The organism is Vibrio vulnificus NBRC 15645 = ATCC 27562 (assembly GCF_002224265.1).
In the GTDB taxonomy this organism is placed as follows: Bacteria; Pseudomonadota; Gammaproteobacteria; order Enterobacterales; family Vibrionaceae; genus Vibrio; species Vibrio vulnificus.
In genome coordinates this window covers 2997156-3112498 of sequence record NZ_CP012881.1, presented here as the reverse complement: position 1 = coordinate 3112498, position 115343 = coordinate 2997156, and the positions used below count along the sequence as shown (strand labels likewise).

At 42.4% G+C, this 115343-nt stretch carries 113 protein-coding genes and 11 pseudogenes (2 of these 124 cut by a window edge); 39 read left to right on the top strand and 85 right to left on the bottom strand.

The genetic code is table 11. The features are described 5' to 3' along the window. Both AOT11_RS15230 and AOT11_RS15225 read left to right on the top strand, forming a co-directional pair. Positions 1 to 1974, top strand: the 3' portion of a protein-coding gene (locus AOT11_RS15230) for an ATP-binding protein (protein WP_017420125.1). It extends 372 nt beyond the left edge of the window; 1974 of the gene's 2346 nt are visible here — the last part of the coding sequence; the start codon falls outside the window, past its left edge; the stop codon is at positions 1972 to 1974. Between the two features lies 1 nt (position 1975). Next, positions 1976 to 2857: a mechanosensitive ion channel family protein gene (locus tag AOT11_RS15225; protein WP_017420126.1), complete on the top strand. Its 882-nt coding sequence runs from the start codon at positions 1976 to 1978 to the stop codon at positions 2855 to 2857. 76 nt (positions 2858 to 2933) lie between these two features. Here the strand turns inward: AOT11_RS15225 and AOT11_RS15220 are convergent, their stop codons facing one another. Both AOT11_RS15220 and AOT11_RS15215 read right to left on the bottom strand, forming a co-directional pair. After that, positions 2934 to 4967 carry a sensor histidine kinase gene (locus AOT11_RS15220; protein WP_026050258.1) on the bottom strand — a complete coding sequence of 678 codons (2034 nt, stop codon included), beginning with the start codon at positions 4965 to 4967 and terminating at the stop codon, positions 2934 to 2936. Further along, entirely contained in the window at positions 4957 to 6411 is a 1455-nt protein-coding gene (locus AOT11_RS15215) for a sigma-54-dependent transcriptional regulator (RefSeq protein WP_017420127.1), read from the bottom strand. Before AOT11_RS15215 ends, AOT11_RS15220 begins: the two co-directional genes overlap by 11 nt. A 314-nt stretch (positions 6412 to 6725) precedes the next feature. On the opposite strand from AOT11_RS15215, the gene AOT11_RS15210 reads away from it, so the two are divergent. From AOT11_RS15210 to AOT11_RS15185, 6 genes are all read left to right on the top strand, one after another. Continuing rightward, positions 6726 to 7544, top strand: a complete 819-nt coding sequence (locus AOT11_RS15210; protein ID WP_017420128.1) for an ABC transporter substrate-binding protein — start codon at positions 6726 to 6728, stop codon at positions 7542 to 7544. Positions 7545 to 7550: 6 nt separating this feature from the next. Continuing rightward, a complete protein-coding gene (locus tag AOT11_RS15205; RefSeq protein ID WP_011150304.1) occupies positions 7551 to 8249 on the top strand; it encodes an ABC transporter permease in 699 nt (232 codons plus the stop codon). Positions 8250 to 8257: 8 nt separating this feature from the next. After that, positions 8258 to 8977: an energy-coupling factor ABC transporter ATP-binding protein gene (locus tag AOT11_RS15200; protein WP_017420129.1), complete on the top strand. Its 720-nt coding sequence runs from the start codon at positions 8258 to 8260 to the stop codon at positions 8975 to 8977. After that, entirely contained in the window at positions 8955 to 9542 is a 588-nt protein-coding gene (gene mobA / locus AOT11_RS15195; RefSeq protein WP_017420130.1) for a molybdenum cofactor guanylyltransferase MobA, read from the top strand. The genes AOT11_RS15200 and mobA overlap by 23 nt, the downstream gene beginning before the upstream one ends. Then, on the top strand, positions 9539 to 11317 hold the full coding sequence (locus AOT11_RS15190) for a bifunctional molybdopterin-guanine dinucleotide biosynthesis adaptor protein MobB/molybdopterin molybdotransferase MoeA (protein WP_017420131.1): 1779 nt from the start codon (positions 9539 to 9541) through the stop codon (positions 11315 to 11317). Before mobA ends, AOT11_RS15190 begins: the two co-directional genes overlap by 4 nt. A 63-nt stretch (positions 11318 to 11380) precedes the next feature. Beyond that, a complete protein-coding gene (locus tag AOT11_RS15185; protein WP_011080421.1) occupies positions 11381 to 11647 on the top strand; it encodes a DUF2960 family protein in 267 nt (88 codons plus the stop codon). Positions 11648 to 11742: 95 nt separating this feature from the next. Here AOT11_RS15185 and nagK read toward each other — a convergent pair whose 3' ends face one another. Both nagK and AOT11_RS15175 read right to left on the bottom strand, forming a co-directional pair. Further along, complete coding sequence (gene nagK, locus AOT11_RS15180; protein ID WP_017420132.1) at positions 11743 to 12654, bottom strand: N-acetylglucosamine kinase; 912 nt, start codon at positions 12652 to 12654, stop codon at positions 11743 to 11745. A gap of 175 nt (positions 12655 to 12829) precedes the next feature. Continuing rightward, positions 12830 to 13585: a tRNA-uridine aminocarboxypropyltransferase gene (locus AOT11_RS15175; RefSeq protein ID WP_026050259.1), complete on the bottom strand. Its 756-nt coding sequence runs from the start codon at positions 13583 to 13585 to the stop codon at positions 12830 to 12832. A gap of 117 nt (positions 13586 to 13702) precedes the next feature. Between AOT11_RS15175 and AOT11_RS15170 the strand changes: the two genes are divergently transcribed. Further along, a complete protein-coding gene (locus AOT11_RS15170) occupies positions 13703 to 14509 on the top strand; it encodes a sterol desaturase family protein (protein WP_017420134.1) in 807 nt (268 codons plus the stop codon). Positions 14510 to 14535: 26 nt separating this feature from the next. Here the strand turns inward: AOT11_RS15170 and AOT11_RS15165 are convergent, their stop codons facing one another. Continuing rightward, entirely contained in the window at positions 14536 to 16563 is a 2028-nt protein-coding gene (locus tag AOT11_RS15165; RefSeq protein ID WP_026050260.1) for a methyl-accepting chemotaxis protein, read from the bottom strand. A 105-nt stretch (positions 16564 to 16668) separates the two neighbouring features. Between AOT11_RS15165 and AOT11_RS15160 the strand changes: the two genes are divergently transcribed. Beyond that, entirely contained in the window at positions 16669 to 17136 is a 468-nt protein-coding gene (locus AOT11_RS15160) for a C40 family peptidase (RefSeq protein WP_017420136.1), read from the top strand. 50 nt (positions 17137 to 17186) lie between these two features. On the opposite strand, the gene AOT11_RS15155 is transcribed toward AOT11_RS15160, so the two are convergent. From AOT11_RS15155 to AOT11_RS15145, 3 genes are all read right to left on the bottom strand, one after another. Further along, positions 17187 to 17531 (bottom strand): DUF3802 family protein, encoded by a 345-nt coding sequence (locus AOT11_RS15155; RefSeq protein WP_011080415.1) that lies wholly within the window; start codon positions 17529 to 17531, stop codon positions 17187 to 17189. 157 nt (positions 17532 to 17688) lie between these two features. Beyond that, positions 17689 to 18651 (bottom strand): diguanylate cyclase, encoded by a 963-nt coding sequence (locus AOT11_RS15150; RefSeq protein ID WP_013571748.1) that lies wholly within the window; start codon positions 18649 to 18651, stop codon positions 17689 to 17691. Beyond that, entirely contained in the window at positions 18648 to 19613 is a 966-nt protein-coding gene (locus tag AOT11_RS15145; RefSeq protein WP_026050261.1) for a response regulator, read from the bottom strand. The genes AOT11_RS15150 and AOT11_RS15145 overlap by 4 nt, the downstream gene beginning before the upstream one ends. A gap of 227 nt (positions 19614 to 19840) precedes the next feature. Between AOT11_RS15145 and AOT11_RS15140 the strand changes: the two genes are divergently transcribed. Further along, the gene (locus AOT11_RS15140) at positions 19841 to 20707 is read left to right on the top strand and encodes a fructosamine kinase family protein (protein WP_026050262.1); all 867 of its coding nucleotides are present in this window, start codon (positions 19841 to 19843) and stop codon (positions 20705 to 20707) included. A gap of 233 nt (positions 20708 to 20940) precedes the next feature. Continuing rightward, a complete protein-coding gene (locus AOT11_RS15135) occupies positions 20941 to 21144 on the top strand; it encodes a CPXCG motif-containing cysteine-rich protein (protein ID WP_011080411.1) in 204 nt (67 codons plus the stop codon). Positions 21145 to 21171: 27 nt separating this feature from the next. Here AOT11_RS15135 and AOT11_RS15130 read toward each other — a convergent pair whose 3' ends face one another. Beyond that, complete coding sequence (locus AOT11_RS15130; protein ID WP_017420139.1) at positions 21172 to 21792, bottom strand: riboflavin synthase; 621 nt, start codon at positions 21790 to 21792, stop codon at positions 21172 to 21174. A gap of 235 nt (positions 21793 to 22027) precedes the next feature. On the opposite strand from AOT11_RS15130, the gene AOT11_RS15125 reads away from it, so the two are divergent. Then, positions 22028 to 23398, top strand: a complete 1371-nt coding sequence (locus AOT11_RS15125) for an MATE family efflux transporter (protein WP_017420140.1) — start codon at positions 22028 to 22030, stop codon at positions 23396 to 23398. A 99-nt stretch (positions 23399 to 23497) separates the two neighbouring features. Here the strand turns inward: AOT11_RS15125 and AOT11_RS15120 are convergent, their stop codons facing one another. Together AOT11_RS15120 and AOT11_RS15115 are read right to left on the bottom strand one after the other, a co-directional pair. Beyond that, on the bottom strand, positions 23498 to 24121 hold the full coding sequence (locus tag AOT11_RS15120; protein WP_017420141.1) for a hypothetical protein: 624 nt from the start codon (positions 24119 to 24121) through the stop codon (positions 23498 to 23500). Between the two features lie 16 nt (positions 24122 to 24137). After that, positions 24138 to 24707 (bottom strand): hypothetical protein, encoded by a 570-nt coding sequence (locus AOT11_RS15115; RefSeq protein ID WP_223848426.1) that lies wholly within the window; start codon positions 24705 to 24707, stop codon positions 24138 to 24140. A 239-nt stretch (positions 24708 to 24946) separates the two neighbouring features. Between AOT11_RS15115 and AOT11_RS24250 the strand changes: the two are divergent. The 3 genes and pseudogenes from AOT11_RS24250 to AOT11_RS15095 form a co-directional block, all read left to right on the top strand. Continuing rightward, positions 24947 to 25213, top strand: a pseudogene (locus AOT11_RS24250) (IS5/IS1182 family transposase); the annotation flags it as partial. 156 nt (positions 25214 to 25369) lie between these two features. After that, positions 25370 to 26578: an IS4 family transposase gene (locus AOT11_RS15105; RefSeq protein ID WP_061778606.1), complete on the top strand. Its 1209-nt coding sequence runs from the start codon at positions 25370 to 25372 to the stop codon at positions 26576 to 26578. A gap of 530 nt (positions 26579 to 27108) precedes the next feature. Next, entirely contained in the window at positions 27109 to 29301 is a 2193-nt protein-coding gene (locus AOT11_RS15095; protein WP_061778604.1) for a hypothetical protein, read from the top strand. Between the two features lie 318 nt (positions 29302 to 29619). Here the strand turns inward: AOT11_RS15095 and AOT11_RS15090 are convergent. Both AOT11_RS15090 and AOT11_RS15085 read right to left on the bottom strand, forming a co-directional pair. Next, positions 29620 to 31152 (bottom strand): annotated as a pseudogene (locus AOT11_RS15090) (IS3 family transposase). Between the two features lie 26 nt (positions 31153 to 31178). Then, positions 31179 to 31940 (bottom strand): TIM44-like domain-containing protein, encoded by a 762-nt coding sequence (locus AOT11_RS15085; RefSeq protein ID WP_089529815.1) that lies wholly within the window; start codon positions 31938 to 31940, stop codon positions 31179 to 31181. A 681-nt stretch (positions 31941 to 32621) separates the two neighbouring features. Between AOT11_RS15085 and AOT11_RS15070 the strand changes: the two genes are divergently transcribed. Continuing rightward, a complete protein-coding gene (locus AOT11_RS15070; protein ID WP_005377003.1) occupies positions 32622 to 32870 on the top strand; it encodes a type II toxin-antitoxin system Phd/YefM family antitoxin in 249 nt (82 codons plus the stop codon). After that, a complete protein-coding gene (locus tag AOT11_RS15065; protein WP_005377002.1) occupies positions 32860 to 33150 on the top strand; it encodes a type II toxin-antitoxin system RelE family toxin in 291 nt (96 codons plus the stop codon). Before AOT11_RS15070 ends, AOT11_RS15065 begins: the two co-directional genes overlap by 11 nt. Before the next feature lie 139 nt (positions 33151 to 33289). Here AOT11_RS15065 and AOT11_RS15060 read toward each other — a convergent pair whose 3' ends face one another. The 3 genes from AOT11_RS15060 to AOT11_RS15045 all read right to left on the bottom strand — a co-directional run bounded on the left by AOT11_RS15060 (position 33290) and on the right by AOT11_RS15045 (position 34452). Continuing rightward, on the bottom strand, positions 33290 to 33703 hold the full coding sequence (locus AOT11_RS15060) for a VOC family protein (RefSeq protein WP_017420361.1): 414 nt from the start codon (positions 33701 to 33703) through the stop codon (positions 33290 to 33292). Between the two features lie 201 nt (positions 33704 to 33904). Next, positions 33905 to 34207: a type II toxin-antitoxin system RelE/ParE family toxin gene (locus AOT11_RS15050; RefSeq protein ID WP_017420363.1), complete on the bottom strand. Its 303-nt coding sequence runs from the start codon at positions 34205 to 34207 to the stop codon at positions 33905 to 33907. Further along, a complete protein-coding gene (locus AOT11_RS15045) occupies positions 34195 to 34452 on the bottom strand; it encodes a type II toxin-antitoxin system Phd/YefM family antitoxin (protein WP_017420364.1) in 258 nt (85 codons plus the stop codon). Before AOT11_RS15045 ends, AOT11_RS15050 begins: the two co-directional genes overlap by 13 nt. A gap of 243 nt (positions 34453 to 34695) precedes the next feature. Between AOT11_RS15045 and AOT11_RS15040 the strand changes: the two genes are divergently transcribed. After that, positions 34696 to 35115: a BLUF domain-containing protein gene (locus AOT11_RS15040; RefSeq protein WP_017420365.1), complete on the top strand. Its 420-nt coding sequence runs from the start codon at positions 34696 to 34698 to the stop codon at positions 35113 to 35115. Between the two features lie 135 nt (positions 35116 to 35250). On the opposite strand, the gene AOT11_RS15035 is transcribed toward AOT11_RS15040, so the two are convergent. The 7 genes and pseudogenes from AOT11_RS15035 to AOT11_RS14960 form a co-directional block, all read right to left on the bottom strand. After that, a complete protein-coding gene (locus tag AOT11_RS15035; protein ID WP_080586392.1) occupies positions 35251 to 35430 on the bottom strand; it encodes a hypothetical protein in 180 nt (59 codons plus the stop codon). Positions 35431 to 36221: 791 nt separating this feature from the next. Then, the gene (locus AOT11_RS15015; protein WP_026060790.1) at positions 36222 to 36638 is read right to left on the bottom strand and encodes a VOC family protein; all 417 of its coding nucleotides are present in this window, start codon (positions 36636 to 36638) and stop codon (positions 36222 to 36224) included. 108 nt (positions 36639 to 36746) lie between these two features. Beyond that, positions 36747 to 37670: an FRG domain-containing protein gene (locus AOT11_RS15005; protein ID WP_017420366.1), complete on the bottom strand. Its 924-nt coding sequence runs from the start codon at positions 37668 to 37670 to the stop codon at positions 36747 to 36749. Between the two features lie 142 nt (positions 37671 to 37812). After that, a pseudogene (locus tag AOT11_RS15000) lies at positions 37813 to 38347 on the bottom strand (GNAT family N-acetyltransferase). 616 nt (positions 38348 to 38963) lie between these two features. After that, positions 38964 to 39611, bottom strand: a complete 648-nt coding sequence (locus tag AOT11_RS14985; RefSeq protein ID WP_017420776.1) for a DUF805 domain-containing protein — start codon at positions 39609 to 39611, stop codon at positions 38964 to 38966. A 641-nt stretch (positions 39612 to 40252) separates the two neighbouring features. After that, on the bottom strand, positions 40253 to 40486 hold the full coding sequence (locus AOT11_RS14970) for a hypothetical protein (RefSeq protein ID WP_043037921.1): 234 nt from the start codon (positions 40484 to 40486) through the stop codon (positions 40253 to 40255). Between the two features lie 181 nt (positions 40487 to 40667). Continuing rightward, positions 40668 to 40886 (bottom strand): DUF6500 family protein, encoded by a 219-nt coding sequence (locus tag AOT11_RS14960; RefSeq protein ID WP_005527676.1) that lies wholly within the window; start codon positions 40884 to 40886, stop codon positions 40668 to 40670. Between the two features lie 292 nt (positions 40887 to 41178). On the opposite strand from AOT11_RS14960, the gene AOT11_RS14955 reads away from it, so the two are divergent. Continuing rightward, on the top strand, positions 41179 to 41421 hold the full coding sequence (locus tag AOT11_RS14955) for a type II toxin-antitoxin system ParD family antitoxin (RefSeq protein ID WP_011080384.1): 243 nt from the start codon (positions 41179 to 41181) through the stop codon (positions 41419 to 41421). After that, positions 41418 to 41717 (top strand): type II toxin-antitoxin system RelE/ParE family toxin, encoded by a 300-nt coding sequence (locus tag AOT11_RS14950; RefSeq protein ID WP_017420621.1) that lies wholly within the window; start codon positions 41418 to 41420, stop codon positions 41715 to 41717. The genes AOT11_RS14955 and AOT11_RS14950 overlap by 4 nt, the downstream gene beginning before the upstream one ends. Before the next feature lie 139 nt (positions 41718 to 41856). Here the strand turns inward: AOT11_RS14950 and AOT11_RS14940 are convergent, their stop codons facing one another. Together AOT11_RS14940 and AOT11_RS14930 are read right to left on the bottom strand one after the other, a co-directional pair. Then, entirely contained in the window at positions 41857 to 42075 is a 219-nt protein-coding gene (locus AOT11_RS14940; RefSeq protein WP_005527676.1) for a DUF6500 family protein, read from the bottom strand. A 672-nt stretch (positions 42076 to 42747) separates the two neighbouring features. Beyond that, complete coding sequence (locus tag AOT11_RS14930) at positions 42748 to 43662, bottom strand: alpha/beta hydrolase (RefSeq protein ID WP_017420771.1); 915 nt, start codon at positions 43660 to 43662, stop codon at positions 42748 to 42750. Positions 43663 to 44940: 1278 nt separating this feature from the next. Here AOT11_RS14930 and AOT11_RS14915 point away from each other — a divergent pair. After that, positions 44941 to 46473 (top strand): annotated as a pseudogene (locus tag AOT11_RS14915) (IS3 family transposase). 54 nt (positions 46474 to 46527) lie between these two features. Here the strand turns inward: AOT11_RS14915 and AOT11_RS14910 are convergent. Then, on the bottom strand, positions 46528 to 46932 hold the full coding sequence (locus AOT11_RS14910) for a DUF7674 family protein (RefSeq protein WP_223848395.1): 405 nt from the start codon (positions 46930 to 46932) through the stop codon (positions 46528 to 46530). A 340-nt stretch (positions 46933 to 47272) separates the two neighbouring features. On the opposite strand from AOT11_RS14910, the pseudogene AOT11_RS23920 reads away from it, so the two are divergent. After that, a pseudogene (locus AOT11_RS23920) lies at positions 47273 to 47461 on the top strand (hypothetical protein). 26 nt (positions 47462 to 47487) lie between these two features. Beyond that, positions 47488 to 49022 (top strand): IS3 family transposase gene (locus AOT11_RS14900; RefSeq protein ID WP_392396600.1). Its coding sequence is split into 2 segments (ribosomal slippage): positions 47488 to 47950 and positions 47950 to 49022, totalling 1536 coding nucleotides; the frame shifts between segments, so codons are not numbered across the junction. A gap of 278 nt (positions 49023 to 49300) precedes the next feature. Here AOT11_RS14900 and AOT11_RS14895 read toward each other — a convergent pair. The 10 genes and pseudogenes from AOT11_RS14895 to AOT11_RS14820 form a co-directional block, all read right to left on the bottom strand. Next, a pseudogene (locus AOT11_RS14895) lies at positions 49301 to 49664 on the bottom strand (VOC family protein). Between the two features lie 546 nt (positions 49665 to 50210). After that, positions 50211 to 51473, bottom strand: coding sequence for a group II intron reverse transcriptase/maturase (gene ltrA, locus AOT11_RS14880; protein ID WP_237342676.1), 1263 nt, complete (start codon positions 51471 to 51473; stop codon positions 50211 to 50213). A 761-nt stretch (positions 51474 to 52234) separates the two neighbouring features. Beyond that, a complete protein-coding gene (locus AOT11_RS14870) occupies positions 52235 to 52624 on the bottom strand; it encodes a hypothetical protein (protein WP_017420688.1) in 390 nt (129 codons plus the stop codon). Further along, positions 52624 to 52830 (bottom strand): membrane protein insertion efficiency factor YidD, encoded by a 207-nt coding sequence (yidD, locus tag AOT11_RS14865; protein ID WP_255209451.1) that lies wholly within the window; start codon positions 52828 to 52830, stop codon positions 52624 to 52626. The genes AOT11_RS14870 and yidD overlap by 1 nt, the downstream gene beginning before the upstream one ends. A 20-nt stretch (positions 52831 to 52850) precedes the next feature. Next, positions 52851 to 53066 (bottom strand): DUF4177 domain-containing protein, encoded by a 216-nt coding sequence (locus AOT11_RS14860; RefSeq protein ID WP_017420689.1) that lies wholly within the window; start codon positions 53064 to 53066, stop codon positions 52851 to 52853. Between the two features lie 354 nt (positions 53067 to 53420). Continuing rightward, a pseudogene (locus AOT11_RS24175) lies at positions 53421 to 53602 on the bottom strand (hypothetical protein); the annotation flags it as partial. Between the two features lie 115 nt (positions 53603 to 53717). Continuing rightward, positions 53718 to 54590, bottom strand: a complete 873-nt coding sequence (locus AOT11_RS14845) for a hypothetical protein (RefSeq protein ID WP_017420690.1) — start codon at positions 54588 to 54590, stop codon at positions 53718 to 53720. A 624-nt stretch (positions 54591 to 55214) separates the two neighbouring features. After that, the gene (locus AOT11_RS14835) at positions 55215 to 55502 is read right to left on the bottom strand and encodes a type II toxin-antitoxin system RelE/ParE family toxin (protein ID WP_017420802.1); all 288 of its coding nucleotides are present in this window, start codon (positions 55500 to 55502) and stop codon (positions 55215 to 55217) included. Then, positions 55499 to 55780 carry a type II toxin-antitoxin system Phd/YefM family antitoxin gene (locus AOT11_RS14830; protein ID WP_017420803.1) on the bottom strand — a complete coding sequence of 94 codons (282 nt, stop codon included), beginning with the start codon at positions 55778 to 55780 and terminating at the stop codon, positions 55499 to 55501. The genes AOT11_RS14835 and AOT11_RS14830 overlap by 4 nt, the downstream gene beginning before the upstream one ends. 208 nt (positions 55781 to 55988) lie before the next feature. Further along, positions 55989 to 56396 carry a hypothetical protein gene (locus AOT11_RS14820; protein ID WP_017420805.1) on the bottom strand — a complete coding sequence of 136 codons (408 nt, stop codon included), beginning with the start codon at positions 56394 to 56396 and terminating at the stop codon, positions 55989 to 55991. 300 nt (positions 56397 to 56696) lie between these two features. On the opposite strand from AOT11_RS14820, the gene AOT11_RS14815 reads away from it, so the two are divergent. Beyond that, on the top strand, positions 56697 to 56939 hold the full coding sequence (locus AOT11_RS14815; protein ID WP_000557295.1) for a type II toxin-antitoxin system Phd/YefM family antitoxin: 243 nt from the start codon (positions 56697 to 56699) through the stop codon (positions 56937 to 56939). A 6-nt stretch (positions 56940 to 56945) separates the two neighbouring features. Beyond that, on the top strand, positions 56946 to 57242 hold the full coding sequence (locus tag AOT11_RS14810) for a type II toxin-antitoxin system RelE/ParE family toxin (protein ID WP_017420806.1): 297 nt from the start codon (positions 56946 to 56948) through the stop codon (positions 57240 to 57242). Positions 57243 to 57438: 196 nt separating this feature from the next. On the opposite strand, the gene AOT11_RS14805 is transcribed toward AOT11_RS14810, so the two are convergent. Continuing rightward, a complete protein-coding gene (locus AOT11_RS14805; RefSeq protein WP_017420807.1) occupies positions 57439 to 58014 on the bottom strand; it encodes a hypothetical protein in 576 nt (191 codons plus the stop codon). A 1232-nt stretch (positions 58015 to 59246) separates the two neighbouring features. Here AOT11_RS14805 and AOT11_RS14790 point away from each other — a divergent pair. After that, positions 59247 to 60779: pseudogene (locus AOT11_RS14790) on the top strand (IS3 family transposase). Here the strand turns inward: AOT11_RS14790 and AOT11_RS14785 are convergent. Then, positions 60776 to 61156, bottom strand: a complete 381-nt coding sequence (locus AOT11_RS14785) for a hypothetical protein (RefSeq protein WP_017420745.1) — start codon at positions 61154 to 61156, stop codon at positions 60776 to 60778. The pseudogene AOT11_RS14790 and the gene AOT11_RS14785 overlap by 4 nt on opposite strands. Positions 61157 to 61279: 123 nt before the next feature. Between AOT11_RS14785 and AOT11_RS14780 the strand changes: the two genes are divergently transcribed. Continuing rightward, positions 61280 to 62248 carry an IS30-like element ISVvu6 family transposase gene (locus AOT11_RS14780; RefSeq protein WP_026050379.1) on the top strand — a complete coding sequence of 323 codons (969 nt, stop codon included), beginning with the start codon at positions 61280 to 61282 and terminating at the stop codon, positions 62246 to 62248. Between the two features lie 35 nt (positions 62249 to 62283). Here the strand turns inward: AOT11_RS14780 and AOT11_RS14775 are convergent, their stop codons facing one another. The 8 genes from AOT11_RS14775 to AOT11_RS14710 form a co-directional block, all read right to left on the bottom strand. Next, positions 62284 to 62799 (bottom strand): GNAT family N-acetyltransferase, encoded by a 516-nt coding sequence (locus AOT11_RS14775; protein ID WP_061778615.1) that lies wholly within the window; start codon positions 62797 to 62799, stop codon positions 62284 to 62286. Positions 62800 to 62933: 134 nt separating this feature from the next. Further along, complete coding sequence (locus AOT11_RS14765) at positions 62934 to 63377, bottom strand: GNAT family N-acetyltransferase (RefSeq protein WP_017420781.1); 444 nt, start codon at positions 63375 to 63377, stop codon at positions 62934 to 62936. A gap of 618 nt (positions 63378 to 63995) precedes the next feature. Continuing rightward, the gene (locus AOT11_RS14755) at positions 63996 to 64580 is read right to left on the bottom strand and encodes a hypothetical protein (RefSeq protein ID WP_017420746.1); all 585 of its coding nucleotides are present in this window, start codon (positions 64578 to 64580) and stop codon (positions 63996 to 63998) included. 146 nt (positions 64581 to 64726) lie between these two features. After that, entirely contained in the window at positions 64727 to 64972 is a 246-nt protein-coding gene (brnA, locus tag AOT11_RS14750) for a type II toxin-antitoxin system BrnA family antitoxin (protein ID WP_017420747.1), read from the bottom strand. Further along, positions 64959 to 65225, bottom strand: coding sequence for a BrnT family toxin (locus tag AOT11_RS14745; protein ID WP_000589156.1), 267 nt, complete (start codon positions 65223 to 65225; stop codon positions 64959 to 64961). Before AOT11_RS14745 ends, brnA begins: the two co-directional genes overlap by 14 nt. Before the next feature lie 669 nt (positions 65226 to 65894). After that, positions 65895 to 66263, bottom strand: a complete 369-nt coding sequence (locus AOT11_RS14730) for a VOC family protein (protein ID WP_061778614.1) — start codon at positions 66261 to 66263, stop codon at positions 65895 to 65897. A 661-nt stretch (positions 66264 to 66924) separates the two neighbouring features. After that, positions 66925 to 67311 (bottom strand): hypothetical protein, encoded by a 387-nt coding sequence (locus AOT11_RS14715; RefSeq protein WP_017420617.1) that lies wholly within the window; start codon positions 67309 to 67311, stop codon positions 66925 to 66927. After that, the gene (locus tag AOT11_RS14710; RefSeq protein WP_017420616.1) at positions 67308 to 67733 is read right to left on the bottom strand and encodes a DUF6973 domain-containing protein; all 426 of its coding nucleotides are present in this window, start codon (positions 67731 to 67733) and stop codon (positions 67308 to 67310) included. The genes AOT11_RS14715 and AOT11_RS14710 overlap by 4 nt, the downstream gene beginning before the upstream one ends. Before the next feature lie 318 nt (positions 67734 to 68051). Between AOT11_RS14710 and AOT11_RS14705 the strand changes: the two genes are divergently transcribed. Then, positions 68052 to 68297 carry a type II toxin-antitoxin system CcdA family antitoxin gene (locus AOT11_RS14705; protein WP_026050326.1) on the top strand — a complete coding sequence of 82 codons (246 nt, stop codon included), beginning with the start codon at positions 68052 to 68054 and terminating at the stop codon, positions 68295 to 68297. Further along, a complete protein-coding gene (locus AOT11_RS14700; protein WP_026050327.1) occupies positions 68297 to 68614 on the top strand; it encodes a CcdB family protein in 318 nt (105 codons plus the stop codon). Before AOT11_RS14705 ends, AOT11_RS14700 begins: the two co-directional genes overlap by 1 nt. Positions 68615 to 68742: 128 nt before the next feature. Here the strand turns inward: AOT11_RS14700 and AOT11_RS14690 are convergent, their stop codons facing one another. Continuing rightward, entirely contained in the window at positions 68743 to 68964 is a 222-nt protein-coding gene (locus AOT11_RS14690; RefSeq protein ID WP_017420735.1) for a VF530 family protein, read from the bottom strand. Between the two features lie 625 nt (positions 68965 to 69589). On the opposite strand from AOT11_RS14690, the pseudogene AOT11_RS14680 reads away from it, so the two are divergent. Beyond that, positions 69590 to 71122 (top strand): annotated as a pseudogene (locus AOT11_RS14680) (IS3 family transposase). Here the strand turns inward: AOT11_RS14680 and AOT11_RS23435 are convergent. The 16 genes from AOT11_RS23435 to AOT11_RS14515 form a co-directional block, all read right to left on the bottom strand. Beyond that, positions 71119 to 71511 (bottom strand): hypothetical protein, encoded by a 393-nt coding sequence (locus AOT11_RS23435; RefSeq protein ID WP_140398712.1) that lies wholly within the window; start codon positions 71509 to 71511, stop codon positions 71119 to 71121. The pseudogene AOT11_RS14680 and the gene AOT11_RS23435 overlap by 4 nt on opposite strands. Before the next feature lie 172 nt (positions 71512 to 71683). Then, on the bottom strand, positions 71684 to 72400 hold the full coding sequence (locus tag AOT11_RS14675; protein WP_017420756.1) for a DUF5677 domain-containing protein: 717 nt from the start codon (positions 72398 to 72400) through the stop codon (positions 71684 to 71686). A 1594-nt stretch (positions 72401 to 73994) separates the two neighbouring features. Next, positions 73995 to 75614 (bottom strand): Shedu immune nuclease family protein, encoded by a 1620-nt coding sequence (locus AOT11_RS14650; protein ID WP_223848397.1) that lies wholly within the window; start codon positions 75612 to 75614, stop codon positions 73995 to 73997. Between the two features lie 628 nt (positions 75615 to 76242). Then, a complete protein-coding gene (locus AOT11_RS14645) occupies positions 76243 to 76734 on the bottom strand; it encodes a hypothetical protein (protein ID WP_017420453.1) in 492 nt (163 codons plus the stop codon). A gap of 221 nt (positions 76735 to 76955) precedes the next feature. After that, positions 76956 to 77447, bottom strand: a complete 492-nt coding sequence (locus AOT11_RS14640) for a cysteine peptidase family C39 domain-containing protein (protein WP_017420452.1) — start codon at positions 77445 to 77447, stop codon at positions 76956 to 76958. A gap of 144 nt (positions 77448 to 77591) precedes the next feature. Continuing rightward, positions 77592 to 78047 carry a hypothetical protein gene (locus tag AOT11_RS14630; protein ID WP_017420450.1) on the bottom strand — a complete coding sequence of 152 codons (456 nt, stop codon included), beginning with the start codon at positions 78045 to 78047 and terminating at the stop codon, positions 77592 to 77594. 639 nt (positions 78048 to 78686) lie between these two features. Further along, the gene (locus AOT11_RS14620) at positions 78687 to 78983 is read right to left on the bottom strand and encodes a Dabb family protein (protein WP_017420449.1); all 297 of its coding nucleotides are present in this window, start codon (positions 78981 to 78983) and stop codon (positions 78687 to 78689) included. A gap of 1166 nt (positions 78984 to 80149) precedes the next feature. Continuing rightward, positions 80150 to 81394, bottom strand: coding sequence for a group II intron reverse transcriptase/maturase (ltrA, locus tag AOT11_RS14600; protein ID WP_237342674.1), 1245 nt, complete (start codon positions 81392 to 81394; stop codon positions 80150 to 80152). Between the two features lie 743 nt (positions 81395 to 82137). Next, the gene (locus AOT11_RS23885) at positions 82138 to 82503 is read right to left on the bottom strand and encodes a hypothetical protein (protein WP_017420643.1); all 366 of its coding nucleotides are present in this window, start codon (positions 82501 to 82503) and stop codon (positions 82138 to 82140) included. 805 nt (positions 82504 to 83308) lie between these two features. After that, entirely contained in the window at positions 83309 to 83884 is a 576-nt protein-coding gene (locus AOT11_RS14585) for a hypothetical protein (RefSeq protein WP_017420645.1), read from the bottom strand. 637 nt (positions 83885 to 84521) lie between these two features. Further along, positions 84522 to 84854, bottom strand: coding sequence for a hypothetical protein (locus AOT11_RS14565; RefSeq protein ID WP_017420647.1), 333 nt, complete (start codon positions 84852 to 84854; stop codon positions 84522 to 84524). A 146-nt stretch (positions 84855 to 85000) separates the two neighbouring features. Next, a complete protein-coding gene (locus AOT11_RS14555; protein WP_017420648.1) occupies positions 85001 to 85426 on the bottom strand; it encodes a hypothetical protein in 426 nt (141 codons plus the stop codon). A 148-nt stretch (positions 85427 to 85574) separates the two neighbouring features. Continuing rightward, positions 85575 to 85961 (bottom strand): tautomerase family protein, encoded by a 387-nt coding sequence (locus AOT11_RS14545; protein WP_000260420.1) that lies wholly within the window; start codon positions 85959 to 85961, stop codon positions 85575 to 85577. Between the two features lie 148 nt (positions 85962 to 86109). Further along, the gene (locus AOT11_RS14540) at positions 86110 to 86577 is read right to left on the bottom strand and encodes a hypothetical protein (protein ID WP_017420818.1); all 468 of its coding nucleotides are present in this window, start codon (positions 86575 to 86577) and stop codon (positions 86110 to 86112) included. A gap of 1095 nt (positions 86578 to 87672) precedes the next feature. Beyond that, entirely contained in the window at positions 87673 to 88080 is a 408-nt protein-coding gene (locus AOT11_RS14520) for a hypothetical protein (protein ID WP_026130484.1), read from the bottom strand. 152 nt (positions 88081 to 88232) lie between these two features. Beyond that, positions 88233 to 88496 carry a hypothetical protein gene (locus tag AOT11_RS14515; RefSeq protein ID WP_017420785.1) on the bottom strand — a complete coding sequence of 88 codons (264 nt, stop codon included), beginning with the start codon at positions 88494 to 88496 and terminating at the stop codon, positions 88233 to 88235. A gap of 738 nt (positions 88497 to 89234) precedes the next feature. Here AOT11_RS14515 and AOT11_RS14500 point away from each other — a divergent pair. Together AOT11_RS14500 and AOT11_RS14495 are read left to right on the top strand one after the other, a co-directional pair. Next, entirely contained in the window at positions 89235 to 89477 is a 243-nt protein-coding gene (locus AOT11_RS14500; protein WP_011080384.1) for a type II toxin-antitoxin system ParD family antitoxin, read from the top strand. Further along, positions 89474 to 89773 carry a type II toxin-antitoxin system RelE/ParE family toxin gene (locus AOT11_RS14495; protein WP_017420621.1) on the top strand — a complete coding sequence of 100 codons (300 nt, stop codon included), beginning with the start codon at positions 89474 to 89476 and terminating at the stop codon, positions 89771 to 89773. The genes AOT11_RS14500 and AOT11_RS14495 overlap by 4 nt, the downstream gene beginning before the upstream one ends. Before the next feature lie 123 nt (positions 89774 to 89896). Here AOT11_RS14495 and AOT11_RS14490 read toward each other — a convergent pair whose 3' ends face one another. The 7 genes from AOT11_RS14490 to AOT11_RS14420 form a co-directional block, all read right to left on the bottom strand. Next, positions 89897 to 90853: a hypothetical protein gene (locus AOT11_RS14490; protein ID WP_017420620.1), complete on the bottom strand. Its 957-nt coding sequence runs from the start codon at positions 90851 to 90853 to the stop codon at positions 89897 to 89899. A gap of 151 nt (positions 90854 to 91004) precedes the next feature. Then, the gene (locus AOT11_RS14480) at positions 91005 to 91472 is read right to left on the bottom strand and encodes an NUDIX domain-containing protein (RefSeq protein WP_017420618.1); all 468 of its coding nucleotides are present in this window, start codon (positions 91470 to 91472) and stop codon (positions 91005 to 91007) included. Between the two features lie 2578 nt (positions 91473 to 94050). Further along, on the bottom strand, positions 94051 to 94320 hold the full coding sequence (locus tag AOT11_RS14445) for a Txe/YoeB family addiction module toxin (RefSeq protein ID WP_026050329.1): 270 nt from the start codon (positions 94318 to 94320) through the stop codon (positions 94051 to 94053). Then, on the bottom strand, positions 94313 to 94567 hold the full coding sequence (locus AOT11_RS14440) for a type II toxin-antitoxin system Phd/YefM family antitoxin (protein ID WP_017420636.1): 255 nt from the start codon (positions 94565 to 94567) through the stop codon (positions 94313 to 94315). Before AOT11_RS14440 ends, AOT11_RS14445 begins: the two co-directional genes overlap by 8 nt. 210 nt (positions 94568 to 94777) lie before the next feature. Further along, the gene (locus AOT11_RS14430; protein WP_026050328.1) at positions 94778 to 95098 is read right to left on the bottom strand and encodes a hypothetical protein; all 321 of its coding nucleotides are present in this window, start codon (positions 95096 to 95098) and stop codon (positions 94778 to 94780) included. 458 nt (positions 95099 to 95556) lie between these two features. Continuing rightward, on the bottom strand, positions 95557 to 95997 hold the full coding sequence (locus AOT11_RS14425; RefSeq protein WP_017420638.1) for a hypothetical protein: 441 nt from the start codon (positions 95995 to 95997) through the stop codon (positions 95557 to 95559). 457 nt (positions 95998 to 96454) lie between these two features. Beyond that, positions 96455 to 97327 (bottom strand): hypothetical protein, encoded by an 873-nt coding sequence (locus AOT11_RS14420; RefSeq protein WP_017428724.1) that lies wholly within the window; start codon positions 97325 to 97327, stop codon positions 96455 to 96457. A gap of 250 nt (positions 97328 to 97577) precedes the next feature. On the opposite strand from AOT11_RS14420, the gene AOT11_RS14410 reads away from it, so the two are divergent. Continuing rightward, the gene (locus tag AOT11_RS14410) at positions 97578 to 97940 is read left to right on the top strand and encodes a VOC family protein (protein WP_017420640.1); all 363 of its coding nucleotides are present in this window, start codon (positions 97578 to 97580) and stop codon (positions 97938 to 97940) included. A gap of 2031 nt (positions 97941 to 99971) precedes the next feature. On the opposite strand, the gene AOT11_RS14385 is transcribed toward AOT11_RS14410, so the two are convergent. From AOT11_RS14385 to AOT11_RS14355, 5 genes are all read right to left on the bottom strand, one after another. Continuing rightward, a complete protein-coding gene (locus tag AOT11_RS14385; RefSeq protein WP_223848399.1) occupies positions 99972 to 100682 on the bottom strand; it encodes a helix-turn-helix domain-containing protein in 711 nt (236 codons plus the stop codon). Continuing rightward, on the bottom strand, positions 100683 to 100832 hold the full coding sequence (locus AOT11_RS23540) for a hypothetical protein (RefSeq protein WP_155523002.1): 150 nt from the start codon (positions 100830 to 100832) through the stop codon (positions 100683 to 100685). It abuts the gene before it with no gap. A gap of 376 nt (positions 100833 to 101208) precedes the next feature. Then, on the bottom strand, positions 101209 to 101790 hold the full coding sequence (locus AOT11_RS14375; RefSeq protein WP_017428752.1) for a hypothetical protein: 582 nt from the start codon (positions 101788 to 101790) through the stop codon (positions 101209 to 101211). Positions 101791 to 101964: 174 nt separating this feature from the next. Next, the gene (locus tag AOT11_RS14365; RefSeq protein WP_017420684.1) at positions 101965 to 102315 is read right to left on the bottom strand and encodes a hypothetical protein; all 351 of its coding nucleotides are present in this window, start codon (positions 102313 to 102315) and stop codon (positions 101965 to 101967) included. A gap of 224 nt (positions 102316 to 102539) precedes the next feature. Then, positions 102540 to 102887, bottom strand: a complete 348-nt coding sequence (locus AOT11_RS14355; protein ID WP_026050375.1) for a DUF3024 domain-containing protein — start codon at positions 102885 to 102887, stop codon at positions 102540 to 102542. A gap of 309 nt (positions 102888 to 103196) precedes the next feature. Here AOT11_RS14355 and AOT11_RS24130 point away from each other — a divergent pair. Next, positions 103197 to 103521, top strand: a pseudogene (locus AOT11_RS24130) (hypothetical protein). Positions 103522 to 103706: 185 nt separating this feature from the next. Here AOT11_RS24130 and AOT11_RS14335 read toward each other — a convergent pair. The 4 genes from AOT11_RS14335 to AOT11_RS14315 all read right to left on the bottom strand — a co-directional run bounded on the left by AOT11_RS14335 (position 103707) and on the right by AOT11_RS14315 (position 106106). Further along, on the bottom strand, positions 103707 to 104075 hold the full coding sequence (locus tag AOT11_RS14335; RefSeq protein ID WP_017420678.1) for a hypothetical protein: 369 nt from the start codon (positions 104073 to 104075) through the stop codon (positions 103707 to 103709). Between the two features lie 155 nt (positions 104076 to 104230). Then, positions 104231 to 104650 carry a GNAT family N-acetyltransferase gene (locus tag AOT11_RS14325; protein ID WP_017420676.1) on the bottom strand — a complete coding sequence of 140 codons (420 nt, stop codon included), beginning with the start codon at positions 104648 to 104650 and terminating at the stop codon, positions 104231 to 104233. Positions 104651 to 104747: 97 nt separating this feature from the next. Continuing rightward, positions 104748 to 105533, bottom strand: a complete 786-nt coding sequence (locus AOT11_RS14320) for a hypothetical protein (RefSeq protein ID WP_017420675.1) — start codon at positions 105531 to 105533, stop codon at positions 104748 to 104750. 150 nt (positions 105534 to 105683) lie between these two features. Beyond that, entirely contained in the window at positions 105684 to 106106 is a 423-nt protein-coding gene (locus tag AOT11_RS14315) for a VOC family protein (RefSeq protein WP_004744059.1), read from the bottom strand. 745 nt (positions 106107 to 106851) lie between these two features. On the opposite strand from AOT11_RS14315, the gene AOT11_RS14300 reads away from it, so the two are divergent. Both AOT11_RS14300 and AOT11_RS14295 read left to right on the top strand, forming a co-directional pair. Further along, complete coding sequence (locus AOT11_RS14300) at positions 106852 to 107097, top strand: type II toxin-antitoxin system CcdA family antitoxin (RefSeq protein ID WP_017420672.1); 246 nt, start codon at positions 106852 to 106854, stop codon at positions 107095 to 107097. After that, on the top strand, positions 107097 to 107414 hold the full coding sequence (locus AOT11_RS14295; RefSeq protein ID WP_017420671.1) for a CcdB family protein: 318 nt from the start codon (positions 107097 to 107099) through the stop codon (positions 107412 to 107414). The genes AOT11_RS14300 and AOT11_RS14295 overlap by 1 nt, the downstream gene beginning before the upstream one ends. Positions 107415 to 107529: 115 nt before the next feature. On the opposite strand, the gene AOT11_RS14290 is transcribed toward AOT11_RS14295, so the two are convergent. The 3 genes from AOT11_RS14290 to AOT11_RS14275 all read right to left on the bottom strand — a co-directional run bounded on the left by AOT11_RS14290 (position 107530) and on the right by AOT11_RS14275 (position 109978). Further along, a complete protein-coding gene (locus AOT11_RS14290) occupies positions 107530 to 108051 on the bottom strand; it encodes a GrpB family protein (protein WP_017420670.1) in 522 nt (173 codons plus the stop codon). 1010 nt (positions 108052 to 109061) lie between these two features. Then, positions 109062 to 109541, bottom strand: coding sequence for a GNAT family N-acetyltransferase (locus AOT11_RS14280; protein WP_001100124.1), 480 nt, complete (start codon positions 109539 to 109541; stop codon positions 109062 to 109064). Between the two features lie 149 nt (positions 109542 to 109690). Further along, positions 109691 to 109978: a hypothetical protein gene (locus tag AOT11_RS14275; RefSeq protein ID WP_223848400.1), complete on the bottom strand. Its 288-nt coding sequence runs from the start codon at positions 109976 to 109978 to the stop codon at positions 109691 to 109693. 1086 nt (positions 109979 to 111064) lie between these two features. On the opposite strand from AOT11_RS14275, the gene AOT11_RS14260 reads away from it, so the two are divergent. Both AOT11_RS14260 and AOT11_RS14255 read left to right on the top strand, forming a co-directional pair. Further along, positions 111065 to 111310 carry a type II toxin-antitoxin system CcdA family antitoxin gene (locus tag AOT11_RS14260; RefSeq protein ID WP_026050326.1) on the top strand — a complete coding sequence of 82 codons (246 nt, stop codon included), beginning with the start codon at positions 111065 to 111067 and terminating at the stop codon, positions 111308 to 111310. Then, complete coding sequence (locus AOT11_RS14255) at positions 111310 to 111627, top strand: CcdB family protein (RefSeq protein WP_026050327.1); 318 nt, start codon at positions 111310 to 111312, stop codon at positions 111625 to 111627. Before AOT11_RS14260 ends, AOT11_RS14255 begins: the two co-directional genes overlap by 1 nt. A 114-nt stretch (positions 111628 to 111741) precedes the next feature. On the opposite strand, the gene AOT11_RS14250 is transcribed toward AOT11_RS14255, so the two are convergent. The 3 genes and pseudogenes from AOT11_RS14250 to ltrA (AOT11_RS14220) form a co-directional block, all read right to left on the bottom strand. Beyond that, positions 111742 to 112704: a YiiX/YebB-like N1pC/P60 family cysteine hydrolase gene (locus tag AOT11_RS14250; RefSeq protein ID WP_017420613.1), complete on the bottom strand. Its 963-nt coding sequence runs from the start codon at positions 112702 to 112704 to the stop codon at positions 111742 to 111744. Between the two features lie 630 nt (positions 112705 to 113334). Beyond that, a pseudogene (locus AOT11_RS14235) lies at positions 113335 to 113720 on the bottom strand (tautomerase family protein). Positions 113721 to 114275: 555 nt separating this feature from the next. Further along, on the bottom strand, positions 114276 to 115343 hold the 3' portion of the coding sequence (ltrA, locus tag AOT11_RS14220; RefSeq protein WP_237342674.1) for a group II intron reverse transcriptase/maturase. 177 nt of this gene lie beyond the right edge of the window; 1068 of the gene's 1245 nt are visible here — the last part of the coding sequence; the start codon falls outside the window, past its right edge; the stop codon is at positions 114276 to 114278.

Below are 115343 nucleotides of genomic sequence, written 5' to 3'. Positions count from 1 at the left end.
GAGCAGCTTACCGGCTTTGGCCCTTATGGCGTGACGCAGTTTCGCCAAGAGCTGACACTGACAAAGTTGAATCTCGAGTATTTGGTCCATTTTCAGATAAGAAGCTTTCGCGCTCTGATTAAAAATACCTTTATTTCCCCAGTGCCTGTTATTTGGACCGGGTTGAAAGTGTTTGCCGTGTACTTGCTGTTGGTGTGGTGGATGGCGAACAGCAAACGCATCATCACGTTGTTTCGTGAAAGCCAGCTTGATAACAACAACGCGCCGACTCTTTGGGTGCGTTTGATTTGGTACTTCAGTCGTGCAAACCGCGCTATTGCTTGGTTAGTGGCGATTACGCTTTCTTTGCGTATTTTGGTCGAGTTGCCGAGTTTGCAACATCTGGTGTATCTAGAGATCTTCACCTGGTGGATCTTGGGCGGTTCCATCGCCATTAGCTTTATTCTTGAATTTGCTTATCGCAATAGCCGAAGTTCCAGTAAAGACGTGGTGGCGCTTCGCCTTGCCACGATTCGACGTTATGTGTGGAGTGCGATTGTTGCTGGCGTGATTTTACAGATCTCCGTTCGTACTCTTGGTAAAGGGACCATTTACTATTGGATCTACAGCGCACTGTACTTCTGGTTCGTGCTGGTCACTGTATCCGTTTTGCGTCTGTGGCGTAAAAAAGTGTTTGAAGTGGTTGATCGCATCACGGAGCGTCCGGTCTGGGTACAGTGGGCAATCAAACGCCAAGATAGCTTTATTCTCAATATTCCAGCAACCGCAATCTCGGCGGTATGGCTGATTAGCCATCACTTTAAACATCGCATTATTGCGACTCTCTCAAACTACACCATGTTCAGTCAGGCACTGGCTTACCTCTTCCGTATCGAAGTGGCTAAGCAAACCAGCAACCGAGACGGCAACGACTCACTGGTGCGCATTCGTGGTGATGCGGCATTTCAATATGTGTTGCCTCCGCAGCAAGACAGCGAGTGGATTGACTACGCCAGTGACGAAATTCAAAACCTCTCTCGCTATTTGTTGACCGATAGCCCCGCGATTTGTGTGTTGTCAGGTGAGCGTGGTGTGGGTACCACATCGGTATTGAAGAAAATACTTGGCAAAGTGAAAAACGCCACGCCGCTTTACCTTAACTGCCCTTACGATGGTTACCCAGAGCTGTTGAAACAGTTGGCGACAGGATTAGGCTTGTCAGAAGAGTCGACAGAAGTGCAAATTTTAGCGCTCTTGCGTAAAAGTGAAACGCCGTATCTCATCGCAGTTGATAACGCACAGCGCTTGGTGAAGCCCATGGTTGGTGGTTTAGCTGGATTAATGAAACTGACGAACCTGCTACGCCGCTCTAAACAAAATCACCGTGTGGTGATGGCGATTGAAAAAGCAAGCTGGCGTTTTGTCGATCGCGCTCGTGGCGAGCGACTGCTGTTTGACTGGGTCTCCTTTTTGCCTCGTTGGAATGAAAAGCAGATCTCTGCCTTACTCGATAGCCGCGTGAATCAGGATATTGAAAATCCGCTGAGCTTTGATGGCCTTGTGGTGCCTAAGCAGTGGGATCAAGAAGAGACTTCAGAGGAAGAAAGAGCCAAGCAAGGCTTCTACCGAATTTTATGGCATTACTCCGATGGTAACCCAACCGTTGCGCTGCGATTCTTCCGTTTGTCGTTAAGACGCAATAAAGAGTCTGAAAGCGTCGTGGTACGCTTGTTCCATGCACCGGAATCCAAGGAGCTGGAGCAGATGCCGAAACCGATGCTGGCGGTGTTACGTTCGATTGTACAACTTGAAGTGGCCTCTCCCGAAGAGCTCTCTGAGTGTACTCAGCTCAGCATTGCTGAAGTGATTGGCACACTGCGTTTCTTCGAAAGCCGCGGTTTTATTGCTTGGAATGAGGATAAAGCTCGCGTCTCGGACCATTGGTTCCGCTACATTACCAACGTTCTTGATCGTCAACATTTGCTGGTGAAGTAATATGAATAAGAAACTCTACGCGCTATTCGCCGCGGCATTAATCTCGGCACCGGCTTTCGCGACGGAAGAAATTGCCAATATGGAAAACATCCAGCAGTTTGCCAGCTTGATCCGCTGGAGCGGTGTGTTCTTCTCTGTGATTATCATCGCCGTTACATGGTTGCTGTTGAAGTTCATGAGCTCGATGGTAGAGAGCATTGGCGGCCAGTTTGCGCAGTATCGAATGCTGTTGCAGAAAACCCAATCGTTCCTGCAGTTCTTCATCTACTTAACCGCTGGCCTAGTGGTGTTTATGATGAGCTTTCGCATCAATGACCACATATTGGCATTGATTGGTGGTACGTTGGCGGTGTCGGTTGGTTTCGCGTTAAAAGACTTAGCCGCGTCTTTTATTGCCGGATTGACAGTGATGATTGATCGCCCATTTCAAGTGGGTGACCGTGTCACGTTCGAAGGTAATTATGGTGACATCATCGCGATTGGCCTTCGTTCTGTGCGCATGAGAACACTCACCGATGACATCATCACCATTCCAAACAACAAATTTCTCAATGAAGTGACGGTCAGCGGAAACTATGGCGCACTCGACATGCAGGTGGTGATCCCCTTCTATGTCGGTATGGATGAAGATATTGTGCTTGCACGTGAGTTAATTCAGGAAGCGGCTTCGTCTAGCCGTTACATCCACCTACCGAAACCGGTGGTGGTGCTGGTGAAGCAGACGATCACGGACAACTATTTGGCAATCCAGTTAACCTGCAAAGCCTACGTGGTGGATACTGCGTATGAAAAACTGTTTGAATCCGACGTTACTTTGCGTGTCATGAAAGAGTTTAAGAAACACGGCATCAAACCACCGAGAATTGCATTCAGCGGCCAATAAGCAGTGCATCAATAGACCACTCAAACAAAAAGCTCTGTCGCATCGACAGAGCTTTTCTTTATGCCTATCCATATCGCTACTGAATCAGTAAGGTGTCACGCAGTTTGGCTTCATTTTTTCTCGGGAGGTAAACACTAAACGTGCTGCCAATCCCCAGTTGTGAACGCACTTTGATCTCCCCACCGGATTGGCTAAGCAAACTCTGGCTAACAGAAAGACCAAGGCCAGTTCCATCACGTTTAGTGGTGTAAAACGGGTCAAATATTCGGCTCAGTTTTTCGGGTTTGATGCCGCAACCTTGATCTTCAATGTGGATGACCGCGCCCACGCTTTCCCCATCTTCGAACCAATCTTCACTGGTGATGGTCAATCGGCCCTCGCCGTTCATTGCATGGATGGCATTCATTTGTAAGTTAACCAAAATCTGCAATAGTTGATGGCGATTCACTTCAACCGATGTATGCGCATTGAGCTCAGTGACGAACTCGATGGTGCGTTTTTTAGAGCCGGTTTTGACCAACGTAATGCTCTCTTCGATGATCGGATTGACGTGCTGCCAGATGATTTCATCCTGCACCCCGCCCTGCCGGCTGTATTGCAGCAAACTTCGCGTGATGTTTCGAATACGGTCAATCTGCGCCATCACCGTTTCTATCTCTTCCTCTACGCGTGCGGCATCCTCACCGAGTTCAAAACGAATCAACTCGACGTTGCCCAGTATCACGGCGGTTGGGTTGTTAATCTCATGGGCGATACCGGCGGTTAACTCGCCCAAGGCCGCTAGCTTTTCATTGACGATCAGTTTGTCGCGCGTTTGATTGAGCAATCGAATGTGGTGCTCGAGCTGCTCGGTTTTCTCATTAAGGCTGGCTGTTCGTTCCAACACTTTTTGCTCCAGTTCATTGGCCGCTTGTTTGATCTGCTCTTCACGTGTTTTGAGCAGATCGAGCATGTTGTCGAACTGTTTGGCCAATTGCGCCAGCTCGTGGTTTTCATCTAACCCCAACGCACCAATCCGCTTGTCTTTGCCCAGTTGCACCAATTTTACCACTTTATGAATGCGTTCAATTGGACGGAAAAGATCTCGCGAGCCTCGGTAAACCAAAAGGCCGGAGACCACCAGCAAGGTCAAAGTGATAACGCTGATTTCCACTATGTTGGTGAGGTACGCTTTAACAAATGGCCACATCAGATAGCCGGTATAAAGCATACCGATGGTGTTGTTGTATTGGTCGCGAATGGGTTGATAGGCGGTGATATACCAAGCGTCATACACAAAAGCACGATTCACCCATTGCTTGCCCTCGATGAGAACCGATCTATTTACTTCGCTCGACACTCGAGTACCGATTGCACGGCCAATCTGATCTTCGCTGTCTAGCGGCACATTGGTGCTGACGCGGAGATCTTCCATGAACAGCGTCACGGTGCCGATCGGTCTGAGAGAATCCTCATCTCCGATGTAAATCAAATCGCGGATTTGGTCGACGAGCACGGTGCTGTTGTTAAGCAGTAGCCCACCATCTAGAAAACCAATCAAATCATTACTTTGGTTAAACACTGGAATCACAGTTCGACTGATGAGGCCGCGCGTTTCAATTTTGCCCGTTTTCAAAATCGGCACTTCAGCGCGTTTGGCCAAGTCTGGATCAAGGCGTTGTAACTCCGTTTCGCTCAACACATCAAAAAAGGACTCTCGTTTGGTTAAATCGAGAAAACGAAACTTTTGCTCTATAGTGTCGACACGATGAAAAGCGAGAAAATCGAGCTGATATTGCTTTTTCTGTTTGTGTACCCATTGCTGAAGATCGTCTTGATCCATTGGCTGATTGATACGAGTACGAAACTGATAGCTTTCAGCGAAGGCTTTAACGTAATTAGCCTGCTTCTGTTGCAATAGAGTTATGCTGTTATTCGCAACTCCAAGGCGTTCAGAAACATCAATCAGTGCACTGCTCCAAGTGTAATGAATCGACCAATAGACAGAGATCCCAATCAATGCAATCAAGGTGAGGAAAATCGGCGCAGAGGTTAGAAACAGCAACCGATAGCGCACCATACTTTTAAAGCGATAGCGCCAAGTTGACCAAAGTGTTTGATCACTCTGCATAATCTGTTTCCTCGGTTTCCCACTCTTTGTATTTGCGCTCTAACGTTTTGCGTGCCACTCCAAGATCGCGTGATGCCGCCGATTTATTGCCATCGTAATAATTCACTACTTGTTGGATATGGGCTTTCTCTACATCTCTCAACGTCCAATTATTAGGATAGCCAGCACCCGAGTACTCAGGTTTGCCTTCTTTAAATGTTGGCACTTCAGCGCTGTGAGAAACGGTGATCGAAACGTTTGGCAGGTTCATAGAGCCATTCAGTTCGCGCCAGTAATGCGCTGGTGGTTTGCCAAGGAGAATACAGCGTTCAATCAGATTGCGTAGCTCACGTACGTTACCTGGCCAGGCGTAATCATGCATGGCTTCGATGTCTTCATGCGCCCATTGCGGGGCAGACATTGCAAGCTCACTTGAGAGCTGCTTAGTGAAAAATGGCACCAGCTCTTGCAAATCGGCCTTTCTTTCTCGCAGCGGCGGTACTTCAATTTTCAGTACGTTGAGTCGGTAATAGAGATCTTTACGAAAACGCCCTTTTTCGACTTCTTGCTGTAAATCGCGATTGGTTGCCGCGACCACGCGTACATCGACGGGAATTTCTTTTTCACTGCCAACAGGACGGATACTACGCTGCTCTAACACTCGCAACAAAGACGATTGCATCGCCAGTGGCATCTCACCGATTTCATCGAGAAATAATGTGCCGCCGATGGCCACGCGGAAAAGCCCTTCACGCGCTTTTTTCGCCCCAGTAAACGCCCCAGATGTGTGACCAAACAGTTCACTTTCCAGCAGTTCTGGCGCAATCGCACCACAGTTTAGTGGCACAAAAGGACCGGTTCTGCCGCTGGCCAAGTGAACACCGCGAGCCACCAGTTCTTTACCCGTGCCAGACTCCCCTTCAATCAGCACACACGCTTTTGATGGGGCAAATTGTGTGACCATGTGCTTTAGCTGGCGAGTTTTGTCGGAGTTCCCGACCATTTCAGAGATATGATTGCGTTGATAATCGCGTTTGAGCGCATATTGCATGCGTGCGTTGAGGCGACGATCCATGCAGCGTTTTACCGCTTGCAGCATCTGCTCGAGATTAAACGGCTTAAGAATAAAATCTGTTGCGCCCAGTTTTAGCGCGGTAATGGCGGTTTCGAGATCGGCATAACCGGTCATAAAGATGACATCGGCTTTTCGCTCGGGATCATTAAACGCTTCTTCCCATTCGATCCCTGAACGACCGGGCAAATTGATGTCGAGAACAATCAGGTCGTAATGGTTGGTCACTCTGAGCTTTTCAGCCTGTTCGATACTGCCTGCTGCATCCACTTTTGAAAACCACTTACCCAACGCTTTTTTCAAAATGGCCTGCATGCCGACTTCATCATCGACAACTAACACGGAAAACGCTTGGTATTGGGATACGGAGTTGGGGTCCAATTGAATAGACATACTTTCCTCGAGACAGAATGACGTATAGGACATAGTGTACCAACGAATCATTTAATCTCCTTATAAAATGTGCGACATTTTGTCTCACATCAAACTATTCGATGTTTAACTGCATGATATAAGGCTTATTTTCTCAATTTAGTACTGGTGTTTTGTTGGCATCTTGTTTGCAATAGGACCATATGCAATTGCAAACTGGCATTAAACCACGCTGACCGATGAAGTTTGACCAAGTGGTGAAGCGGTTTGTGTGTCAGTTTGTGTAACTGCAATGGCCTATTTGCCCAAGAATGATTTGAAGGAATTAAAATACAATGAACAAAGTGGCTCTTACTTTGGCGGCAACGTCGATTACGCTGGTGAGTTTCTCCTCTTTCTCTGCCGATGATGTTCACCGTGTGCGTTTGGCAACCACAACCAGTACTTATCACTCTGGCCTGCTTGATTACCTACTGCCTGAATTCGAAAAAGACACCGGTTATAAAGTGGATGTGCTGGCCGCAGGAACGGGTAAGTCACTGAAAATGGGTGAAAATGGCGATGTGGATTTAGTGATGACGCATGCTCCGAAAGCCGAAGCGACCTTTGTCGAAAAAGGCTACGGCGTGCTACCTCGCAAGCTCATGTACAACGACTTTATCGTCGTGGGACCAAAAGCAGATCCAGCAAAAGTTGCTCAAGACAGCAGCGTGCTTGAGGTGTTTAAAGCCATCGCGGATAACAATGCTACCTTTATCTCACGCGGCGATGATTCGGGGACGCATAAGAAAGAACTGGGCATTTGGGCACAAACCAAGATGGAACCCAACTTCGGCGGTTATCGCTCTGTGGGTCAAGGTATGGGGCCAACGCTGAACATGGCGTCAGAAATGCAAGGTTACACGTTAACAGACCGTGGTACTTGGCTGGCGTACAACAACAAGTTGGATCTTGCCGTACTGTTCGAAGGTGATCAAAAACTCTTCAACCCGTACCAAGTCATTTTGGTCAACCCAGAACGTTACCCGAGCATCAATTATCAGGGCGCCAAAGTATTCAGTGACTGGTTGGTCAATCCTCGTGGTCAAGAGCTGATCAACAGCTTCCGCTTAAATGGCAAGCAACTGTTTGTGGCAAATGCAGATCAGAAGTAGTCATCAATGAGCCTTTGGCAAACAACACAAGAGGCTTTTGCCTTACTGTTTAGCTTAGACAAAGAACTATGGGAGATCGTTGCGGTCTCCTTTAGCGTTTCTCTTACCGCCATATTGTTGGTGCTTTTGCCTGCGACTTTTTTGTCTTTTCTCCTCGCCTACACCAATTTTCGCGGCAAGTGGCTGCTGGTTTCCTTTGTCAATACGCTGCAATCGGTACCCACGGTGGTGATTGGTTTGCTGCTTTACATGTTCCTCTCGCGATCAGGTCCGCTCGGTGATTGGCAAATGCTGTTTACTCAAAAAGCGATGATCCTCGGGCAAATGCTAATTTGTTTTCCTGTGCTGGTTTCGATGATGTATGGCGCGTTGCAATCGAGCGATCGCCGCGCGTTAGAAACCGCATTAACCCTTGGTGTGTCTCTGCCAAGACTAAGCGCGACGATGATTTGGGAAACCCGTTTTCCTCTTATGGCGGCCACCATTACCGGTTTTTCACGAATTGTGACCGAAGTGGGTTGTTCGATGATGGTGGGTGGGAACATTATGGGTTTGACGCGAAACATCCCGACCGCCATTTCGATGGAGAGCCACAAGGGCGCCTTTGCTCAAGGGGTTGCACTTGGTATTGTGCTGCTCACCTTGGCACTCGTGTTGAACTTTTTGCTGTCGAGTATGCGTGGCAAAGGCTATTTGCGAACTTAGGAAGTGATATGACGATTAAAATTACCGCTCGAGATCTTTCCATGCGCTTTAAAGAGCGAGTGCTGTTTCACATTCCTCAACTTCAAATCGGCCCGAACGATGCTATTTACCTCAAAGGGGACAATGGTGTAGGCAAAACGACCTTGTTGAAGATCTTGGCTGGTTTGGTGCATCCGACGAGCGGTAAAGTGTGTGCGCAAAATAATGGCTGGCTGCGCCGCTGGTTTCCTTCACTTGGTCGGCGTGATGTTGTTTATCTTCATCAGTCCCCTTACCTCTTTGATGGCACCGTCTATGAAAATGTCCTTTACGGCATCAAATATGATGGTGTCAGCACAAAGGAGAAACGAGCGGAAGTGATTCACGCGCTGCGTATGGTAGGCTTAGAAACCTTAGCCGATGAGCATGTGTCTGTGCTGTCTGGTGGAGAGCGTCAACGGGTGGCAATGGCCAGAGCGTGGATCCTAAAACCTTCAATCTTGCTGATGGATGAACCCAGCGCGTCGGTTGATCAAGAGTCGATCGAGCGTTTAGTGGTGTTAGCGCAAGATTTGTTAGCGAGGGGGTCCAGCATTGTGGTCACGAGCCATCAAACCAACGCGCTTACTGATTTGTGTAAAAAACAGTGGTGGATCAAAAACAATACTCTGGTAGAGTCGCCACTCTTGTATGTCATTACAAAAGAGTTATCCCAAGAGAATACCTATGCTACAACCAACACTCACTAGTTGGGTTATTTTAGCTGGCGGCCAAGCTAGCCGAATGGGCGGTAAAGACAAAGGCTTAATTGCCTTAAATAATAAGCCGTTGATTGAGTACGTCATTGAGCGGCTAACGTCGCAAACTTCAAACATTCTGATCAATGCCAACCGCAATCAGGATGATTACCAACAATATGGTCCCGTGTTTGGCGATCATTTTCAAAATTTCCCAGGTCCTATGGGCGGCATTCATGCCGGTTTGATGCACGCGAATACCGATTGGGTTGGGTTTGTCCCTTGTGACTGCCCCCGCATCAATGAAGACTTGGTGGAGCGTTTTTGTCGTGCGGTGACGGATGAAACCGACATTTTGGTTGCCCATGATGGCGATCATCAGCAACCTGTCTTTACCCTGTATCACAAACGTGTCTTGCCTAAACTGACGGCATTTTTAGAACGTGGCGACCGTAAAATCATCCTACTCTACAAAGAGTGTCATACACAGTATGTGGATTTTAGTGATTCTCCAGACTGCTTCGTCAACCTCAATACGCCTGAAGAACTCACCCAATTTGGACAACTAGAATCATGAGAAACACCATCACTTTGCCTTTACTTGGCTTTGCTGCTTATTCAGGAACAGGAAAAACCACCCTATTGGAAGCCTTGTTGCCCAAGTTGACCGAAGCCGGTCTACGAGTTGGGTTACTGAAACACGCTCATCATGATTTTGACGTGGATAAACCAGGCAAAGACAGCTACCGCTTACGTAAAGCGGGGGCCTCACAAATGCTGATTGCTTCTAGAAATCGTTTTGCCTTGATGACAGAAACCCCTGAAGCGGAATCAGAATTTGATTACCTGCTTAGTCGCTTCGACCAGCAAACCATCGACGTCATTTTGGTCGAAGGCTGCAAGAACATCGCGTTTCCCAAAATCGAATTGCATCGTGAAGAAGTCGGAAAACCGTGGTTGCACCCTAATGATGAAAACATTATCGCCATCGCTTCAGACAGTGGCCCGTTAGAAAGCGCTCTGCCCCAACTCAACATCAATGATTTGGATGCGATTTGCCAATTTGTCCTCGATTATGTTCATCAACATCAGCACGTTGCCACGCAAAATGCGCCCGCTGTCTGCTGTGATACGCTTTCTCCGGCGTTTCTTTCTGTTGCCCAAGGGCAAGAGAAAATTCTCTCCCTCGTCTCTACTTTGAGTGATATTGAGTCATGCCCGATACAACACGCTTACGGGCGAGTGCTGGCTCACGACGTGATTTCTCCAGTGAATGTGCCGCAATACACCAACTCAGCGATGGATGGATACGCGGTTCGAGGTGATGACTTACAACGAGAAAGTTACCAGATCGTGGCTGAAGTGCTGGCCGGTTATCACTACGAACATCCGTTAGAATTGGGTCAAGCGGTCAAAATCATGACCGGTGCGCCAACGCCCATCAACGGAGATACAGTGGTGATGCGTGAGCAAGCGCAGCAAGATGGTGACAAGGTCACCTTTAATGGTGCCAATATCAAAGCCGGACAAAACGTACGCCAAGCGGGTGAAGACTTAACCATCGGCAGTAGCGTGTTTACCGCGGGGACTCGCCTCGCCTCGCCTGAGATGGGCATGATGGCTTCTCTTGGTTTCGCACAAGCCAATGTATTACGTAAATTGAAAGTGGCGGTCTTCTCCACCGGCGACGAAGTTCAGGCGCCTGGGACAGAACAAAAAGCGAACTCTATCTACGATTCAAACCGTTTTACTATTATGGGCATGCTTGAGAAGCTCGGCTGCGACATCTTGGATTTCGGCATTCTAGAAGATAACGAGCAATCGATGATTGATGCACTGGAAAGCGCCGCGCAACAAGCGGATGTGGTCATCACTTCTGGTGGTGTCTCCGTTGGTGATGCAGACTACATCAAACTGGCTCTCGACAAGCTCGGAGAAATTGATTTCTGGCGCATCAATATGCGTCCTGGGCGCCCATTGGCATTCGGTCAGATCAATGAAAAGCCGTTTTTTGGCCTTCCGGGCAACCCTGTTGCCGTGATGGTGTCATTCATCAACTTTGTTGAGCCTGCTGTGCGTAAAATGCAAGGCGAGCTAGGCTGGAAGCCATTGAAAGTCAGTGCGATTGCCAAAGAAAATTTGCGTTCTCGCCAAGGTCGAACGGAGTTTAGCCGTGGTATCTATGAATTGGATGAAACTGGCCGTCTAACCGTTCGCACAACTGGGAAACAAGGCTCTGGCATTTTGCGTTCGATGAGTGAAGCAAACTGCTTGATTGAAATTTCTCCCGCGGTTGATAGCGTAAAAACGGGAGAAAGCGTGACAATTATTCCACTTCAAGGCAGAATCTAGCCCTGTTGTTGTTAGAAACAGATACAAGGTCAGCGCGTCTGGCCTTTTATTTTGAGAGATTTCATGATTCGTACCATTATTTACACCTATAAGGGTGTTGAAAAAACTTTGCCATTTTCTTACGAAAAACACCGTAATATTCATGAAGCGGTTGCAGAAGCGGAAGGAATTGATATTCGCGACTATCTGAAAATGGAACAGCAAATTGAAGCGATTTCTGATACAAAAGCCGTGCGCAACTACCGCGATAATCACTTTAAAAAGCTTGGCTTTGGCGTGATCACGATGAAACAGAAAGAAAACCTAGGCGTCGGTAAGAAGAATAAGTAATTCGCTTCAGCTTCGGATTGCCCGTGATGGAATGGGTCTAAAAGAAAAGGCTTGCATGATTGCAAGCCTTTTTCATCAATGGGTTTTGCCGCAAATTAGCCTTTGATGTTCAAGAATGCTGCACCACGTACACCGCCTGAATCGCCGTGTTTTGCTTTGATGATCTTCGGACACTTAGCGACAGAAAGCAGATACTTAGGCACACGCTTTGGCATCTCTTCATAAATCAGTTCAAAGTTCGACAAGCCACCACCGAGAGCAACAACGTGTGGGTCATTCGCGGTGAAGATGTTACCAAAACAGATCGCAAGAAGTTCCATAAAACGCTCGACATGCTCTGCGGCTTTCTCATCGCCTGCTGCGTTGGCCTTGATGATGTCGATGGCTTTCTTCTCTTCACCGTAGTAATGGGCGTAAAGCAGTTCAAAACCACGGCCAGAAAGATAGCTGTCTAGACAGCCTTTTTTACCACAGCCACAACCTAGCAGCGGCGCGTTGTCGCCTAAATGGAACCATGCATCCAATGGCAAGCGCATGTGACCAAGCTCACCAGCAACGTTATTGCGACCTGAGAAGACTTTGCCTTCGTAGATCAAACCGCCACCAAAGCCCGTACCTAAGATCAACCCCATCACTGATGGTGCGTCTTGCAATTCTTCATCCCATGCTTCAGAGAGTGCAAAACAGTTCGCATCGTTTTCAATTTTTACGCTACGACCAATTTTGGCTTCCAGATCCGCACGTAACGGCTTGCCTTTTGCCGCAGGTACGTTAACCGTCAGTACCGTTGCATCGTCAGCATCTTCCATGCCTGGTAAACCAAGGCCAATTTTGCCTTCACAAGCAAACTCTTGGTCGTATTTTGCGACAAGACCTGCGATGGTTTCTAACAATAACGGATAATCGTTGGTTGGTGTCGGTACACGTTCTGTTGCCACGCGCTCTAGTTTTTCGTTAAACGCACCAAATTCGATTTTAGTGCCACCAACATCAAAGCCGTAATACATGAATTTCTCTCCTGAAATTGCTGCATGGAGCCAAAAATGAGCCCCTAAAATAAGCATAAATTATGAAAACTTGCGCCATTATCCATATCTCTACGCCTGCAAACCGTGACATAGACGAGATTTATCCGCTCATGACGTCTGTTTGCGCAAGTTGCCAGCAATCAAATAGCAAAGCTTAGAGTGAACTCTCGCTTTTGTAATGGGTGATGAAATGTTGCAAGGCCGGGCGAGAGACATCACCTTTTCCACGACTTTTGCTGAGCAGATAACTTTCTCTAAACGTTTGAAACCACGCTTGTAGGCAATCTGCAGCCTCTTGCTGCCCAGCTTGCTGCAAGACCAAGGATGCCACTTCCACTGTCGACAAATGCTGTTCATTCTCTGAGCGGCGCATGAGGTATTCCGAGACATGCTCTGGGGAAACAGACAGTACAGGGAGAGACTGTAAAAATTCAGAACGTCGGAAGATTTTTCTCGCTTCACGCCAACTGCCATCGAGAAACACAAACAGCCATTTCGCTTTGCCACCATTCGCTGGGGTTTGCTGACTGACTTTGGCAATGTCAATCAGGCGTGAAGCATCATCGACATAGTCTGCGGGAAAGACAATCACTGGTCGATAATTGGCATCATTAAGAAGTGCCAGCATTTGGGGATCTGGCTCGGTTCGATTCCATTGATAGACATAGGTTTCTTTTACCGTGTCAGCAATCAGACGTCCAGTATTACTCGGTTTAAACACTTCGTTGTCCGACACAATCAACATGCAGGCTACATCGGTCTCTATATCGGGTTGGAACTCGCACAGGCAATGCGTTTCAACCACTTGGCAATAGACACACCGCTTGATATTGCAGCCACGAGCGTGAAAAGGTTTTGTTGAGATTGACTGACGGTATTGATATAACCGATGAAAAGCGTGAATGCGCATGAAGAGTATCAAGTATAAAAATGGGTGCACGATTTTATCGGCAGTTCTCTTATACGACAAGCTCTCACTGACTTACCGTCTCCGTCACCCGAATCAATAACCAGGTAGGGAAATTCCATGAACCAAACCGCCATGACCGATCCGTCTCTTATCCGCATGGGATTTTTTATTGGAACCTTGCTGCTGTGCTTATTGTGGGAGAATAAACTGCCACGTAAACCATGGACAGTTTCACGCTCGTTTCGCTGGCTGAACAATCTCTCGCTTGTGCTGCTTAATAGTGTTTTAGTTGCGTTGTTGCTTCCAATCGTCGCATTCCAAGCGGCAATCTTGGCCCAGCAGCATCAATTTGGTCTTTTCCATCTGCTCGGTTTGAATGACATCGTCAATATCCTATTGTCGGTGCTGCTGTTGGATCTCATTATCTATTGTCAGCATTTGTTGTTTCATCGCGTAAAACCGCTGTGGCGATTACATCGAATGCATCACGCTGATTTGGATATTGATGTCACCACAGGAACTCGTTTTCATCCAATAGAGATTTTGCTCTCCATGCTGATCAAAATAACGTTTGTCAGCTTACTTGGTGTATCGCCTCTCGCGGTGGTGGTGTTTGAAATCATCCTCAACGTAAGCGCGATGTTTAATCACAGTAACGCCAAGTTGCCTTTAACCCTAGATCATTGGTTAAGAAAGTGGATTGTGACACCAGATATGCACCGAGTGCATCACTCGACGGAGGTGAAAGAGACCCACTCCAATTTCGGTTTTTTTCTATCGGTATGGGACCGTTGTTTTCGCACCTATCGCGCACAACCTAAAGCGGGTCATGAAGGTGTTGTTATTGGCATTCCAGAGATTCGCAATCCTAATGAACAACGGCTGGATAAGATGCTCACCCAGCCGTTTAGAAACCACTTCTGAATCCACTAGAGAAGAGCGGTGGCACGTCACGTAAGTTGGTAGCTGTGCAGCATCTCTTGTTGTTTGGCAGCGATGTTCGATACTTGTTGTGAACTCTCCACCATCGCCTCCAGCTGCGCACGGGTTTGCTCACCTTGGTCAGAGATATGGGCAATTGCACGAGTCACATCGACGGTTGCTCTCTGCTGCTCTTGAGTGGCATGGGTAATTTGTTCAACTCTTGCTCGGATCTGTTGTACTACCCGTTCAATATCTGAGAACGCGCAGCGAACCTCTCCGCTTGAAAGCAGCGCTTGTGACATCCCTTTACGCGAATCTTCAACCGCATGGCGACTCTTATCCGCCGCTAAAGTCAGTTCATTGATCATTTCGCTAATATTACTGGTTTGCTTTGAAGTATCGGAGGCAAGTTTTCGCACTTCATCAGCCACAACGGCAAAGCCTCTGCCCTGCTCGCCCGCTCTCGCAGCTTCAATCGCCGCATTCAGAGCAAGCAGATTGGTATTGGCTGCAATGCCACTGATCATGTCGACCATCTCGCGTATCGCATCCACCCGCTGATCAAGCTCACTCATCGCTTCTTCGTTGACATTGAGCGACAATCGCAGCGATTCCAATCGCGCTAAACTCTCTTCGACCACATCGACACCATGCGTTGTACTTTGCGCCGCTTCGTTTGCATCATAGCTTGATGCCGACGTCATTTGTGCGATGCTGTCGATAGAGGCTTCCAACTGAGCGACAGTGGTCGCAATGGTGGCTAGAGAGTCGTTTTGATTGGCTAAACTTACACTCGAGTGTTCAGCTGCGTAATGGCTGGTTTCTGCACTTTGATAGAGCGATTCACAATTGTTGGTGACGATACTCAGCGATGATCGTGTCGAGGCGATCACTTGATTGAGTTTCATGCTGATTTCTTTCAGCTCTCTTGGCCCAGCTGACACAATGTCATTTCGGTAGTCGTTATCGGCCATAGCGGACAAACCACCGAGCGTATTGCGTAAGCCGCTGTTGACCCATGCTCGGAAACGAATTCCAGCGACAACAATGACGATAGCGACGACTGCACTGCCAATGACAAGCAGTGAAATCAGTCGTTCGATCGTTTGGTGGACAATCTGTTCACTATCGTCGATGAGTGCCATTGAAGAGGCGGAAATCTCATTGAGCAAACTGAGCGTGTTATTAGACAACACGGTTGCCTTCTGGATATCGAACTGCTGGGCTTGTTGGCGTTCTACCCTAGTCATCACCAAAGAAAGCAAGCCATTTGGTTTGAAGCCATCCAGCACGATGTTATAGGGCGCACTCAGACTGCTAAACTCCATGACATCAGGGTGCCAATCTTTAAAGTCGTCAAACGCTAGTTCTATACCGGCGATGCGATTTTTCATTTCTTGGTATTCTTTCTCTGCACCCGTCAGATCTTGTTGCATCAGCAACATCAAGAACGTACTTTCCATTGAACTTGCCCCTGCACTAAAGCGGTTAGAGGCATCTTGTGACTCAGGATTATCGATGGCGAGAAAAGAGCTGATACGTGTCATTTCAGGGCCAATCGAACTTAACCCGTAACGAAAGGTGGAGATGCTTTTATCAAGCTCCTCTTGTTCACTGATCGTCTTCACTTGAGACTTAATGACGCGATCACTAAGTTGTTGAAGGCGGTTAGCATTCTCAAGCAAGATGTTTTTTTCATCTTGAGTGACGACATGTTCAAATCGTTCACCCATTTCCGTCACTTGAGCGATCAACAAAGCGATGGTGTCATTCAGCTGCACAATCCTAGCTCGCGTTGCATCTAGTTCAGTTGCGCTTTTCAGTGTCGAGCTGTAATTGAGTAACTTTATTTGCTCCAAAATATTTTGGGTAAGTTTGGCGTTATTGAGTGCTAAAGGGAGAGCTTGCTCTGATAAGGTATCAAACTGTACACCGATTTGATTGACACCACGGTAACTCGATGACGACAATGCAATAACAAACAGAAGGAAAGTAATGAACAAACCACTGATCATTTGGATCAGCGACAAAGAGTAGCGTTTATTGAAAGACATAGACAAACCAGCAAATCCATTCACAGAAATCAGTATGTGATTGGGGGTGAGTCTATGAGATGGCTGTGACGCTTACGTGACAAATATAAGACAGCGAGATGACAAGTGGCTCAATGTAACCGATTCATTATTATATCCATTTTTGCGTTGCTGAGTGGCTGTAGCCAAAGCCCGAAAGCCCCAGAAACATCAGCAGCACTTTGGGAACAAAACCGAGAGTTAAAAACCTTTTACGGCGAATGGTATGGCACGCCCTATCAGTTTGGTGGGAATACGAAAGAAGGGATTGATTGCTCTGCTTTTGTACAACAAGCGTTTCTCCACGCCTATCAACGAGCACTACCAAGAACGACGTTGGCACAGTTTAATGCTTCCCAGCCAGTACGTTGGGAAGAGAGGCAACAAGGCGATCTACTGTTCTTCAAAACAACGAAATCCGATTATCACGTTGGGATCTATCTTAACCACCAGCAGTTCATGCATGCGTCTACTTCAAAGGGAGTCATCATATCGCGAACCGATAATCCATATTGGGCGAGTAAATTTTGGCAAATAAGAAGGGTTACAATGTAACCCTTCTTATGAATACTGCGGACTAAAAACAAATCAGCGAATATTGCGGCTTAGTCGTATTTTGCTACAGCGGTATCGAACAGATTTTTTACTAAAGCAATATACTCATCTAAAAAATTAATCTGTTCATTGGTGGCTTTTTTGAGCCATACCCCAGCCAGAACTTCTCCTAGATCTTCCGCTACTGAATCCGCTTCTTTTAACAGTTTGAAGCGAACGCTAGAATGCAGCTCTGGGTTCTGTTCAAAAATCGCCATGATGTTTGAGGCGATCATGTCTGTCACCACATCTTCAATGGTTTCTGTGCCCGTATCGCCAACGTCAGACGCGAATACATCAAGATTTAAGGCAAGGTGCTCAATAAGAGCTAAGTATCCATCGGTTTCAACAACCACTCTTTTTCTCCGTCTGAATGCTTACTTACTGTGTAAGCTTACATCTTTTTTCTCTCTGTTAATACTAAGCCATGTCGAGAAAATTTCATCCATTTAATCAATTATAATTGCCAGAATTTGACTATATGGCGGACTTTGCACCAAAAGCGAACAAAGATCACTCTTCATGAACGGTCGTTTGGTTCCTGCCGCCTTCTTTTGAGTGATATAACGCACTGTCTGCTGCTTTTAGCCACTCCGTATGAGAGGTGAATTTTGCATCAAATTCACAGACACCCAAACTGATGGTGTAATTAATCGCAAATTTTTCCACGCAAACAATTTCTTGTTCAATACGTTTTCGTAACCGCTCTGAAAAATAACGCGCCTGATCTGCGCTGGTATGAGGCAGCAAAACCGTAAACTCTTCGCCACCAAATCGACCACACAGGTCACTGTTTCTCGCGGTTTTCTTCAGTAAAGACGCGGTCCTACGTATTACCTCATCACCGGCGTGATGCCCATAGGTGTCGTTGACTTTTTTAAAGTGGTCAATATCAAAAATGACCAAAGAACTCGGCGTGTCCAAGAACTGCATCCGAGAAAACTCTTCTTTAAGCGATTGCTCCCAAAAGGCGCGGTTAAACAGCCCCGTTAAGCCATCGCGACGGCTGATTTCAGATAAATGGTGATTGGTTTCTTTCAAATGCGTTTTACTGCGTGCAATTTCAGAGACATCATTGATTTGAATGGCGACATGACTAACGTCACCACACAGTGAGCGCAATGGTGTAATGACAATATCCTGATACATGTAGGTACTGCCATTGGAAACAGGTGAAAAGTTATGAAACTTGAAAAGATAAGGGCGGTTTTCCCAACTCGAGAAAGAGCGAGTTTCCAATATTGCGGCGGTATTAACCTTAGTTTCTAACCAAGTGCGCGGTAAATCAGAAAAAAACTCAAAGAGATTTTTACCCAAGATTGTCTGAGACATAACGCCACTATAGGATTGCATAAAACTGTTCCAAACACAGACGTTGTAAGAGCGGTCAATCACCACCAGCCCAGAGTCCATAGTATCGAGTATCTGCGTCACCCAGTGAAAATCGGCGATATTTAACGTCAGATCAGAGTTCATAGTGACTCCATAATTTCGTAGATAATACCAACGGAAGGTTTATCAATGAGAAATAAAACTTCACATTCGAAATCCAGTGATTCAGCAAAATAGGTGTATTCGACCGTAAAAAGCTCTTGAGACTCTTTGTCGCTGCCTCCTATGGCTGAAAAACTATCGATAATGGCCGGCTGTCGTAACGAAAATTGCTTGTCGAGTTGGCTACCAAGTGAGGTCAAAAAAGACGACACGAGTAAGTTAGAGACGTTAAGGATGATCTCATTGTGAGTGGTAAAGTCTTGGTGATAACCCAACTTTTGGCCAATCACATCAATATCGCGTCCCCATAAACAAACTAGTGCCTCGCCATGGATACCACCACCGACAAAACGCTGTGAAACCGCGACGGCACCTTCTCGTTTAATCACGTCCACCATGGTCATGTAAAGTTCACCGTAGGTCAGCGGGCCAACATTCGGCACAGGCAGTTGAATAAACTCGTTAAGGTGATCAGCCATAATGGCGGCCCCTTTGCCAAGTGCAATGTTGGTGATCTCTTTAAATTTCGAAAATGAGGTGAGTTTAGGATCGGCGGAAAGTTCTGGTTTTGAATGTGGGTCGGCGTATTGCAAGCCAAATTGGCTAAAGAACGGTTCTATTTCTCTTTTGGAAAACGGTTTAGATACAAACGCGAACGCACCTAACTCAAGGCAGCGTTGTTTCGCTTCGGCTTGAACATCTCCCGAAATGACAATGACATCAGTGTGATGTTGGCTGACAGGGAGCGAAGCGAGTAACTCGAACCCATCCATGATTGGCATCGTGAGATCAAGAAACAAAAGATCGATATTTTGTTCCATCATGATCTGCAAAGCTTCGTAGCCATCTCGAGCTTCGATTAGATGAATCGCTCTGTCGCATACAATGGAGCGACTGATTGACTTTCTGGCTACTGCCGAATCGTCACAGATTAGGATTTTCATACCACTATTGGAACCAACATCAAAAACTGAATGATACTTGTCGAATAATAAATGCTCTAGTGCCGAAGCCACTAAATTAGCAATGACTAAGCGACTCGATTCACAGTTGTGTTAATTCGCGAATCAAAATAATCACAATGTTTGAAAAGTTTGTCAGTTAACCAAATCCGAAATTGAGTTATGAATTAAACTATTAGATGTGCGGTGATCAAAAAGAGAGGACGACTATGTGGCAGGCCATTTCTCAACAGCTTTCTGAAACCTTAATGTTTTCCTACGATATCGTTGAAAAAGTGCATTTGTCTGGTGGCGACATCAACGAATGCTATATGATCAGCGATGGTGAGCAGCGCTATTTCGTTAAGATCAACTCAAAAGATTTTTTAAGTAAGTTCCAGGTTGAAGCGGAAAACCTTCGTTTGCTTCGCCAAACCGACAGCGTCACCCTACCAGAGTTGGTTTTGATTGGTAATACGAAATCCAACGCATTTATCATCCTTAATTTCCTCCCTACAAAGCCCCTTGAAGACCCCGAAAACAGCTATAAATTTGGCCAACAATTAGCTTATCTTCATCTTTGGGGCGAACAGAAAGAGTATGGCTGTGATCAAGACAACTACTTAGGTGCGACTTTGCAACCCAATGCGTGGCATAAGAAGTGGTCTACCTTTTTCTCAGAGCAACGAATAGGCTGGCAATTGCAACTTCTGAAAGAAAAAGGGGTCACATTCGGAGCGATTGATGAGATTGTTGAAGTTGTTGCTCGGCAGTTACTTAACCACAATCCCCGCCCCTCTCTCATTCACGGCGATTTGTGGCATGGTAATGTGGCTTTATCTGCCTTTGGACCTATTTGTTATGACCCAGCCTGTTACTGGGGAGATCGAGAATGTGACATTGCGATGACGGAACTTTTTGGTGGATTTAGCGCTGAGTTTTATTGTGGCTACGAAGATATTGCACCACTTCCTTTCGGTTATACTCAGCGCAAAGAGATCTACAATCTTTATCATATTCTCAATCACTGTAACCAATTTGGCGGCCACTATTTAGAGCAGGCGCAAAAATCGATCGACAAAATCCTTTCCTACTAACGTTATTTTTAGATGTGCGTCATGCAATTTTCGACGCACATCACTATCAACTCTAAGAAAGCGTTTCAATATTGAGTTAATAGTCAAGTTTCGTACTTAATTCGGCCCAAATAGCAACTTCTCTGCCTACTATGAAAACGAACACCCAAGCTTGGTATGTCGTGGTATAGGAAGCACTAAATCTAAAGCGTAGCTCCCTAAGTTAGACAGGTTAGACGTAAGGAATAAGATGTATGCGTAACTACACTGAGAAGAAATTTGCGTGCCCACACTGCGGCCATAAAATCGGAATTACTCTAGACGCCAGCAATGGCGACCAGGAGTTTTATGATGACTGCCCTGCATGTTGTCATGCCATTCATTTAAACATGATGGTGGATGAACTGCACGACACCATTAATCTCATCGTCGATGCCGACGACGAGCAAGTCTTCTAGTTACATGGGCTGGTGGATTGGTGTCGCTTAAGCAACGACACCTTTTGACAAAAGTACACGTTCAACAGTGTCAACAATCGCTTGGGTTTGCGGATCAAACTCGATATTTACGCTTTCCCCAACGTTACGCTGACCAAACAGAGTTCGATTTAATGTCTCCGGAATGAGATGCACACTAAAACGATCTGCTTCGACTTCCCCAATCGTTAACGAGCATCCATCTACGCCTATGTAGCCCTTCGCCAATATGTATTTCATCGCATCATCGTAAGGCAGTTTGAACCAAATGGTTCGGTTATTTGGTGTATCAATGATCTGATCGATCGTTGCGGTAGTACTGATGTGGCCCGACATTGAGTGACCACCAATTTCATCCCCAAACTTTGCCGCTCTCTCGATGTTGACTCGATCGCCAACACGAAGCGCTCCTAAGTTGGTTAACTGGAGTGTTGCTTGCATTAAGTCAAAGCTGACAAGCTCATCGGCTATCTTTGTCACCGTCAAGCAGCATCCATTATGAGCCACTGAAGCACCAATGGCCAAGCCACTAAGCATCTCACCACATAATCGAATGGTATGAGTTTGGAATGACTCTTTTGCCTCAATGATAATAACCTCTGCCGTACCTTGTACTATGCCTGTAAACATCTAAGTTACCTTCTTTTCTGTAGCCTGAAATATGAGATTCCATTATTATCACGGTGGAATATGCCTTAAGCGCCATGCACCGTCGGATTTCCATACTGCCCCCTTAGTTTAGGTTGTGCAACTACTGTTTTTTAGCGCCTTATAAACCACTTTTGTGGCCTTTGCCGATCGAAAACGTCCCAACGTGCGTCGCACGCTTAGCATATTTATCTTTTTCTTAAACATTGGAGTTAACGTGCATCGCTATAAAAAAGAAGCTTCTAGTTTGATTAAGCTCGCCACACCAGTTTTGATTGCATCTGTTGCTCAAACCGGTATGGGGTTCGTGGACACCGTGATGGCGGGGGGCGTCAGTGCAACAGACATGGCTGCAGTTTCTGTCGCTGCAAGTATCTGGCTGCCTTCAATTTTGTTTGGTATTGGACTATTGATGGCTCTGGTCCCTGTTGTCGCTCAGCTCAATGGGGCTGGCAATAGAGAGCAAGTTCCGTTTGAAATTCAGCAAGGCGCTGTTATGGCCCTATTGATCAGTATCCCTATCATTGCCGTTTTGTTTCAAACTCAGTCGATACTCGGTTACATGAATGTCGATGCGGTAATGGCAACCAAAACCATTGGCTATATACACGCTGTGATGTTTGCTGTACCTGCTTTTCTATTGTTTCAAACACTACGTAGTTTGACTGATGGCTTGTCTTTAACAAAACCTGCCATGGTGATCGGTTTCATCGGCTTACTATTGAACATTCCACTGAACTGGATGTTCGTTTACGGTAAATTGGGTGCGCCAGCCCTTGGTGGTGTAGGTTGTGGCGTTGCTACCGCCATTGTGTATTGGATTATGTTTTTGTTGCTACTGCTTTATGTGACAACGTCACAGAGACTAAGGCAGATTCAATTGTTTACTACGTTTCATCCACCTCAGCTAAAAGCGCAAGTTAAGCTATTTAAACTTGGGTTTCCGGTTGCTGCCGCACTTTTCTTTGAAGTAACTCTGTTCGCGGTCGTCGCTTTGTTGGTTGCACCATTAGGTTCTACTGTCGTTGCCGCACACCAAGTTGCCATTAACTTTTCTTCATTGGTGTTCATGTTACCTATGAGTATTGGCGCAGCGACCAGTATCCGTGTCGGGCATATGCTAGGTGAGAAATCGACAGAAGGCGCACGCATTGCTTCTCATGTTGGTATCTTAGTTGGTCTTTCAACCGCCGTGTTTACCGCTTTACTGACGGTTGTTCTGAGAGAACAAATTGCTCTCCTCTATACCGACAACCGAGTAGTTATCACCTTAGCAATGCAGTTGTTGATCTTTGCCGCTATTTATCAATGTACCGATGCGATACAAGTTATCGCGGCTGGTGCGCTACGTGGTTATAAAGACATGCGAGCAATATTCAACCGAACATTTATCGCCTATTGGTTACTTGGTCTACCTACTGGGTATGTTCTTGGTCTTACCGATTGGATTGTTGAACCTATGGGGGCACAAGGCTTCTGGGTAGGATTCATCGTCGGCTTATCTTCCGCGGCCATTATGTTGGGAGTTCGCCTACACTGGCTTCACCGCCAAAATGATGAAATTCAGTTGAACTATGAAGCGAGATAGCTACTAGCCCTCGCTTTCAGTCGACAAGATTCAACAAATCGACGAAATAAAGCGCGACTTTTCTATCGCGCTTTATTTTTATCTCAAGATTTTAGACTCTTAAATACCACAGTCTTCTGGCCTAATATTATAGTAGTTAATACGTTCTTGGTTCTTGTCCAAATAGAGATAATTAATACTATAGCCCAGCTCAAAAAGCATTCTTAACTGTTCATTCGTGCAGGTAGTCGGTTTGATGTCGACGTCAAAGACTTCATTCAACACCTCGACATCAATATCCATTTTTGAGTGTCCAATCAGTGATAAATGCAAATTGTACCCTTTGCTCTTGTGATTCACCGAGATCTTATCCAGTTGAGTGTATTCATCCAGCATCATTGGCAAAGTTTTGTTTCTTTCCACCACCGATCTATCGATAGCACGATCTTTCGCAGTAACGTAACTTGCCAAAAAACTCGCGCCAAAGAAAACCACAGTGCCAACGATCATACCAAGCAGTCCGAACCAAACTTTACTTCTCTTTATTGACATGGCTCCCGTACTGAAGAGTGCAATATAACAAACCACAATTCCTAAGAGCGAAGATAAATTGGGTAATTTTCCATTCATTGCAGGGAGGTAGATTGCGCTCGTCTGGCCGATAACCACCACACAAAATACAAACACAACGACCTTTAGAATTATTGAGCTTTTCCGCGTTTTCTCATTAAATGCTGTATCCATGTTTTCCCTACTCCACTCACAATGACGAATTGGCCAGTTGTATTGAGGCCATGATTTGTTTGCCGATCGGCAACCATTGTTCAGATTGCTCTACTGTTGTATTAAACGCGACAAATAAAAGCCTGTTGTCTATGGAGGTTCCATAAATGATGTTGTGAATTTGAGTGTCTATTGCAGGAGTAATCAACTCCATGATGATAAATTCTTGACCGTTAAGAGTACTGACTTCATCTCTGAACCAAGTCGCTGAGGGATATCTATTCTTAAACATATTAGAGATGACACCGTGCGCTTCTCTGATTTGATTCGGTGAAAGTGCATTTTGAGTATGATTAAACGCAAGAGTCACACCACCTGTCGAATCACTCAACACGTCAGTGGGTCGGTTGGAATTTGGAAACTTAACTTCAATCAACTCTTGAGGCATTGTTTGCAATTCTGTTGGCACCTGAATAATTAACTTACCGGCTAATACCTGTTTTGCTTCTAATTCTTTAGCAGCAACTACGGTGCTCATTGCCAACATACAAAGCGTGATAAAACAATATGACATCGCCATTTGCTTGTAATTCCTTACCATGCTCATCACTTCTCATTCCTTATATCGGTTAACTGCCGGTAATTAACCCTATTTGCGCAGGCTTTTCTAATAAAAGCGAATAAAACACAGTTGCATATTGTGTTTTTTGGAAAAAGCTTGAATAAGAAATGTGCGAACTTGAAATTTGTCTAAAATTTGCAACAGCACCCCATTTGTCACAAAGGGCTGGATTCAGGTGGGAAGTGCGGCACGTCTGAAATCATCGCCGCAAATGTAAGCACGGTGAAGTGCTCCCCAAATTGTTCAAACAGGCGCGACAAAGAATCATAGAGATATCTGGTGATAGTGTGTATGACACTAAGTTGTGATCCGAAGCGATTCTCATTAAACGAGCCAAACAGTGAATTCCAGCGAGATAAGTGATAACTCTTATGGAACATGGCCATCCTCGCAATTTAGCTGTCGATCAGCAGCAGCTATATGGTGCAAATAATTATAGGAAAAATAAGTATGGCCACCATACACGTTCGCTTTCAGAGACGGTGATGTTCTGCCAGATTAAGAAATGACAACGGCCAAGTTGGCTAGAACTACTCCATGCTGAGGAATCCCCTGATGATTTAGATAAAAATCATCAAGTTAAGGTAGATGCACATCTTGTCATGTGATCAAATGGTTTCGCCAAAAAACAACAACCAAACAACAAGATGTGCGAACTCAATATCTTACATGATTCTCTCTACCAATTCTGCCCTGAACTGCATTTAAAGCGACTTAATAGCTTAATGCTAGCTTGCCGAGCATTACTTGATAGCAAAACCCTTACGCTCACCGAACTTGGCCGCAACTTACCTTGCCAAGCTAGAACTAAGCACAACATAAAGCGGATGGATCGTCTTTTAGGTAACCACCACCTGCACCAAAAGAGACTCGCCGTTTATCGTTGGCATGCTAGCTTTATCTGTGCGGGTAACCCTATGCCCGTGGTTCTCGTCGATTGGTCTGATATCCGTGAACACAAGAGACTTATGGTGCTCCGAGCATCAGTGGCGCTACAAGGGCGTTCGGTCACTTTATATGAAAAGGCCTTTCCACTTTCAATGCAGTGCTCTAAGTCGGCTCATGACCAGTTTTTATCTGACCTAGCGAACATTTTACCTTCCTCGGTGACCCCACTCATTATCAGTGATGCTGGATTTAAAGTGCCATGGTACAAGTCTGTTGAAGAGCACGGATGGTACTGGCTGAGTCGAGTAAGAGGTAAAGTACAATTTGCTGAACTCGGTGCCGAAAATTGGCAGCCAGTCAGTAAGTTACATAGCAAAGCCTCTAGCAGAGCCAAAAGTCTTGGTTATCAAAAGCTGACCCGAAGCAATGCCATCAACTGCCAAATAGCGCTGTATAGAGCATTGCCTAAAGGCCGTAAGAATCAGCGTTCTACCCGAACAAACTGTCACCATCCATCGCCGAAGGTGTACTCTGACTCAGCAAAAGAGCCATGGGTATTGGCAACTAACTTACCAACGGCGGCTCGTACTCCCAAGCAGTTGGTGAGGCTTTACGCAAAGCGCATGCAGATAGAGGAAACCTTCCGAGACTTAAAGAGTCCCGCTTATGGATTAGGTCTACGTCAAAGTCGCACTAGTTGCCCCAAAAGGTTCGATATTATTTTGCTGATAGCTTTAATGCTGCAACTCATGTTTTGGCTGGTAGGAATACATGCACAGCAACAAGGATGGGATAGGCATTTTCAAGCGAATACAGTCAGAAATCGAAATGTCCTGTCTACCGTTCGATTAGGTATGGAAGTCCTCAGGCGACCAGACTACGAGATTACTACTCAACACCTTTTAGCAGCGGCCATGACTCTAGCTGAGCTGCTCTTAAAAGATGGCTATGCACTGGCGGATTTATGAGGGGATCCCTCAGTACTCCATGCTCAAAACATTGGATGGGCTTACGAGGCTAGGTATATCTGGAACGAAGCTAATCACCTTACAATTAGCCATGCTAGGCGCGTTTTTAATTGAACTCGAATTTAGAAACAAAGCCGCAGTAAGCACCAATTGCATGATATGAAACTTTACGCAACCCGTCTCTTAATTGCGACATTTTTTATATGGCCTTTCGTTGAATTTGCTCTGATAATGTCGATCAGATGAATTTTCACATCCAACTAAATTAACAAATTCATCAATTACCAATGATGATCAATATGTTTTCTAACGTGAGTTAAAACGCTACGGTTATATTTATTGGTGGAATTATTTGCATCCTATCATGAGCTATATGAAACGTAGATGTGATCACTTTTCTATTAGGATTGAGATATCTTGGGTAATTTTATGGATGTTGATTAATACGGAAATTGCGTATTTGCTTCTATCATTGGTTGAAAATTGATAAAGACAACAAATGCTCAACATAAAAAGGACTTTATATTTACATGTATGAACTTGCCATCATAATAAAAATATTTCTTGTTTTTAGCTTAATCAATACACTATTCAATAGTAGTAGTGATAAAGAAGCAGCCTTAAAAGAGCGTCGGACTAAGTTGCTAAGTGTGAAGCGTGATGCAAACCTTTCTGAAGAAGAGCGTTCCGCCCTCTCAGAGTTATATGGCTTTGATGTCGGATATTCTGAGGTTTATTACATCACTGAACCTTTTGAGGTGCATGTAATTCCAGATGATGAAGGAAAAACGAAATTCCTCGCTTTGGCAGATTATCCGGTAGCAATATCCGATAAAGCGATATACTTCCTTGATACTGAGGATCAACTTGCTGAAGTCGTTGTGGTTGCCGAGACAATTCTAGTCCTTCGTCTTAACGATTACTATATTGTCGATGAAATCAATAATACTCTTGCAAATGCGCCATCACTCTTCTCTAAGGGAGCTGAAGCATATGCGTCAAGCACAACACAACCTGTAGAGCAAGGTATGGGGCCAGCAACGCACACTGCCCGTCAAACCGTGTTAAAGTCTAAACGACCCGCCACCCAAACAGAAGTTTTGTATCTATCACCTCCATTTTACAATTTTCCCGTACCGCTAATTATAGTAGTGGCTGCGAGTATTTTTACGTACATCAACAAGATTGATATTGCCATTGAACCTATATGGCTTGCTCCAGTAGTTCTGCTTACGGTAACTGTTATTGCAGTACTGATACTTCTTTTAAAGACAAAGCCAAAATATGAACCTAGCAATATAGTGATAACGAGGTATTTCGGCAAAATAGAGTCTCTAGAGAGCTCTGATCGAAAAACTTGGCTGACATTCACTGAACCAAACGGGAAAACAAAAAAGGCTTGGATGCCAAGCCATTGGCAAAATACGGCGAGTATTAATAAAAATGTATACTTTGAAATTGAACAGAATCAATCGGCCGTTGTGCGAATAGGTTTAAACGAAATTTCAGAACGAGATTTTGCGAAAAGAAAACCACAATATCTTACTGCTGCTGTGGGATTACTCTGCGCTAGTTTAATCATCGCTTTCAACACAAAATTGGAATGGCGCGATGCGGCTTTTGCCATGCTTAAAAATAGCGCATCCTATCAAATTAGCACCATTCAAGATTGGGCATCGAGCGATTTAAAAGTTGGCGATCATTTATCAATCAATCAACCCCGTTTATGTTTAGATAGCTTTTCAAAAGATAATGCTCTTCTCTATTGCAACGTATTTAAATATGCGTTGACGGATGAAGACTTTCAAGTGGTTCCTAATACTGAGTTGGTCGAAGAGTATATAGATTTTATCAGCAATGAGCCAGATTATACCCCCGACGTCTCAGAAGGAGACTACATGTTGATGATGCTCGCTTTTGAAGTGAAAAAGTCGTATTCAGTCGATAATTTAGTCATGTATAGGCGAAGTGAATTAGCAATATTTACTGTAAAGAGCTTAATGGAAATCGCTAATCATTTAGCGAAATACTGCCCAACTGATGCAAAGAGTGAGGGTGTTAAAACGGATAATACATTAGCTACAGGAAGCTCAACTAGAAGTACAGATTCATTGGCTGCAGATTGTTCAGCGTTCAAACACGAGTTTTCAGTATTATGGCGAGAGGCAACAAAAAGCCACTGTAGCGACTACTGTTGGGACGAAGCATTACAAGGTGGCGAGTTTGCGAATGAAAAGTTACTTAAAAATAGTGATAGCCTTAAAAATTATCAAGGTAAATTACATAACCTGAGAAGTACAATATGGCGAAACAATCATGCTTCATTGAAGTTACCACCCCCAAAGCAAAACATTCTTTCTATTCAGTGGATGGGGCCAACGAGTGCTGATTTGCAAGAGATAGCCATGATGAGAGCAAATCCATATCCTGTCCATGACGATGTTAAAATAGAGACATTGAATAGGTTAATCCAAATGCAGGCTGAAGTTGCTTATCAACGCGTTGATGCAACTATCTTGAAGGCAGTGAATAACGACGAAGGACAACTTACGCTCATTTTAGCTCCCCGCATTCGCTCTAACCAAGCGATGGAGACAGTCATCAATCATGCATTTATGGCATTGTTTGGTCTAACGATGTTGCTCCTACTCATTATGTATTGGCTTAGTAGCAGATCCCATAACAAGAGGCGAGTTAAATCGGAAAATGCCTGGATTAGCTAGCTGTAGTAATCCAGACTTAATCTGGCAGTATTTCATGCTCCCTGATATGAATCACGTCCCTTAAGTAGTATGCCCACCATATTTATGGCACGCTTTGATGTTATTGACGCACCTCCCTTCTAACATTGCTGTACAGCACGACTGGTACAGCATTAGGATCAGGAGTAAAAGTCATGTTCACTAAAGTTGTCGGTATAGATTTTCAACCGCACCAACAGTTTGGACACTGAGTTAAATGATTACAATCACTAATATTGGGCAATGAGAGCAAGAGTTTACCGGCGTTTTTCAAGGTAGTTGTCATCATTCGCTTAGTTATTAAGCGGCTTTTCTTTCTGGATTTAGATGAACCTCACCAACGGGTTCACAGTTCCTTATCTTGCCTGACCAACGCTCTGGGTGTCGCTCTCTTGCTATCGACAACACATCCGAACGACGTCTTAAAATCTCGCTATCTTTACCACTGTGACGCTCTGATGGCGTAACGTAATTTAACTTACTGTGCTTGTGCTCGGTGTTGTACCAACGTACGAACGCCTCAACCCAACTACGACTTGCATCGAGTTGTTCAAAGCCTTTTGTTGGCCAGCTAGGCATGTACTTCACTGTGCGGAACAGCGACTCAACATACGGGTTATCATCACTGACTCTCGGGCGACTGTATGATGAAGTAATACCAAGCTCATCCATTTTCGCTCTGAACGTCAGTGACTTCATTGGCGCACCATTGTCCGAGTGAAGTACCAGTGGCTGATTAAAGCATTGCTCGCGCATCAGCGTCCGCTGCAATAACTGTGACGCTAACTCACCGCATTCACATTCGTAGACATCATAGCCAACGATTTTTCGGCTATAGATATCTTCAATCACGTAGAGAATAGTGCTGTCCCTTAACCACAGATGGCAAGTACGTAATGTCCCATGTGTACACCTGATTGGGACCTGTTGCCGTATAACTTGTTGGCTTGGCCTGCCTTTGTCGACTTCGCTGACGACCTCGGGTATGAAGCTGACCTTCTGCTTTCAAAACCCGATAGTAGCTCGACTCTGAAGCAATATACTCACCATTATCAAGCAACGTCGGGACAATTTGAGTTGGTGGTAAACTTGCGTATTCAGGGCGGTTGCACACCTCAATAATCGCATTGCGCTCTTGCGGTGATAGCTTGTTAGCAGGCACAGGTCTAACGCAGGTCGGTCTTTTGTCTGTCCGTATTTCACCTCGCTGATACCAGCGTCGATACGTTCTCAAGTCGATTTGAACTTCATTGCAGGCGTACTCTAGACGGCAGCCACTTCGCTTGGCATCGTGGATAAGAGTGAGCAAGTATTGCCTTTCATCGGTTGAGGTTAATCTTCCTCTGGCTCTTCCCCGTAAAAGGCTCTCAGCTTTTTTCGAAGAACCAATAGCGCCGCCGTTTCCGCTAACGCTTTTTCTTTAAAGCGTAACTCTTTTTTCAGCTCTTTAATTTCAAGTTTGTCAGCTTTAGCTTGTTTCTTGGCTTCAGCCTCACGCTCTTTAGCAGACATAAACCCTTGCATACACTCACTTCGCCAACCTTGCACTTGTTCAGGGAACAAGCCTTTCTCGCGGCAATACTGACTGAGTTCATTCTCCGTCATCGAGTAAGTTTCAGCGACAATGGCGAGTTTAGTTTGAGCAGACCACTGCTCTGATGAAGTATGACTATTTGGCACAGCGGCTCCTGAACGTCTAAGTTGCTGCCGCCAATGATACAGGGTGGCTGTGCTAATACCTTCCTCTTTTGCTACTTGGCTTACAGACATTGAATAAGGAGGCAGTAGCTTCTTCAATATGGCTTCTTTTCTTTCTGTTGGAATGCGATTCAAAACTCACTCATTACCACCCAAACTGGTTAAATTTTAACAGTGACAACTATCCTGCCAGAGGGGGGGTCGCTTAGCACCGTAGTCTCAATCTTGGGCAAATGCTTAGCTTCATTGACATAATCTATAGACATCGTACTGCTTTCAATGTTCGAAACTTTCCAAACCCCATTGGTCAAGGTCAAAGTCCATATTGTTTCGACATCTTTGAACTTTTTGCTCCCTTCTACAATTTTTCCTGTCTCTTTTACCATTAGGTAATCTTGAGTTTCTCCGGTAATAGCAACCACTACCATAGAACCTTCATGTTCTACAGATTGATTCCTATGAACAAATAGTAGTGGTTTAATTTTGGACAAATGGGTTACCTTACACACATTAACTAACCCTTGTTTTTTCCAATTCTCAAGATGTACTTGCTGCTGATTTTGCCAATACCAATCTGTCATCCAGTCTGAAACACTCGATAAGTCTTCACTCTCCCAACCAGCATGCACTCGATAGAAACAATCCTTTACTCTTTCTTGTACTTTTAACCACTCAAACAACTCACTGTAGCCAGCCATAAACCTTAGATCTTTTCTAGCGCGTTGCTCAGCTAGTTTCTCCTTGCAAAACACGTACACTATAAGCGGTGAAAAAAAGATTAATAAACATAGTATTAGTACCTTTCCCCAGAATGTCTCAGATAACACGCTTGCAATTTTTCCTCCAGGGCCAGCAAATGCGGGCTCTGCTACTACTAAACATGCAACCACAATTGCCGACAAATAAACCACTAATTTACTCATTGAACCTCCTTGTATACTATTTGGGCCTAACGCTGCGTTAAGGGGTGAGTGCCGTCTAAACCAACTTTCCGCAGGCCACTTTCACCACCAAAACTGACTGCAAACCAAAAATGCCACGCGGCATGAATCCCTCTTAAACGCCTTGTTATGCTTAAGCTTCAATGGGTTACGTTTTACTAAAAACAAGATTAACTCGACTTTGATTCACAAACAAAAGCCAAAAACCAAAAAACTGAAATGAATCATAGTTTTGATAATGAGGCTCGGAATTTTGGCAAATCTGGTTTGAAGTTTGAAAACCTAAAAATGGATTTCTGATTGAGCCAACCGCCCTAACCTCGCGCTTGCCCGAGAATTGAATGAGGCAATTCTCTGAATTTCCAGCGCCAAAGAATAAGTGTCCGAAAAGCAGCGCTCAAAAAAGCCAACTTGCCGAAAAACTCGAAACTAACAAGCCGAGGGAACAAAGAAAACCATAAACCACTGATTTTACGCGATTAAGCATAACGCCCAATTAAGGTGTGAGGCACGCAATGCCGAAGCTGCCGCATACCACCTTAACCACAAAAACCGACGCATAGTAAAAATGCCACGCGTTGCGAATCACTCTTAAGCAACTTGTTATACCGCTTTATTGAGGCTAAAATGACCAACATAAAGACCACTTAAGAGACCGATTATATGACCACTAGAATTTTAGCCGATGTTGCTGCAAGCATTACCGAGTTGAAAGCTAACCCTATGAAAGTTGCAACTAGTGCTTATGGCGAACCTGTTGCTGTGTTAAACCGAAATGAGCCAGCATTTTATTGCGTACCTGCCGAAGCGTACGAAATGATGATGGACAGACTCGAAGATCTTGAACTACTAGCTATCGCTAAAGAGCGTGAATCTGAAGAGAGCATTTCGGTAAATATTGATGACCTATAAACTCGACTTTAAAAAGAGCGCACTCAAAGAGTGGAAAAAGCTTGGCTCTACTCTGCAACAACAATTTAAGAAAAAGCTAATCGAGCGCTTAGATAACCCACATGTTCCAGCTTCAAAACTTTCTGGAGCTGACAACATGTATAAAATTAAGTTGCGTCAATCGGGCTACCGTCTCGTCTACAAAGTTGAAGACGATGTCATCATTGTAACCGTCTTAGCAGTCGGAAAACGAGAACGTAGCGATGTTTACCGTAAAGCCATGAAAAGGTTAGATGATTGATTGCGGTATAACGCCCAATTAAGGGGTGAACAACGCCTACACCCTAACCTAAAGCATTGTGCCATAACCACTAAATTTGAAGTAGAAGCAAAAATGCAAAGCGTTGTGAATCCCTCTTAAATTGCTTGTTATGTGCGTGCTATTTGGTTGCTCTGTTTAGTTGCAGTAAATCCCATTTGTTACCATAGAGATCTTGGAATACCACCACTGTACCGTACTCTTCAACTCGTGGCTCTTCATTAAATACAACACCATTTGTCTTCATTAACTCGTAGTCTCGCCAGAAATCATTAGTTTGTAGGAACAAGAACACACGACCACCCGTTTGATTTCCTACTACTTGCGTTTGTTCTGGTGTACTCGCTTGAGCCAAGAGCAAATTCGTACCATTGGAGTTTGGAGGGGGAACTTGAACCCAGCGTTTACCTCCACCTAAGTCAGTATCTTCAACCAGTGTGAACTGAAGTTTTTGAGTATAGAACTCAATAGCATCGTCGTAATTTTCAACGACTAGAGCGACGTTTCCGATTTGCTGCTGAACAGTTTTAGACATGATGATTTCCGCTATTTCAAAACGCTGATTGTACGCGATTTTGAGATTTTCCGAAAAAGCACATAACGCCCTGTTAAGGTGTGAGCAACGCAATACCGAAGCTCCCGCATACCACCTTAACCACTAAAGCAAAGGCATGGTAAAAATGCCACGCGTTGCGAATCACTCTTAAACAGTTTGTTAGCCGCTCATTCCCAAAGGTTACTGCTTACTCAACAGGAACTTACGCAAATCTCTCTCTGCACGCATAACAAACAGAATAAACACTTTGCCACCGTCTTGTTTATAGAAAACACGACATGGATTAACGACAACTTCACGATAACTTAAATGTTCTAGCTCGGGTGGAATACGACCTGACTCTGGGAAAGTTTGCAGGCGTTCGACTTTGGAGAAGATCGTTTGCACTAACTGCTTTGCAGCTACGATATTTTCAAGTGCGATGTATTCAGCGATATCGTTGAGGTCAGATAACGCTGGCTCAGTCCAGATTATTTCAGCCATTTTGACATTTTGTCCTTGGCTTCATCATGACTTAACACTTTACCATCAGCTAGTGCACGCTCACCTCGTGCAATACCCTCAAGAATAGCTAAACGATTTTGCATAAACTCGTAGTCATCAACATCAACGAGATACGCGGATGGCTTACCATGCTCAGTAATTAACACCGGTTCTTTGGTGTCGTGGAGATCCGCGAGGATCTTAGTTGCTTGACGTTTGAGTGATGTAACTAGTTCTACTTTCATGAGAGCTGCTCCAAAGGAATACTAAAGTGATACTATTCTATCACTTTGAGTATAGCAAGCTCCATGACGGCTAACGCCGCGTTAAGGGGCGCAGGCACGCAATACAAAAGTGGCCGCATAAAACCTTAACCACTAAACCCAACGCAAATTGAAAATGCCACGCGTGCCAAGTCCCTCTTTAACGCTTTGTTAGCTTTTTCGCCAACTTGTCTTATAGTTTTAAAAACACATAGGATGCCCAATATGAAACTTACAAGACTCATTTATACGAGCACCATAACAGAGCAAATGACACATGCTGACGTTGATGCCATTTTAGAGTCCGCCAAGCACAACAATTTGAAACTAGGGATAACTGGTATTCTTTTCTTCAACAGCCAGCACTTCCTTCAATGCCTAGAAGGTGAACGAAACACTGTCAACCAAGTCTATCGCTCAATTATTAATGATTCGAGACACCATAATGTGGTCATCCTTGATTACTCTGAAATTGACAGTAGAGACTTTCACGATTGGACCATGGGCTATATCCCTGCGTCCAGCACAACAAAACCTGTGACTCTTAAATTCTCAGCAACAAGCGCGTTTTCTCCATATGAAATGACTGGCAACTCTGCCTACTTGCTACTTTTGGAACTGAAAAGCAAGCTGCCTAACATATGAAAAGCTAACGCCCAATTAAGGTGTGAAGCACGCGACCACGATACTCAATTTGACCACCGTAATCACTGAACTAAACCCAAACCAAAAATGCCAAGCGTGCAGAATCACTCTTAAATTGTTTGTTAGCTTACGGGGTTAATGGCTGGTGACGAACTTGGTAGGAATGAGTGGACTTAGGAAGAAGCCCTGAGAGCTTACACTCTCTAGGTTCAACCCTGAAGTTACACCAGTTGCGACAACACCAGAACAAACCGCACTCACCCCATTTACTACTGCTGAAGCGAAATACTTTACGTTTTGAACGAATCTTTCCATAAAACCTCCTCGTTTATTTGTCGGATGTGAAACTAACAAATTGTTGATGTAATTTAGTGTGATAATTACAAACGTGAGTCCGGTTATTATGTCCAGGGTGCTGAAGTGGAGAATTGAACTCCAAACCTCTGCCTAAATCCACTAGGGGATAATTCTATATAAAACTCGAATATAGTCAACAAGTTGAACTAGTAAGCTAACGCCGCGTTAAGGGGTGAGTGCCGCATAAATCAAGTTTCTGCAAACCACTTTCACCTCCAAAACTCACTGCAAACCAAAAATGCCACGCGGCATGAATCCCGCTTAAACGCCTTGTTATGCTTAAGCTTCAATGGCTTACGTTTTACTAAAAACAAGATTAACTCGACTTTGATTCACAAACAAAAGCCAAAAACCAAAAACCAAAAAACTGAAATGACTCATGATTTTGAAAATCAGACTTTGAACTTTGGCAGCTAAAACGAAAAAACCTAAGATCAAATTTCTGATTGAGCCAACCGCCCTAACCTCGCGATTGCCCGAAAATTGATTGAGGCAACACTCAGAATTTTCAGCGCCAAAGAATTGATGTCCGAAAAACAGCGCTCAAAAAAGCCGACTGCCGACAAACACAAAACTGAAAAGCTGAGGGAACAGAGAAAAACCATAAACCACTAATTTTACATGATTAAGCATAACGCCTTGTTAAGGGGTGAGCAACGCAATACCGATGCCACCGCATACCGCCTTAAACACTAATACCAACGCATAGTAAAAATGCCACGCGTTGCGAATCCCTCTTGAACAATTTGTTATGTGCGTTGCTCAATTTCTGCTTTATAGAGCTCTGAACCTACAGCTATCTCCCACAAGTATCCATCTGGATCAGAGAAGTAACCTGAAAAACCACCCCAAAACACTGCCTGTCCCTGTTTGACGATTTTCCCACCATTATCCTCAGCTTTTTTCAGCAGACTAAGCACTTCACCAGACGAACGAACATTTCTAGCCAGTGTAATACCGGCAAAGCCTGATCCATTTGGTTCAACACCAACATCTTTTGCTAATTCGGATTTGGGAAACAGAGCTAATTCCGGACCATCAATATCCAGAAATACAATTTCATCAGATTGATAATCTGTGCGTTCTAATCCAAGTACGGTTTCATAGAACTTTGCGGAAACCTCGATATTTGATACACCCAATGTAATGATTGATAGTTTTCTCATTTTATCTCCAAGCACATAACGCCGCGTTAAGGTGTGAGTAACGCAATGCTGGAGCCCCTGCAAACCATCTTAACCACAAATACCAACGCATGGTAAAAATGCCACGCGTTACGAATCACTCTTAAACGCTTTGTTAGGTGTTTCGTGGTATAGATTAAGGCTGAATAACCTATCGGCAAAGCTATCACTTTTTCGGCGAAGCAAAAGCGTTTTTTCCTTTTCCAGTTGCCTATTTGCTAAATCTGCAGCACCAATTAAATCAGGGAAAAGTGTCCCACTATGCACGTTCATTGACTCCAAATGCCTCAAAAAGTCATCTCTATTAGACATTGGTATTTTGATTTTATACAACACAGGTGCATGCCCATTTAAATTGAGTACCTTAGGGATGAATTCGTCAATATCTTCGCCGTTAGGCGTAAGTGTGAAAACACCTCCCTGACTAATAACCCTCTGGTTTTCCTCACACAATGCATCATGGATGAATCTAATACTTTCGTCTTCTGATTCAACTCTATGGTCTTGATTAATATGTAAATCATGAAACGCTGCTGGAGAGAATACCCAAAGTGCGTGATACCCAGATTCAGGTAAAGTTTGAGAGATGAGTGAAAAATATAGCGATACATAAGGCGATCTAGACCAATCAAGCAAAGGTGTAGACAAACCAAAGTGCTGACCTAAAGACCACCATTCCATATCATTCAAGCTAGTAGGGCTAGCACCTCTTCTGCCAACAGTGTTAGTCTTAAACCTAGACAAATGTTCTTTAAGTAAATCATGTCGAGGCTTAAGCTGTATCAAACCTTTGATTTTAGAGGCTTCTGAAGAATTATAATTACTAATCTCAGAGAGCATATTTTTATAGTCCCGATCAAACTTAGATCTTAAAGTCCAATCAGAGTCAGCTTGTCCTCGAAATATAAATTCCGACCAATCTAAAAAACTAGCTTCGAGGAGATAGACCAAGTCACCCCAACATTCCACTGTTATCTCAGCGAACGCCTCTTTCACTTCCCATTGGTTAAACATATCTTCCATCTCCTAGAAACACCTAACGCCCGCCTAAGGGGCTGGCAACGCATGCCACTAAACTCAAACACAACAACTGCAACCACCGCGGCTCAATGGGACTGGAAACGCCACGCGTTGACAGTCCCTCTTGAGGCGTTTGTTATGTGGCCGGCCACTCTCGCGATAAAACGGACATTTGGACTTTGTCCATGAATCGGCCATTGCGATAACCCGATTCTCTTTTGATACCTTCGTGCTGATAGCCTGCCTTTTCATAAGCTTTGATTGCCGCTACGTTGTCACAATATGCGGTCAATTCTATTCGATGTAAGCCAAGCTCTCGGAATCCATAATTAGTGACTAAACGCGTGACTTCTGTTCCTAGCCCCTTGCCCCAAAATGCTTTATCACCAATGAGGATAAAATACTCACCACTTCGGTTAAGTGAGCTAATCCCTGAAATACCAGCATAACCAATCAGTTTTTGGCTTTCTCTACTCGATACCAAAAGAAATCGTCTTTGAACTTGAGTTAATGTCCGACAGCCACTTAGCAATATCTGAACGAGATTGCGGATAGGCATAAGCTGACAGGCTGAATTGTGTCACTTCCCTATCACCAGACCACTGATAAAAGTATTCAGCATCATCAACTTCAAGTGAGCGAAGCCTGATTTTTAATGATTCTATGAACATAGTTCCGTCTTATTTTCACTGAGGACACATAACGCCGCGTTAAGGGGTGAATGCCGCATAAACCAAGCTTCTGCAGACCACTTTCACCACCAAAAATCACCGCAAACAAAAAATGCCACGCGGCATGAATCCCGCTTAAACGCCTTGTTATGTTTAAGGCTCAAAGGGTTAAGTTTGCGATACCAATAGCTTAACTCGACTTACCTTTGCAAACCAAAACCAGACGCTAAAAAGCTGAATTAAATCATAAATTTGATTGTGCTAACTTTGAGTTTTAACGTGAGAAACAGAAAACTAGAGCTCAAACTTTGAAACTAAGACGCTTTATTCGACTCACAAACGCACTGAGCTTTAATGAGGCAACTCTCAGAATTTTTAGCGCCCACGAATTGGAGTCCAGAAAACAGCGACCACCGAAAGCCAGCTTGCCGACAAGGCCAAAATTAGAAAGCAAAAAAATCTGCAACCAACTGATTTTACGTGACTAAACATAACGCCGCGTTAAGGGGTGAGTGCCGCCTAAACCAGCTTTCCGCAGACCACTTTCACCACCAAAACTCAACGCAAACCAAAAATGCCACGCGGCATGAATCCCTCTTAAACGCTTTGTTATGTGCTAGATAGCGCCATGAATATAGAGAGCACAAATAATGAGTATTATTGGTATAAGAATTGGTGCTCCAAATACTATAATGCGAGCCACTAAGGAAACGCGAGGAGCTGGGATCCCGTAACTATTTTCACCATCTCCTCCTTTCTTAAAACATAGAATCAAATTTACTAATGGCAACCATAGCACAAACGCCAACCATGGCTTCCAACCAATGTCTTTAACTCGTCCATCTGAAAATACGACTGATAATGGAATTTGAATAAACCATAATGCAAACACATCATAATAGAATCCATATGCACCATCGTTGCTATTCACTTGCATTGGCGTAAATCCAACTAGAAAGCGATGAACATCATTATTAAGTAAATTATTGGCAACTGGGTTATTTACAAACCACATTAAGAAAACTTGAACTAATACAGGTAACAGAAGCCAAGTAATTAACATAAAGTAAGTATATTCAACCCTCCCAACACGGGAACTTTTTTTTGACACATGTTTTACCTTTGGCTTAAACGTTTTTCGCATCATATTTGGCACAAGTGCATCATCAGTCTGCGCTTTGAAGCATGACTTGCATACCATGTCACCTTCAATAAGTTTCAATTCACCATCATCTACTTGTATGTTACAACTACTACACTTCACTAGCTTTTCCTTATTTCACATAACGCCGCGTTAAGGGGTGAGTGCCGCCTAAACCAAGTTTCCGCACACCACTTTCACCACAAAAATCACCGCAAACCAAAAATGCCACGCGGCATGAATCCCGCTTAAACGCCTTGTTATGTTTAAGACTCGAACGGTTAAGTTTTACGATACCAAGAGCTTAACTCGACTTATCTTTGAAAACCAAAGTTAGAAGCTAAAAAGCTGAATTAACTCATAAATTTGATTGTACTGACATTGAGATTTTAGCGTGAGAAACCGAAAGCTGGTGCTCAAACGTTGAAACTAACATCGCTTCATTCGACTCACAAACGCACTGAACTTTAATGAGGCAACTCTCTGAATTTTTAGCGCCCACGAATTGGAGTCCAGAAAACAGCGACCACTAAACGTAACTTGCCGACAAGACCAAAATTAGAAAGCTGAGAAAGCAAAGAAAAGATGCAACCAACTGATTTTACGTGACTAAACATAACGCTGCGTTAAGGGGTGAATGCCGCATAAACCAACTTCCCGCAGACCACTTTCACCACAAAAATCACCGCAAACTAAAAATGCCACGCGGCATGAATCCCACTTAAACGCCTTGTTAGTTGCGTAACTGATGTTTGCCAAAGAACTTAGTCCAAGTAGTCTGGCGTGCTAAGGTTAGTACCACAAACCTTACATTTATAATCACCCGTTGGCTCACCTTCCATCAAAGCACTTGCTATTGCAGCAAGTAACCCAGAAAAGAAACCTCTTGATTCAGTTTTAGGTTCTGTTTTTGAAAAGCTCTCATACTTATGAACCGTAACTTTTTTGCAGTTACAACAGAACGCTTTTGTTTCCTCAGCGCCGTAAGCATGTACCACTTTGCTTCTCCTTTGATACGAATTTATCTTCTAGCAACTAACGCTGCGTTAAGGGGTGAATGCCGCACAAACCAAGTTTCCGCAGACCACTTTCACCACCAAAACTCACCGCAAACCAAAAATGCCATGCGGCATGAATCCCGCTTAAACGCCTTGTTATGGCTTGGACTTAAGGTGTTCTTTACTTGCCTGATTTAATCATTTCTATGATTTTGTTGGCTTTTTCGAAGTGATCTAGCTGGTGAGTTTGAATCCACCAAGTAGCTGCTTCCATTAACAACTCTGGATCGTCGTTTTTATTAGCGAAAAATGCATAAAATGAAACACCAACATTCTCACCCTTTTGTGCGATTTTCTTAGCACAAACATCTAACACTTTACGGCGTAAGGATTCACGCATTCATTATGCCCTCTTTGATTAAAGTAAAAACAACACTTTACACAACGAATAGAACACAAACAACAAACACTGTTCATCCAACCAGTATAACTTTTAAAAGAAGCCATAACGCCGCGTTAAGGGGCGCAGGCACGCACTACAAACGTTACCGCATCACACCCTAACCACTAAATAAACTGCAAGCCAAAAATGCCACGCGTGCCAAGTCCCACTTGAACGCTTTGTTATGCGCCTTGCATCCAAGCTCAACTAATACCATAATTAGGTATCTATTGGTACTGAGGACTAAGTTATGGCTAAGAACACTAGTATTACTTTGGGTGACCATTTTGACGGTTTTATTGCTAATCAAATCCAAAGCGGCCGCTATGGCTCTGCAAGTGAAGTTATTCGTTCTGCTTTACGTTTACTTGAAACCCAAGAAACTAAAATGAACACTTTACGCCAGTTGCTTGTTGAGGGCGAAGAAAGTGGAGTTGCGGATTATGACCTTGATTCGTTTATCAATGAGTTAGATAGCGAAGAGAGAAAATGAGACCATTTCAGTTAACTAACAAGGCGAAATCTGATTTAAGAGATATAGCCTTGTTTACCTCTCGACGCTGGGGTCGCGAACAGCGAAATATTTATCTAAAACAGTTTGATGACTCATTTTGGCTGTTAGCCGAAAATCCTGATATTGGTAAAGCCTGTGACGAAATTCGCGATGGCTACAGAAAGTTTCCACAAGGAAGCCACGTAATATTTTATCGTCAGATCGGCAGTCAAAATATTGAGATTATCCGTATCCTTCACAAAAGCATGGATGTGAATCCAATTTTGGGCGCATAACGCCGCGTTAAGGGGTGAGTGCCGCCTAAACCAAGTTTCCGCACACCACTTTCACCACAAAAATCACCGCAAACCAAAAATGCCACGCGGCATGAATCCCGCTTAAACGCCTTGTTATGGCTTGGACTTAAGGTGTTCTTTACTTGCCTGATTTAATCATTTCTATGATTTTGTTGGCTTTTTCGAAGTGATCTAGCTGGTGAGTTTGAATCCACCAAGTAGCTGCTTCCATTAACAACTCTGGATCGTCGTTTTTATTAGCGAAAAATGCATAAAATGAAACACCAACATTCTCACCCTTTTGTGCGATTTTCTTAGCACAAACATCTAACACTTTACGGCGTAAGGATTCACGCATTCATTATGCCCTCTTTGATTAAAGTAAAAACAACACTTTACACAACGAATAGAACACAAACAACAAACACTGTTCATCCAACCAGTATAACTTTTAAAAGAAGCCATAACGCCCAATTAAGTGGTGAGCAACGCACAAACCAACCTGCCGCACACCACCTTAAACACCCAAAATCACCGCAAACCAAAAATGCCACGCGTTGGGAATCCGCTTGAATTGTTTGTTATACGAGCGTACGCATACAGCCAAACTGGGCAAAAACAGATTACCCAAAACTCAAAAAACCACAATTAAACCAAACACTTTTTGTGATTCAACAAACAACCAAAGTAACTATGTGCAGAAGGAAGTTCAACAACAAATGAACAGGAACATTCAGCCAACACCGAAGCCTTTGTACAACTAAACTCAACGCTGCTGACTTTCAGCAAAAAACAGTCTGCCGATTAACTTGCCCTACCCACATTTTGCGCGAGAAAAGGCCGATTCAAAATACACTGCCAAAGGCAACAAGAACGAGAAACAACGGAAGTTTTGGACACTTCGTATAACGCTGCGTTAAGGGGTGAATGCCGCCTAAACCAACTTTCCGCAGACCACTTTCCCCACCGAAACCAACCGCATACCAAAAATGCCACGCGGCATGAATCCCACTTGAACGCCTTGTTATATCTAATTTTTTATTTGGTTTGCAATTGCCGTGATACAACGCTTTGCTGAATTACACACACCAGACAACTGAAAGAAACCATGAATGACACCTAAATAATACTCTCGGTAAACCTCAACTCCTTGTGCAAGCATCAACTTGTATAGTTGCTCGCCCTCATCACGTAATGGGTCAAACTCTGCTGTGATAATAGTAGTGGTAGGCAAACCACTAAAGTCACCATTTAAAAGGTTAAGCTCTGGTTCATTAATTTCTTGGCAGCTACAGTTCGCGTATAGCTCGAAGCCAGAAAGAAGCATATCTGCCGTTATAATGTAATCTGAAGCGTTTTCTCTGTAGCTCTGCGTACTACCTTTTGGATCCAACATTGGATAGATAAGAATCTGCTGACGAGGTAACCACTGTTCTAGCTTCTTTAACCTAAGCGTTGTAGCCAAAGCTAACTGCCCACCTGCGCTATCACCTATAAATACCAAATGCTCTGAATCACCACCATACTTATGCGCTTGCTCCTTAATACCAAGTACAGCTTGGTATACATCGTCATGTGCTGCTGGATAAGTATGTTCCGGTGCCAGTCTGTATTGAATGCAAACAACTATAGCGTTGGACAGAAGAGCAATTTGTCTTAGCTGAACATCATGTGTTTCAAAACCACCACTGATGAAACAACCTCCATGAAAATAGACCGCGATAGGTAAGTTCGCTTCACTTGTGGGCTTGTAAATCTTAACTGGAATACCATTGAGTACATCTAAGTATTCACTTTCAATTTTAGGACTCTCGCCTGCTAGTGCGGTGCTACCGATATAACCAGCACGGCGTTCAGCGATTGTTTGTGCTGAAGGGCAAGGTTTACCATTAGATTGAAATTCTTCGACTAGCTCTCTGATGCCAGCTTCTAGGTGGTTGGTCATTCTATAACTCTATAACTAAAAGATCGGAGAATAATATACCAATGCAGACTCATGTATATACATACAGTTTAGATGTGTGATGTAAATTTGATATAACGCTGCGTTAAGGGGTGAATGCCGCATAAACCAAGTTTCCGCACACCACTTTCACCGCAAAAATCACCGCAAGCTAAAAATGCCACGCGGCATGAATCCCACTTAAACGCCTTGTTATGTTTAAGGCTCGAACGGTTAAGTTTTACGATCCCAAGAGCTTAACTCGACTTAACTTTGAAAACCAAAACCAGACGCTAAAAAGCTGAATTAACTCATAAATTTGATTCTAATGATTTTGAGTTTTAGCGTGAAAAACCGAAAACTTGAAACTAAGATGGCTTCATTCACTCGCAAATTCACTGAATTTCAATGAGGCAACTCTCTGAATTTTTCGCGCCCACGAATAGGAGTCCAGAAAACAGCGACCACTAAATGTAACTTGCCGACAAGAGCAAAATTAGAAAGCTGAGAAAGCAAAGAAAAGATGCAACCAACTGATTTTACCTGATTAAACATAACGCTGCGTTAAGGGGTGAATGCCGCATAAACCAACTTTTCGCAGACCACCTTCACCACCAAAACTGACTGCAAACCAAAAATGCCACGCGGCATGAATCCCGCTTAAACGCCTTGTTATGTTTAAGGCTCAAAGGGTTAAGTTTGCGATACCAAGAGCTTAACTCGACTTACCTTTGCAAACCAAAACTAAACGCTAAAAAGCTGAATTAACTCATAAATTTGATTCTAATGATTTTGAGTTTTAGCGTGAGAAACCGAAAACTGGAGCTCAAACTTTGAAACCAAGACGCTTTATTCGACTCATAAACGCACTGAGCTTTAATGAGGCAACTCTTAGAATTTTTCGCGCCCACGAATTGGAGTCCAGAAAACAGCGACCACCGAAAGCCAGCTTGCCGACAAGACCAAAATTAGAAAGCAAAAAAATCTGCAACCAACTGATTTTACGTGACTAAACATAACGCCCGCTTAAGTGGTGAGCAACGCTACCAAAAAACTCGACTATTGCACCGTAAACACAAAAGTCAAATCAAACCAAAACCGTCGAGCGTTGCGAATCCGTCTTAAAGCGTTTGTTATGTAGCTAGTCACTACTACCCAAATCAAGAAAGTCTATTCCACCAGAGCTGTCTAAACTCGTGTTCGTAACTTTACCCTTCCCCCCTCTGGCAGGATAGTTGTCACTGTTAAAATTTAACCAGTTTGGGTGGTAATGAGTGAGTTTTGAATCGCATTCCAACAGAAAGAAAAGAAGCCATATTGAAGAAGCTACTGCCTCCTTATTCAATGTCTGTAAGCCAAGTAGCAAAAGAGGAAGGTATTAGCACTGCCACCCTGTATCATTGGCGGCAGCAACTTAGACGTTCAGGAGCCGCTGTGCCAAATAGTCATACTTCATCAGAGCAGTGGTCTGCTCAAACTAAACTCGCCATTGTCGCTGAAACTTACTCGATGACGGAGAATGAACTCAGTCAGTATTGCCGCGAGAAAGGCTTGTTCCCTGAACAAGTGCAAGGTTGGCGAAGTGAGTGTATGCAAGGGTTTATGTCTGCTAAAGAGCGTGAGGCTGAAGCCAAGAAACAAGCTAAAGCTGACAAACTTGAAATTAAAGAGCTGAAAAAAGAGTTACGCTTTAAAGAAAAAGCGTTAGCGGAAACGGCGGCGCTATTGGTTCTTCGAAAAAAGCTGAGAGCCTTTTACGGGGAAGAGCCAGAGGAAGATTAACCTCAACCGATGAAAGGCAATACTTGCTCACTCTTATCCACGATGCCAAGCGAAGTGGCTGCCGTCTAGAGTACGCCTGCAATGAAGTTCAAATCGACTTGAGAACGTATCGACGCTGGTATCAGCGAGGTGAAATACGGACAGACAAAAGACCGACCTGCGTTAGACCTGTGCCTGCTAACAAGCTATCACCGCAAGAGCGCAATGCGATTATTGAGGTGTGCAACCGCCCTGAATACGCAAGTTTACCACCAACTCAAATTGTCCCGACGTTGCTTGATAATGGTGAGTATATTGCTTCAGAGTCGAGCTACTATCGGGTTTTGAAAGCAGAAGGTCAGCTTCATACCCGAGGTCGTCAGCGAAGTCGACAAAGGCAGGCCAAGCCAACAAGTTATACGGCAACAGGTCCCAATCAGGTGTACACATGGGACATTACGTACTTGCCATCTGTGGTTAAGGGACAGCACTATTCTCTACGTGATTGAAGATATCTATAGCCGAAAAATCGTTGGCTATGATGTCTACGAATGTGAATGCGGTGAGTTAGCGTCACAGTTATTGCAGCGGACGCTGATGCGCGAGCAATGCTTTAATCAGCCACTGGTACTTCACTCGGACAATGGTGCGCCAATGAAGTCACTGACGTTCAGAGCGAAAATGGATGAGCTTGGTATTACTTCATCATACAGTCGCCCGAGAGTCAGTGATGATAACCCGTATGTTGAGTCGCTGTTCCGCACAGTGAAGTACATGCCTAGCTGGCCAACAAAAGGCTTTGAACAACTCGATGTAAGTCGTAGTTGGGTTGAGGCGTTCGTACGTTGGTACAACACCGAGCACAAGCACAGTAAGTTAAATTACGTTACGCCATCAGAGCGTCACAGTGGTAAAGATAGCGAGATTTTAAGACGTCGTTCGGATGTGTTGTCGATAGCAAGAGAGCGACACCCAGAGCGTTGGTCAGGCAAGATAAGGAACTGTGAACCCGTTGGTGAGGTTCATCTAAATCCAGAAAGAAAAGCCGCTTAATAACTAAGCGAATGATGACAACTACCTTGAAAAACGCCGTTATGTTTCAAGTACTTATTGTGAAATACTCTGTTTCCCCAGCTCCTCGATATAACTCATTATTTCTTCATAGCCTTGATACAACTCCGGGGGCATAGCATTTTTGAACTCCTGTTTACTCAGGCACGGGGAATACAGAAAGCACTCTAGAAATGAAACATTTATGGCGTTTAACAATTCATTTCTACTCCGGCAAAACAAAGAGTTAACCCAGAGAAAGCAACTTTCTAGTTCAGCTAACTTCCTCTCTTTGCACAGCTTTTCCGCCACTCTCTGCAAACTAGCCATATCAAGGTGCAACAAACCTTCATTAAACTCTATATCCTCTCGGACTTCTGGATATCGTTTCAGTAATTGGTCATAGAACTCACTAATAATAGCTCTATCACTTACGGACTCATCCCACTCTGGATAATTCAACTTTCCCTCCGGAAACATAACGCCTTGCTAAGGGGTGAGCAACGCATTATCACAAAACCAAAACCTTGCCACCGTAATCACTGAAGCCAAGTTTAAACCAAAAATACCAAGCGTTGGGAATCCCTCTTAAGCAACTTGTTATGTTTTACTACAAACGATTGATTTACATGACAAAGAACTGAATTTCTCGCTGTAGTTTCTGAGCCTAGTCACAAGACTAATACTCACTTGACCACCAAATGCGACCAACCCAAAACAAGTATGAACACTTCCCTGCCCAATGAGGCAACCCGACAAAACTCCAACAAACGCCCTCTCTTTCCAACCAAAGCGCAGAACAATGGCAAATTGCCGAGGCAACTGCCAAGCCGAAATGCTAACTGGCTAAGAACCTAGAAGCGACTTTGAGTCAGTTAAACAAGAAGCCAGCCACCACGACCTGACAATGAAGCAACCCACGAACATTGGCATGTTTTGCGAGCTGAGAGATTCCCCCTCTGGCAGGATAGTTGTCACTGTTAAAATTTAACCAGTTTGGGTGGTAATGAGTGAGTTTTGAATCGCATTCCAACAGAAAGAAAAGAAGCCATATTGAAGAAGCTACTGCCTCCTTATTCAATGTCTGTAAGCCAAGTAGCAAAAGAGGAAGGTATTAGCACAGCCACCCTGTATCATTGGCGGCAGCAACTTAGACGTTCAGGAGCCGCTGTGCCAAATAGTCATACTTCATCAGAGCAGTGGTCTGCTCAAACTAAACTCGCCATTGTCGCTGAAACTTACTCGATGACGGAGAATGAACTCAGTCAGTATTGTCGCGAGAAAGGCTTGTTCCCTGAACAAGTGCAAGGTTGGCGAAGTGAGTGTATGCAAGGGTTTATGTCTGCCAAAGAGCGTGAGGCTGAAGCCAAGAAACAAGCTAAAGCTGACAAACTTGAAATTAAAGAGCTGAAAAAAGAGTTACGCTTTAAAGAAAAAGCGTTAGCGGAAACGGCGGCGCTATTGGTGCTTCGAAAAAAGCTGAGAGCCTTTTACGGGGAAGAGCCAGAGGAAGATTAACCTCAACCGATGAAAGGCAATACTTGCTCACTCTTATCCACGATGCCAAGCGAAGTGGCTGCCGTCTAGAGTACGCCTGCAATGAAGTTCAAATCGACTTGAGAACGTATCGACGCTGGTATCAGCGAGGTGAAATACGGACAGACAAAAGACCGACCTGCGTTAGACCTGTGCCTGCTAACAAGCTATCACCGCAAGAGCGCAATGCGATTATTGAGGTGTGCAACCGCCCTGAATACGCAAGTTTACCACCAACTCAAATTGTCCCGACGTTGCTTGATAACGGTGAGTATATTGCTTCAGAGTCGAGCTACTATCGGGTTTTGAAAGCAGAAGGTCAGCTTCATACCCGAGGTCGTCAGCGAAGTCGACAAAGGCAGGCCAAGCCAACAAGTTATACGGCAACAGGTCCCAATCAGGTGTACACATGGGACATTACGTACTTGCCATCTGTGGTTAAGGGACAGCACTATTACCTCTACGTGATTGAAGATATCTATAGCCGAAAAATCGTTGGCTATGATGTCTACGAATGTGAATGCGGTGAGTTAGCGTCACAGTTATTGCAGCGGACGCTGATGCGCGAGCAATGCTTTAATCAGCCACTGGTACTTCACTCGGACAATGGTGCGCCAATGAAGTCACTGACGTTCAGAGCGAAAATGGATGAGCTTGGTATTACTTCATCATACAGTCGCCCGAGAGTCAGTGATGATAACCCGTATGTTGAGTCGCTGTTCCGCACAGTGAAGTACATGCCTAGCTGGCCAACAAAAGGCTTTGAACAACTCGATGCAAGTCGTAGTTGGGTTGAGGCGTTCGTACGTTGGTACAACACCGAGCACAAGCACAGTAAGTTAAATTACGTTACGCCATCAGAGCGTCACAGTGGTAAAGATAGCGAGATTTTAAGACGTCGTTCGGATGTGTTGTCGGTAGCAAGAGAGCGACACCCAGAGCGTTGGTCAGGCAAGATAAGGAACTGTGAACCCGTTGGTGAGGTTCATCTAAATCCAGAAAGAAAAGCCGCTTAATAACTAAGCGAATGATGACAACTACCTTGAAAAACGCCGGATTCAAGAACTTAGACCGGCAATTCGGATTTGCTGAGTCTACTAGGGACGAATTGCCAGAGGGACAAAGAACTAGAGCCCAAGACATTTAAGCCTTTGAAATACAAGTAAACATAACGCCCAATTAAGGGGTGAGCAACGCTACCACCCAAACCTAAAGCAATGTACCGTAAACACTAAATTTGAAGTAGAAGCAAAAGTGCCAAGCGTTGTGAATCCCTCTTAAATTGCTTGTTAGGCTACTGATTTTCGGCTACGCGCCACAACACACCACTCGGGTCTGTTAAACAAAACTCGAGCATTCCCCAAGGCTGTTCAATAAGTTCTGTGATCTTTACACCAAACTCTTTGTCTAGGTTGAGTTTTAAAACATGTGTACCAACTTTGAGCATCTTCAACTAAGAGGTGCATCATAAAATTATTGCTGTGAGCAGCTTCGTAAAAGTTTTGAAGCAAGAAAGAACAAGAGCCTGATTTGAAATATGCGATGCCGTCAAACTCAGATGCCATTTCAAAACCCATTGTCTGATAAAAGCGCTTAGAGATTTCAAAGTCTTTAGCGGGGACGAATGACTTTATTTCTACGGTATTCAGATTTTCCATTTCCATCTCCATTTTATAGCGACTTGCTGTAGCCTAACGCTGCGTTAAGGGGTGAATGCCGCATAAACCAACTTTCCGCAGACCACTTTCACCACCAAAAGCCACCGCATACCAAAAATGCCACGCGGCATGAATCCCGCTTAAACGCCTTGTTATGCTTAAGCTTCAATGGGTTACGTTTTAATAGAACCAAGATTAACTCGACTTTGATTTACAAACAAAAACCAAAACGTAGAAAACAGAAATGACTCATAATTTTGAAAATCAGACTTTGAACTTTGGCAGTCAAAACTCAAAAACCTAAGATCAAATTTCTGATTGAGCCAACCGCCCTAACCTCGCGCTTGCCCGAAAATTGACTGAGGCAACTCTCAGAATTTCCAGCGCCAAAGAATAAGTGTCCAGAAAACAGCGCCCACTGAAGCCAACTTGCCGACAAACACAAAACTGAAAAGCCGAGGGAGCAAAGAAAAACCATAAATCACTGAGGTGAGTAGGCCACCGGAACCACCCCAGCAGCCTCTCGCAGAACCGTACGTGAACCTCTCAGCTCATACGGCTCCCATCAAGTAAAACTTCTTGCTGAACCAAATTTCCAGTGAGGAAACAATCTAGGCATTGAGCCGATAGCTTATCAAAGAACGCTACGGTTCGACTTTTGTGACATTTTAGCGATTTGAATTTCCTTCTCGCCCAACGTACTAAAGTCTTGTTGAAGTGTCTGAATACCGAGTCTAATTCGCTTCGCCTGAACTTTCCGTAGTAGTTTATCCAACCATTCAGCATTGGACTTAACCATCTGCTTAATTGCTCTAAGCTGTACTGCGTTTCCTGGCGAACTCTTAGCTCTCTGATTTGCCTTCGCATGACTTTCTTTGCTGCCATACTGACCGCAGGCAGGAATCGATTATAGAGTTGACCTGTACGTTTACACTTATTTGTTCTGGCCCTGAAGGTATACCCTAGAAAATCAAATTGTTTATGCTCTATATGCTTACCTGACCCTCGTCTAATATCATCTTTGCAGTAAACAATCTTCGTCTTAATTGGGTGCATCTCCAGTCCGCACTCCTTGAAGCGCTTCGCTAGCTCATCCCTCAACTTCTCCGCTTTCGGCTTTGTCCTTGCATGGACAAGTCCATCATCTGCGTATCGACACCATGGGTTGTCTGGATAATTCTTCTCCAGCCATTTATCAAAAACATAGTGAAGAAATAGGTTGGCAAGCACTGGGCTTACCACGCCACCTTGTGGCGTTCCTAACTCTCTTTCTGTTTGCGTCCCATCTGCTTTCTGTAACGGAGCAACTAACCACCTTTCGATGTACAGTGTTATCCATTGATAATCCCGGCTCTGACTCTCTTCAGCGAGCTGAACATGTTTCTTTACCGCTTTCATCAACAAGTCATGACGAATATTGTCAAAGAGACCTTTGATATCAAACTCTAGTACCCAATCATACTGCCAACATCGTCTTCTAGTGACTTCTATCGCATCATGAGCAGATTTACCCACTCGATAGCCGTAAGAGTCATCTAGGAAGTGATGCTCGAGCATGATTTCAAGCTTGTCTCTTACCACAGTTTGCGCCACTCGGTCGCTGACCGTTGGGATACCCAATACCCTCTCTCCACCAGACTTTTTCGGTATACTTACCGCTGCGACCGGTGTGGGAAAGTAGGACCCCGATGACATTCTGTTCCATATCTTGTAAAGGTTGTTTTTAAGGTCTTTTTCAAAGTCCTCTATCGTTACTCCATCCACTCCGGCTCCGCCTTTGTTGGCTTTTACCTTCTCGAACGCAGTCATTACATCCCATTTGGATATTGCAAAAGGTTTTGGTTGTCCGTGCGACCTCCTCCTGCCTGTCGGCAGTTGAGTCATCGTTCCAACCGACTTGACGCAATCCCTTCGCTCCACGCTCATTACAAGCCCTTCATCACTACTACGAATTGCTCCGCCCCAGTATCACGCATCGGTACTCTCATACTCATGAATTTAGTCATTTATATTTCTTCCTTTACATCGTGATGACTGGTTCCCGTGGTTCCCACAAAGAGCCTAGTGCAAAGTCATGCCCACTTTACGCCGAGCACCGCACACCCAGCATTCGGAATTTACCGGTGTACTCGTCCTGAGATAATAAAACGACCTCAGTTTTGATGCTGGTTCTAATTAACGACGCGTCCACATGGGTTCGGGATTACTCATCTCCTTGCACTCTACCTTGCCAGAATTCTATTCTGACTTTCCTTCAACGCTTCTGACCATTACTCTTAATAACAGCCACTTGAAAGTGGTTTAGAGCCGACTTCCGACAGCAGACTCTGGAGGGCCTACCTCCATCTCTTCATGAGCTTATGCTCATTCTCCTGTTTACCTTCCTTAGATAACAGGATCCTGTGCCCACGGCACACTTTTACTTGATTAAGCATAACGCTGCGTTAAGGGGTGAGTGCCGCATAAACCAAGCTTCCGCAGACCACTTTCACCACAAAGCTCACTGTAAACCAAAAATGCCACGCGGCATGAATCCCTCTTAAACGCCTTGTTATACAAAAAGTTTTAGTCTAGTTGCGTCTGACGTCATTAAAAATTTTACAAGATAAGTCATAGTTGTGTTGTCGGGCTATTTTTTGAGAAAAGAACAATTGTGGTAACTCATAAATTACTAGCAACATGAGGATTAGAAGTGCGCTGGAGTGACCTAAGACAAGACCAACAACGCTTACTAATAGGATTGTTATTTCCAATGCAAACAATCCGTATTTGCCAAGATAACAATGGTGAAAACCACCAAGGAAAAGCCAATTCAACGTTGCATAGGTGTCAGGATCTTTGAGCTGTTTTGATTGGCGATTATAAAATTCTTTTTTCTGTACTTCAGGTAACAAGTTCACCTGCTTTCTTAGCAGCTCTTCGTTTTCTTCTAACTGTTCAGTGGATTCAAACATTCGCATTAAGGCACCTCATCATGTATTTTTTCAACGAGATTCGGTTGATTACAACGTTTAATTCTCGCCAAACCAAGCTTCCAACCTTTTACTGCTCCGTACTTTGCAATACATTGTCTTGTGTATTCAGAGCATGTTGGCTCAAAATTACATTCAATATTCAACAACTGCTTTGATCCACCGCTAGCTTGGTAGCGATGAATCAATTTCAAAGAGATGTACTTAAGCAAGCTTAGCGACCCAGAGTAATGATCACTGCTTCTCTTTTCCAAAACAGCATAAAGCGTTTCTGTTCAACTACTTGGAATACAACTTGCCATCCACTTTGTGCATATTTATTAAGCTCTGCTTCCATCTTCTGTACAGGCAAACCACTAGCCCCAAGCAGGATTGTACCGCAGCCACCTTCAACAATGTGCACCACTTTATACTCTGTAAATTTTGTCATATTTTTAACCAACTAATTTAATAAAAACAGCATGTTACATTAGTAATTCAAATGCATCAAGACGAGTGTTCATGAAGTGTGTTGTATAACGCTGCGTTAAGGGGTGAATGCCGCATAAACCAACCTTCCGCAGACCACTTTCACCACCAAAACCAACCGCATACCAAAAATGCCACGCGGCATGAATCCCGCTTAAACGCCTTGTTATGCTTAAGCTTCAATGGCTTACGTTTTACTAAAAACAAGATTAACTCGACTTTGATTTACAAACAAAAACCAAAACGTAGAAAACTGAAATGAATCATAGTTTTGATATTCAGGTTCGGAATTTTGGCAAATCCATTTTGAAGTTTGAAAACCTAGAAATGGATTTCTGATTGAGCGAACCGCCCTAACCTCGCGCTTACCCGAAAATTGATTGAGGCAACTCTCTGAATTTTCAGCGCCAAAGAATAAGTGTCCGAAAAACAGCGAAAAAAAAGCCGGCTTGCCGACAAACACAAAACTGAAAAGCCGAGGGAACAAAGAAAAACCATAACCCACTGATTTTACGTAATTAAGCATAACGCCGCATTAAGGTGTGAGCTACGCTTGGCTATACTTGAGCGAAGCGAAAACGCCAAGCGTTGCGAATCACTCTTAAATGCTTTGTTAGGCTAATTTTTCACGAGCGTCACTAAACTTTTTAAGAACCGTGCCATCAGAGTAACCAGTGTCTAGGAAGCCTTGATTGTTTAACTGAAACCATAAAGATAATGCAGCATCTAGACCATACTTGTTTTCTTCTGGGTCAACATTTTTCAGATACATTTCTGGATCTTCAGCTAAGTCTTCCGCATACCATCGAACACCATTAGGAAAATGGATTCCGTCTTGACCAAAGTTTAATAAGGACTCCCCACTAGCATAGCGGCTGACTGTTGATGCATCTAGATATAGACCTCGAACATAAACCTGATTTTTCCAGCACATCGCAACACTTGCAGCTATATATCCACGTGACTTCCAATAGGAGAATACCCAGCCACTACAAAGGTAGTAACGAAAGTAAGGCTTATTATTAATATGACCTAAAGTCTCTTGCAGAATGAGGACAGACTCTGTTCCTCGGTCGACTTTATCGACAGTAAGTAACACTCCATCAAGGTTCTCACAACCACATTTTGTTACTAGTTCAGAGAGAAAATTACTAAATTTCTGCGGGTACTTATAAAAGTTATAGGTTGGGTAAACCTCTTCTGATGAGCCGTCTAACCAATCTCGGTTTATACCGAAGAGATTACATGTAGAAGTCAGAATTTCGTTATTTAGCTTTTCAAGAAGACGTTTGTCACTACTAACATCATGGAATGTTAAACCATGCCCGATAACATTAGGAATTTGATTTCTATGGACTCCATGAGCTTCAAAAACACTAACTAGACGAGTAGATAAAAGTTCCTGAGGTGTTTTGTCTCCCTTTTTGAAAGGCTTAATTACCCTTTCAACTAAAGATACAAATGACTCAATTTCTCCGAATATCAACTGAACTTCTCCTTATTAGCCTAACGCTGCGTTAAGGGGTGAGTGCCGCATAAACCAAGCTTCTGCAGACCACCTTCACCACCAAAACTCACCGCATACTAAAAATGCCACGCGGCATGAATCCCTCTTAAACGCCTTGTTATGTTTAAGGCTCAAAGGGTTAAGTTTTGCGATACCAAGAGCTTAACTCGAGTTGCCTTTAAAAACCAAAACCAGACGCTAAAAAGCTGAATTAACTCATAAATTTGATTCTAATGATTTTGAGTTCTAGCGTGAAAAACCGAAAGCTGGAGCTCAAACTTTGAAACTAAGACGCTTTATTCGACTCACAAACGCACTGAGCTTTAATGAGGCAACTCTCAGAATTTTTCGCGCCCACGAATTGGAGTCCAGAAAACAGCGACCACTAAAAGTAACTTGCCGACAAGACCAAAATTAGAAAGCTGAGAAAGCAAAGAAAAGATGCAACCAACTGATTTTAAGTGACTAAACATAACGCCGCGTTAAGTGGTGAACAACGCAACCACCTTACCTAAACCATTGCACAGTAAACACTAAAGCCAAATTAAACTAAAAATGCCACGCGTTGTGAATCCGTCTTAAACGCCTTGTTATAACACAGTTTTACACGTCATCTTCAGACAATATTTGGCGACAATTACGAACTGTTAGTACGCGGATTTCATGACTTAAGCTGTAGATAATCCGATAGTGACCAAAGATGATTTCGCGATAGTTCGTATGGGGCATTTCAGGAACAAAGCGCCCCATTTCAGGCATACTTCCAAGGAGTTGAGTTTTATCAAAAACTTCATTTACCCACTTTTCTGCCGCAGATGGATTATCCAAAGAAATAAACTCCGCTGCATCGCCTAGCTTTTGAAGCGCTAAAGGAGACCAAACTACTTTCATTTCTTAATGCGTCCCAATACTTGAGCGCGAGCATCAGCATTGGAAACACCAAGACCTGAAGCTAATTGAGCTTCAGCTGTACGCATTTCTTCTAGTAATTCAATTTTCTCTTGCATTGCTTCATACTCTGCAACGTCAAGAACAACAGCAACACCTTTACCACGTTGTGTAATGACCAATGGACGGCGAGTCTCATTGATTTGTTTTATGTAAGAAGCTACACCTGCACGAAATTCAGATAACGGCTGAATATCTTGATCGAAATGAATACGACTCATATTGAACTCCAATTAGTACAAAATAACGTACAAATAATAGTTCAACCAACCGTTTTGAGCAAGAGGTTGATTCTGTGTTATAACGCTGCGTTAAGGGGTGAATGCCGCATAAACCAAGCTTCCGCAGACCACTTTCACCACCAAAACTCACTGCAAACCAAAAATGCCATGCGGCATGAATCCCGCTTAAACGCCTTGTTATGTGTAATTATTTGGAGACTCTAGCCCAACCAACAACTTCTTTATTCATTAGCTCAATAATAGACCCACTCCAATCCTTATATTGCCCACTCTCTGTTTGAAACTGACCAAAGCACTGTGTTGTTCCATTTTCTGTTTGCAAACGTGATTGATGTACGGAAACAATTTTCCCTTTCTCTTTCCCGTCTTTATCGATCCAATATTGAAAACTCGATGCATTTTCCGTACAACTCGGTCCGTAATGTGCGTACTGTTGATAGACAGACTTGCCAGCAATGAAAGAGGCGAGTAAGACACCGATTACTACTATTTTTATCGCTATAGTTAAAACTACATTTGTTTGCTCAAGTGTGACCTTTGTAGTTGTGGATTTTGAATCTTTAACTTCATTTTTTTGTACTTGCAAATCTTCCATTTTGAATCCTAGATCTTGATTTAAAATGAAATTTTATTCAAACCTCCTTCATTATAATGTGAGTATTGACGCATATTTCACATAACGCCCAATTAAGGGGTGAACAACGCCTCCACCCAAACCTAAAGCATTGTGCCATAAACACTAAATTTGAAGTAGAAGCAAAAATGCCAAGCGTTGAGAATCCCTCTTAAATTGCTTGTTAGTTTACCCTTTGCACAAATCGCACGATTTAATCATATTGACCATTTCGTGCGAACAACTATAATCTTACTGTGATTCCAGATTTGGAGAGTGATCATGCACACATTAACAGCAAATGATGCCAAACGTAATTTTGGTGAGTTACTTCTGAGCGCTCAACGTGAGCCAGTGAAAATTAGCAAAAATAGCAAAGATGCCGTAGTTGTTATGTCGATTAAAGACTATGAAGAGCTGGAGGCAATGAAAACTGATTACCTGAGACATTGTTTCGAGTCAGCTAAGCAAGACTTGGCACAAGGCAATGTGGTTGATGGTGAAGACTTTTTAAACGCCTTATAACCCATTATGCAAAAGAATAAATATAAGCTAAGTAAATTAGCACAGACTCATTTACAAAAAATCAGAAACTATACCGTCAACAATTTCTCTGAGATGCAATGGCGAAGCTACAAAGATACCTTACTAACAGGGTTTCAAATGCTTGCTGACAACCCGGCTGTTGGTCGCAGTTGCGATGAGATATACCCAAGTGGTTTTTATTTCCCTGTAGGCAAGCACACCGCTTACTTTACAAAAGAAGATGGCTTCATTTTAGTTGTTGCTGTACTCGGTCAATCACAACTTCCGCAGAACCACCTGTAATTAAGATTTCACCCTAGGATTGGATTTAGGGTGATGATCTTCACTGGTAAACTAACGCCCAATTAAGGGGTGAACAACGCCACTACCCAACCTAACGCATTGTACCGTAAACACTAAATTTGAAGTAGAAGCAAAAGTGCCAAGCGTTGTGAATCCCTCTTAAATTGCTTGTTAGGCGTCTTGAACTCACTGAGAACTACCATACTTTCCACCATGGTTTACGTTCTAAATTGAACACATTATTGGCGAGTTTGTTTAACTCTATAGCCTGACTTTCAGACAGGTAGAACCAGATACTGGCTTGCCCATTATCCTTTGGATAGAAGTCAAATCCCGGTTGACGTAAATCGCTTAGTATAATTTCTATAGTTTTCGCATCTGCCCAATCATCGTCTATTTCAGGCTTCAGCAGCCTATTAACACCATCGACTGAATACCGAAGCTCTGCATAATGTTCTTCTAGGTTTACGCTATCTCGCAACCCTTCTAAATTCTTAGCTCTGCCTGTAATTCGATGGAACTGCTTTACGATTTCAGCATAGGAACCGTCGTCTTCAATCGCCTCTACATCGAAGTTCCAAGCTTGATCACAAACAAACCGTCCCCATGGCTCTTCTTCAATCTCTATTCCATATACAAAAAGAATTAGATCAAAAGGATTCGATTCATATTCTTCTCTCGAATATGAAAGTAGCAAATCGTTAATAGTCACACCTTCATTGAGCAACAACCCTATGTCTGATAACTTTTCAATTTGTTCTTCGAGTTTCATTAGCTAATACTCCGTAGTCCATTTCATAGGCGCCTAACGCTGCGTTAAGGGGTGAATGCCGCATAAACCAACTTTCCGCAGACCATTTTCACCACCAAAACTCACTGCAAACCAAAAATGCCACGCGGCATGAATCCCTCTTAAACGCCTTGTTATGCTTAAGCTTCAATGGGTTACGTTTGACCAAAACCAAGATTAACTCGACTTTGATTTACACACAAAAGCCAAAAACCAAAAAACTGAAATGACTCATGATTTTGAAAATCAGACTTTGAACTGTGGCAGCCAAAACGAAAAAACCTAAGATCAAATTTCTGATTGAGCCAACTACCCTAACCTAGCGCTTACCCGAAAATTGACTGAGGCAACTCTCTGAATTTCCAGCGCCAAAGAATAAATGTCCGAAAAACAGCGCTCTAAGAAGCCAACTTGCCGACAAACACCGAACTGAAAAGCCGAGGGAACAAAGAAAAACCATAACCAACTGATTTTACGTGATTAAGCATAACGCTGCGTTAAGGGGTGAATGCCGCATAAACCAACTTTTCGCAGACCACCTTCACCACCAAAACTGACTGCAAACCAAAAATGCCACGCGGCATGAATCCCGCTTAAACGCCTTGTTATGTTTAAGGCTCAAAGGGTTAAGTTTGCGATACCAAGAGCTTAACTCGACTTACCTTTGCAAACCAAAACTAAACGCTAAAAAGCTGAATTAACTCATAAATTTGATTCTAATGATTTTGAGTTTTAGCGTGAGAAACCGAAAACTGGAGCTCAAACTTTGAAACCAAGACGCTTTATTCGACTCATAAACGCACTGAGCTTTAATGAGGCAACTCTTAGAATTTTTCGCGCCCACGAATTGGAGTCCAGAAAACAGCGACCACCGAAAGCCAGCTTGCCGACAAGACCAAAATTAGAAAGCAAAAAAATCTGCAACCAACTGATTTTACGTGACTAAACATAACGCCCGCTTAAGTGGTGAGCAACGCTACCAAAAAACTCGACTATTGCACCGTAAACACAAAAGTCAAATCAAACCAAAACCGTCGAGCGTTGCGAATCCGTCTTAAAGCGTTTGTTATGTAGCTAGTCACTACTACCCAAATCAAGAAAGTCTATTCCACCAGAGCTGTCTAAACTCGTGTTCGTAACTTTACCCTTCCCCCCTCTGGCAGGATAGTTGTCACTGTTAAAATTTAACCAGTTTGGGTGGTAATGAGTGAGTTTTGAATCGCATTCCAACAGAAAGAAAAGAAGCCATATTGAAGAAGCTACTGCCTCCTTATTCAATGTCTGTAAGCCAAGTAGCAAAAGAGGAAGGTATTAGCACTGCCACCCTGTATCATTGGCGGCAGCAACTTAGACGTTCAGGAGCCGCTGTGCCAAATAGTCATACTTCATCAGAGCAGTGGTCTGCTCAAACTAAACTCGCCATTGTCGCTGAAACTTACTCGATGACGGAGAATGAACTCAGTCAGTATTGCCGCGAGAAAGGCTTGTTCCCTGAACAAGTGCAAGGTTGGCGAAGTGAGTGTATGCAAGGGTTTATGTCTGCTAAAGAGCGTGAGGCTGAAGCCAAGAAACAAGCTAAAGCTGACAAACTTGAAATTAAAGAGCTGAAAAAAGAGTTACGCTTTAAAGAAAAAGCGTTAGCGGAAACGGCGGCGCTATTGGTTCTTCGAAAAAAGCTGAGAGCCTTTTACGGGGAAGAGCCAGAGGAAGATTAACCTCAACCGATGAAAGGCAATACTTGCTCACTCTTATCCACGATGCCAAGCGAAGTGGCTGCCGTCTAGAGTACGCCTGCAATGAAGTTCAAATCGACTTGAGAACGTATCGACGCTGGTATCAGCGAGGTGAAATACGGACAGACAAAAGACCGACCTGCGTTAGACCTGTGCCTGCTAACAAGCTATCACCGCAAGAGCGCAATGCGATTATTGAGGTGTGCAACCGCCCTGAATACGCAAGTTTACCACCAACTCAAATTGTCCCGACGTTGCTTGATAATGGTGAGTATATTGCTTCAGAGTCGAGCTACTATCGGGTTTTGAAAGCAGAAGGTCAGCTTCATACCCGAGGTCGTCAGCGAAGTCGACAAAGGCAGGCCAAGCCAACAAGTTATACGGCAACAGGTCCCAATCAGGTGTACACATGGGACATTACGTACTTGCCATCTGTGGTTAAGGGACAGCACTATTCTCTACGTGATTGAAGATATCTATAGCCGAAAAATCGTTGGCTATGATGTCTACGAATGTGAATGCGGTGAGTTAGCGTCACAGTTATTGCAGCGGACGCTGATGCGCGAGCAATGCTTTAATCAGCCACTGGTACTTCACTCGGACAATGGTGCGCCAATGAAGTCACTGACGTTCAGAGCGAAAATGGATGAGCTTGGTATTACTTCATCATACAGTCGCCCGAGAGTCAGTGATGATAACCCGTATGTTGAGTCGCTGTTCCGCACAGTGAAGTACATGCCTAGCTGGCCAACAAAAGGCTTTGAACAACTCGATGTAAGTCGTAGTTGGGTTGAGGCGTTCGTACGTTGGTACAACACCGAGCACAAGCACAGTAAGTTAAATTACGTTACGCCATCAGAGCGTCACAGTGGTAAAGATAGCGAGATTTTAAGACGTCGTTCGGATGTGTTGTCGATAGCAAGAGAGCGACACCCAGAGCGTTGGTCAGGCAAGATAAGGAACTGTGAACCCGTTGGTGAGGTTCATCTAAATCCAGAAAGAAAAGCCGCTTAATAACTAAGCGAATGATGACAACTACCTTGAAAAACGCCGATTGTTATGCGTTTTTTTTTGAAAATTTGCCTATGAACTTCTAGTAAATATTTTTCAACTTCACCAGTGATAAATTCCAAGTACTCTTTATCAATAACTAACTTACCTTTATCATCCCAACTTAAGTAAGTAGAACCATTTACAATGCTGATGATTTGTTTTTTATTTTTATATGAGTCTACATAACCATTACAATGTACTAAGCAATTCCTTACTTTGTTGAAGCTACTTAAATTGGACCATACTCCGTTTAAGCTATCACTATTTATGATTCCATGTATTTCGAGGTAAGTCTTCGCTCTAACAATACCTTCACCACGGAGCTCCGATACTTCCACAGCAAATCCATTCTTTCGTTGAGTATACAAACTTGGATTCAAGTACGAAGTGCGACACCTCTGAACATAAAAACAGTAAGGTGCGATAATCATGAACTTTGCTCCCGCCAAGAAGTAAAAAACATGAAATACACACACCTCACTGAGAACGAAAGATATATGATTTCTGCGCTCAGAAAGCAAGGAATTAGTACCGCTAAAATAGCTAAACAACTGGGGCGCCATAAAGCCACTATCTATCGAGAAATTGAACGCAATTGTCGTTACAACAAGTTCTTCGATAGGTACTCTTATCAACCACGGCGGGCACAGCAAATGGCTCGTAACCGGCTGAGCCGCTCGCGCAGAAACAAGCGCTACAGCAAAAGCGACTTTAGGTTACCTGAGGCCTTGCTACGACTGGATTGGAGCCCTGACCAAATCGTCGGATATCTAAGAATGAGAGGCTATCCAACAATGAGCCACGAGCTCATTTATCAGCACGTTTGGAACGACAAAGCTCTCGGTGGAACACTATGGAAACACCTACGGCAATCTTCCAAGAAAAGGCGTAAAAGGTACAACTCAAAAGACAGTCGAGGACGGCTTGCAAATAAGCGTCATATTACCGAAAGACCAGAAAATGCTGAGCATCGAAAAGAGCCTGGTCATTGGGAAATTGATACTGTCGTTGGCCGCGGAACCAAGCACTGTATCGTGACTTTAGTCGACAGAATGACTGGCTACACTTTTATCGGGCAAATGGACGATAGAACAAGCGAGTCGCTCAACGTAAGAATGAGCAAAATCATGACCCGCTCTGACTTACCTTTTAAGACGATAACTTCGGATAACGGCACTGAATTTCATGGTTACGCACAACTAGAAAAACACCATAACTGTCTGTTTTACTTTGCAAACCCATACCACTCATGGGAGCGAGGCACTAATGAAAACACCAATGGTTTGATACGACAATACTTACCAAAACGAACTTCCATGTCACACGTGACACAGAAGCTATGCAATGAAATTGCACACAAATTAAATACGCGCCCACGCAAAAGACTTGGGTATAGAACACCACTGGAGTATATTCATGCGCATCTGTAGAAAGTGTCGCACTTCAAACTTGATACTAAGTGAATTTATACCGCTGAAAGATAAACGCAAACTTCTCTCTCACCACCTTGCATACGAAGTGTTTGATTTTCTACGTAAGTAACACCAAGTTTATCGATAACTGACTTTGAACGGTCATTACCAACAAGATGCATGACCTTTAACTCTCGCAATCCATGACTTTCTTTTGCGTACTCAATTAATGCCTTTGATGCTTCTGTCGCATAACCTTGCCCCCAAAAATCAACGCCCAACCAATAACCCAAGATTCCTTGGCCATCTTTTAAGCTCGGCAAACTCACGGCTCCAATAAGCTCTAACGATTCTTTACGGACAATCGCATAAACAATGCTCTCTCCGCTGGCAAAGCCAACTTCATGTGTTTCGATCCATGAAATTGCATCTGAAACTTTATATGGATGCGGTATGTTTGCCGTCATTTCTGCGATTCGTTTATCACCGGCCAACACAGATACTTGCTCTGCATCAGAGTGTTCAAATGGCCTAAGGATTAAACGTTCTGTTTCTAAAACTTGCTGCATTATTCCCCCAATTCACCTAACGCTGCGTTAAGGGGTGAATGCCGCCTAAACCAGCTTTCCGCAGACCACTTTCGCCACAAAACTCACTGCAAACCAAAAATGCCACGCGGCATGAATCCCACTTAAACGCCTTGTTATGAGCACGAAGCCAAACGCTCCATAAACACAAAATTTTCGTTTTCAGATGTAACTGAAAAACCATGACGACCATACAAATTAGCAACTCGACTACCTTGTAAATAACACAGTTCTATACGTTTATTTTCTTTTGAAGCTATCGCAATACACTGTTTTAGGATGCTTGAGCCAATACCTTTACCATGAAATTCTGGAAGCAAGAAAAATCGGCCAAAGTATAGGCTGCCACCTTTGTTTTGAAGGAGATAACTACCTGCACGCTTTCCATCAATTTCTATGATTGTTGGTTTTGCCTCGTTCCACTCTGCCAAATGCAACTTCCATTGCAAGCTTTCATCCCAACCGAACACTGACTTTATTGCATCAAACTCTGCTAATTTCTTTAATTCAAAGAGAAACTCATAGTCGTCAACTGTAGCTTCTCGCTCTTTATAAAACATTACTACTGAACCATTTTATTGGGGTGCTCATAACGCTGCGTTAAGGGGTGAGTGCCGCCTAAACCAACTTTCCGCAGACCACTTTCACCACAAAAATCACCGCAAACTAAAAATGCCACGCGGCATGAATCCCTCTTGAACGCCTTGTTATGTTTAAGGCCCAAAGGGTTAAGTTTGCAATACCATTAGCTTAACTCGACTTACCTTTGCAAACCAAAACCAGACGCTAACAATCTGAATTAACTCATAATTTTGAATGTTCTGACTTTGAGTTTTAACGTGGAAAACCGAAAAGCCGGGCTTTAACTTTGAAATCAAAATCACTTAACTCACCTCGCCTACACTCTGCATTTCAATGAGGAAACTCTCTGAACCTTTAGCGCCCACGAATTGGAGTCCAGAAAACAGCGAGCACTAAACGTAACTTGCCGACAAGACCAAAATTAGAAAGCCGAGAATGCAAAGAAAAGATGCAACCAACTGATTTTACGTGACTAAACATAACGCCGCGTTAAGGGGCGCAGGCACGCACTACAAAAGTGACTGCATACGCCTTAACCACGAAACAAATTGCAAACCGAGAATGCCACGCGTGACAAGTCCCTCTTTAACGCTTTGTTATATTGTGGCTTCATAGTTCTCTTTTACCATGTTAAAGATGCTTTCTAGATACTTAGAAATAACTTTGTCCCACTCAGAAATCAACGTTGAAACATCTGTATCGTGGGATAGAAAGCCACTCTCATGATTCGCAGAGTATCCCTTTAATTTTCCCTGTCGAAGAGCGCGGCGATTTAATACAAAGCTATGTTCTTTGACTTTTTTACCACCTCGATTTGCGCTATGCGCAGCGAAACTGTTTCGAATATCAAAGATTGTACAACCTTGAAGTTCACTCAATTCAAATTCTATCCCCATTTTTCTGAGTAAAACTAACAGAGCTTGCTGTTGCATATAAACAGCATTGAGAACACCATAAAAGTACAAGTACAACTCGCCAATCGATAACGAGGAATTTCGTTCTAAAAACGAATGCTTCGCTAATTGGGTATCTTCTAATAAGTAGAAACTGTCCATAATTGAGTTGTAAGCATCACTCGTATTCACCGAGACTATAGCGAATAGGTCATTATCATTCTCAACATTACAAGAATGGTCAAAGATGATCGCTCGAATTAAAGCCATTATTTCATCAATTTCCAAGCGCTGAACTCCAAAAACAATATAACGCCGCATTAAGGGGCGAACAACGCACAAAGCACTTAATGCATAGCAAATTCATCACAAAAACAGACGCATGGCAAAAATGCCACGCGTTGTGAGTCCCTCTTAAATGCTTTGTTAGCCGTTTATCTCACACTTGAATGATGAGACACGCTCTCTAACCTTTCTGCCAACCAAATTTTAATGATTGATTGACGTGTTACACCAATACGACTCGCTTCTCTGTCCAAGGACTCAAGCATCCAGGCTGGAAAATCCACATTGACTCGTTTTTGCTTATGCATCGGTCTTTTAGCTTGCGATAGATCCAAGTTCATTACGATATCATCGTCGTCACTTTCAAACTTGGCATCAAATTCATGCGCTTTCATAAAGGCTTACCTCCGCTTTCCGTGAACGCCGAACCGAGATGATCCTGATATTCGTACCTCGGTAGGTAATTACTCCTGACCAATGCTTACCGTTTAGTAAGCCGACAACCAAATATCTGGGCTCATCACTCGTGTTAGCAGGGATCTCGATAAGATCTGAATCATTCCACAACCCTTGAGCTGTATGAAAATCAATACCATGCTTTTCGAGATTACTTCTGCTTTTGTTTTCATCAAATTCAAATTTAATCATGAGTAAAAACTACACCCTTTTTACTCATTAGGCAAACTTTGTTTATTGATGACGGCTAACGCCGCGTTAAGGGGTGAATCCCGCCTAAACCAACTTTCCGCAGACCACTTTCACCACCAAAACCACCGCATACCAAAAATGCCACGCGGCATGAATCCCGCTTAAACGCCTTGTTATGCTTAAGCTTCAATGGCTTACGATTAACTAGAACCAAGATTAACTCGAATTTGATTCACAAACAAAAGACAAAGATTAGAAAACCGAAATGACTCATAGTTTTGATATTCAGGCTCGGAACTTTGGCAGATCTAGTTTGAAGTTTGAAAGCCTAGAAATGGATTTCTGATTGAGCCAACCGCCATAGCCTCGCGCTTACCCGAAAATTGACTGAGGCAACTCTCAGAGTTTTTAGCGCCAAAGAATAAGTGTCCAGAAAACAGCGCTCAAAAAAGCCAACTTGCCGACAAACACCGAACTGCAAAGCCAAGGGAACAAAGAAAAACCATAAACCACTGATTTTATTTAATTAAGCATAACGCCGCGTTAAGGGGCGCAGGCACGCAATACAAAAGCTACCGCATAGTGCCGTAACCACTAAACCCAACGCAAATTGAAAATGCCACGCGTGCTAAGTCCCGCTTTAACGCTTTGTTATATGCGTTGTTTTAACTACATAAAGACTGCTTCAACTTTGTTTCCATCAGCATCGCGGACAAATGCCGCATAGTAAGTCTCAGCGTACTCTGGACGTAAGCCAGGCTTACCTGCACACGAGCCTCCAAGCTCTAATGCAGTAGCATAAAACAGGTCAACAGCTTCTTTACTTGGCGCATTGAAAGCGATGTGAGTTCCGTTATCAGAAGAAGCTCCATTTTCACATGGACAACCTACCCAAAACTCAAAATTCTCACCGTAGGCAGCCGCCACATTTTCAATGTAATGCGAACGCTTTACCGATAATGCGGATAGAACTGAATCGTAAAAAGCCACAGCAGATGCCACATTTGAAACACCAACTGAGACATGATTTAGAATCATTTTAAGCTCCTTTTTACTCACAGATTTTGAAAGCATATAACGCCGCGTTAAGGGGTGCAGGCACGCACTACAAAAGCTACCGCACAGCGACTTAATCACTGAACCCAACGCAAACCGAAAATGCCACGCGTGCCAAATCCCACTTAAACGCTTTGTTATGCTTAAGCTTCAATGACTTACGTTTACTAAAAACAAGATTAACTCGACTTTGATTCAGAAACAAAAGCCAAAACGTAGAAAACCGAAATGAATCATAGTTTTGATAATCAGGCTCGGAATTTTGGCAAATCTGGTTTGAAGTTTGAAAACCTAAAAATGGATTTCTGATTGAGCTAACCGCCCTAACCTCGCGCTTGCCCGAGAATTGAATGAGGCAATTCTCTGAATTTCCAGCGCTAAAGAATAAGAGTCCGAAAAGCAGCGCTCAAAAAAGCCGACTTGCCGACAAACACAAAACTGAAAAGCTGAGGGAACAAAGAAAACCATAAACCACTGATTTTAGTTGATTAAGCATAACGCCCTGTTAAGGTGTGAGCAACGCAATACCGATGCCGCCGCATAGCACCTTAAACACTAAACGCAACGCATAGTAAAAATGCCATGCGTTGCGAATCACTCTTAAACAGTTTGTTATGTGTTACAACTAAGGTGACTTTTATTTTTATCTTCCTACATTGACTACATCATTCACACCAATGCTAAATTTTGCCTCAGTACGTTTTATACATGTATTACTAAAAAGTGAAAAATCAATTTCCCTTGATAATTCACTATATTTAATAACTTCGTCATCATTAGCAAATAATAAAAGTGTAATACTATCTAAATCTGATATTCTACTTAGATTCTCAGCATCCCAGTCGAATCCCAGTAAAGAACGAGCAGCAGTATTATTGGAGTACGGACCTAAAAAACAGACTCGATTCCAATCACCTTCGACAACTTCAGAAAAATCGACACTACTGTCATTTAATCTTAGTTGTATCTCATTTGTATCTGAACAGGATACTTGAAGTAAAATAAAGAAAATCATAACCAATTTTTTCATTTTTTCTTCTCTTTCTTCTCTTTCTTTATTACCTTAAGACGACCTGCTAGCAATGAAGTGTAACAATAATGTGCAAGTTTATCATTACTCGCCATCGATAACCCTAACCGAATACCAACTTTATTATTGTGTAAATCCATGACCTTTTCATTTTCTGGGTTTTCCGGAAAGTTTTCATGTGCTGTCGTAAATTCGAGAGCATTTTTGTATCCAATGTCACGAGCTAGCATCGAAGACCAAAAACAATGACGAAATGCATCGCTTTTATCATTGTGTCCATTGATGCCAAAGCGAGATTCTGTTTCGAAAAAAGCAACATCTTTCGCTTCTTTTATTGCTATAGCATGGTGAGGGTTTAATTTAAGATACTCTTTTTCACCTTCTTTAAGAGAATTGTATTGTTGATAAATATGTTTAACCATGAGACCTCCGCATTTAAACACAAACTAGCCTACACTTTTAAAACAAATCCACATAACTAAAAACTGATTAAAAATAAGACCTTGAGAAGGAAAGCACAGTTACATGATTATCAATTACATCTTCGAACTTACTCGGACACATAACGCCCAATTAAGGTGTGAGCCACGCTACCACTGCACTCAACTTGGACGCCGTAAACACTAAACTAAACCCAAACTAAAAATGCCAAGCGTGGGGAATCACTCTTAAATTGTTTGTTATATGCCTTTCGTGCGCCTATACTTAATGCGCACCATAAATACGCATAGGTAATTATTATGAGAAACGCATATAGTACGCAAGCACCCAAGAAGGCTGCAAACTTAAGCTTAAATAGCGAGTTACTCGCTGAAGCTAAGCGCCTAAACATAAACCTCTCGGCAACAATGGAAAAAGCCCTTGAAAAAGAAGTAAATCAGCGCCGTAAGACTGAGTGGTTAGAGCAAAATGCTGATGCTATCAACGCTTGCAATGAACTAACCGAAAATCACGGTCTGTTTTCTGATTCTTATCGAGTATTCTAATGTCACAGTTTTCACTATACCAAAATAACGATAAAAGCACTGCTACCGCTTACCCATACTTTGTTGATGTTCAAAGTGAAATGCTTGATACACTGAATACCCGACTGGTGATTCCATTAACACCGGTTGAAATGTTAGAGAAGAAAGCCCCTACTCACCTATGCCCAGTGATCCACATTGATGAAGGTGACTTCGTAATCCTAACTCACCAAATGGCGAGTGTACCAACTAAGATATTGCGTGATCCGGTAAATGATTTGAGCACTTTTAGAAACGAGATTATTGCTGCTATCGACTTCCTGATTACTGGCATATAACGCTGCGTTAAGGGGTGAGTGCCGCATAAACCAAGTTTCTGCAGACCGCTTTCACCACCAAAACTCACTGCAAACCAAAAATGCCACGCGGCATGAATCCCTCTTAAACGCTTTGTTATGCAAATGTTCTAACGGCAAAACGTATCTATATACAAAGCCTCAACCTTGTCTCTCGCCCACTGTGTGCGACGCAAAAACTTAAGAGAAGATTTGATTGATGGATTGCTGTAAAAACAGTTAATTTGAATTTCTCTGTCTAACCCTTCCCAACCATAGTGCTCTTGTAAGCGAACAAGGATTTTCTCTAACGTTAATCCATGTAAAGGGTTGTTTGGCTGATCTTGGCTCATTGCTTTGGTCCTAATAATACCGCTTAGTTTGGACGCAGTTTACCAGAATGCTTTAGCCAGTTAGCCAATTTATTTACATCTACAGCCTAAGACATAAGCATTGAGAAATGGGCTGATTTGAATATTTGCATAACGCTGCGTTAAGGGGTGCAGGCACGCAATACAAAAGCTACCGCACAGCGACTTAATCACTGAGCCCAACGCAAACCGAAAATGCCACGCGTGCCAAATCCCACTTAAACGCTTTGTTATGCTTAAGCTTCAATGGCTTACGTTTGACTAGAACCAAGATTAACTCGACTTTGATTCACAAACAAAAACCAAAACGTAGAAAACCGAAATGAATCATAGTTTTGATAATCAGACTTTGAACTTTGGCAGATAAAACCGAAAAACCTAAGATCAAATTTCTGATTGAGCCAACCGCCCTAACCTCGCGCTTGCCCAAAAATTGATTGAGGCAATTCTCTGAATTTCTAGCGCCAAAGAATAAGTGTCCGAAAAACAGCGCTCTAAAAAGCCAACTTGCCGACAAACACAAAACTGAAACGCCGAGGGAACCCCCCTCTGGCAGGATAGTTGTCACTGTTAAAATTTAACCAGTTTGGGTGGTAATGAGTGAGTTTTGAATCGCATTCCAACAGAAAGAAAAGAAGCCATATTGAAGAAGCTACTGCCTCCTTATTCAATGTCTGTAAGCCAAGTAGCAAAAGAGGAAGGTATTAGCACTGCCACCCTGTATCATTGGCGGCAGCAACTTAGACGTTCAGGAGCCGCTGTGCCAAATAGTCATACTTCATCAGAGCAGTGGTCTGCTCAAACTAAACTCGCCATTGTCGCTGAAACTTACTCGATGACGGAGAATGAACTCAGTCAGTATTGCCGCGAGAAAGGCTTGTTCCCTGAACAAGTGCAAGGTTGGCGAAGTGAGTGTATGCAAGGGTTTATGTCTGCTAAAGAGCGTGAGGCTGAAGCCAAGAAACAAGCTAAAGCTGACAAACTTGAAATTAAAGAGCTGAAAAAAGAGTTACGCTTTAAAGAAAAAGCGTTAGCGGAAACGGCGGCGCTATTGGTTCTTCGAAAAAAGCTGAGAGCCTTTTACGGGGAAGAGCCAGAGGAAGATTAACCTCAACCGATGAAAGGCAATACTTGCTCACTCTTATCCACGATGCCAAGCGAAGTGGCTGCCGTCTAGAGTACGCCTGCAATGAAGTTCAAATCGACTTGAGAACGTATCGACGCTGGTATCAGCGAGGTGAAATACGGACAGACAAAAGACCGACCTGCGTTAGACCTGTGCCTGCTAACAAGCTATCACCGCAAGAGCGCAATGCGATTATTGAGGTGTGCAACCGCCCTGAATACGCAAGTTTACCACCAACTCAAATTGTCCCGACGTTGCTTGATAATGGTGAGTATATTGCTTCAGAGTCGAGCTACTATCGGGTTTTGAAAGCAGAAGGTCAGCTTCATACCCGAGGTCGTCAGCGAAGTCGACAAAGGCAGGCCAAGCCAACAAGTTATACGGCAACAGGTCCCAATCAGGTGTACACATGGGACATTACGTACTTGCCATCTGTGGTTAAGGGACAGCACTATTCTCTACGTGATTGAAGATATCTATAGCCGAAAAATCGTTGGCTATGATGTCTACGAATGTGAATGCGGTGAGTTAGCGTCACAGTTATTGCAGCGGACGCTGATGCGCGAGCAATGCTTTAATCAGCCACTGGTACTTCACTCGGACAATGGTGCGCCAATGAAGTCACTGACGTTCAGAGCGAAAATGGATGAGCTTGGTATTACTTCATCATACAGTCGCCCGAGAGTCAGTGATGATAACCCGTATGTTGAGTCGCTGTTCCGCACAGTGAAGTACATGCCTAGCTGGCCAACAAAAGGCTTTGAACAACTCGATGCAAGTCGTAGTTGGGTTGAGGCGTTCGTACGTTGGTACAACACCGAGCACAAGCACAGTAAGTTAAATTACGTTACGCCATCAGAGCGTCACAGTGGTAAAGATAGCGAGATTTTAAGACGTCGTTCGGATGTGTTGTCGATAGCAAGAGAGCGACACCCAGAGCGTTGGTCAGGCAAGATAAGGAACTGTGAACCCGTTGGTGAGGTTCATCTAAATCCAGAAAGAAAAGCCGCTTAATAACTAAGCGAATGATGACAACTACCTTGAAAAACGCCGCTATTAGAGCCCTCCATTGCAATCACCATATTTGATAACCCCAGAGTCAAAAACGTACAGAACGTAACTACACCTAATAAGTAAAAATATCGTTTTTTAAGCCGTTCAACAGCATCTGAAAGTGAATTATCTTCGAATTGTTCACGACTTAGCTCGTTTCGAAAAAAGATAAATCCGGACAATGTAAGCCCATAAATACCAGCTAATACCTGTGCTGATGTTGAATAAAGGTAGAGAACTTGGTTCTCATTAAGTTCAAAAACAGGATCATTAAAAGCAACTACTGACGACGCCAATGATAAAACCGTAAAGCTAATTGCTACAAACCAAACAACACTTTTAACGCTCAAAAATCTACCTCTTCGTATTAACTAAAATTATGCGAAAGCCCCTAACGCCCTGTTAAGGGGTGAGCAACGCAATACTGATGCCGCCGCATACCTCCTTAAACACTTAAACTAACGCATAGTAAAAATGCCACGCGTTGCGAATCCCTCTTAAACAGATTGTTAAATGTAAGAATCACAGTACATCTAATAGTTGCTCTTTTTTACTGACATACACATCCAGTTGCTGCCCTTCCATTATATTGGCTACCGCTATACCTGCGGTAATCAAGTAATTGGTCAGGTTAACGATATAGAAGTGGTAGTCCTTGCTGTTACATTTATCATTGATTGAAATATCTACACAGCCTGTTTTTGGGTCGATATTAAAGTGACGAGAAAAGATTGCATCTAAACTACAGTGCGACTCTGCGCTTAATGTCGGGTATAACCCTTCATATTCAGCTTCCATATTCGCACGGCTAAACTTGTCTTTTATCGTGTAACAGAGTTTGTAGTCTTCATTTTCCTTCAGCTTGTCGATTTCAACAGAAATTAAGGGAAGTTTCTCATCAGCGTATTGGGAAATTGAAGACAAATAAGGGTTTTCTTTTGCCGCTGCCTTCAATAACCGCTGCTCCTGCAGATAGCTACCGTAATCCAATTGATATACATAATGAGGATTTAATTGCAGGTTTCTTAAATCGACATAATTCTCTATAAATGAGCGATAAATTGACAATGAGCCCGTATAGTTTTGACTATCCATGAGCGTATGAAATGAATCCGATAGCTCTATTAATGTGCAATAAATACCCATACTATAGGCTGCCAATTTACTCTTAGAGTTGAACTGAAACAAAACCGCCTTTTCAGTCGAAAACTTAATTGTTTCCTTTAAAACATCTTGCATAACTGACCTTTACATTTAACGCTGCGTTAAGGGGTGAATGCCGCATAAACCAACTTTCCGCAGACCACCTTCACCACCAAAACTCACTGCAAACCAAAAATGCCACGCGGCATGAATCCCGCTTAAACGCCTTGTTATGCTTAAGCTTCAATGGCTTACGTTTTACTAAAAACAAGATTAACTCGACTTTGATTCACAAACAAAAGCCAAAAACCAAAAAACTGAAATGACTCATGATTTTGAAAATCAGACTTTGAAATTTGGCAGCTAAAACGAAAAAACCTAAGATCAAGTCTCTGATTGAGCCAACCGCCCTAACCTCGCGCTTGCCCAAGAATTGAATGAGGCAATTCTCTGAATTTCTAGCGCCAAAGAATAAGTGTCCGAAAAACAGCGCTCAAAAAAGCCAGCTTGCCGACAAACACAAAACTGAAAAGCCTAGGGAACAAAGAAAAACCATAAACCACTGATTTTAGGTGATTAAGCATAACGCCGCGTTAAGGGGTGAGTGCCGCCTAAACCAAGTTTCCGCACACCACTTTCACCACAAAAATCACCGCAAACCAAAAATGCCACGCGGCATGAATCCCGCTTAAACGCCTTGTTATGTTTAAGACTCGAACGGTTAAGTTTTACGATACCAAGAGCTTAACTCGACTTATCTTTGAAAACCAAAGTTAGAAGCTAAAAAGCTGAATTAACTCATAAATTTGATTGTACTGACATTGAGATTTTAGCGTGAGAAACCGAAAGCTGGTGCTCAAACGTTGAAACTAACATCGCTTCATTCGACTCACAAACGCACTGAACTTTAATGAGGCAACTCTCTGAATTTTTAGCGCCCACGAATTGGAGTCCAGAAAACAGCGACCACTAAACGTAACTTGCCGACAAGACCAAAATTAGAAAGCTGAGAAAGCAAAGAAAAGATGCAACCAACTGATTTTACGTGACTAAACATAACGCTGCGTTAAGGGGTGAATGCCGCCTAAACCAACTTCCCGCAGACCACTTTCACCACCAAAACTCACCGCATACCAAAAATGCCACGCGGCATGAATCCCACTTAAACGCCTTGTTATGTTTAAGGCTCAAAGGGTTAAGTTTTGCGATACCAAAGCTTAACTCAACTTATCTTTGAAAACCAAAACTAGACGCTAAAAAACTGAATTAACTAATAAATTTGAATTTACTGATATTGAGTTTTAGCGTGGAAAACCGAAAATTGGAGCTCAAACTTTGCGTCATTCGACTCAAAAACGCACTGAACTTAAATGAGGCGACTCTCAGAATTTTTAGCGCCCACGAATTGGAGTCCAGAAAACAGCGAACACTGAAGTTAACTTGCCGACAAGACCAAAATTAGAAAGCTGAGAAAGCAAAGAAAAGATGCAACCAACTGATTTTACGTGACTAAACATAACGCTTTGCTAAGGTGCAGCTAACCAACCATTAAGTTCAAGCAAAGCCACCGTAATCACTAAACTCACCCAAACCAAAAATGCCAAAGGTTAGCTGTCACTCTTAAGCAATTTGTTAGCATTCGCATATTAGAACGCCAGAACACATATTAATAACGGCATAGATGCATTTACTAGTTTAAGCCACCAATCATTCCCATAAGCCGTTTCATTCGCTCCAACAAATCATCATAGGTTATTATCTTTACCTTACGATTCACATTTAATGAAAACAAAATTTGTTTTTGGTCTTCTGAGAGGTCTTTTGAGCGACCAATAACGACAAAACCTTCAGGATTATACTGATTCGTTAACCATTTCGGTGCATTATTTGTCCCTAATCTAATTTCGTTAATCCAGTCTTCCACTTGTTGAGATGCATGAGTAACTTTTTTTCTTATACGGTTGGACTTCGTAAATATTTTATCACTATGACGCTCCAGCTCAACCAATACTACTTTTTTGTCGACTTGCTCATAACGTATAACTAAGTCTGATCTATAGCGACCTATTCTAACTTCGCTGAACATAGAGGCCATATGACTATCTAAAATTTGTGGATTTTTATTTAAAAATTCATGTAGCTCTTTTTCTTTTGTCGATCTACTACCAATTAGTCTACAGAAATGAACAAATCTATTTTCCAGTTTCGTAGAATCAGAAATTTTGGGGCATAAACTAGATATTTTCTCTCTAAGAGCTTGTTCTTTAGTTTTAATAGGAATACCTGAGTCTTCAATTTCTTCGACACCTATCGGAGGCATCAACTCTCCTCCTCCCTCAGACAAAACTTTCACATCAGTGTTCTTAAATTCACCTAATATTACCGCTGGAACCATACTAATATCCATTGCTGCATAAGCAAGGTATACAGGATAATCGTCATCAGTTATGAAAACATTACCATCTTCATAGATAAGCAACTCAGAGAAAGAAAAGCCAAAATCACACACTTTGTTAATGTAAGACTGAATTCTTTCTTTCGGAATAGATAATGCGTATTCAATATCACGTGGCTTAATAATATTTAATGGAACTTCTGCTTTATAGCATTTTATTTCATTTTTATGAGCCTTAACTATTAAATCTAATAAATAGTCATTATCAGTAAGCTTATCTTGTTCATCAACAATTATTAAATCTTTTGTTAATACTGGATACTCGTAACGGTGATAGGCTATTAAACATCGGAGAGCAAATACGGCATACTCATTTGATTGTATATTTTCCTTAGATATATGAATCCAGCCATTAATGGTAAAAAGAGAAACAAATGGCTCTGGTTCTTTTTTACACACTCGAATTTCTAGGCGTACTGCTTTCTTCGTTAAGTACTCTCTATCGAAAATTGTTATAGAATAGACTAAACCAGCGCCTTTAAGCTCTTCTCTTTGAATTAACACTCCTTTTTCTACATCTTGAATACGAGAAGTTATAAAGCAAAACTCAGGAAGAGGTAATGTTTCCAATTGAGATATCTTAGACTTACATTCCGCAAGCTGTGGTAAATCGCCTTCAGAATAAACTAAATCTTTTTTTATCATTAAAATTGCATTATACATATCACCAACTAAGGGGTTGGCTTGATAGTGCTCTAAAATCCAACTTTTTATTTCTTCTGAACTTCCTATCCTTTTTTCTCCTTCCGAAATCTCTAGTAGAAGCTCTCTTCTGAGCTCACTAAGCATTGAGAAAACTCCATTTTCAGATGAAGGAGTTCCTAAATTCTCTACTCTTTTCGTTACAAGTTTCATTATAATCCTTCAAAACCTGATTGACGCTATTTGCATGCTAACGCCGAATTAAGCTGCTGCCAACGCACAAAGTCATTAAAAGCAATGCACCGTAATCACTAAACCCATTTAGAGCAGATTCAGCCACGCGTTGGTAGTCAGGCTTGAATTTCTTGTTAGGTTTTACTGTTTAACCTGCACCAACTTGGCAAAGAATCCCGCTAGATTAACGCATTGCGCTGAACCATTTCCAAGTAATTCACTCAATTGGGCAGACAAATGCGAGCAACCTAAAAACAAATGATTAAGTCAGTTTAATCGGTTAACTTAAAACGATTTTGAGTCAGTGAAACTTTCAACCAACCTACTCCATTTTCCAATGAAGCAACCCACGAATTTTGGCATGAGACACAGGTAAAGAAACGTGATGATTTGGATAGATCAAGCCAGCTTGCTGAAAGCCGTAAACGAATAGCCAGAGAAATCCCCAAATCTTTTCCCCAAAAATGATGCTTTTTTCTTCGTGAACCTAACGCCCAATTAAGGGGTGAACAACGCCACCACCCAACCTAACGCATTGTACCGTAAACACTATATTTCAAGTAAAAGCAAAAGTGCCAAGCGTTGAGAATCCCTCTTAAATTGCTTGTTATGTTTCAAGGCGGGAAAATACATCCTGTACCTTTCTTTTATTTACATAAAATTTGTGTTCGGTTTGTGTTGTTACTATTAGCCGACCGAATTGTTGAGGGCATTGGCCACCAAACTGAGATCGAGTCATTGTAAACCTAAACTTTTCACCAGGCTCCAATGCCTGATGTGCCAAATGCCTACCGCTAGTTCCATCAACAACTAGGTTTGAGATTATTTTTGTTAAACCATCTGAAGTACGAATACGTTGATCGTTTTCTATTTGTATGTTTGAAATATAAACCTTCATGAGTGAATGGTTTACAATGTCCAGAGCTACTGCGTTTACAGTAGGCGACAGCTCTGAATAAACAGTAATAGGTTTCATTCTTAATTTGAGTGTTGGTTTTCCAATTCTATCATTAAGAAAATTCAACCCTGAAAGAGTCATAAAAAGGGTTATAGTACTTAGAATTGACTCATAGTGTACTGAATCAGTCTGCCAGTTCATCTTATAACACCAGATAGTCGAAAGAATAATCGCAATTATATTTAGAGTTAGTGCTAAAAAAATTCTAATGTTAATAGTGCCACCCTCAATTAAAATGAAACATAACGCCGCATTAAGTGGTGAGCAACGCAGACCACTGAACTTAAAGTATTGTGCTGTAAACACTTAAGCCGAAGCAAACCGAAAATGCCGAGCGTTGGGAATCCGTCTTAAATGCTTTGTTATGCATTTTTTCCACCTAACACAACATTACTAATGGATAGATCCGGCAACTTAATATGCATTTTGTTTAAACAGATATCATAGCCATCATACGAGAAATAATCGCTAAACTTGTATTCCGTTTCTTCCTCTGGGTCCACAACATAAATGTCATTTGAAACTTTAAAGACTAATACCCAATGAAGAAACTTTTGGGCGTGGATAAGGACAATCGAAACGCCGGTTTCAAACTGTTCTACCGATTGATCGTTCAGTTTAAACCGAGTAGTTCGTAGACCTTGCTCTGAAAGGTACGATTGAAGCTGTCCAATTTTAGTTCTAAGGTTTACATTCGGTTTTTCCAATTGATTTTCCGCCAATTTCGGAAATAAGAACTTAATACAAGAACTATATTGTTCATGCGCTGAGCCTTTATTTAAGCTTGCTAACATAGCAACACATGCAACACCACAACTAAAATCATGTTCTTGCTTAAATATTCTCAGAATCATAATGTTACCTTCTAATGCATAACGCCCTGTTAAGGGGTGAGCAACGCAATACCGAAGCCGCTGCATACCACCTTAAACACCAAAACCAACGCATAGTAAAAATGCCACGCGTTGTGAATCCCTCTTGAACAGTTTGTTAGGTGCTTACAATCCCGGGTACTTTCCGTCTGAATCGACATAATCAACGGCTTCTAGGAACCACTTACCATTATTACTTTTTATCATCCTATACTCATAGTCCGCTACAAAACCTGTGCTGTTAGTATGCTTTGTAGTGATTATCGCTCTGTTTTCTATCATTTCTTCTGTAACGATAGTTTCATTCTCTGGGTCATGAGATGACTCAGATCCAAATGCTATTGGCTCACCAACAAAGTCTGACTGACAATATTTAGATAGTATATTCTTTTTATATAACTCGTTGGCGAGTTGCATTGCACCACCACTGTGATTAACTTCCGCTTTTCTTAGTTTATATGCTTTGTCGTTCCAGTCTTTATAATCGATCAGATACGATTTCACCAATAGCCGAGGAGATTCGAATGTATTTCGAGAGCACAATGTAATTACCCATGAGATAAAGCTATCGATAAATTTCATAAATATATATTTCTCCTATTCGCATTGGCACCTAACGCTGCGTTAAGGGGTGAGTGCCGCTCAAACCAAGTTTCCGCAGACCACTTTCACCACCAAAACCAACCGCATACCAAAAATGCCACGCGGCATGAATCCCACTTAAACGCTTTGTTATGTTTAAGGCTCCAAGGGTTAAGTTTTGCGATACCAAAGCTTAACTCAACTTATCTTTGAAAACCAAAACCAGACGCTAAAAAACTGAATTAACTAATAAATTTGAATTTACTGATATTGAGTTTTAGCGTGAAAAACCGAAAACTGGAGCTCAAACTTTGAAACTAAGATCGCGTCATTCGACTCAAAAACGCACTGAACTTTAATGAGGCAACTCTCTGAATTTTTAGCGCCCACGAATTGGAGTCCAGAAAACAGCGACCACTGAAGGTAACCTGCCGACAAGAGCAAAATTAGAAATACGAAGGAACAAAGAAAAGATGCAACCAACTGATTTTACGTGACTAAACATAACGCCCTGTTAAGTAGTGAGGCATGCACTACAAAAGCTTCCGCAACACTACGTAATCACTAAAACCAACGCAAACCAAAAATGCCACGCATGCCGAATCTACTTGAACAGTTTGTTAGCTGCGCTACCCACTTCTAGATTGTGTAATCAAAAACCACGATGTCTTCGAGCAAAGGGCGAAACACTTGCTTAAGTGCGTCGTGCTCTGGATGTGGCAAATAGTTTTGACGGCCCGCTTCGTCGGAAAACGTCATTAAAACCGAATGCGTGAAACCTTGATTTTTGCCTTCGGGGCTATCGTTTTCTCCCCACTCAACAGCGAGGACACCATCGACTTTTTCCGGCATCGCCGCAAACAAGCATCTTAACTTTTCAATTTCTAATGAGTCTGCGGATTGTTTAAATTTTATAAGCAATAAATGTCGAATCATTTTGTCCTCGATAGCAGCTAACGCCCTGCTAAGGGGTGAGCAACGCAATACCGATGCCGCCGCACACCACCCTAACCACTAAATTCAACGCATAGTAAAAATGCCACGCGTTGCGAATCCCTCTTGAGCAGTTTGTTAGTTTGCAAACCCAAGGCATTGATTTGAAGTTATTTTAAACTTTGCAAACAATAAACTTTATGTGTTTTGATGCGCTTAAGTCAGGCGTAGTCTCAAAGCGGCTGCTCAATGAAACCACGTGGAAAAAACAACGCCGCAGAAAACGAACTCACAACACCAAAAAGCGCTTTTGGAAAACCAATCTCACAATGGGGACTTTCAACAAAGTCACTGAAACCACGTAAACTTACGACACCAGAGAAAACGTCATTTCAGCGAGTAAATCGGCTTTTGTACCAACAAACTCAACGAGCAGAGTTTCAGCAAAAAAGTTCAACTCAGTTAACCCAAAAGTCGCCGCACCAAAGAACAAATCAACCGTTGAAACGATGCCAATTTTGGGTTTTCACCACGCTAGTTAACACTGAAATTGAACGCCGATATAACAATTTCGACTTTGAGCTTTTACCACTAGATCTTGCGATATAGCTGCGTTTTTCCTCTTGCAAACTAACGCTGCGTTAAGGGGTGAGTGCCGCCTAAACCAAGTTTCCGCAGACCACTTTCACCACCAAAACTCACCGCATACCAAAAATGCCACGCGGCATGAATCCCTCTTAAACGCCTTGTTATGCTTAAGCTTCAATGGGTTACGTTTGACCAGAACCAAGATTAACTCGACTTTGATTCACAAACAAAAGCCAAAACGTAGAAAACCGAAATAAATCATAGTTTTGATAGTCAGGCTCGGAATTTTGGCAAATCTAGTTTGAAGTTTGAAAACCTAGAAATGGATTTCTGATTGAGCCAACCGCCCTAACCGCGCGCTGGCCCAAAAATTGATTGAGGCAACTCTCTGAATTTCTAGCGCCAAAGAATAAGTGTCCAGAAAACAGCGCCCACTGAAGCCAACTTGCCGACAAACACAAAACTGAAAAGCCGAGGGAGCAAAGAAAAACCATAAATCACTGAGGTGAGTAGGCCACCGGAACCACCCCAGCAGCCTCTCGCAGAACCGTACGTGAACCTCTCAGCTCATACGGCTCCCATCAAGTAAAACTTCTTGCTGAACCAAATTTCCAGTGAGGAAACAATCTAGGACATTGAGCCGATAGCTTATCAAAGAACGCTACGGTTCGACTTTTGTGACATTTTAGCGATTTGAATTTCCTTCTCGCCCAACGTACTAAAGTCTTGTTGAAGTGTCTGAATACCGAGTCTAATTCGCTTCGCCTGAACTTTCCGTAGTAGTTTATCCAACCATTCAGCATTGGACTTAACCATCTGCTTAATTGCTCTAAGCTGTACTGCGTTTCCTGGCGAACTCTTAGCTCTCTGATTTGCCTTCGCATGACTTTCTTTGCTGCCATACTGACCGCAGGCAGGAATCGATTATAGAGTTGACCTGTACGTTTACACTTATTTGTTCTGGCCCTGAAGGTATACCCTAGAAAATCAAATTGTTTATGCTCTATATGCTTACCTGACCCTCGTCTAATATCATCTTTGCAGTAAACAATCTTCGTCTTAATTGGGTGCATCTCCAGTCCGCACTCCTTGAAGCGCTTCGCTAGCTCATCCCTCAACTTCTCCGCTTTCGGCTTTGTCCTTGCATGGACAAGTCCATCATCTGCGTATCGACACCATGGGTTGTCTGGATAATTCTTCTCCAGCCATTTATCAAAAACATAGTGAAGAAATAGGTTGGCAAGCACTGGGCTTACCACGCCACCTTGTGGCGTTCCTAACTCTCTTTCTGTTTGCGTCCCATCTGCTTTCTGTAACGGAGCAACTAACCACCTTTCGATGTACAGTGTTATCCATTGATAATCCCGGCTCTGACTCTCTTCAGCGAGCTGAACATGTTTCTTTACCGCTTTCATCAACAAGTCATGACGAATATTGTCAAAGAGACCTTTGATATCAAACTCTAGTACCCAATCATACTGCCAACATCGTCTTCTAGTGACTTCTATCGCATCATGAGCAGATTTACCCACTCGATAGCCGTAAGAGTCATCTAGGAAGTGATGCTCGAGCATGATTTCAAGCTTGTCTCTTACCACAGTTTGCGCCACTCGGTCGCTGACCGTTGGGATACCCAATACCCTCTCTCCACCAGACTTTTTCGGTATACTTACCGCTGCGACCGGTGTGGGAAAGTAGGACCCCGATGACATTCTGTTCCATATCTTGTAAAGGTTGTTTTTAAGGTCTTTTTCAAAGTCCTCTATCGTTACTCCATCCACTCCGGCTCCGCCTTTGTTGGCTTTTACCTTCTCGAACGCAGTCATTACATCCCATTTGGATATTGCAAAAGGTTTTGGTTGTCCGTGCGACCTCCTCCTGCCTGTCGGCAGTTGAGTCATCGTTCCAACCGACTTGACGCAATCCCTTCGCTCCACGCTCATTACAAGCCCTTCATCACTACTACGAATTGCTCCGCCCCAGTATCACGCATCGGTACTCTCATACTCATGAATTTAGTCATTTATATTTCTTCCTTTACATCGTGATGACTGGTTCCCGTGGTTCCCACAAAGAGCCTAGTGCAAAGTCATGCCCACTTTACGCCGAGCACCGCACACCCAGCATTCGGAATTTACCGGTGTACTCGTCCTGAGATAATAAAACGACCTCAGTTTTGATGCTGGTTCTAATTAACGACGCGTCCACATGGGTTCGGGATTACTCATCTCCTTGCACTCTACCTTGCCAGAATTCTATTCTGACTTTCCTTCAACGCTTCTGACCATTACTCTTAATAACAGCCACTTGAAAGTGGTTTAGAGCCGACTTCCGACAGCAGACTCTGGAGGGCCTACCTCCATCTCTTCATGAGCTTATGCTCATTCTCCTGTTTACCTTCCTTAGATAACAGGATCCTGTGCCCACGGCACACTTTTACTTGATTAAGCATAACGCCGCGTTAAGGGGCGCAGGCACGCAATACAAAAGTGACCGCATCACACCTTAACCACTAAACCCAACGCAAACCAAAAATGCCACGCGTGCTAAGTCCCTCTTTAACGCTTTGTTATGAGCCGGACTTGAGATAAACACCCACTTCTCTAAATTGAGATTTCAAATCCAGCATTTGTATGTGTGCCAGTACTATTTGGAATAGATTAAACACTGCTGCTGCAAACATGCACCCAGCCACATAGCCAGACCACATTTGTTTGTCAGGCTGGTATAACGTGTTGAAAGATAGAACAAAGAAAATGAGGCTAGAGAAACTTAATAGGTACTCATTACAACTATATAGGTACGAATTTGTCGAATAGTCATATTTGATTGTGACTTTTCCGCCTGCTCGAGCCAACTTTAGGTGCAGTGAGTTGCCTACAGTTTTATAAGATAAATCATTTCTATCAAGTACTTGTTCTACTTTTTCCAACATTCTTCAATGTCCTCCATGACTATTGGTTTAGCTATACCACTAGCGTTAGTACTGCAATTTCTACAACTGTGTACAATATGTACGAGGCTCATAACGCCCAATTAAGGTGTGAGGCACGCAATACTAATGCCGCCGCATACCACCTTAACCACTAAAGCCAACGCATACCAAAAATGCCACGCGTGCCGAATCACTCTTAAATTGTTTGTTATAAAGCGGTCATCCACCAGTCCAAGCGATAAACAATCCAAGCATTATTAAACACCATACTATTGAAGGAACTACCAGATATGTTGTTTGGAGGCTATCAAAAACATAGGACTGAAAAACAATTTGAGTGGCTACAAACAATAACAAACCTCCTAGGCAACAAAAGACATAAACCAATTGGTCAGGTAGTACACTTAGTCTAGCTGCTGTTATTCTCCTTGATACACGTATAGATTGATCAATAAAAAAGTAAAAAGTAAGAGCACACGCTAGTGTCGTAGCCATATGATCTAAGTGCCCCTGCCAAGCTGGGTCATAATTTTCAACAGACCGATCTGCAATAAGAGCTGGCATTAAGTTAATTATCAAGGTGCTTAGCCCCGTAATTATTGTAATCCAATCGGCAGTAGCACTACGTAAGTTATTCATTATTAATTTATAATCTCCGATATTTACTTTGTAAGTGTGAGCTTTATAACGCCCAATTAAGGGGTGAACAACGCCTCCACCCAAACCTAAAGCATTGTGCCATAAACACTAAATTTGAAGTAGAAGCAAAAATGCCGAGCGTTGTGAATCCCTCTTAAATTGCTTGTTATGCAATTGGCTGTTTGTCGAAGAGCTTTTGGACTACTGCTTGCCCTGTTTCTAAAGCCCACTTCCAATCTTCATGAGTCGGGACTTCTCCGTCCCACCATTCAGCATAAAAAGTTATATTGCGTAAACGTTCTAGTTCAGCCACCTCAGATTCAGTAATTTTTCCCAGTGATTCACACATTGGAATTAACTTATTTAAAGACGGTGAAACACCTAACCCGTGATCAGGAACTAACGCGACTAACCCCTTTCTCATTAACATTCTGGAAAGTACAAGCTTTAACCAATCATTACTTTCAACCGATTTATACAAGTTGTTTATAGATTTATGATCAACAGAATCACCATGCGCTACATGCTTGATAGTCTTGTTTACATCACTTTTTAACTTCTCAAGCTCTAATCCCTTCGAACCAAATTTTATTACTGAAGCGTCTTTCCAAACAAAGGTTAAAAAAGGGATTAAAAGTAGCAGGATCAAATTAAAGTCTAAAGGAGAAGTCTTAGTTTCCCATCCTATGTATATGTGCACTGTAGCTACCGCTGCCAGAATAAAGATATATACGAATTTCATTATTTCCTCATAATTGCATAACGCTGCGTTAAGGGGTGAATGCCGCATAAACCAAGCTTCCGCAGACCACTTCACCACCAAAAATCACCGCATACCAAAAATGCCACGCGGCATGAATCCCGCTTAAACGCCTTGTTATGTGTTTGAATTAACAGCTAAAGATTACCTTTTTTGACCACAGAGCGCGATAATTTATGCCCCAATGCGAAACTTACTACCGCTACAGTAACGGTAACTATTATTGAGAAAAGATAACCAACTGTTGTCGAGACACCAAAACCCCAAACGAAAGAAAATACCAAGCCCTGAAAAGCTTCGTAAGGCCAAACGAGAAGCGGAAAGTGAGATCCGTCCATGATGACGAAAACTAGGGTACTCAAAGATAAAACCGATGATAACAACCCAATGATATTGTGACGATTCATACTAGTAATCCACTAGAAACATTTTCCGCAATTCTAATTTTTACTTTTTGATTTAGAAAGATAAATTCCGGAAAGACACATAACGCCCTGTTAAGGTGTGAGCGACGCAATACCGAAGCTGCCGCATACCACCTTAAACACTAAAACCACCGCATAGTAAAAATGCCACGCGTTGCGAATCACTCTTAAACAGTTTGTTATGCTTCTGCTTTTCACCGTTGGTATTGCTTGTTAGCTTTAATTCCATGAGGTGAAACCCACCCCTCGTTTAAATAAGAATGGTAATACTCTAGAAACTCATCTTGCTCTTCGAATGAATACATTCGGTTGTTAGTGTTATCGAGCAATGCAGTAGTTACTTCTATCATTCCACTTTCGCGATAAGTTACTTGATTTACGGTCCAAGAGAAGTAATCGCCTACAATCCGGTTGTTGAACTTAACAAACTCACCAACTCTTGGCACTACCGGAAGGTGAACATTTTTGACTAAATGAACCCAATCCTTTTTACTTGCCAGATAGATACTAAATTCGATTTCTATCAATACTTTATCCTGACTCAATTAAGAAGCATAACGCCGCGTTAAGGGGCGCCGGCACGCAATACAAAAGTAACCGCATGACAACTTAACCACTAAACTCAACGCAAATTGAAAATGCCACGCGTGCCAAGTCCCTCTTAAACGCTTTGTTATGCGTTGCAGCCAACATCGACACTTTGCTTCATTTGACTGCCAATTGCCAACAAGCAACCGGATAAAATGACAAGCTCAGCCATATGCGCCAAAAATGAAATAGAGCTACTCACTAAACCTCTGTCGATAAAGGGTAACAACACTTCAGCTATAACTGCCGTTGATACCATCATATACCCTACGAATTTTTGCCATTTTCTAAGCGTCCCAGCAAATTGGTGAAATGCTAGTAAATAGAACACTGAAAAAATGGGGAGCACAAACCAGGTAATGATCTCTAAACCTGTAACTAGGAACTGATTTTCATTACCTAGCACTCCAATCAGTATAGGTAGAACAAAGTTAAGTGACGAATAGGCGATCGGGTACGACAAAATGCCCAAACCTAATAATTTTGAAGCTTTAACAACTCTACTTTCCACTTGTACACCTTACTCAAGTTTTAAGGACGCATAACGCTGCGTTAAGGGGTGAGTGCCGCCTAAACCAAGCTTCTGCAGACCACTTTCACCACAAAAATCACCGCAAACTAAAAATGCCACGCGGCATGAATCCCACTTAAACGCCTTGTTATACGTGGATTTTGTAGGTTAAGTCGGCGACTTCGTCACCTGTAATGCCTCTGAAACCCCAACAATGGGAAGGCTGCTCTTTAATTGTGATTTCAATATCAACGGGGGAAATGCCTAATCGAGATTCAATGTTACTAAAAAGCGCTTTGATCAATGCCTTTTTCGTTTCTACTTTGCGACCTTCCATCATGTTTACTTCAATCACCGTGTAGGCATCAGTGCGACCACTAGGATAGTAAAAATCACTTTTATCAAGCGGAATAAACCTGTGAGCTCGTTTATCCTCGGGCAAGCCTAGAGCTTGAGTCATTGAGTTCTGAATCACATCGGACAACTCAGCTTTAATTGGATTCAAATGATCTTTTATTCCGTATATGACGACCACGATTTCTCCTTAAACGTATAACGCCGCATTAAGTGGTGAGCAACGCAGACCACCGCACCTAAAGTATTGTGCCGTAAACACTTAAGCCGAAGCAAACTGAAAATGCCAAGCGTTGGGAATCCGTCTTAAATGCTTTGTTATGTATTTTTTAACTCCGAAGCTTATATAGATCCTTATCTCCTTGGCACTTAAAGAAACGTGCGAAGGCAAAGAATGCTATCGCACATGCATAAGCTAGAAGAGATTTGGTCATTGGTAACTTTTCATCCAATAAGAAGCCAGAAGCTATACCAGAAAACAGAAGCGCATAAAAAAGCATAAATATCATGTACATGTAATACATGAATAAAGAGACTGAAAGAAACACCTTATTTTCAGAAAACTTATAATCGTAAGGTGAGCTCATTGCTTCATTGATTTTTGGTTTAGCTGCTGAAAAGCCGGAATTTATCAACTTTGCTAGTCTTATCACCTTCGGGCTGAATATAACAAAAGCCAAGAAGTAGACAACGCTCAGTAAGGTTATAAATACTAACAAAGCGTTAGCTAACCACCCCAGCTTAGCTTGCTCTAACAACTGAAGAAGTTGTATCAATGAACCCAATAGATCTGGCATCTTTCTCCTCCTGATACATAACGCCGCGTTAAGGGGTGAGTGCCGCCTAAACCAAGTTTCCGCAGACCACTTTCACCACCAAAACTCACCGCATACTAAAAATGCCACGCGGCATGAATCCCTCTTAAACGCCTTGTTATGTTTAAGGCTCAAAGGGTTAAGTTTTGCGATACCAAGAGCTTAACTCGAGTTACCTTTAAAAACCAAAATCAGACGCTAAAAAGCTGAATTAACTCATAAATTTGATTCTAATGATTTTGATTTTTAGCGTGAGAAACCGAAAGCTGGAGCTCAAACTTTGAAACTAAGACGCTTTATTCGACTCACAAACGCACTGAGCTTTAATGAGGCAACTCTCAGAATTTTTCGCGCCCACGAATTGGAGTCCAGAAACCAGCGACCACCGAAAGCCAACTTGCCGACAAGACCAAAATTGGAAATGCGAAGGAACAAAGAAAAGATGCAACCGGCTGATTTTACGTGATTAAACATAACGCTGCGTTAAGGGGTGAATGCCGCATAAACCAACTTTCCGCAGACCATTTTCACCACCAAAACTCACTGCAAACCAAAAATGCCACGCGGCATGAATCCCTCTTAAACGCCTTGTTATGCTTAAGCTTCAATGGCTTACGTTTTACTAAAAACAAGATTAACTCGACTTTGATTTACAAACAAAAACCAAAACGTAGAAAACTGAAATGAATCATAGTTTTGATATTCAGGTTCGGGATTTTGGCAAATCCATTTTGAAGTTTGAAAACCTAGAAATGGATTTCTGATTGAGCCAACCGCCCTAACCTCGCGCTTACCCAAGAATTGAATGAGGCAATTCTCTGAATTTCCAGCGCCAAAGAATAAGTGTCCGAAAAACAGCGCTCACAAAAGCCAACTTGCCGACAAACACAAAAATGAAAAGCCGAGGGAACAAAGAAAAACCATAAACCACTGATTTTACGTGATTAAGCATAACGCTGCGTTAAGGGGTGAGTGCCGCACAAACCAACCTTCCGCATACCACTTTCATCACCAAAACCAACCGCAAACCAAAAATGCCACGCGGCATGAATCCCGCTTAAACGCCTTGTTATGTAGCTAGTCACCGCCACCAAAATCAAGAAAGTTTACTCCACCGGAACTATCTAAAGTCGTGTTCGTAACTTTACATTTTGGTGCCGAATTTACCTCTGCATATAACAGGTAACTTTCAAACGAAGGAACTTCCGACACGTTAAATAAGAGCTCACCAACAGACTTTTGAAACTCTAACAAGTCGCCTAAGTCTTCTTGTAACTCGATAGCCAACTCATTGCTGTATGGCAGCAACATGCCGTAAGAAACTGACTTATAAAACTGGTCATCACTGCGCTTAATCTCGCTCAATGCCCAACTAATTTCCTGAAAAGAATAAACGGGCTTTTTCCCAAACTTGGCACACAGTTTCGGAGCCACATCTTTAGCTACTGACTGAACATAAGACTTTTTATTCAAAAAGTTAAGCACACCGAATCTCCTTGCTACATAACGCCCAATTAAGGGGTGAGCAACGCTACCACCCAAACCTAAAGCATTGTGCCATAAACACTAAACTTGAAGTAGAAGCAAAAATACCAAGCGTTGGGAATCCCTCTTAAATTGTTTGTTATGTGCCGTGGTTAGTGTTTTTCACAATCCTTTTTGTCTTTGAACAGATTAGTTAGTGCCGCTGCTTCTGTTCTTTCTAGGTCTTGATAAGCATCGAAAACATCACCATTTTTGTACCCAAGAAAGCACAGCCCACCTTGAATAATTAGGGTAAAAAATGACACAACTAGAATCAGAAATGGAATGACACCAAACATATCAAGAGACAGTAAAAGTGAAGACAATGCTATAGCCACCACTGAAATCACCACTTTAACCTTGCTGCTAAAAAACATAACACCCTCTAAAATATGAAATTTTAGCCATTCTATAAGTTAATGGTTGCACATAATGTTTGTCGCTTCACATGAAAGGCACATAACGCCGCGTTAAGGGGTGAATGCCGCACAAACCAACTTCCCGCAAGCCATTTTCACCACCAAAATCACCGCAAACCAAAAATGCCACGCGGCGTGAATCCCGCTTAAACGCCTTGTTATGCTTAAGCTTCAATGGGTTACGTTTTCTGGAAACAAGATTAACTCGACTTTGATTCGCAAAAAAAAGCCAAAAACCAAAAAACTGAAATGACTCATGATTTTGAAAATCAGACTTTGAACTTTGGCAGCTAAAACGAAAAAAGCTAAGTTCAAGTTGCTGATTGAGCCAGCTGCCCTAACCTTGCACTTGCCCAAAATTTGATTGAGGCAACTCTCAGAATTTTTAGCGCCAAAGAATAAGTGTCCGGAAAACAGCGCTCAAAAAAGCCAACTTGCCGATAAACTCGAAACCAACCAGCCGAGGGAGCAAAGAAAAACCATAAACCACTGTTTTAAAATGATTAAGCATAACGCCGCGTTAAGGGGCGCAGGCACGCACTACAAACGTTACCGCATCACACCCTAACCACTAAATAAACTGCAAGCCAAAAATGCCACGCGTGCCAAGTCCCACTTGAACGCTTTGTTATGCGCCTTGCATCCAAGCTCAACTAATACCATAATTAGGTATCTATTGGTACTAAGGACTAAGTTATGGCTAAGAACACTAGTATTACTTTGGGTGACCATTTTGACGGTTTTATTGCTAATCAAATCCAAAGCGGCCGCTATGGCTCTGCAAGTGAAGTTATTCGTTCTGCTTTACGTTTACTTGAAACCCAAGAAACTAAAATGAACACTTTACGCCAGTTGCTTGTTGAGGGCGAAGAAAGTGGAGTTGCGGATTATGACCTTGATTCGTTTATCAATGAGTTAGATAGCGAAGAGAGAAAATGAGACCATTTCAGTTAACTAACAAGGCGAAATCTGATTTAAGAGATATAGCCTTGTTTACCTCTCGACGTTGGGGTCGCGAACAGCGAAATATTTATCTAAAACAGTTTGATGACTCATTTTGGCTGTTAGCCGAAAATCCTGACATTGGTAAAGCCTGTGACGAAATTCGCGATGGCTACAGAAAGTTTCCACAAGGAAGCCACGTAATATTTTATCGTCAGATCGGCAGTCAAAATATTGAGATTATCCGTATCCTTCACAAAAGCATGGATGTGAATCCAATTTTGGGCGCATAACGCCCAATTAAGGTGTGAAGCACGCTACCACTACACTCAGATTGAACGCCGTAATCACTAAACTAGACCCAAACCAAAAATGCCAAGCGTGCTGAATCACTCTTAAATTGTTTGTTATATGGCTTACCCTAAAGATAATAATTTTGTTATCCAGTCAGCTAACTTATAGATAACCTCTAAGGTCGCATCAAATTTGTCGACCGCTGTCATAAACGTTGCGATGACAAGTAAAAAAGTTAAAAACAACATCCTGTTCTGGATACTGACTTGTGTCTTTTGAATTTCTTTTTGATGCTCTTCGTTTCGTATATTTTCTTTGGTCTGAGTAAAGTAATGAATACCTTTGCCTTTCATTTTGTATAGAGGGTTAGAGTCATTGGCATGACTGACTCTGACAATTTCTCCATCTTCTACACATGCTTCCAAGATCCAATCAAGCGATTGTGAAAATTTCCTGTGAAGCTCATAGTCAAATATGCTTTTTTGACCCAAAAACAGTTCAACTAAATCACTTTTATTAAACGTCCCTTTGGTTAAAAACTTATCACTAGACATGAGGCACTCGTATATTTCGTACTTCGAGCGCAAAGGTGTACGCAGCCTTTTAGAAATACGCCAAGAACGAAACTTTTGACGAACCTTTGAAAAGAAAATACCCATGTACATTAGGCGCAATTTGCGCCATAAAACCATTTGTACAAGCTTAGCTGGTGTACAGTGGGTGTTTTCGTCTCTCCAATAGCCTAAGTAATATGTAACATCAATGCGAGCATGTTTCAGTGCAGCTTCTGATACAAAGCATTCAGTAGTCTGGTTGTCATCTAAGAACCTGTAGCCCTTAATCAATTTATTAGCTTGCAGTCCATTTTTTAGAGGGATAAACCTATATAGTAATCTCTGACTCCCTACTCGTTCTTTGGACATTGAATTTAACTGTTCTACTGTCCCTTGAGGGAAATATACATTGGTCTCATAAAAATCATTGTTCTTTGCAGCTTCGCTAGAAAGCGAGAACCGGCTTGGACAAGCATTCTTGGCAAAATAAGCCAAAGCCCAAAACTTTATTCGTTCAGTTATCAAAAAAACTCCTAACTTTGATTGCCATATAACGCCTTGTTAAGGTGTGAGGCACGCAATGCCGATGCCTCCGCATACCACCTTAACCACTAAAACTAACGCATAGTAAAAATGCCACGCGTGCCGAATCACTCTTGAACAATTTGTTAGCTTTCTAGCCAACGAAGTACGCTGAATCATTTTCTGCAAATAAACAATCCAACGGGTAAGGCAGCTCAAGCCTTGGCATATTACCTTTTGAAAACCATTTAAGGCATACCGTTTCATCATCGAGTGCGGATTGAGAACAACTTTCTACTACACATTTGAACATGATAACTGTGTATTCAACTTGATCACCATTTGGGTATGTAAAACTAAAACCCTCACCGCCGAATACACCAAGTAGGCGATCTACTTTTACAGCCAAACCTGTTTCCTCGCGAACTTCCCTGATCAATGCTTGCACTGGCGACTCTTGAGGTTCAATCATTCCGGCAGGAAGGCTCCATGTGCCATCTGATTTTTGCTGAAGTAGTAGCTCTTTATTTTCATTTAAAATGACACCCGCAACGCCGGGGATAAGAAGTGGCATCGTTCCAATCTTAGAACGAACCTCTTTGATATAGTCACTTGCGCTCAATTTTCCTCCTTGAAAGCTAACGCCGCGTTAAGGGGTGAATGCCGCATAAACCAAGCTTCTGCAGACCACTTTCACCACCAAAAATCACCGCAAACAAAAAATGCCACGCGGCATGAATCCCGCTTAAACGCCTTGTTATGTTTAAGGCTCAAAGGGTTAAGTTTGCGATACCAATAGCTTAACTCGACTTACCTTTGCAAACCAAAACCAGACGCTAAAAAGCTGAATTAAATCATAAATTTGATTGTGCTAACTTTGAGTTTTAACGTGAGAAACAGAAAACTAGAGCTCAAACTTTGAAACTAAGACGCTTTATTCGACTCACAAACGCACTGAGCTTTAATGAGGCAACTCTCAGAATTTTTAGCGCCCACGAATTGGAGTCCAGAAAACAGCGACCACCGAAAGCCAGCTTGCCGACAAGGCCAAAATTAGAAAGCAAAAAAATCTGCAACCAACTGATTTTACGTGACTAAACATAACGCCGCATTAAGGGGTGAACAACGCAAACCACCCAGCCTAAACCATTGTGCCGTAAACACTAAAGCTAGTTCAAACCAAAACTGCCTAGCGTTGTGAATCCCTCTTGAATGCTTTGTTAGTTGCCAAGCCCAAGGCTAGGATTTGGAGTTTATTACCGCTTTGCCGACACCGTTTTTACGTGCTTTGAAAAACTAATATCAGGCGCAGATTCAAAGCACCTGTCACTGAAACCACTTGGAACATACAGCGCCGTAGAAAACGGGCTAACAACACCAACAAGCTCCTTTGAACAGACAATGTTACAGAGCTAACTTTCAACACATAAATCGGTTTCTGAAACAGTAAACCCAAACCACAAAAATAACCGAAGCGTGATTTTAACAAACCCAAAAGCTTTAAACTGAAATACAAAGCCGGGGAAAGCACGTGGACAGTAGCCTTAAACATTCTGGCTTTAGCTACGTTTTTCTCGTTGGCAACTAACGCCGCGTTAAGGGGTGAATGCCGCACAAACCAACTTCCCGCAAGCCATTTTCACCACAAAACGCTCTGCAAACCAAAAATGCCACGCGGCATGAATCCCTCTTGAACGCCTTGTTATGCTTAAGCTTCAATGGGTTACGTTTTTCTGGAAACAAGATTAACTCGACTTTGATTCAGAAACAAAAGCCAAAACTTAGAAAACCGAAATGACTCATAGTTTTGATATTCAAGTTCGGAATTTTGGCAGATCTAGTTTGAAGTTTGAAACCTAGACATGGATTTCTGATAGAGCCAACCGTTCTAACCTCGCGCTTACCCGAAAATTGATTGAGGCAACTCTCTGAATTTTCAGCGCCAAAGAATAAGTGTCCGAAAAACAGCGCTCAAAAAAGCCGGTTTGCCAACAAACACAAAACTGAAAAGCCGAGGGAACAAAGAAAAACCATAAACCACTGATTTTATGTGATTAAGCATAACGCTGCGTTAAGGGGTGAGTGCCGCCTAAACCAACCTTCCGCAGACCACTTTCACCACCAAAACTCGCCGCATACCAAAAATGCCACGCGGCATGAATCCCGCTTAAACGCCTTGTTATGCTTAAGCTTCAATGGGTTACGTTTTCTGGAAACAAGATTAACTCAACTTTGATTTACAAACAAAAACCAAAACGTAGAAAACCGAAATAACTCATGATTTTGAAAATCAGACTTCGAAATTTAGCTGCTGATACTCAAAAACCTAAGATCAAATTGCTGATTGAGCCAACCGCCCTAACCTCGCGCTTACCCAAAAATCGATTGAGGCAATTACCTGAATTTCCAGCGCCAAAGAATTGATGTCCGAAAAACAGCGCTCAAAAAAGCCGACTTGCCGACAAACACAAAACTGAAAAGCTAAGGGAGCAAAGAAAACCATAACCCACTGATTTTACGTAATTAAGCATAACGCCTTGTTAAGGGGTGAGCAACGCAATACCGATGCTGCCGCATACCACCCTAATCACTAAAACCAACGCATATTAAAAATGCCACGCGTTGCGAATCCCTCTTGAACAATTTGTTATGTGAACATGCAAAGTCAGTACCCAATATCTAGAATCAAAAGCAACGTTAATATAAAAGGAGGCCAGTACCATATGCTCCCTTTCCATTTACGAACTACTAAAGTTTGATACAACAAAGCGACAATAAATACTAGTTCTAGAAAAAGCTGGAAAGGAAAGAGCAACAATGAGTAAACCATCCCATATCCAGGAGCTTGACCTGCTTCACTAGGGTTACTCATTACACCGGCGATAAAGTGCTCGAAATACAAGTAAATGAAATGGTTCAGTGTTAGTGCAACTAAAACAAACCTCACAATGCTCACGCTCCAAGTTTATGATTTGAAATAGTATTTGTTCCAGTTCAGAAACTGTCGAGCATCATATTTTCATAAACTCGACATCAATCTCAGTTTTGTTCACATAACGCCCAATTAAGGGGTGAACAACGCTACCACCCACACTTAAAGCATTCTGCCATAAACACTAAATTTGAAGTAGAAGAAAAAATGCCAAGCGTTGTGAATCCCTCTTAAATTGCTTGTTAGATGCCAGATCGCTGAACCTAATTTAGTAGTGGTAACGACATGAAATTATCGTTATCGCTTGATCATCGACTGCATAAACAAGCCTATTCGTATCATCAATACGACGAGACCAAAAACCAGATAAGTTCTCTTTTAACGGCTCTGGTTTACCGATGCCATCAAATGGAGAGCGCTTAACATCATTGATGAGTTTATTGATGCGCTTGAGTGTTTTCTTGTCTTGAGTTTGCCAATACAGGTAGTCATCCCAAGCATCATCAGTCCACGATAATAAACGTTGACTACTACTCATCAATTAACTCTCGTGCTGTTGTTTTACCAGCACGGTACTGTGCTATCGAACGGTTTAGGTGTTCAGCGTTTTTAGGAGAGCGTAGTAAATGAACTGTTTCCATAAGGCTATTGTAGTAGTCTAAAGACATAACCACTGCATCCTCAGAATCACGGCGTGTAATAACTGTTGTATCAGCATCATTAACTACACCATCTAAAACAGCTTTGAGGCCATTTCTAGCTTCAGTAAAAGATACGATTCTCATAAGAACCTCCACATGTACATTTAATGGAACAAGTATAGTCCTCTTCACTTTACTTGTACAGTAAATTGAACATGCAATATTGATAAGGCAACTAACGCTGCGTTAAGGGGTGAATGCCGCCTAAACCAACTTTCCGCAGACCACTTTCACCACCAAAACTCACCGCATACCAAAAATGCCACGCGGCATGAATCCCTCTTAAACGCCTTGTTATGTGTTTGAACCTATTGATTCAGCAATAAGTCTGTTCATGCGGTCCTTAACCGATTTATTAGGCCATGGCTCAGCCAAAACCCAAATTGGAACGGATAAGCCAGCTTTTGTATGCGAGTAAACTATATACAACAACACTGTGGTATCTGTTGGCTCTAAATTATTGAGTTTTAGCGATGTATTAACAGCTTCTAGATATAGACCATTTTCCATCTGTCTTGCATACATTTCATTGAGTTCGTTCCATTCTTTTATCGGCTCAGCAGCAAGACAGTTTAGAGAAAGTAGACACAAGAAAAGATTGATGAATTTTGTCATAGATTCCTTTACACATAACGCCGTTGTAACCGGCAAAAAATTGTTGGCTATAATTTGCGAGGCACGCGCAAAGCCAACAAGTTTTTTGTCCGCGTTGACGACCTTGTTATGCGTTTACACACCAATTTAAAAGCGCTTGCGCCTGCACCAATAAGCCAAACTTAAAATTAAAAAACACCCACCGAACCAAAAATTACAAAGAAGCGCACGACTGGTGAATGATGATTCTGGTCACAGTTTCAATTGAAAAGTGAAAAGCCAAGACCAACATAAAACTTAATTACGCCACTGTACCCAAAAGCTTATTTGAAGAAAAGACTTGAGGTAAAAACCGCTGTAAAGATAGCGGCTTAAAGTGACGCATAACGCCCCATTCAGGGGCTTTTAATTGTTGGCTAAAATAACGAACGCAGTGAGGGAAAGCCAACTGTTAAAAGTCCCGTCACTGTAATGGCTTGTTAGGTAACTTTTTTCTCGCCTGTAATCTTAATTAAAGCCGTAGCGATGATTAATTCTAAAAATGCGAATATCATCTGCATAGACGAAAAAATACCGCTCTGAATATGTAAAGGCGCTTCACCTCTAGGAAATGGTTTTGTTAAATGAATAAAGTAAAAAAAGTTAATGCCTCCATAGATCACAACTAAGGCTAAAACTAATAGATATTTACCTTTAGTTGCTGAAAAGATATGCATTAAATTTCCGTTATTGTGAACAGGGGTCGTTTCGTTGCACATTTTAACTAGAGGGAATGCTAATCCTATTACAAAAACTTGAGGAATGAAAATAGCAGCTTCAGAAAGCTCAATACTGAAGTGACTGCAAAGGTTTATAAAAACAGTCGTACAAAAGCCCAAAAGTGCTAAGCCGGAAAATATGCGAAGGGTTGAAGTTTTCATAGTTACCTAACGCCGTTGTAACCGGCAAAAAAATGTTGGCTAAAATGTGGAGCGAAGCGTAACAGCCAACAGTTTTTTGTCCGCGTTTACGACCTTGTTATGCGTTAACACACTAATTTAAAAGCGCTTGCGCCTGCACCAGTAAGTCAAACTTAAAATTAAAAAACACCCACCAAACTCAAAATTGCAAAGAAGCGTTTGGCTGGTGAATGATGATTCTGGTCACAGCTTAAATTGAAAAGCGAAAAGCCAAGACCAACATAAAACTTAATTACGCCACTGTACCTAAAAGCTAATTTGAAGAAAAGACTTGAGGTAAAAACTGTTACAAAGACAGCGAGTTAAAGTGACGCATAACGCCGCATTAAGGTGTGAGCGGCGCTTGGCTATACTTGAGCGAAGCGAAAAACGCCAAGCGTTGCGAATCACTCTTAAATGCTTTGTTAAATGGCTTGAACTACTTATCATTCGCTGATTGCTTCAATGATTGAAGCTCAATTACAACAAATAGACACATCCCTCCAAAAATCAATATAAAGAACAAAAAACCCAACTTAATATATATAGACTTCTTAAGTTCTATGTTTTCAGGAGAAAGTATCGTTAGTTTCTTTCCTTTTAACTTGGGGTATTTCTCATAAATCGAACTAATGTAATTATCTCTATAATCAGAGTCGGGGATCAATTTAAAGTACTTAACATCAGAAAAGTCATAACTATTCACATGTTGCCTTGACATATGTCTTAGGGCGTGAATGGAAGAATTCAGCATTGTCTCGCTTGAATTTGCTTTAATATCCTGACTAAAAGGAAATACAGCCCAGACTGTCATACTTATATTTAAAGGAACTGAGACGTGATTTGAAATTGAAATTATAGAACCACCCCTAGCAGATCTACTGTTAAGGCTAATTTTATCAATAATCTTGTTCCTCATGACATTGTAGTTCTTTAAAGTTATGTTTCCTTGGTGTGAACTTGAATTCAGACTATAGGGGTCATTGTATGATTTAACTTCATTTGAACAACAACGAGGTAGGTCTTGTACCATTGTGATTAACATAGAAAGATAAAAAACCATGATAATAAGAACTAATGAACGACTAAAATTACCTTTATATGTAAGTATCCCTAACGGTTTTACCATCACGATACAAAGAGCTGCTGACAATAAAAACGGGAAACTGGATAAGTAAAAGTGGCGATTAGCCAAAGTGCTAAGCTGCTCACCAAACAACCAATTCACTAGTATTAAGCTACTAAGGGTAAAAAAAACCAGTTTTACAAATGGTATATAGATAGCTTTAGTTTTCTCCGAAAAATTATCCACTTGTACTCCTTTACTATTCTTGTGATACCAAAGCTAAATGCCATTTAACGCCGCGTTAAGGGGTGAATGCCGCATAAACCAAGCTTCCGCAGACCACTTTTACCACCAAGACTCACTGCAAACCAAAAATGCCACGCGGCATGAATCCCTCTTTAACGCCTTGTTATGTGTGTGTTCTACACGCTACTGACAATTTCTGACTCGAGAAAAGTATAGAGTAATCGCCACATTGAACCGTAAGGGATATACCATGATTACTATTGATTCTATCGTGCTTTACGTCGAGAGCATTCAAACAAGCCAAGAGTTTTACGAAAAGATTTTACCCTGCAAGGCTAAGGCGCTTTCACCTACTTTTGTTTCATTTAAATTGCCAGATGGCCCACTATTAGAACTTAAACAACTTGCTCACTGCAATCCGAGTTCAAGCATTACTGGCGGCGGCACAGAAATTTCAATTTTGATTAAAAACAGAGATGCTCTGCATTGCTTGTTCCAAGACTGGAGTAATAAAGGTATTCAGTTCCTGTTGGAGCCAATCGAGCAAATTTACGGCATAACATTTGTTGCGATTGATCCTGACAACCATAGAATTCGCGTATTTGCCGAGTAAACACATAACGCCGCGTTAAGGGGCGCAGGCACGCAATACAAAAGCTACCGCACAGTGCCGTAACCACTAAACCCAACGCAAACTGAAAATGCCACGCGTGCCAAGTCCCTCTTTAACGCTTTGTTATGTTTAAGCTTCAAGGGCTTACGTTTTACAAAAACCAAGATTAACTCAGCTTTGATTCGCAAACAAAAGCCAAGAACTAAAAAACTGAAACGACTCATAGATTTGAAAAACAGACTTTGAATTTCGGCAATCAAGCCCAAAAACCTGTGATCAAAATATTGATTGAGCCAGTCGAACCAACCTCGCGCTTACTCGAAAATCGACTGAGGCAATTCTCTGAATTTCCAGCGCCAAAGAATAGATGTCCAGAAAGCAGCGCCAAATGAAGCCAACTTGCCGACAAACATAAAACTCACAAGCCAAGGGAGCAAAGAAAAATCATAACCCACTGATTTTTAGTGATTAAACATAACGCCGCGTTAAGGGGTGAATGCCGCCTAAACCAAGCTTCAGCAGACCACGTTCACCACAAACATCACCGCAAACTAAAAATGCCACGCGGCATGAATCCCACTTAAACGCTTTGTTATGCTTAAGCTTCAATGACTTACGTTTGACCAGAACCAAGATTAACTCGACTTTGATTTACAAACAAAAGCCAAAACGTAGAAAACCGAAATGAATCATAGTTTTAATAATCAGACTTGGGGTTTTGGCAAATCTAGTTTGGAGTTTAAAATCCTAAAAATGGATTTCTGATTGAGCCAGCCGCCCTAACATCGCACTTGCTCAAAATTTGATTGAGGCAATTCTCTGATTTTCTAGCGCCAAAGAATCAGTGTCCGAAAAACAGCGCTCAAAAAAGCCAACTTGCCGACAAACACCAAACTGAAAAGCTGAGGGAACAAAGAAAACCATAAACCACTGATTTTTACTTGATTAAGCATAACGCTGCGTTAAGGGGCGCAGGCACGCAATACAAAAGCTACCGCATAGTGCCGTAACCACTAAAACCAACGCAAACTGAAAATGCCACGCGTGCCAAGTCCCTCTTTAACGCTTTGTTATGCCCGCTCAACTACTTGTTGAGATACGAATAATTACGCCAAGAATGGATACCGCCAAAGCCAAGATTGATATCCAGATTGAAATACTGAATTTCCTCTCCTGCCTACGCATATCTATCAACATTAGCAAATGGTGATAACACTGAAACCACTCCTTTGAGTAGTCAGAGCTAGCGCCATAAGGCTCTCTATTTCCTTCAGCGGTTTTGGTGTACGGATAGTATGCATATAGCTGCCTGAGCATTGTTTTGAGCTCTTGATGTGAAAGTTCAGACGTCTCAGGGTCGAAAACCTTACACTTGAAGTTATTTACTTCTGCTATTGTCGCCATTCAATAAAATCTCTACCTGATTGTGAGCCCATTAGGGCATAACGCTGCGTTAAGGGGTGAGTGCCGCCTAAACCAACCTTCCGCAGACCACTTTCACCACCAAAACTCGCCGCATACCAAAAATGCCACGCGGCATGAATCCCGCTTAAACGCCTTGTTATGCTTAAGCTTCAATGGGTTACGTTTTCTGGAAACAAGATTAACTCAACTTTGATTTACAAACAAAAACCAAAACGTAGAAAACCGAAATAACTCATGATTTTGAAAATCAGACTTCGAAATTTAGCTGCTGATACTCAAAAACCTAAGATCAAATTGCTGATTGAGCCAACCGCCCTAACCTCGCGCTTACCCAAAAATCGATTGAGGCAATTACCTGAATTTCCAGCGCCAAAGAATTGATGTCCGAAAAACAGCGCTCAAAAAAGCCGACTTGCCGACAAACACAAAACTGAAAAGCTAAGGGAGCAAAGAAAACCATAACCCACTGATTTTACGTAATTAAGCATAACGCCGCATTAAGGTGTGAGCAACGCTACCACGAAACCCGACCATACCACCGTAAACACAAAACCCAACGATTGAATGAAAAATGCCAAGCGTTGGGAATCACTCTTAAATGCTTTGTTAGCTTTGTGCAATAAACTCACTAAGAGCTTTCGTTCCTCTGTGTTTATATACCTCAAGATAACACAGGCGATACACATTGTTTGTACTGTATGCATTGTGCTCGGTAGCAATCGAGTCAATGTGAATAAACTTCATTGCAACAAGTAAAGACAGAGCTGATTTTATATCGTTACGTTGTACAAACGCATATTCTGATATTTTGTCATAACCTAACATTGTGTGATTTGTCAGATCATCTCGGAACGCTACTAGAACTAGATAAATTTTTAGAGCATTCAGCTCCGATTTGCTTCTTAGTTTAAAACTTTTGAATGCCTCCACATGAGATAGATTTTTGTCATATAGCCCTTTCGCAGGCAATTTTGCCCAACCGCTATAATTAAGATAGCCAACCACTTCATATATATTTATTCGCCCTACAGTAGTTCGCTTCACTAAGTCGTAACGCTCAAGCACATTAAGACCTTTCGAAACTTTAGTCCGACTTATGTTTGTTAATTCACAAAGTGCCTCATAGGAAAGACTGACCGTTCCTGCTTCACCATTGAGGAGGCTATTTTGCTCGTTAACATGATGTACTAACACCATGTAGAGCATTAGTGCTGCTATATAGTCTGATTTGTTCTCACCTGACCAAGTCATGTATCTAAGAGGCGAATCACTCGCCTCCACAAATACAGAAGATGGCATTTTCGACCACTCTTTCACTTATTTACCCCCTCTTCCCTCACTAAGCACTGATGAAATAAGGCGCAAAGCAACTAAAACAACCAGTAAAGACAAGCCTGCAATAACTAAGGCTAGTTTCTCTGTCGGCAACCCTAAAACAGAACTAACTACCTCTAAAACACCATCCATAGGACACCTCAAATCAATTTCAATACAAAAATTTTAAATTGGTATGGATATTCTTTCTAGAGACAGTATTTAGAAATACAGATATAAATTCAGGATAATTCCTTTTTATACAGCAACTTAACATATAACACATAGTACACAAAGGGAACCAAACCAGTACATAAAAGACTGTAATAAGGAAGGAAAGCCTGCAATAACGAACGAAAAACGAGCTCAATAGTACATAAACAATGGTTACGATGAAAAGCTAACGCCCGCTTAAGTGGTGAGCAACGCAATACGATGGTTCCGCAAACCACCTAAATCACTAAAATTAACGCATGGTGGAAATGCCACGCGTTGCGAATCCGTCTTAAAGCGTTTGTTAGGCAAAATTTTATCGGAATCTGCCATAACAGATCTCTTCAAATGTACCTATCTCAACCTTGCCTTTTTCAGTAATTTGAACTTGGTGTTGAGCCACGGAACACCAGCCATAAGATTCAACCAACCGCACTTCTCGTTGCACCTCTTGTACATCTAGCCCTAGATTTTCAGCAAATTTGACTAATTCGAATGATGTATCCGAATAAAGAAACAACGTAATTCGCTTGCCGGCTTCCCCTAACTTTGTATACCGGTATAACGGTTGGTTGTCGATTTGCTCTGCAATTTGCTCGGTTAAAGCCTCAAGATCATGGACTCTTCCTTGTAAAGCCCGAACAAAGTTATCTTCATTACTGTAGTCTGATGGTGCATACAGTTTCGTATGATGTTCAGTCACTAGTCGATAAAACACATACAACACTAAACATGGAAACAAAACTAAAAATAGAATTAATATCCACAATAAGCTCACTTCTAAATCTGTTTGAGAAGCAAACAAACCTGCAATCGCATACACAAAGACAAAAGCCAATGCGATAATACCCAACGGATTCTTTGACAACCCTACCGCTGTATTTCCAAAACCACTCAAGAAACAATCCTCATTTTGCCTAACGCCGCGTTAAGGGGTGAATGCCGCATAAACCAACCTTCCGCAGACCACTTTCACCACCAAAACCAACCGCATACCAAAAATGCCAAGCGGCATGAATCCCTCTTAAACGCCTTGTTATACCAATTTTTGGCCAGTCATAAGCAACTTAACTTATAAGCCAAAACCAACTTTTGGTAACTTACGAACTGAGCGAACACCCCATTGTGATAAATCTGGCTTAGGTTGCCCCGTGAAATCACCAAGGCAGATATACCCTCGAGACAGATAACGATAAAGGAAATCTCCACCCTCTAAAGAGCCTCTTCTATCATCACCAAATGGTAATTTTATACGATCTACTCGTAGATCTGAGGCGGCTTTGAAAGCAGGATAAACGCTGGAGTTCACCGAATATGAGCTTAGATCACTTAGAAGTGCTTTATCTGACATTTGCGATGCTGTACGAGTAAAGATCATGATTAGACGTTTCTGCTGTTCTGATGAAACGATGATCATTTCCATATTGGTTTTCCTTTGAAATAAGGAAGTATATAGAAACCAAGCTTCACTCGATAGTGTTTTGAGTTGGAGCTTATTACGATCAATTGGTATAACGCCCTGTTAAGGTGTGAGCAACGCAATACCGATGCTTCCGCATACCACCTTAAACACTAAAATCAACGCATAGTAAAAATGCCACGCGTTGCGAATCACTCTTAAACAGTTTGTTATGTACGTGGTTGGTTCTATCCCCAGAAACACCCATAAGTATCGTCTTCCAATATTTCCAAGAAAGCTTCTAGAAGTTGAATCTCTGGAATTGGCTCATACGAATGCCATTTTTGGTCGGATTTCTTCCAGTAAATTTTCCACGCGTCACGCGACTTATAATATTTGACTTTGGCTACTGGGCACTCCATTTTTTCGGATGGATCATTCCACTTAGGACGTATCTCGAAGATTTCGATAACTTGCCCCTCTAACCGATACCCAATATCAAGTTGGTTGCGGATCTCTTCTGGCGGCCGACAAGAATCAAGGTACTTCTCCACTACCTTTCTATAACGCTGTTGCTCAATTTCTGAAAATGCCATATCTATCACCTAACCCTTTAATTAAGCTAAGTTTACGACCTAATTTCATACGTTGGCTAGGTAAATTTTCGAGAAAGTACATAACGCCCTGCTAAGGGGTGAGCAACGCAATACCGAAGCCGCCGCATACCACCTTAATCACTAAATTCAACGCATAGTAAAAATGCCACGCGTTGCGAATCCCTCTTGAGCAGTTTGTTAGTCGCGAGGCACCGAGCGACAATTTTAAGCCGAACTAAACTTTGCGAACAACAAACTTTATGTGCTTTGATGCATTTAAGTCAGGCGTAGTCTCAAAGCGACTACTCAATGAAACCACTTAGAACAAACAACGCCGTAGAAAACGGACTGACAACACCAAAAAGCGCTTTTGGAAAGCCAATCTCATAGTGCGGACTTTCAACAAGGTCACTGAAACTACGTGGAACTTACCACACCAGAGAAAACGTCATTTCAGCGAGTAAATCGGCTTTTGTACCCAACAAACTCACCGAGCGGAATTACAACCAAAAGCAGACTCTCGATTGCCCTGCTCTGTCAGCACCAAAGAACAGAACAACCGCGAGGACACTTGCAAAACTTTGGACTTAAAACAGCTGAAAATGAGTTTGGACCTACGACGATGAACCAGTGAACCGAACAATCAGCAGCCAAATTTTGAGCTTAAAAACATGATTTTGATTGCTAGCTTTTTCTGGCGACTAACGCCCTGTTAAGGTGTGAGCAACGCAATACCGAAGCTCCCGCATACTGCCTTAAACACCAAACGCAACGCATAGTGAAAATGCCACGCGTTGCGAATCACTCTTAAACAGTTTGTTAGGCTTTTTTTAACAAGTGCTCAAATAGAGATGTTGGTTGGTTCATTTCCTCTAATTTTTCCAAAGCACTATTTGTTGGAAGCATAAAAAATGCGAAGAGTAGAACCAATACATTTACGATAACATTTGCTACTACTATTTTCGTGGGTCTTGCGCCTTCTTTAGCATCGAAAGCAGCAAAAAAGACAAACACTAAAGCACTCGCTGCAAAGCCCGATAATGGATGAGCCCAACCGAATTGGTCCAAAACAACGAACAAGACAACTAAAAAAAGAAACCAGATCGATACCCACTTGGATACTGAAGCAGACTTTTGTTTTAGTTCTTGACCCTCTAGCTCATTTTCAACCCGTGATTTATTCTTCATTTAATTTTCCTTCGTTAATAATTTTACTGTTATAAGCCTAACGCCCTGTTAAGGTGTGAGCAACTCAATACCGAAGCCGCCGCATACCACCTTAAACACTAAAACCAACGCATAGTAAAAATGCCACGCGTTGCGAATCACTCTTAAACAGTTTGTTAGGAGTAAACAGCTTTGTACCAGTCATATTCACTATTACTATCCCAAGAGTATCCAAATTTTGAAAACAAAGCATATGAACATAGCATAGGAATGGTTTTGATAAATGCAGGAGTGTAATCAGACTTAATTCTGGTCTCAGCTCGAACTAATAGCTCACTACCTATCCCACCTCTTCGCCAACTTTCTTCAACGACCAAATTTCTAATTCGAACTTCTTCGCTATCAATTGGCGAGAACTCAATAGCTCCAATCAACTTCTCATCATCGATACACACCAATACAACAGAGTGAGAGATCCCTTTTAAAGCACTCTCTAAGCTCATAGACGATGTGCCTCCAATTTCTTTTCCCCCTTCGAATAAAGCCATTACTTCTTTAATTCGCGGGTCATCAATTTCTAGATACTTAAATTCCAACTTTACTCCTAACGCCGCATTAAGGTGTGAGCAACGCTACCACGAAAACCTAACCATACCACCGTAAACACAAAACCAAACAATGGAATAAAAAATGCTAAGCGTTGGGAATCACTCTTAAATGCTTTGTTAGGGCTTCACTCACGTAGCACAGCAAAACTATCGACTTTAATGAGTTTACTCTATTTCCGTAATCTGTTGACTCACCATGAATTACAGTATGTCTGTTTAATTTGTTAACTTCTGAACTCTCACGTTCTTTCATGTTGAATGCTATAGGTAAGCTCATCATAAATGGACTAAACAGTAACTTTTGGTAGTCGCATAGATCGGCTTCAATTATGTTTTTGCCAAACTGAGATAACTCGCTACCACGGGGGCGCATGAATAAATGCCCCTGAAACTCGCTTGAAACACAGATACCGTCTACTTGAGCAAATGCTGTAGGGACTGTTAATGAATAAAGTTTAGCTTTATGCCCTGCGAAAATATCTCTTATGACGGAACTCCGGTCTGGTTGTCCAGTAATTAGAGTCTGCTCCATACTTTCGAGGTTTGATTCATAATAGTCACACAAAATGCTATCAACTTGCTCAGGATATTCTGAAATTTTCTTAAGCACTTGCTTTTGAATTCGTAGAGGCAAAGACAGACCTACAAACCAACCATTATTAGCTAACGCGATGATAGCCTCTTTAAGTTGATCTTGCTGATTCTCAATATCATTTAATAAATCACGAAGACCCGGAGGAAACAGCTTATCTATCAGCTCAAGCTGCCGGCTTAAAGCAGGAGGAATTATGTTAATAACTGGATTAGTTACCTTTTCAATCCACTCTAGTTGCTTCCAAAAATGAGGGGGGAAGTTACCTAAATTGTCCATATTTACTCCTGAGCCCTAACGCCCAATTAAGGTGTGAAGCACGCAGCCACGATCTTAATTTGACCACCCTAATCACTAAACTTAACCCAAACCAAAAATGCCAAGCGTGCTGAATCACTCTTAAATTGTTTGTTATGCGATTTTCACAACTTACTCATACAAGTACATTTCATCTTCTACGTCAGACAAAAACTCTGTTAATTCCCACTCAAAGCCAGCTTTGTCGAAAAAATACGCCCTTTTTCGATATGCCTCTTCGGGAGCAAAAATACCTCTACGATAGCCTTGTTCAATCAGCCGGCTCTCTATAGCTTCAAGATCATCCACAACCAAGCCAATATGGTTTAGACCGTAGTTTTTATACGTTTTTTGAAAATTTTGGGGAACAAGTGAGTCTAGATGAGGCTCTTGAAGTGCAAAATAGCTTTGCTTGTTGCCCACATGAACCCAACGATGTCTATCTGAAGTTTTAACATCTTTTCGTACATTAAAGTCCGGAGCTACAATAACTAAAAATGCCAATGCAGCGTCAATATCTGGAACTGTAATATTTAAATGCTCGATCCTTGTCATATTCAAATATATCCTTTTTATCAATGAGCTAAAGTATCAACTCAAAGTAACCTAACACCTCAACTTAACCTAAGGTCAAGCTAAAATTTACGCCATCGCATAACGCTGCGTTAAGGGGTGAATGCCGCCTAAACCAGCTTTCCGCAGAACACTTTCACCACAAAAATCACCGCAAACCAAAAATGCCACGCGGCATGAATCCCTCTTAAACGCCTTGTTATGTTTAAGACTCAAAGGGTTAAGTTTGCGATACCAAGAGCTTAACTCGACTTACCTTTGCAAACCAAAACCAGACGCTAAAAAGCTGAATTAACTCATAATTTTGAACATTCTGACTTTGAGTTTTAACGTAAGAAACCGAAAAGCCGGGGCTTTAACTTTGAAATCAAAATCACTCACCTCTCCTACACTCTGGATTTCAATGAGGCAACTCTCTGAACTTTTAGCGCCCACGAATTGGGGTCCAGAAAACAGCGACCACTGAAGTTAACTTGCCGACAAGACCAAAATTAGAAAGCTGAAAAAGCAAAGAAAAGATGCAACCAACTGATTTTACGTGACTAAACATAACGCTGCGTTAAGGGGTGAATGCCGCATAAACCAAGTTTCCGCAGACCATTTTCACCACCAAAACCAACCGCATACCAAAAATGCCACGCGGCATGAATCCCTCTTAAACGCCTTGTTATATGCTTGCATTGCACCTATAATTTATGCGCACACACAATACGCATAGGTTGCTATCATGAGAAACGCATATAGTACGCAAGCCCCAAAGAAAGCTACAAACTTAAGCTTAAACAGCGAGTTACTCGCTGAGGCTAAACGCTTAAATATAAACCTTTCGGCAACAATGGAAAAGGCACTTGAGAAAGAAGTGAGTCAACGCCTGAAAGCTGAATGGTTAGAGCAAAATGCTGATGCCATTAATGCTTGCAACGAGCTAACTGAAAACCACGGACTATTTTCTGATTCTTATCGAGTATTCTAATGCCACAATTTTCGCTATACAAAAACAACGATAAAAGCACTTCAACCGCATACCCATACTTTGTTGACGTTCAAAGTGAATTGCTTGATACATTGAACACTCGATTAGTTATTCCGCTCACGCCTACTAGGTTGTTAGAGAAAAAAGCGCCCAGTCATCTATGCCCCGTAATCCATATTGATGAAGGTGACTTCGTAATTCTGACTCATCAAATGGCAAGTGTACCAACCAAAATTCTAAAAGAGCCTGTAAATGATCTAAGCACTTTTAGAGACGAGATCATCTCTGCTATCGACTTTCTGATTACTGGCATATAACGCCGCGTTAAGGGGTGCAGGTACGCACTACAAAAGTTACCGCATCACACCTTAAGCACTAAACTTACCGCAAACTGGAAATGCCACGCGTGCCAAGTCCCTCTTTAACGCTTTGTTAGGCAAATTTCCAGTTGAGAGCCTTAGCCTCATGCTCTTTAATAAAGCTGTCTTTATGGCGGCAATATACATCTATGTCATTGTTGCAGAGCGCTGCACCAGCTTTCTTTAACACACCATACTCATCGGCTACTTCAGGAAAAGCGATAAGATACTCTTTAAAAGCGATGTGTCTTTGTGCTTCATGTGAACCTGTTAGAAAGGCGTGGACTTGATGAGTTCGTTGAACTCCACCTTTTTGAAAGTAGCGCCTACCCGGGATACCAAACTCACCTTTAGCAAGATAACCTAACGATTCCATCAAGCAACTTTGCTCATCCAGCTCACTGAGACATTTAACTTCAAGCAGAATATCTATAATTGGTTTCGCACATAGACCTTCAACTGAAGTGCTACCGATATGGTGAACCCCCACCACATTTTCTTGGCTTAACACATTACAGATTAGCGCTTTCTCTCGGTTAAAATCATCAGCCCACGACGACTGAAAATCTACGACTTCAATTATTCTTAAACTCACGCCTATCTCCATTTGCCTAACGCTTAGTTAAGGGGTGACAAACAGTTGTGCGCTAAACTTGAGCGAAGCGAAAACAGCGCACTGTTTGGCATCCCGCTTGAACTACTTGTTAGAAACCACAGCGCTCAAAAAAGCTAAAGTAACAGCCCAAACCCAAGTAAACCACTACGCCCATAGCAGAATTTAACCGCCACCCAACTTTGCCTGAATAAGCCAATTGCACTTGCCTAAACTTGAGAGAAGTTGTGCATATTGGCGACACGAAAAACCTACATGGCGGGAGTGCGAAAAATTGAAAGGCAATGCGCGCGCCGAACTATTGTTTGCAGCCCGTGCGCGTGATTAGAAGTGAAACGCGTAATCACCGCTGATTGAATTGGCTGCAAACCGCCCACCGATAACTGTAAATTCCACGAAGGTTTTCTAACGCTGCGTTAAGGGGTGAATGCCGCATAAACCAACCTTCCGCAGACCACTTTCACCACCAAAACTCACTGCAAACCAAAAATGCCACGCGGCATGAATCCCGCTTAAACGCCTTGTTATGTTTAAGACTCAAAGGGTTAAGTTTGCGATACCAAGAGCTTAACTCGACTTACCTTTGCAAACCAAAACCAGACGCTAAAAAGCTGAATTAAATCATAATTGTGATTGTGCCGACTTTGAGTTTTAACGTGAGAAACTGAAAAGCCGGCGCTTTAACTTTGAAATCAAAATCACTCACCTCGCCTACACTCTGGATTTCAATGAGGCAACTCTCTGAACTTTTAGCGCCCACGAATTGGAGTCCAGAAAACAGCGACCACTGAATTTAACTTGCCGACAAGACCAAAATTAGAAAGCCGAGAATGCAAAGAAAAGATGCAACCAACTGATTTTACGTGACTAAACATAACGCCGCGTTAAGGGGCGCAGGCACGCACTACAAACGTGACCGCATCACACCTTAACCACTAAAACCGACGCAAATTGAAAATGCCACGCGTGCCAAGTCCCTCTTTAACGCTTTGTTAGGCGCGCAGCTGTAATTGGTAAAAATCGGTTTCATCGTGCTTCGGATTAGCGCAACAATATACCCAACCATTACGCTTATAGAACCTTAACGCCCTTGCGTTCGTTCTACTCACGGAAAGCACAGCACGATCACAACCAGCTCGTGCTAATTCTGTTTCGATGTAGACCTGAACTTGCTGGCTCAAACCAGAACCGCGAACTTCAGGCAACAAGTAAACCAAATGAACATAACCGGTCTCTGGCTCGGGTGAAAAGGAACGAAACTCTAACTGCCCTACCAATTTTCCATCCAACCAGATATGGATGTAAAACCAACCTGCTTCAGATTGCCTTTCTTGGATTCGTTCTCGATAACCTGCTATGAAATCATCAAAACCCGAAAAGGTCTCGAAACTGCAATAGTAAGCATCCTTTCGAGCAGCTACACAAAAATCATAATCTTGCGCCAAATTGATCACTTTAAATTCTACGTTCATCCCTAATCCTAAAGTGAATAGCGCCTAACGCCCAATTAAGGTGTGAACCACGCGACCACTACACTCAAATTGAACACCGTAAACACTGAATTAAACCCAAACCAAAAATGCCAAGCGTGGTGAATCACTCTTAAATTGTTTGTTATGTATCACCGACGATACCAGACTTTCTCTGGCTTCTGGGCTAATTGCCAATCAACATAGTCTTGCGGTGGTCGTTCTATATCGATGATATGTTCTAGGCCAAAAGGAATTTCCACACCAAACCCCAGATATACATTTTCATCATTCGGTTCAACGCAACAAGGTTGGAAATCCAGTATGCCGATAAACTTATCGCCGACAATTTCAGATACGATTAAGTACCAAAGAAAAACCATAATCCACTGATTTTTGGTGATTAAACATAACGCCGCGTTAAGGGGTGAATGCCGCATAAACCAACCTTCCGCAGACCACTTTCACCACAAAAATCACCGCAAACCAAAAATGCCACGCGGCATGAATCCCACTTAAACGCCTTGTTATGTTTAAGACTCAAAGGGTTAAGTTTGCGATACCAAGAGCTTAACTCGACTTACCTTTGCAAACCAAAACCAGACGCTAAAAAGCTGAATTAAATCATAATTGTGATTGTGCCGACTTTGAGTTTTAACGTGAGAAACTGAAAAGCCGGCGCTTTAACTTTGAAATCAAAATCACTCACCTCGCCTACACTCTGGATTTCAATGAGGCAACTCTCTGAACTTTTAGCGCCCACGAATTGGAGTCCAGAAAACAGCGACCACTGAATTTAACTTGCCGACAAGACCAAAATTAGAAAGCCGAGAATGCAAAGAAAAGATGCAACCAACTGATTTTACGTGACTAAACATAACGCCGCGTTAAGGGGTGAATGCCGCCTAAACCAAGTTTCCGCAGACCATTTTCACCACCAAAACTCACTGCATACCAAAAATGCCACGCGGCATGAATCCCTCTTAAACGCCTTGTTATGTTTAAGGCTCAAAGGGTTGAGTTTGCGATACCAAGAGCTTAACTCGACTTACCTTTGCAAACCAAAATCAGACGCTAAAAAGCTGAATTAACTCATAAAATTGACTGTACTGACTTTGAATTTCAACGTAAGAAACCGAAAAGCCGGGCTTTAACTTTGAAATCAAAATCACTTCACTCACCTCGCCTACACTCTGCATTTCAATGAGGCAACTCTCTGAACTTTTAGCGCCCACGAATTGGAGTCCAGAAAACAGCGACCACTGAAGTTAACCTGCCGACAAGAGCAAAATAAGAAATACGAAGGAACAAAGAAAAGATGCAACCAACTGATTTTACGTGACTAAACATAACGCCCAATTAAGGTGTGAGCCACGCTACCACTGCACTCAACTTGGACGCCGTAAACACTAAACTAAACCCAAACTAAAAATGCCAAGCGTGGGGAATCACTCTTAAATTGTTTGTTATATGCCTTTCGTGCGCCTATACTTAATGCGCACCATAAATACGCATAGGTAATTATTATGAGAAACGCATATAGTACGCAAGCACCCAAGAAGGCTGCAAACTTAAGCTTAAATAGCGAGTTACTCGCTGAAGCTAAGCGCCTAAACATAAACCTCTCGGCAACAATGGAAAAAGCCCTTGAAAAAGAAGTAAATCAGCGCCGTAAGACTGAGTGGTTAGAGCAAAATGCTGATGCTATCAACGCTTGCAATGAACTAACCGAAAATCACGGTCTGTTTTCTGATTCTTATCGAGTATTCTAATGTCACAGTTTTCACTATACCAAAATAACGATAAAAGCACTGCTACCGCTTACCCATACTTTGTTGATGTTCAAAGTGAAATGCTTGATACACTGAATACCCGACTGGTGATTCCATTAACACCGGTTGAAATGTTAGAGAAGAAAGCCCCTACTCACCTATGCCCAGTGATCCACATTGATGAAGGTGACTTCGTAATCCTAACTCACCAAATGGCGAGTGTACCAACTAAGATATTGCGTGATCCGGTAAATGATTTGAGCACTTTTAGAAACGAGATTATTGCTGCTATCGACTTCCTGATTACTGGCATATAACGCCCAATTAAGGTGTGAGCCACGCGACCACGACACTCAAATTGAACACCGTAAACACTAAATTTGACCCAAGCCCAAAATGCCAAGCGTGGGGAATCACTCTTAAATTGTTTGTTAGGCCTTAGCTTGAGAATGATCCCAAAACTTATAATTAAGTGAACTCTCTGTTTTATTTATTGCACTAATTATTCTATCAGCCTCTTCTTTCGAGATTTCTCCCGCTTTCATGCGTTTAATAGTACTTTTCTTTGTCTCAGCACGCTCTTTAAACCTTTGACGGTTTAGATCGATACCTTGGATATACGTTTTAGCTATAAATCTTAAAATATCAGCATGGGCAATGCAAAATTCAATATACGGTTTAACGCTAGCGGTAACATCTTCCCAGCGCTGACTTTCATCTGCAAGCTGATCAAAATCGCAAGGCTTAATAATTTTATTTGTAGGTATGCCAGATTTTTCCAAACCTGATTCAGCGTAGATTTTTCTAGCTAACTCAGAACAGTACGAATATTTTTTAGCTGGTTTTTTACTTGGAAAAATAAGGTAAGGCTGCTCTAAGTAATATGCACACATCTTCATTATGGTTTCATGATGTTTCTCACTCACTTCTTTACAACGAATAACCTGCCAATCAGCCTCTACATCATTTAATAAATCTGGAATAACTCGTGGTGAAACTCCAATTTTAGGCACAGCATCAACACAAATAAAATCCATTTGAGAAACTATCACATGGCTGGATCTTGCTTTTGAATACACACGCTTCTGAGCTTTTAATAACGCCTTTGATGTCCCCGCAGTTCCTAGAACAAGGATGATATCGCCAGGTTGCAAGGCATCGCTAAAGGTATTCAACCCATCAACAAATGCATTTTTCTCTCCCCTTACCATTGCTCTATAGATAGGTAAATGCTCTTTTGTAATACCGGCATATAATCCAAACATATCCAACTGACTATCAGGCATTTGTTTGAACTGATTAATAACATCAAGTTGCCTACTTTCGCTGCCACCTATTTCTCTGAATACTTGTGCTGTAGCTGTTCTTGATATTACTTTTTGAATACGACTCAACTATCTGATTCCCTTATTCTATGTGGACACAAAAGGCCTAACGCTGCGTTAAGGGGTGAATGCCGCATAAATCAACTTTCCGCAGAGCACTTTCACCACCAAAACTCACTGCAAACCAAAAATGCCACGCGGCATGAATCCCTCTTAAACGCCTTGTTATGTTTAAGACTCAAAGGGGTAAGTTTTGCAATACCAAGAGCTTAACTCGACTTATCTTTGAAAACCAAAGTTAGAAGCTAAAAAGCTGAATTAACTCATAAATTTGATTGTACTGATATTGAGATTTTAGCGAGAGAAACCGAAAACTGGTGCTCAAACGTTGAAACTAACATCGCTTCATTCGACTCACAAACGCACTGAATTTCAATGAGGCAACTCTTTGAATTTTTAGCGTCCACGAATTGGAGTCCAGAAAACAGCGACCACTAAACGTAACTTGCCGACAAGACCAAAATCAGAAAGCTGAGAAAGCAAAGAAAAGATGCAACCAACTGATTTTACGTGACTAAACATAACGCTGCGTTAAGGGGTGAATGCCGCCCAAACCAACCTTCCGCAAACCAGTTTCACCACAAAAACTCACCGCATACCAAAAATGCCACGCGGCATGAATCCCGCTTAAACGCCTTGTTATACGTGGATTTTGTAGGTTAAGTCGGCGACTTCGTCACCTGTAATGCCTCTGAAACCCCAACAATGGGAAGGCTGCTCTTTAATTGTGATTTCAATATCAACGGGGAAATGCCTAATCGAGATTCAATGTTACTAAAAAGCGCTTTGATCAATGCCTTTTTCGTTTCTACTTTGCGACCTTCCATCATGTTTACTTCAATCACCGTGTAGGCATCAGTGCGATCACTAGGATAGTAGAAATCACTTTTATCAAGCGGAATAAACCTGTGAGCTCGTTTATCCTCGGGCAAGCCTAGAGCTTGAGTCATTGAGTTCTGAATCACATCGGACAACTCAGCTTTAATTGGATTCAAATGATCTTTTATTCCGTATATGACGACCACGATTTCTCCTTAAACGTATAACGCCGCGTTAAGGGGTGAATGCCGCATAAACCAACCTTATGCAGACCACTTTCACCACAAAAATCACCGCAAACCAAAAATGCCACGCGGCATGAATCCCGCTTAAACGCCTTGTTATGCTTAAGCTTCAATAACTTGCGTTTTACTAAAAACAAGATTAACTCGATTTTGATTTACAAACAAAAACCAAAACGTAGAAAACCGAAATGAATCATAGTTTTGATAATCAGGCTCGGAATTTTGGCAAATCTAGTTTGAAGTTTGAAAACCTAGAAATGGATTTCTGATTGAGCCAACCGCCCTAACCTCGCGCTTACCCGAAAATTGATTGAGGCAACACTCAGAGCTTTCAGCGCCAAAGAATAAGTGTCCGAAAAACAGCGCCCACTGAAGCCAACTTGCCGACAAACACCAAACTGAAAAGCCAAGGGAACAAAGAAAAACCATAACCAACTGAGGTGAGTAGGCCACCGGAACCACCCCAGCAGCCTCTCGCAGAACCGTACGTGAACCTCTCAGCTCATACGGCTCCCATCAAGTAAAACTTCTTGCTGAACCAAATTTCCAGTGAGGAAACAATCTAGGGCATTGAGCCGATAGCTTATCAAAGAACGCTACGGTTCGACTTTTGTGACATTTTAGCGATTTGAATTTCCTTCTCGCCCAACGTACTAAAGTCTTGTTGAAGTGTCTGAATACCGAGTCTAATTCGCTTCGCCTGAACTTTCCGTAGTAGTTTATCCAACCATTCAGCATTGGACTTAACCATCTGCTTAATTGCTCTAAGCTGTACTGCGTTTCCTGGCGAACTCTTAGCTCTCTGATTTGCCTTCGCATGACTTTCTTTGCTGCCATACTGACCGCAGGCAGGAATCGATTATAGAGTTGACCTGTACGTTTACACTTATTTGTTCTGGCCCTGAAGGTATACCCTAGAAAATCAAATTGTTTATGCTCTATATGCTTACCTGACCCTCGTCTAATATCATCTTTGCAGTAAACAATCTTCGTCTTAATTGGGTGCATCTCCAGTCCGCACTCCTTGAAGCGCTTCGCTAGCTCATCCCTCAACTTCTCCGCTTTCGGCTTTGTCCTTGCATGGACAAGTCCATCATCTGCGTATCGACACCATGGGTTGTCTGGATAATTCTTCTCCAGCCATTTATCAAAAACATAGTGAAGAAATAGGTTGGCAAGCACTGGGCTTACCACGCCACCTTGTGGCGTTCCTAACTCTCTTTCTGTTTGCGTCCCATCTGCTTTCTGTAACGGAGCAACTAACCACCTTTCGATGTACAGTGTTATCCATTGATAATCCCGGCTCTGACTCTCTTCAGCGAGCTGAACATGTTTCTTTACCGCTTTCATCAACAAGTCATGACGAATATTGTCAAAGAGACCTTTGATATCAAACTCTAGTACCCAATCATACTGCCAACATCGTCTTCTAGTGACTTCTATCGCATCATGAGCAGATTTACCCACTCGATAGCCGTAAGAGTCATCTAGGAAGTGATGCTCGAGCATGATTTCAAGCTTGTCTCTTACCACAGTTTGCGCCACTCGGTCGCTGACCGTTGGGATACCCAATACCCTCTCTCC

Bases quoted from the DNA above. Each gene is read 5' to 3' on its own strand.
- AOT11_RS14700 (WP_026050327.1), top strand. From the start codon at position 68,297: ATGTCACAGTTTTCACTATACCAAAATAACGATAAAAGCACTGCTACC.
- AOT11_RS15115 (WP_223848426.1), bottom strand. From the start codon at position 24,707: ATGAGCATGGTAAGGAATTACAAGCAAATGGCGATGTCATATTGTTTT.
- AOT11_RS14515 (WP_017420785.1), bottom strand. From the start codon at position 88,496: ATGTTTTTTAGCAGCAAGGTTAAAGTGGTGATTTCAGTGGTGGCTATA.
- AOT11_RS14950 (WP_017420621.1), top strand. From the start codon at position 41,418: ATGAGACCATTTCAGTTAACTAACAAGGCGAAATCTGATTTAAGAGAT.
- AOT11_RS15040 (WP_017420365.1), top strand. From the start codon at position 34,696: ATGAAACTTACAAGACTCATTTATACGAGCACCATAACAGAGCAAATG.
- AOT11_RS14835 (WP_017420802.1), bottom strand. From the start codon at position 55,502: ATGAAAGTAGTTTGGTCTCCTTTAGCGCTTCAAAAGCTAGGCGATGCA.
- AOT11_RS14675 (WP_017420756.1), bottom strand. From the start codon at position 72,400: ATGCAAGATGTTTTAAAGGAAACAATTAAGTTTTCGACTGAAAAGGCG.
- AOT11_RS15135 (WP_011080411.1), top strand. From the start codon at position 20,941: ATGCGTAACTACACTGAGAAGAAATTTGCGTGCCCACACTGCGGCCAT.
- ltrA (WP_237342676.1), bottom strand. From the start codon at position 51,473: ATGACTGCGTTCGAGAAGGTAAAAGCCAACAAAGGCGGAGCCGGAGTG.
- AOT11_RS14715 (WP_017420617.1), bottom strand. From the start codon at position 67,311: ATGAAAAAATTGGTTATGATTTTCTTTATTTTACTTCAAGTATCCTGT.
- AOT11_RS15105 (WP_061778606.1), top strand. From the start codon at position 25,370: ATGTGCGAACTCAATATCTTACATGATTCTCTCTACCAATTCTGCCCT.
- AOT11_RS14425 (WP_017420638.1), bottom strand. From the start codon at position 95,997: ATGAAAACTTCAACCCTTCGCATATTTTCCGGCTTAGCACTTTTGGGC.
- AOT11_RS14320 (WP_017420675.1), bottom strand. From the start codon at position 105,533: ATGGACAATTTAGGTAACTTCCCCCCTCATTTTTGGAAGCAACTAGAG.
- AOT11_RS14805 (WP_017420807.1), bottom strand. From the start codon at position 58,014: ATGAAACTCGAAGAACAAATTGAAAAGTTATCAGACATAGGGTTGTTG.
- nagK (WP_017420132.1), bottom strand. From the start codon at position 12,654: ATGTATTACGGCTTTGATGTTGGTGGCACTAAAATCGAATTTGGTGCG.
- AOT11_RS14430 (WP_026050328.1), bottom strand. From the start codon at position 95,098: ATGACAAAATTCATCAATCTTTTCTTGTGTCTACTTTCTCTAAACTGT.
- AOT11_RS14445 (WP_026050329.1), bottom strand. From the start codon at position 94,320: ATGAGTAGTAGTCAACGTTTATTATCGTGGACTGATGATGCTTGGGAT.
- AOT11_RS15205 (WP_011150304.1), top strand. From the start codon at position 7,551: ATGAGCCTTTGGCAAACAACACAAGAGGCTTTTGCCTTACTGTTTAGC.
- AOT11_RS14710 (WP_017420616.1), bottom strand. From the start codon at position 67,733: ATGGTTAAACATATTTATCAACAATACAATTCTCTTAAAGAAGGTGAA.
- AOT11_RS15220 (WP_026050258.1), bottom strand. From the start codon at position 4,967: ATGCAGAGTGATCAAACACTTTGGTCAACTTGGCGCTATCGCTTTAAA.
- AOT11_RS14640 (WP_017420452.1), bottom strand. From the start codon at position 77,447: ATGATTCTGAGAATATTTAAGCAAGAACATGATTTTAGTTGTGGTGTT.
- AOT11_RS15005 (WP_017420366.1), bottom strand. From the start codon at position 37,670: ATGTTTAACCAATGGGAAGTGAAAGAGGCGTTCGCTGAGATAACAGTG.
- AOT11_RS14955 (WP_011080384.1), top strand. From the start codon at position 41,179: ATGGCTAAGAACACTAGTATTACTTTGGGTGACCATTTTGACGGTTTT.
- AOT11_RS15215 (WP_017420127.1), bottom strand. From the start codon at position 6,411: ATGTCTATTCAATTGGACCCCAACTCCGTATCCCAATACCAAGCGTTT.
- AOT11_RS14260 (WP_026050326.1), top strand. From the start codon at position 111,065: ATGAGAAACGCATATAGTACGCAAGCACCCAAGAAGGCTGCAAACTTA.
- AOT11_RS14495 (WP_017420621.1), top strand. From the start codon at position 89,474: ATGAGACCATTTCAGTTAACTAACAAGGCGAAATCTGATTTAAGAGAT.
- AOT11_RS14690 (WP_017420735.1), bottom strand. From the start codon at position 68,964: ATGAGCCAAGATCAGCCAAACAACCCTTTACATGGATTAACGTTAGAG.
- AOT11_RS15140 (WP_026050262.1), top strand. From the start codon at position 19,841: ATGTGGCAGGCCATTTCTCAACAGCTTTCTGAAACCTTAATGTTTTCC.
- AOT11_RS14765 (WP_017420781.1), bottom strand. From the start codon at position 63,377: ATGTTTTATAAAGAGCGAGAAGCTACAGTTGACGACTATGAGTTTCTC.
- AOT11_RS15175 (WP_026050259.1), bottom strand. From the start codon at position 13,585: ATGCGCATTCACGCTTTTCATCGGTTATATCAATACCGTCAGTCAATC.
- AOT11_RS14295 (WP_017420671.1), top strand. From the start codon at position 107,097: ATGCCACAATTTTCGCTATACAAAAACAACGATAAAAGCACTTCAACC.
- AOT11_RS15170 (WP_017420134.1), top strand. From the start codon at position 13,703: ATGAACCAAACCGCCATGACCGATCCGTCTCTTATCCGCATGGGATTT.
- AOT11_RS14410 (WP_017420640.1), top strand. From the start codon at position 97,578: ATGATTACTATTGATTCTATCGTGCTTTACGTCGAGAGCATTCAAACA.
- AOT11_RS14585 (WP_017420645.1), bottom strand. From the start codon at position 83,884: ATGAAATTCGTATATATCTTTATTCTGGCAGCGGTAGCTACAGTGCAC.
- AOT11_RS15015 (WP_026060790.1), bottom strand. From the start codon at position 36,638: ATGAGAAAACTATCAATCATTACATTGGGTGTATCAAATATCGAGGTT.
- AOT11_RS15185 (WP_011080421.1), top strand. From the start codon at position 11,381: ATGATTCGTACCATTATTTACACCTATAAGGGTGTTGAAAAAACTTTG.
- brnA (WP_017420747.1), bottom strand. From the start codon at position 64,972: ATGAAAGCGCATGAATTTGATGCCAAGTTTGAAAGTGACGACGATGAT.
- AOT11_RS23540 (WP_155523002.1), bottom strand. From the start codon at position 100,832: ATGGATGGTGTTTTAGAGGTAGTTAGTTCTGTTTTAGGGTTGCCGACA.
- AOT11_RS15035 (WP_080586392.1), bottom strand. From the start codon at position 35,430: ATGGAAAGATTCGTTCAAAACGTAAAGTATTTCGCTTCAGCAGTAGTA.
- AOT11_RS14645 (WP_017420453.1), bottom strand. From the start codon at position 76,734: ATGAACTGGCAGACTGATTCAGTACACTATGAGTCAATTCTAAGTACT.
- AOT11_RS14255 (WP_026050327.1), top strand. From the start codon at position 111,310: ATGTCACAGTTTTCACTATACCAAAATAACGATAAAAGCACTGCTACC.
- AOT11_RS14775 (WP_061778615.1), bottom strand. From the start codon at position 62,799: ATGCAGCAAGTTTTAGAAACAGAACGTTTAATCCTTAGGCCATTTGAA.
- AOT11_RS14630 (WP_017420450.1), bottom strand. From the start codon at position 78,047: ATGAAATTTATCGATAGCTTTATCTCATGGGTAATTACATTGTGCTCT.
- AOT11_RS14780 (WP_026050379.1), top strand. From the start codon at position 61,280: ATGAAATACACACACCTCACTGAGAACGAAAGATATATGATTTCTGCG.
- AOT11_RS14440 (WP_017420636.1), bottom strand. From the start codon at position 94,567: ATGAGAATCGTATCTTTTACTGAAGCTAGAAATGGCCTCAAAGCTGTT.
- AOT11_RS14355 (WP_026050375.1), bottom strand. From the start codon at position 102,887: ATGGCATTTTCAGAAATTGAGCAACAGCGTTATAGAAAGGTAGTGGAG.
- AOT11_RS15200 (WP_017420129.1), top strand. From the start codon at position 8,258: ATGACGATTAAAATTACCGCTCGAGATCTTTCCATGCGCTTTAAAGAG.
- AOT11_RS15225 (WP_017420126.1), top strand. From the start codon at position 1,976: ATGAATAAGAAACTCTACGCGCTATTCGCCGCGGCATTAATCTCGGCA.
- AOT11_RS14705 (WP_026050326.1), top strand. From the start codon at position 68,052: ATGAGAAACGCATATAGTACGCAAGCACCCAAGAAGGCTGCAAACTTA.
- AOT11_RS14300 (WP_017420672.1), top strand. From the start codon at position 106,852: ATGAGAAACGCATATAGTACGCAAGCCCCAAAGAAAGCTACAAACTTA.
- AOT11_RS15050 (WP_017420363.1), bottom strand. From the start codon at position 34,207: ATGGCTGAAATAATCTGGACTGAGCCAGCGTTATCTGACCTCAACGAT.
- ltrA (WP_237342674.1), bottom strand. From the start codon at position 81,394: ATGACTGCGTTCGAGAAGGTAAAAGCCAACAAAGGCGGAGCCGGAGTG.
- AOT11_RS15190 (WP_017420131.1), top strand. From the start codon at position 9,539: ATGAGAAACACCATCACTTTGCCTTTACTTGGCTTTGCTGCTTATTCA.
- AOT11_RS15065 (WP_005377002.1), top strand. From the start codon at position 32,860: ATGACCTATAAACTCGACTTTAAAAAGAGCGCACTCAAAGAGTGGAAA.
- AOT11_RS14730 (WP_061778614.1), bottom strand. From the start codon at position 66,263: ATGATTCTAAATCATGTCTCAGTTGGTGTTTCAAATGTGGCATCTGCT.
- AOT11_RS14540 (WP_017420818.1), bottom strand. From the start codon at position 86,577: ATGCCAGATCTATTGGGTTCATTGATACAACTTCTTCAGTTGTTAGAG.
- AOT11_RS14860 (WP_017420689.1), bottom strand. From the start codon at position 53,066: ATGACAAAATTTACAGAGTATAAAGTGGTGCACATTGTTGAAGGTGGC.
- AOT11_RS15070 (WP_005377003.1), top strand. From the start codon at position 32,622: ATGACCACTAGAATTTTAGCCGATGTTGCTGCAAGCATTACCGAGTTG.
- AOT11_RS14830 (WP_017420803.1), bottom strand. From the start codon at position 55,780: ATGAGTCGTATTCATTTCGATCAAGATATTCAGCCGTTATCTGAATTT.
- AOT11_RS15130 (WP_017420139.1), bottom strand. From the start codon at position 21,792: ATGTTTACAGGCATAGTACAAGGTACGGCAGAGGTTATTATCATTGAG.
- AOT11_RS15045 (WP_017420364.1), bottom strand. From the start codon at position 34,452: ATGAAAGTAGAACTAGTTACATCACTCAAACGTCAAGCAACTAAGATC.
- AOT11_RS14280 (WP_001100124.1), bottom strand. From the start codon at position 109,541: ATGAACGTAGAATTTAAAGTGATCAATTTGGCGCAAGATTATGATTTT.
- AOT11_RS15085 (WP_089529815.1), bottom strand. From the start codon at position 31,940: ATGAGTAAATTAGTGGTTTATTTGTCGGCAATTGTGGTTGCATGTTTA.
- AOT11_RS15145 (WP_026050261.1), bottom strand. From the start codon at position 19,613: ATGAAAATCCTAATCTGTGACGATTCGGCAGTAGCCAGAAAGTCAATC.
- AOT11_RS15165 (WP_026050260.1), bottom strand. From the start codon at position 16,563: ATGTCTTTCAATAAACGCTACTCTTTGTCGCTGATCCAAATGATCAGT.
- AOT11_RS14810 (WP_017420806.1), top strand. From the start codon at position 56,946: ATGCAAAAGAATAAATATAAGCTAAGTAAATTAGCACAGACTCATTTA.
- AOT11_RS23885 (WP_017420643.1), bottom strand. From the start codon at position 82,503: ATGTTGGAAAAAGTAGAACAAGTACTTGATAGAAATGATTTATCTTAT.
- AOT11_RS14650 (WP_223848397.1), bottom strand. From the start codon at position 75,614: ATGAAACTTGTAACGAAAAGAGTAGAGAATTTAGGAACTCCTTCATCT.
- AOT11_RS15120 (WP_017420141.1), bottom strand. From the start codon at position 24,121: ATGGATACAGCATTTAATGAGAAAACGCGGAAAAGCTCAATAATTCTA.
- mobA (WP_017420130.1), top strand. From the start codon at position 8,955: ATGCTACAACCAACACTCACTAGTTGGGTTATTTTAGCTGGCGGCCAA.
- AOT11_RS14815 (WP_000557295.1), top strand. From the start codon at position 56,697: ATGCACACATTAACAGCAAATGATGCCAAACGTAATTTTGGTGAGTTA.
- AOT11_RS14365 (WP_017420684.1), bottom strand. From the start codon at position 102,315: ATGGAAATGATCATCGTTTCATCAGAACAGCAGAAACGTCTAATCATG.
- AOT11_RS14620 (WP_017420449.1), bottom strand. From the start codon at position 78,983: ATGATTCGACATTTATTGCTTATAAAATTTAAACAATCCGCAGACTCA.
- AOT11_RS14745 (WP_000589156.1), bottom strand. From the start codon at position 65,225: ATGATTAAATTTGAATTTGATGAAAACAAAAGCAGAAGTAATCTCGAA.
- AOT11_RS15210 (WP_017420128.1), top strand. From the start codon at position 6,726: ATGAACAAAGTGGCTCTTACTTTGGCGGCAACGTCGATTACGCTGGTG.
- AOT11_RS15150 (WP_013571748.1), bottom strand. From the start codon at position 18,651: ATGAACTCTGATCTGACGTTAAATATCGCCGATTTTCACTGGGTGACG.
- AOT11_RS14275 (WP_223848400.1), bottom strand. From the start codon at position 109,978: ATGCGGCATTCACCCCTTAACGCGGCGTTATGTTTAATCACCAAAAAT.
- AOT11_RS14870 (WP_017420688.1), bottom strand. From the start codon at position 52,624: ATGCGAATGTTTGAATCCACTGAACAGTTAGAAGAAAACGAAGAGCTG.
- AOT11_RS14940 (WP_005527676.1), bottom strand. From the start codon at position 42,075: ATGCGTGAATCCTTACGCCGTAAAGTGTTAGATGTTTGTGCTAAGAAA.
- AOT11_RS14930 (WP_017420771.1), bottom strand. From the start codon at position 43,662: ATGACCAACCACCTAGAAGCTGGCATCAGAGAGCTAGTCGAAGAATTT.
- AOT11_RS15095 (WP_061778604.1), top strand. From the start codon at position 27,109: ATGTATGAACTTGCCATCATAATAAAAATATTTCTTGTTTTTAGCTTA.
- AOT11_RS14315 (WP_004744059.1), bottom strand. From the start codon at position 106,106: ATGACAAGGATCGAGCATTTAAATATTACAGTTCCAGATATTGACGCT.
- AOT11_RS14335 (WP_017420678.1), bottom strand. From the start codon at position 104,075: ATGAAGAATAAATCACGGGTTGAAAATGAGCTAGAGGGTCAAGAACTA.
- AOT11_RS15060 (WP_017420361.1), bottom strand. From the start codon at position 33,703: ATGTCTAAAACTGTTCAGCAGCAAATCGGAAACGTCGCTCTAGTCGTT.
- AOT11_RS14500 (WP_011080384.1), top strand. From the start codon at position 89,235: ATGGCTAAGAACACTAGTATTACTTTGGGTGACCATTTTGACGGTTTT.
- AOT11_RS14960 (WP_005527676.1), bottom strand. From the start codon at position 40,886: ATGCGTGAATCCTTACGCCGTAAAGTGTTAGATGTTTGTGCTAAGAAA.
- AOT11_RS14820 (WP_017420805.1), bottom strand. From the start codon at position 56,396: ATGGAAGATTTGCAAGTACAAAAAAATGAAGTTAAAGATTCAAAATCC.